Below are 112,823 nucleotides of genomic sequence, written 5' to 3' on the forward strand. Positions count from 1 at the left end.
ACCTGTGGGACGTGCTGGAACACGTTCGAGACGCAGGGCCGCTGCCCCGGCTGCGGCAAGGTGTGGCGCCGGACGTGCTGCCCCCGCTGCTTCCGGTGGTCGCCGCACCACGACTGGTACCGGGATCTCCCGCCGGTCGATGCCCTGCTGCACCGGGCGGACGAGCCCGCCTCCTCCCGTACCGGTTAATCGCGGGTGATGCGCAGGACGATCTTCCCCGCATTGCGGTTGGCCTCCATGCGCCGGTGGGCGTCGGCCACGTTGACCCAGTTGTAGACCGTGTCGATGACGGGCCGGACGCGCCCCTCCTGCAGCAGGTAGTTCAGCAGCGACGCCACTTCCTTCGTCAGCCGGATCTTGTAGTCCAGTTCCCGGTCGCGCAGGGTCGAAGCGATCATCCGGGCGCGTTTCTGGAAGAGCAGGCGGAGGTCGAGCCGGTCGAGGCGGCTGCCGCCCAGGGTGGCCAGCAGCACCAGCCGGCCATCGCGGGCCAGGGCTTGCAGGTTGCGTTCCAGGTACGGCGCCCCGATGAAGTCGAGGATGAGGTCCACACCCCGTCCCTTCGTCGCCTTGCGGACGCGCTCGGCGAAGTCCTCCTCGTGGTAGTTGATCGTCAGCTCGGCGCCCAGCTCCCGGCAGAGGCCATGCTTCGAGGGGGAAGCCGTGATGAACGCATGGGCTCCGGCCGCACGCACGATCTGTATGGCCGCCGTCCCCACGCCACTGCCGCCGGCGTGGATCAGGACGCGCTCGCCGGCCCGGAGCTGGCCGAGCCAGTAGAGCGCCTGAAAAGCCGTCAGAAACGCCTCGGGGAGGGCCGCCGCCTCCTCGAAAGAGAGGTTGTCCGGGATGCGCATGGCCATGTCCTGGTGAATGACGGCATATTCGGCATAGCCGCCGCCGGCCAGCAGGCCGAAGACCCGATCCCCCGCCTTCCACGCCGTGACATCCTTACCCACCTGCTCGACGACACCGGCCATCTCCAGCCCCAGGATTTCCGGCGCCCCTTTCGGGGGCGGATACCGGCCCTCCCGCTGCAGCAGATCCGCCCGGTTCAGGGCCGTCGCCTCCACCCGGACGAGCAGTTCGTCTTTCTTCGGGCGTGGCCTGCGGCACGTGCCGATATAGAGTTGGTCGGGACCACCAGGGCGTTTGAGCAGAACGGCTTTCATGAGGCGGGAAAGGATCGACGGGTGTTTTCGATGCGCCCCAAGGTAAACCGTGCGACCGGTCTCCATCAACCCACCCGGCCCGGTCCGTGAAAAGCGGAATCGCCGGCGAGGGAGCCGCCGAAAAAATGTTTAAGGTCCCCCGAAAAGCGACGATAAACGAGGCAGCAACCGCCAGTTGCTTGCCAGTCCAGAACCGTTCACCAATCCCACGAGAACCATGGGAGCTTTCGGAGACTTTTCCCGGATCAACACGAACATCCAGGCGCTCGATGCGCTGCGTCGCTTCCAGCTCACCAACCAGAACCTGGGTGACCGCCAGCTGCGCCTGGCCACCGGCAAGCGGATCAACCGCGCCGAAGACGACTCGGCCGGCTTCCACATCGCAAAAAAGCTGGAAGCGCGCGTGCGCGGCCAGGCCCAGGCCCTCGCCAACATCGGCGACGCCAAGAGCATGCTGACGGTGGCCGAAGGCAGTCTGGGGACCATCATGGAGATCCTTCAGACGATGAAGGAGAAGGTCGTCCAGGCCGCCAACGACACGATGGGCACCGACGAGCGAACCGCCATCAAGAACCAGCTGGACGCCCTCTCGGCAGAAATCGATGAAATCGTCGGCGACACCACCTTCAACGGCACGTCGCTCTTTTCCGCAAGCGCACAGACGAGCTTCACGTTCCAGGTCAATGCCGAGCAGGGCGACACGTTCTCGGTCACCCTCGCCACGTTGTCGGCCTCGAATCTCAGTGTGGCTATCGGCGATCTCACTGTCGCCAGTGCGGCAAGTGCCGGTGCCACCCTCGCTCGGATTGACACGGCCATCACCACGATCGCGAACGTGCTGGCCAACATCGGTGATAGCCAGAAGCGGCTGACCTTCAAGCAGGACGCCCTCTCGACCGCCATCACGAACTACGAGGCCGCCCGCAGCCGCATCGAGGACGCCGACTTCGCCAAGGAGCAGATGGAGATCGTCAAGCTGCAGATCCTGCAGCAGACCGGGATCGCCTCGCTCGCACAGGCCAATTCCGGGCCGCAGGCCATCCTCCAGCTGCTCCAGTAACCGGCTCCGGCGCGGTTTCTGACCAAAATTTTCCGGAAAGCTTAAGAAAGCTTTTCATTCTGCCGAAAAAAGAGACTGTGCTCGCCGGCATGTCTTCAGGCTGCCGGCAGGCACAAAAAAGAGGCGCGGAACCGTGCTGCCACACCGTCCCGCGCCAGAGATCCCCCTCAGTGCCTGTTTGAAACCCTACACCAGACTACCCAAGGAGGAAATATTATGGCTTTTGGAGATCTGACCCGGATCAACACGAACATCCAGGCCATGGACTCGCTGCGTCAGTTTCAGCTGACGAACGAGCACCTGGGCCTGCGCCAGCTGCGCCTGGCTACGGGCAAGCGCATAAATCGTGCCGAAGACGACTCGGCCGGGTACAACATCGCCCGGAAACTGGAGGCCCGCATCCGCGGCCAGGCCCAGGCCCTCGCCAACATCGGCGACGCCAAGAGCATGCTGACGGTGGCCGAAGGCAGCCTGGGCAGCATCATGAATATCCTTCAGACGATGAAGGAAAAGACGGTCCAGGCCGCCAATGACTCGATGGGCACCGACGAGCGAACCGCCATCAAGAACCAGCTGGACGCCCTCTCGGCAGAAATCACCGACATCCTCGGCGACACCACCTTCAACGGCACGTCGCTCTTTTCCGCAAGCGCACAGACGAGCTTCACGTTCCAGGTCAATGCCGAGCAGGGCGACACGTTCTCGGTCACCCTCGCCACGTTGTCGGCCTCGAATCTCAGTGTGGGTAGCAGCGATCTCACTGTCGCCAGTGCGGCAAGTGCCGGTGCCACCCTCGCTCGGATTGACACGGCCATCACCACGATCGCGAACGTGCTGGCCAACATCGGTGATAGCCAGAAGCGGCTGACCTTCAAGCAGGACGCCCTCTCGACCGCCATCACGAACTACGAGTCGGCCCGCAGCCGCATCGAGGACGCCGACTTCGCCAAGGAGCAGATGGAGATCGTCAAGCTGCAGATCCTGCAGCAGACCGGGATCGCCTCGCTCGCGCAGGCCAACGCCGCGCCGCAGTCGGTGCTGTCGCTGTTCTAAGGCAACAAAAAACCCACGCCATGGGAACGGTTCTGGCATAGCTCCCGTGGGGTCAGGAAGGAAGTGGCGAGCCTTCCGGCAACAGCCTCTCCGCAGCGGCGGGGAGGCTGTTTGCTTTCCCCCCCATGGCGTGGGTTAATGGGCACAAAAGTCGCAAAGCCCGCCCGTATGATCAGGCGGCCCCGCGTCGCTCCGCATAGACGATGCCCAGCTTCAGGGAAGCGATCAGGGCCTTGATGGCCTTCGCTCCGTATTCTTTCTTTTCCCGCAGCGCCTGGAAGGCCCGTGCATGGTCCCCCAGGCCGCTCCGGGCACACAGCACCCCCAGGATGCGCAGCAACTCGTCCGGGTTCAACACGAAGCGTACGGCGGTTCCGGCGGCCTCGTTCAGGTTATAGGCTTCGAGCAGCATCAGCATGCCGTCGCCGGGTTTTTGTGCAGCCAGCAACGCCAGCCCGGTGGTGTAGTAGGCGATCGGCTCCCGGCGGTCGAGTGTGAGCATCTCGTTGGCATGCACCAGAGCCGCCGGGATGTTGTTCAGCTTGAGGGCGGCCTGGGCCGCCAGGAGATGGGTGTAAAAGGCATTCTGAGGCAATAGCAGGCGGTAATCCAGCTCTCCGGTGATGTCGACGACATCCTGGTATTGCTTGAGAATGAAATAGGCCACGGCAAGCTGGTAGCCGTAGTAAGCCCGATATTTTGCCGAGCGCGGCCGCGTGTACTCCGCCTTGAGTAGTTCGATCCGCGGCGTATACTTCTGCACCATTCCTTCCGCCGAAAGGGCATAGCCGGTGTGGATGATTTCGGCCTCGACGCGGACGAGCTTCCGGCCGGTGCGCTCCATGTAGGCGAGGAGCTTCTCCTGTACCTGATGGTGCACGCGCCCTTCGTAGCGGATCTGTGGGTCGTTGCGGAAGATGCGCTCCTGCCACACCCGGTCGGCCGCCATGATCTGCCCCTCGGGCAGCAGGTTACGCACCAGCAGTTGTGCCGCGGCAACCTCCGGATGGCGGATGATTTTTCGTATACGCTGCCAGTGACGATCGTCCGGCAGGTACTCGTCGCCGTCGAGGACCAGGATGAAGTCCCCGCCGGCCTTGTCGAAGGTATAGTTGCGGGCGACGGCGAAGGAACCGGGCCATTCGATCTCCTCGAAAACGTCTGCATAGCGCCGGGCGATCTCCTGCGTTCCGTCGGTCGAGCCGGTGTCGATGACCACGATCTCGTCCACATGAGGCCGGGCGAGGGAGAGACACCGCTCCAGGTTCTCCGCCTCGTTCTTGACCATCATACTGAGGGAAAGGGACGGCTCTCGTTTGCGCCTGCGGGCGATCTTTCTTGCTGCTCGGGCCATGGGTCTTCATTCGCTGTCGCACCTGCGATGGACGACTGCCCGGGAAAACGCGTACCGGCGTTCGAACGAACGGGCAGCCGCCGGAGGGCGAGGGCAATGCTTCGGTTCAGCCCGGACCTGCCGGAAACATGCCAATCCGAACGGCCGGCTGCGCCTCGTTGCGGCCGGCGGGTTCCCCGGAGACGCTTGCCGGGTACCGCCGGTGCATTTTTCGGGGCTTAAGACCGGATCCGGCCCTGCCGATACAAGGGGCGTACCCTGTTTCACCCCGACACTCCGGTGCCGGAAAAGGTGTCCTTCCCCGGAAAATCCTTCCATCCGGGCCACGTCCCGGGCGGCAGGGGCTACCGGGTTGCCCGCCTGCTTTCGGCACGTCCCTTGTCTCCCCGCCTTCTCAACCATCCAAGCGAGAGTAACAGCCATGCACACCGCGCTCCGCATGCGTCAGTACCAGCAGCAGGCCATCATGACGGCATCGCCGGAACAGCTCATTGCGAAACTGTATGACCTGGGCATTGCAGCCTGCCACCGGCAGGATCGGGCCAAGCTGCGGGCGGTCCTCAAGGAACTGATCGGGAGCCTGAACTTCGAGAAGGGCGGCGACATCGCACAGGGACTCTACAACATCTACGAATTCTGCCTCCGTGAGAGCATCAGCGGAGACCTCAACCTGATTCAGGAACTGCTCGACGAACTGCGCACCGTCTGGAAAGAGGCCGTGATCGGCCGGCAGGCAGCCTGACGTTCTGCGGTCCGGCGTGGCACGTTTTCCTTCACCCCAACCGGTTCTACCCCATGGTCAGCGCGCTGTTTGAAAGCCTCAAGGCGAACGATCCGTACGAGCTGCTCATCAGCCAGATCTTGCAGATCGAGAGCCAGCCCAGGCGTGACCTCGAGCTCAAGCGCTCGACGCAGGAGCGCATGAAAAAGGCGCTCGACGATCTGGACAGCAACGTTTCCGCGCTGCACACGCTGCTGACTTCCTTCACGGACACGCTCTCGAATCCGTTCGGGGCCCGCACGGCAACGCTCCCGGACACGACCTCCTTCACCGTCACCGCGAGCGACGACGCCCCGCCCGGAAGCCACACGTTGCAGGTGCATCGCCTGGCCTCGACCGACACGCGCCTGAGCAAGCAGTTCACCAGCAGCGGTACGTCCCTGCGGAGCTTCTTCGACACCTATGGCGCGCAGACCTTCGAGATCAGCGTTGCCAGCCCGACCGACGCCGACCCCAACAACCGGGTCGCCATCTCTGTGATGGTCAATCCGACCGGCACGACCGATGACGACATCCTCGACGAGATTGCCACAGCCATCAAAACGGCGATGGATGACGCGGTCGACAGCGGCCTCATCAAGTCTACGGAGGCCGGCAGCGCCTCCGTCGTCAAGGAAACCAGCGATACGTCGCGCCTGACGCTGCGCAGCGGGCAAACCGGCTACGCCAACCGCCTCGAGTTCACGGACTCGGCCGACGGGCTCCTGACCCTCCTCGAAGTCAACAAGAACGAGGTGGCCTCGGGCACCGGGGGGGGCCAGGTAACCCGCGTCGGTACCGGCGAAACCGACTCGGACCTCAACGCCAAGTTCACGCTGGACGGGCTGACCCTCTACCGGAGCACCAACCAGGTCACCGACGCACTCGACGGCCTGACCCTCACCCTGAAGCAGGCCGGCGACCCGGTCGACTTCTCGGTCGGATCGGACACCGAGGGCATCAAAGGCCAGATCAAGGACTTCATTGCCAAGTACAACGCCGTCCTGAACCTCATCAACAGCAAAACCCAGGTCGACGGCGACCTGGACATCCGCGCCGACTTCGCGGGGGACTCCCTGCTGACCGGCCTGCGTTTCGGGATGCGGAGCGAGATCGCCCGCCAGGTCTCGGGCCAGCCGGCCGGCGCTCCTACCCTGCTGGCCCAGATCGGCATCGAGACGAACGAGGATGGCACGCTCGTTCTGAAAGACGAGGAGAAGCTCACCGAAGCTCTCGAAGAGAATCCCGAGGCCGTCCAGAACCTCTTCGCCGGCAGCGACGGCGTGGCGACGCGCCTCAAGACCCGCCTGGATGCCTACCTGGGAGCCGACGGGCTCATCGACAACCGGATCGACTCCATCGAGCAACGGATCCTCCGCCTCGACGGCCAGATCAAGGACTTCGACGAGCGGCTGGCCCTGCGGGAACAGCAGCTGCGCGAACAGTTTGCCAAGCTGCAGGAAGCCATTGCCCTCTTCCAGGGACAGCAGCAATTCCTCGGCGGCCTCTTCGGCTAATCCACCCGTGCAGTGTGGCACGGCATTTGAGCCGTTCCCCCACAAACCCGTGCCATCGCCATGCAAACCGACTTGCTCCACGCCATCTATGCAACGGGAGACCGGATGTACCAGGCCCTCCAGGACGACGACCTGGAGGCCTTCTACACCCTGCTGGCGGAGCGAGCCGGCCTGATCGAACAACTGGCGGCGGCCCCCCGACCCGTAAACCCGACCCGGGACCGACTGGCCGAGGCCTTCAAACAACAGCAACGTCGCCTCGAGGCCGCCCTCGCCCGGGAAGAAAACCGGCTCCGGGAAGCCCTCGGCGAAGTAACCCGGAGCCGCCAGGCACACCGGCAGTACCGCCAGCAGCCGGTCGTGCGCTCCCTCCTGAACAAAAACCTGCAGGGCTAGTTTGTATGGCTATCACGCCGCCCTGCACACCGCTGCCCGTCGAAACCATGGCCTACATCAGCCGTCGAGCCGCGTAACCGGTAGCACCAACCTGATCCCACGATGGACATCCGCAACGCCACCCCGGGCCTGAACGGTACCACGCCCCTGCAGCCCGCTTCCCCCCACGAAACGGGAAAGCCGGAACCGAACGTGCGCCCCGCACCGCTCGACCGCGCCTCCACCGCCTCCCCCGGCGACCGGCTGGACCTCTCCCCCGAGGTACAGGCACGCCTGGAGGTGCAGCGCAACCCCGAGACCCTCTTCGCGCGCAAGGCCCTCAACGAACTGCCGGGGCTGAGCCAGGAACGCCTGGAAACCATCAAAAGCCGCCTGGAAGAAGGGTATTACAGCCTCCCGAAGGTGCTGTCCGTCATCGCCGACCGGGTAGCCGATGAGCTGTCGGGCGACCTGCACGCCAAGGCCGGGCTACACACCGGCTCTCCCGGTGAGCACGACGGCTAGATGTACCCCTCCTCCCGGTACTTACGGAGCTTGTTACGAATGGTGCGGGCACTGATGCCCAGCCGCTCCGCCGCCATCTGCTGGTTGTTGCCCGTCTCCGAGAGCGTCTGCAGAATCATATAACGCTCCATATCCTCGATCGTCTGCAGCGTATCCGGCGGCCGCTCTCCCGCCCCGGCCTCAAGGTTCTCCGAGAAGAACTCGTCGAAGACGTGCTCCACCGCAATCGTCTCCTCGTCACCGCTGAGCACCACACCCCGGTGCACCAGGTTCTCCAGCTGCCGCACGTTGCCGGGCCAGTGATAAGCCTTGAAACGATCGAGCAACTCCTTTGAAAGGGTCTTCTCCGGCAGTTCGTAGATCTCGCAGTATTTTTTGACGAAGTGCCGTGCCAGCAGCGGGACGTCGCTGCTACGCTCCCGCAACGGCGGCACCGAGAGGGGAAAAACGGCGAGGCGATGGTACAGGTCTTCCCGGAAGACGCCTTCGCTGATGGCCTCGCTCAGGTCCCGGTTGCTCGTGGCGATGACCCGCACGTCCACCTTTTGCGTCTCGGTGGAACCCACCTTCTGGAACTCGTGCTCTTGCAGCACCCGCAGCAGCTTGGCCTGCACGGGCAGGTCGATCTCGGTGATTTCGTCGAGCAGGAGGGTGCCGCCGTCGGCGCGCTCGAAGGCTCCCGTCATGTCGTCGATGGCGCCGGTAAAGGCTCCCTTGCGATGGCCGAAGAGGTGGCTTTCGACCAGCTCGCGCGGCAGGTTGGCACAGTTGATGGTCACGTAGGGCCCGCCGGCCCGGTCGCTGATCTGGTGGATCAGGCGTGCGAGCACTTCCTTGCCGGTACCACTTTCGCCCTGGATGAAGACGGGGGCTCGGTTCCGGGCCACCCGGGGCAGCATGGCTTTGAGCCGTTTGATGCTCGGGGCCTCGCCAATGTACTCCACGGTCGCCCCTTTCGCCCGGCCTGCCGGCTTCGCCCGGGGCCGCTTCGTCTCGGGAGCAGGCACCGGCGCCGCCAGGGAGGCCTTCACCCGTTCGACCAGGTCGGCCGTGGTGAAAGGCTTCGGGATGTAGTCGAAGGCGCCGTGTTGCATGGTGCGCACGGCATGCTGCACGTTGGCATGCGCCGTGATCATGATGACCCGGGTCGAAGGATACTCCTGGCGGATGTGGGCCAGCAGCTCCAGCCCGTCCATGTCCGGCATCATGAAGTCGGTCACCACCAGATCGAACGCCTGCTCCTTGAGCAGTTCCATGGCCTGCAGGGCGTTGGAACAACTGACCACCTGCATGCCGTGCCGGGCAAAAAGACGCTCAAAAAGGTTGTGGAGAAGCTGCTCGTCGTCGACGAAGAGGATGCGCGGTTGCCGATCCATGGGGCTTGCGTGGATACGTCCGAACGATCGTGGCGCGACGCCGGGGTCGCAGCCTAAATATAAGACGTAATCCGGCCTCTGCCACGCCTGCCGTCCCTGCCCCGGTTCAATTTCCCGATCACGCACTTCCCGGACGAAGCCCGGACCGGTTGCCTTCCGTTCCAGGACCGGCAAGCGGCAGCGTCAGCACGAAGCAGATGCCGGACTCGGCACCGTTGGCAGCCAGCTCCAGCCGTCCCCCGTGCGCTTCGGCGATCCGGCGCCCGATGCAAAGCCCGACCCCCAGGTTGTGTGCCTTGGTCGTGAAAAAGGGCATGAACACCTTGCTTTCGGCTTCCTCTTCGTCGATCCGGCCGTCATTGTGGACCTCGAACCGGATCACCTCGTTCGGCGGGTCCGGTATGACCCGAAAGCGCACGTCGCCGCCGCTGCGGGTGGCATCGAGGGCGTTCTGGAGCAACACGAGCAGGGCCTGGCGCAACAGAACGGGATCGGCCATGAAGAACAGGTGGCCGTGCGGTGGCACCTCGAAGCGAATCCGTTCCAGATCGGCCTCGTCGACGGCCGCGAGCAGGTTCTCCAGCACGTCACGCAACCCCACGCGGGAGAACACGGGTTCGACCGGCTCGCTGTAACGCTGCAAGTCGGCCAGGATCCGTTCGATCCGGACGGTGCTCTCGAGGATACGGAACGCCAGATCGCGCTGCTCGCGGGTGGGCAGCGAATCGATCAGCAGGTCGGTATAGCCTTCGATGCCGGCGACCAGGCCCCGCAGGCGATGGGCCAGCACGAGCGCCAGGTGACCCAGCGAGGCCTCCTCGTCGACGCGGTGCACCGGCCGGGATACCCCCGCCCGGTCGAACCGCTCGGGCATGAAACGTTCTGTCACAGGGTCCACGCTGCCCTCCACCTTGAGAGATACGGCCGGCAGGGAGCCGCCGGCCCGCACGTGCCCCTCCGTGGATCAAACGACATGCCGCCCTCAGCCCCCGCAGCCGGCGCGTGGACAGCCCGGAACGCCCTCTCCGAAACCGGCAAGAATTTCCCGGATGCGGCGCATTTTCCCGCCCCGCCCGTCCGGGTCGTCCGGGACACGCCCGCGCCTCTCCTCGCTCTTTCACAGGGACCCAATCCAGGGCGTATCGGCTACACAGGGCCGTGCTTAAACGACGGCCCGTTGCTTTTCCGGGCCGGTCCGGGGAGGTCCTCGCGCAACACCCCCCGCACGACCGCCCCCCCTCCGGCATCCCCCGGCTTCGGGCACAGAGGTTGCACAGGCCGGAGGCAGACAAGCAAACGAATGCCTTTCGCGAGACATGGAGACGCCGAAGCTCAAACTGCTCTCCCGCGCCATGCAGGCCTACACCTGGCGCATGCAGGCGCTGGCCGGCAACATCGCCAACCTGGATACGCCGGGCTACGACCGGATCGCGGTCTCCTTCGAGGAAACCCTGCAGGAGATGCGCCACCAGGTACCGAGCCTGCGCGACGTCACAGACGTGGAGCCGCGCGTGAGCGTGGAGGAGCGTCCCCCCGTTCTGGAAGAGGAGATGATGGAGCTGGCCGACACCCAGATGCGCACCCAGTTTGCCACCCGGGCCCTGCACGACCACTTCGGGATGCTGCGCATGGGCATCACCGGCCGCACCGGCTGATCCCCCATCACACGACCGTCGTAACCTGCTCCCGTCATGCTGATCAACAACCGCTTCTTTCGGGTTTTTCGGGCTTCGGCCCGCGGGCTGCACGCCCAGCGCGTGGCGCTCGGGACGGCCGCCGAGAACATCGCGAACGCCGGTACCACCCGCACCGAGAACGGTACCCCCTACGCCATCAAGCGCGCGGTGCACCAGGTCGCCGAAGCAGACTACCGGCGCTTCAGCGACCTGCTGGACCGCATCGAGGGCGAGATGGCGGTCCGGGATGCGCGGCACCTGGAGGGCCTCTCGCTCCGGCGTCGCCTGCCCGACATCGAGATCGGCCCGGAAACGGAGGTCGCCGAGGCCGTGCGGCTGCGCCGGGAATACGACCCCACGCACCCCCACGCCGACGCCGACGGCTACGTCCACTACCCCGACGTCAACATCGTCGAGGAGATGGCCATGATGATCTCGGCCAGCCGCATCTACGAGGCCAACCTGAGCGCCGTGCAGACGGCCAAAGACATGATCAAGCGAACCCTGGAGATCTGACCCCGGCCCACCCGAGGCAACGCGTACGCGCCGCAACCCCTTTCGCCCCAGCCGTGCACCACGTATGAGCAACCGTATTAACCCGTACCGCTCCCCCCTGCTCCAGCCGCACCAGCGCACGGAGCCCCTGCGGGAAACGCCCCGGGCCCCACAGGCCGCTGCGCTGGCCCCGGCGCGGCAGCACACGGCAGCCCGCCCGGCGCTCGAGCAGATCCCGCTCTCGGCCGAAGAGCAGCAGATGATCGACCGGGAGTTCCCGCCCCGCCCCGCCCTCACCCTCCGGCTCTACGGGCCGGGACGGCAGGGACAGACCGTCAACCCCGCCGCCCTGGGGACCCGCCTGGACGTCCGTGGATAGCTCTCGAAAGACGCCATGACCATCGCAGAACTGCAACGCATGCGTGCCGTAGGCCCGGCCGGCCCCGACGACCCGCGCGGCCTGCCCCGCCCCCGCAGCCGCGAGGGACCCGACGGCATCAGCTTCGGAAAGGCCCTGCAGGAAGCCGTCGAGAGCGTGGATGCCGCACAGAAAGCAGCCGACGAACAGGTCACGGCTTTCATCTCCGGCGAGCAGGAGAACGTGCACGAGGTCATGATCGCGATGAATCAGGCCCAGCTCTCCTTTCAACTCATGACGGAGGTTCGCAACCGCATGCTGGAAACGTACCAGGAACTGATGCGCATGCAGGTTTGACCTCCGCTCTCCGATTCAGCCCGCGGCTTTTCAACGGCACCCGCCTCCGGGCCGCCTGACCATCCCGCTGCATGAACAATTTCTTCGAACAGATCGCAGACTTTCTGGGCCGGCTCCCCCTCCGGCAGAAGCTGGCCCTGGGCCTCGTCGTGCTGGGCAGCATCGCCGTGCTGGCCGGCGTCGCCTACTGGGCCAACCGGCCCACCTACGGGCTGCTATTCAGCAACCTGGAGGCAACCGAAGCCGGCCGCGTCGTCGAAGCGCTCAACGAGCAGGGCGTGAAGTACGAGCTGAAAAACGGCGGAACGGCGATCTACGTCCCCCAGGATCAGGTCTACGCCCTCCGCCTGCACCTGATGGGGGAAGGGGTCATCTCGGACGGCCCCCTGGGCGACAAGATCTTCGACCAGGGCACGCTGGGCATGACCAACTTCATGCAGAAGGTCAACCTGCGGCGGGCGCTCGAAGGCGAGCTGGCCCGCACCATCGCCAGCCTGAGCCAGGTGGAGATGGCCCGCGTACACCTGGTCCTGCCCGAGAAGCGCCCCTTCGCCCAGGCGCAGAGCCCCCCGACGGCCTCCGTCGTGCTCCACCTGGCCGGCGGGGCCCGCCTGACCGAGACGCAGATCATGGGCATCACGGCGCTGGTGGCCGGCGCCGTCGAAGGCATGACCCCCGACGAGGTCACCCTGCTCGACACCCGCGGCAACCTGCTCTCCAACCCCCACAAAGGCGATCCGAACGTCATCCTGACGGCCACCCAGCTTCAGATGCAGCGCGACGTCGAAGCCCACCTGACCGCAAAGGGCCAGTCCATGCTCGACCAGGTCCTCGGCCAGGGCAACGCCATCGTGCGCGTCTCGGCCACGCTCGACTTCACCCGCTCGGTCGTCGAATCCAAAAATATCGACCCCGAGAGTGCCACCGTCATCAGCGAAGAACGGCTCGAAGAAAACTCCGAGGCCAACACCGCCAACTCGTCGGTGCGCAACTACGAGGTCAGCGAACGGCGCGAGCGTTCCGAGAAAAGCGCCGGCGAGATCTCCTACCTGACCGTCTCGGTCATCCTCAACCAGAAAAAAAGACCGGCCGCCGACGCCCCGGAGACGGAACCCCGGCCCTATGCACCCGAGGAACTCACCGAGATCGAAAACCTGGTCAAGAACGCGGTCGGTTTCAAGGCCGAGCGCGGCGACCGGTTCGCCATCCATCAGACCGTCTTCGACACGAGCGTCGACGAGCGGCTGAACGAGGAGGTACAGGCCTACGAACGGAACCAGCAGTTGCAGCTCTATCTCCGCTACGGGTTGATGGCGCTGGCCATCGTGCTGGCGCTCTGGCTCCTGCGCTCCGCCTCGCGCCGCGCCACCTCCCTGACGACCCCCGAACCGAAGCAGGTCGCCACGGGTCCGGCCTCACGGGCGCTCGAACCGGGCCAGGCGCCGCAACAGCTCTCTGAAGGAGACACGCCTTCCGAGCGCCGCCTCGCCGCCCCTCAGGAGGAGCCCGACATCAACGTGGACGACATCTACGCCAGCAAGCTGTCGGCGGAAGCCAAAGCCCGCTTGAAGGCCAAGCACAAGATGCTCGACGAGATCAAGAACCAGATCAAGAAAAACCCGGAAGAAACCGCCGAGCTGATCCGGTCCTGGCTGGCCATGGATATGGAACAGCAGGCCGAAGTGCCCGGCTGACCCCGTCCGCCCCCGGCTTCAAACACGCAACCTGCCTTCCCGTCTTCCATGCTTGCACAAACCGTCCTTCAGAAAACAGGTGCTGCCGCCGTGGCAAGCCGCCTCGCCGACGACGAGACGGACGACGAGGTCAGCGGCGCCCGCAAGGCGGCCATCCTGCTCGTGGCCGTCGGCACCGAGGTCGCCAGCGAGGTGCTCCGCACGCTGCACGACAGTGAGGTGGAGCGGATCTCCATCGAGATTGCCAAGCTGCGCAACGTTTCGAGCGAGCTCGTCGAGTCGGTGCTGCTCGAGTACCGGGACATGGCGATGGCGCACGATTACATCACCCAGGGCGGCATCTCGTTCGCCCGTCGCGCGCTCGAGAACGCCCTCGGCCCCCGCCGGGCCGAAGAGATCATCATGAAGATCGAGGCCGCCATGCAGGTCTCGGCCTTCCACCTGCTGCAGACGGTCGAAACCAGCCAGCTCTCCAACTTCCTGCAGAACGAGCACCCGCAGACGGCGGCGCTCATCCTGGCGCATCTGAACCCGCGTAAGGCCGCCGACATCATCAGCAACCTGAACCAGGAGCTGCAAAACGAGATCATGTTCCGCCTGGCCACCATGGGAAAGACCTCCCCCGAACTGCTGCGCGACATCGAGGAGGTCATCCGCGACCAGATCGGCTCGGTCATCGGCACCGAACTCAGCGCCACGGGTGGGGTCGAGAAGGTGGCCGAAATCCTGAACAACACGAGCCGCACCTCCGAGCGTTCCATCATGGAAGGCATCCGCGAACGGGACCCCGAGCTGGCCACCAACATCAAGAGCCTCATGTTCGTCTTCGACGACCTGGTCAACATCAACGACCGCGACCTGCAGCGCCTGCTCGTGGAGGTGGACCAGAAGGATCTGGTGCTGGCCCTCAAGGGATCCTCGCCCGACCTGCAGGAGAAGCTGCTCCGGAACGTGAGCGAGCGAGCCGCCGCCATGATCAAGGAAGAGCTCGAGCTGATGGGCCAGGTACGGGTGCGCGACGTCGAAGAAGCCCAGCGCCGCATCCTGGAGGTGGCGCATGCCCTGGAAGAGCAGGAAGAGATTGCGCTCACCCGCACGAACGACGCGTACCTGTAGGCCGGACCCCCGCTTGCCATGTCCCCGTTGCCCCGCGTGCTCAAAAAAGGCCGGACGCCGGCATCGCCTTCTCCCGCGGAAGAGGCCGGTCCCGTGCCCCGCCGCATCCCGGCCGCACAGGTCCTTGACCGGGCGCTACCGCCTCCCGGCGCAACGGGACCTCCTCCCCGTATCATCCGGCGCGAGGCGGCCCGGCGCCTGGCCGAGCCCTTCGAGGTGCCCCTGCTCACGGCCGAGCCCGCCTTTCCCCTGCCGCAACCGGAGGAGCCGGCCGCAGACGACCTCCCGGCCAGCACCGAAGCCCTCGAAGCACTCCGGGCCCGGTGGGAAGCCGAGCAGGAAGAAGCCTTTGCCCGGCGCCTGGCCGAGGCGGTGGAACGGGCACGCGCCGAAGGGTACGACGCCGGCTACCGGGAAGCCGAGCAAGCCCTCCGGCGCGAGTTCGAGGCCTCGCGCGCCGCGCTGCGGGAAGACGTGGCCCGCCTCAAGGCGTGCTGGCAATCCTTTCTCGAAAAGGTGGAGCCCCTGCTGGCTCACCTGGCCTTCACCATCGCCCAGACCATCCTGGACGCCCCGCTGCCCACCGAGTTGAAGGATGCCGGCACCCGTTCGCTCTCGGCGGCCATCGACCGCCTTGCCGGCGAGGCCCCCCTGGCGGTCCGGCTCCATCCGGTGGACCTGCTGCGCCTGCGCGAATCCGGGTTGCTCGACGAGGTAGCCGCCGCACACCCCGGTCTCACCTGGGACTCGGACGAGGCGCTCCAGGAAGGCGACTGGATCGTCGAGTCGCCGGCCGCCATGATCCGCCACGTCAAAGCCGAGTTGCTGGAGACGCTCCGCCGGCGGATGGGCCTCGACGATCCGGGCGACGACCGGTCCTGACGGGTGCCGCTTCCGGCCGATGCGGCCGGCCGTTTCCGCATACGGCCCCTTCCAACAACGCCCCATTCCGATGCAACATCTTTCCCAGTACCTGGAAGACGTGCTGGCCCGCCCGGTCCACACGTTGCACTTCGGCAAGGTGCAGACCGTCGTGGGCCTGCTGGTGGAAGCCCGGGACGTGCACGCCGCCGTCGGGGAACTGTGCTACATCTACGAGGGGGACGTGCGGGGCGGCCGGCGTGTGGCGGCCGAAGTCGTGGGGGTACGCGGGCGCACGACCGTGCTCATGCCGCTCGAACAGACGGCGGGCCTGCGGGCCGGCTGTCTCGTCCAGCGTGCGGCCCTGCCGCTGACGGTCCGTGTCGGCGATGCCCTCCTCGGCCGCGTGATCGACGGGCATGGCCGTCCCCTCGACGGAAAGGGCCCGCTCGCGCTGCCGGACGAGCAACCCGTCAATGCCGAGCCTCCCTCCCCGCTGGAACGCCGGATGATCACCGAACCCCTCCGAACCGGCATCCGGGCCATCGATGCCTTCCTGACGCTCGGGAAAGGACAGCGCATCGGCATCTTCGCCGGCTCCGGCGTCGGCAAGAGCACCCTGCTCGGGATGATCGCCCGCCGTGCCCAGGCCGACGTGAACGTCATCGCCCTGATCGGCGAGCGGGGCCGGGAAGTGCAGGAGTTCATCGTGGACAACCTGGGCGCGGAAGGCCTGCGCCGCTCGGTCGTCGTGGCCGTCACCGGCGACCAGGCCGCCATGAGCCGCGTCAAAGGCGCCAGCGTCGCCCTCGCCATCGCCGAGTACTTCCGGGATCGCGGGCTGGACGTGCTGCTGATGATGGACTCGGTCACCCGCGTGGCCATGGCGCAGCGTGAGATCGGCCTGGCCGTCGGCGAGCCCCCCACCACGCGCGGCTACACCCCGAGCGTCTTCGCCCTGCTGCCGCGCCTGCTCGAACGCGCCGGTCCCGGCGCCCGCGGCACCATCACGGGCATCTTCACGGTCCTCGTCGACGGGGACGACCTGAACGAGCCGATCGGGGACGCCGTGCGGGGCATCCTCGACGGCCACATCGTGCTCTCACGCCGGCTGGCACATGCCAACCACTTCCCCGCCATCGACGTGCTGCAAAGCGTCAGCCGCGTGATGCCCCGCGTGGCACCGGAAGAAGCCCGCGAAGCCGCCCACCGGGCGCGCCGCCTCCTGGCCGCCTACCGCGACGCCGAGGACCTGATCCGCATCGGCGCCTACCAGGCCGGCACCAGCCCCGACACCGACGCCGCCATCGCCGCACACGAACCGCTGAAGGCTTTTCTGCAGCAGCGCACCAGCGAAGCGGCCGATCCCGACGCCGCCCGCACCCTCATCGCGCTGATGCAACGGCTCGACGGTTGAAAAAACGGTCCCGCCCACCCACGGCAGTTTGGCCGGGCATTTGCAAAGTCACCGCATCCCGAACGTTACGCTCCATCGCCGAGAAAATTGCTGCCATGGCCGGAAAGAAGTTCCAGTTCTCCCTGCAAAGCGTCCTGAAGCTCCGGCGGCACGAGTCCGACACGGCCCGCCAGGCGCTGGCCCGCACGATGGAAGCCCGCAAAACCCAGGAGGAGCGTCTCGCCGAGATCGAGGCCCGGCTGCACGAAGCCGCCGAGCGGGAGCTCCAGGCCCGGCGCACCGCACCCCAGGACTTCCGGCGGCTGGCGGCCTACCGGCTCGAACTCCAGCAGGCCCGCGACCGCGAACGCCGCAGCCTGGAACAGAAACGTCTCGAAGAAGAACGGGCCCGGCACCGGCTGCTCGCCCGCCGCCGCGCCGAAGAAACCCTCCAGACCCTCCACGATGAACAAAAAATGCAGCACGAGCAGGCCCTCCAGCGGGCCGAGACCGACCTCCTCGACGAACAGGCCCTGATGACCCATCTGCGAACCCATTCTTCCGCCGGCTCATGAGTATGAGTAAGGTCTTCGCCATCGTCGGTACCGTTCTCGCAGCCTTCGTCATTGGCTTCTCCGCCATCTTTTTCGCCATGCCATACGTAGCCCCGGAACGGTACGAGAAGACGCAGCACATGCTGGACAGCCTGCGTGCCCAGCGCGAGTTGCGAGCACTCGGCGACAGCACCCTCAAAGTGCTGGAACATCACGCCATCGGCATCCTCGCGGACTCGCTGGGCGCCTCCGTGACACGCCTCGACTCCATCCTGAACCGCATCCTCCGGCAACACCAGACCGACCTGGCCACCCTTCGCGATTCGCTGAAGATGGCCCATGCCCGCCTGCACGGGGCCGAACAGACGAACGCCACCCTGAAGAACCGTCTCGACGAACTCAACACCCGGGTCGAGAGCCTGGAAGCCCAGCGGATCGAGATCCGCGACCTGAGCGCGGTGTTGCCCAAGATGGAAAACAAGGAACTCGGCCCGATCCTGGCCCAGCTCGAACTGCCCGTGCTGCGCCTGCTGTTTGCCGAATCCACCGCCCGCAACCGCACCAAACTGCTTCAGGCGCTTCCCCCGGACCGCGCCGCCCGCCTCGTCAACTTTCTCGTGAACGACAACGCGGCAGACACCAGCCGGGTACCGCTTCCCGGCATGGCCTCACCCGGATCGGCTGCCGCCCCGGCAGGTTCCTCGTAGCCCCGGTCTTCCCGCACCCTGACAGGACGCACATGCAGCTGCTTTCCCTTTTCACCACCGCGCCGGCACCCGTCGCCCCTGCCGAAGAAGGGGGGACGCCGGCGGGACACGCGCCCACCGGCCTGTTCGGGGCGTTGCTTTCCCGCCTGCGCGGCCTGCCGGCTCCGGAAGAACCGGCGCCGGAAGCATCCGGCACGGCCTTCGGTGCAGTCCACGAGCACGACGTGACGCTCGTTGCCGGCACCCTACCGTCCGAATCGGTCCCGGTAACCGGTAAGGAGCGACTGCCCGAACAGGCGGTGTCCACACACCCCGAGGAAGCCGGCGCGACCGGGGCGGTCGCACCGCCGCAAGAGACCTCCCGGCCCGCTCCGGTCGTCGAGGCCGGCACCGGGGCCCCGTCTCCGGACGCCGGCGAAGCATCGGACCACACCCCACCGGGCCCTTCTTCCGACGATGCCGCACCGCCACAAGCCCTCCCGCCCGTCCGGGAGCCCCTGTTGCCGGTGCACGCCACCGGCATCAGGGACACCGGGCCCTCCCCGGACGGAAGCACCCGCCCGGCGCGGACCGGGCCCTCCGTGCAGGGCACAGCAGGTACCCCCGCCGCATCGGACAGCGACCCCGCCCCGCTGCCACCCCGGACAGACGGAAAACCCGCCCCACTGCCACCCCGGACAGACGGGAAACCCGCCCCACTGCCACCCCGAATCGAAGAGCACCCTGCCCCGCTGCCACCCCGAACGGACGAAACGCCTGCCCCGCTGCCGCCCCGGACACACGGAAAACCCGCCCCGCTGCCGCCGCAGGCAGAAAAAACTTTCTCCTCGTTGCGGCCGCAAGCGGAGGGCAACCCGGCACCGACCGGCAATGCCCCGATCCCGGCCGGACCGGCTTCCATCGAAGGCGCGCTCCCTGCCGGCTTCACCATCGTGACAAAGCCCAACGGCACCCCGGCCTCGGAGACCACTTTGCCCGCGGAAACCCGGTTTTCGGGGATGCCGGAGGCAACAACCCACGGCCGGCCGGACCCGGCCGGATCGGCGCCGGTCATCGACGAGGCGGTGAGCGTCTCCGGGCCCCGGAACGATCCGCCGGCCCCGGAGACCGTCCCGGTTGCAGCGGAGACGGACCGGATCCACGCCTCCGAACAGGATCCGGATACCCCCCCTCCTTCCACCCGGATGCCCCGGTCGGCGTCCGGTGAAAACGCACCGGGTACGGACGATGGGCGTCCCTTCCATGCGGCCGGTTCTCCCGCGGACGACCGGCAGACCGGGGACCGGCCGGGCGAGCGGGCACCGCGCAGTCCGGCAGCCGCCCGGCGGGAGAACACCCCGGAGAAGCCCCCGGCGCCCGCCGCACCCGAAGGACAGGGCACCGCAACGCCGGCGCCGGCCGTTCCCGAGGATGCGGCGCCCGAAATGCCGGCCGAACCGCTCCCGGACCCGGCCCCCGAACCGGTTCGGGACACCGGAGATCGTCCACTCAAGCTGCTCGAAACGACGCTGGGCGAGGTTGTTCGTTCGTTGCGTGAGCCGGGACGACCGGCGCCGCGCGGGCCCGTCTCCGCCGCCTGGCTCCGCACCGTATACCTGCAATCGACCCGTGGCCAGACGACGGATGACGGGTGGAAGATGCTCGAACTGCGACTCGACGATGGCGACGGCACCATGACCATCAAGGCCCGCCGGGACGCCGAGCGGGTGATCGTCGCCGTCAGCTTCAGCGATCCGCACCTGCGCCTTCTGGCAAGTGAGAACGCAGACCGGTTGCAGGAAGCCCTCCGCCAGCAATATGACGCCTCTGTCGATCTGTCGCTTGCGGGCGAGGATGCCGGCGCCTCATCCCGGCACCATGAAAACGGCCAGGATTCTCCGGCATCCTTCGCCCGGGTATCCCGGGTTCACGACCGGGAAGCCGGTGCCGGTCCGGTGCTCCGCCGGGCCGGGGCCCGGCACGTATGGGTCGGTTAGTCCCCTTTCATTCCCCAGATCAACCCACTGCCATGGAAATCCAGTCCAGCCTGCTCCCGACCGCCCCGGAGACCGGCAGTCCCTCCGGCCCTGCCGGGACCGGCTCGCAGGTCCTCGGGAAAGACGAGTTCCTCCGGCTGCTCGTCACCCAGCTGAGCCACCAGGACCCGCTCAACCCGCTCGACGGCCAGGAATTCGCCGCGCAGCTGGCCCAGTTCTCGAGTGTCGAGCAGTTGATCAACATCGAACAGCGCCTGTCAGACAATACGGCGGCCATCGACGTGCTTTCGCAGAGCACCAACGCGGGCATTGCCGCCGGGCTGATCGGCAAGTCGGTCGAGGCCGAAGGCAACCAGATCGCCTGGACGGGTGAGGGAGAACGCACGCTGGCCTTCGACCTGGACGAGGCGGCCGATCAGGTGACCGTCACCATCCGGGATGCCGCCGGTAACGTGGTTCGCACCCTGGAGCTGGGTGCCCGGGAGGCGGGCCTCAACGAGGTCGTCTGGAACGGCGAAGGAGATGCCGGCGCCACCGTGGCGACAGGCACCTATACGTTCGAGGTACAGGCGACGCGTGCGAACGGCGACGCGGTGGAGGCCGTCGAGATGATCACCGGCCCGGTAGCCCGCGTCACATTCGGTCCCGAAGGTATCCTCCTCTGGATCGGCGGCGTTGCCGTGTCCATGGCCAACGTCGCGAGCGTGAAGACCTGACGCACCCTCCACACCCGCTTCCATTTTTTGCCCCATTCGCTTCCATCAACCCACGGTAGATCACCATGATTCGCTCCTTACGCACCGCCATCTCGGGCCTGAAGAGTCACCAGACCCGCATGGACGTGATCGGCAACAACATCGCCAACGTGAACACCACCGCCTTCAAACGCGGCCGGGCCGCCTTCAACGAATTGCTCGGCCAGACGCTGCTCGGGGTGGGCCGCACCGCCGGCGGAAGCGGCATCAACCCGTCCTACGTGGGCCTGGGGGTGTCGGTCGGCTCCATCGACGTCAACTTTGCCCAGGGGTCCCTCGAAAACACCGGCGTGGCCACCGACCTGGGCCTCACCGGCGACGGCTTCTTCGTCGTCCGCGCGGGCGAGCGGGTCCTGCTGACCCGGGCCGGCAACTTCTCCATCAACAACGCGGGGGAACTGGTCTCGAACAGCGGCCTGCAGGTGCAGGGCTGGGCGCTCGACGAAAACGGCCAGGTGCAGTCGGCCGGACTCGAAGACATTCGCATCCCCCTGAACGCCACTGCCCCGCCCCAGCTGACGAGCAACCTGTTCCTCCGGGGCAACCTCAACGCCGAAGCGGCGATCGGCGACACCACGAGCCTCTCGACCATCGTCTACGACCAGCAGGGACGCGCCCTGACGATCGTGGTTCAGTTCGAGAAGACCAACGACAACGAGTGGACCTGGCGTATCCAGGACTCCTCCGGTAACCCGATCACGGATACCGGCGGCACCCCGCAAACCGGTGTGATCACCTTCAACAACGACGGCACCGTCGACATCGACGGCGACCCGGCCACGGGCCCGGACAGCGGGCCGCTGGACCAGACCTTCAACTGGGACATCAACGGGGACGGCACGGACGAAACCTTCACGCTCAACTTTGCCGACGACACGGGCGGCATCACCCAGCTGGCCGGCTCCAACACGGTGGCCGTGCGCGATCAGGACGGGAGCCCGCCGGGCATCCTCACCGGCTTCAGCATCAACCAGGCAGGTTTCGTGGAGCTGAACTTCTCCAACGGCAACCAGCGCAAGATCTACCAGATCGCCCTGGGCAACGTCAGCAACCCGAACGGGTTGCAGCAGGAGGGGGACAACCTCTGGAGCCTGACCAGCTCCTCCGGCAGCCTGAGCCTCGGGCGGGCCGGTGTCGAACTCAGCCGCACGGCCATCGTCGCCGGCACACTGGAGATGAGCAACGTAGACCTGGCCACCGAATTCACCGACATGATTGTCACCCAGCGTGGCTACCAGGCTTCGGCCCGGGTCATCACCACCTCCGACGAGCTGCTTCAGGAAACCGTCAACCTGAAACGGTAAGCCGGCAACCCGGTCACGTAGCCGGAAAAGGGAACCTCTTCCCCGGAAGCCCCGCACCCCGCCGGTGCGGGGCTTCGTCATTTTTTGCCGGGGACCGGCCCGCCCTTTTAAGAGATCCTCCGTTAGGTCGATATGATAGACGTCCACGCGAGCAACGTTTTGGCGACCAACCATGAACCAGTACGCAACCCACAGCGACGACCTGCTGCAACTGGTCAGCTTCGTCATTGAAAACGAGGAGTTTGGCATCGACATCCTGAACGTCCAGGAGATCATCCGGCCCGTGGCCATCACCCGCGTCCCGAATGCGCCCTCCTTTGTGGAAGGGGTTATCAACCTGCGGGGACGCATCGTGCCGGTGGTGGACCTGCGCAAGCGGTTCAACCTGCCGCCGCGCCCGGCGGACAAGAACACCCGGATCGTCGTCGTAGAGCTCGACGGCAAGGTGATCGGCTTCATGATGGATGCCGTGAAGGAAGTCCTCCGCGTCCACCGGAACGTGATCGAGCCGCCGCCGGAACTGACCATCGGGATCGACACGCACTACATCAGCGGGGTCGCCAAGCTGGAAGACCGGCTGCTGATCCTGCTGGAGCTCGAAGAGGTGCTCTCGGCCGAAGAGTTGCAGGCGGCCCATCAGACCCAGCAGGCGGCCGCCGCCTGACCCGAACGTCGCCGCGCCGGATCCGCGGGACCGCACCGGCTCCGGAACACGCCGGCCTTCCCTTCCGGCCGGCCTCTCTCACGTCGACAGATCGTTCAACGGAACAGCCATGTACCAGAGCGCGCCCTATCCCGAACTTTTCGATCCGGACCCCGCCGTCCGGACTGCGTGTCTTGAACGGCTGGACGCCGGCGACGCCGTCGAAGCCGCGGCCACCCTGCTGGCCGACCCCGACGCCGGCGTCCGTGAGACCGCCGCCCAGATCCTGCTGGCGTGCGGCACCGAGGAAGCGGCCCGCCTCACGGTGCGCCACATCACCAGCGACAACATCACCGTCCGCAACCGGGCCGGCGAGTTGCTGGCCCAGATGGGCGAGGCGGCCGTGGCGGCCCTGGTTCCCTACGTCGACGACGAGGACCACGACGTGCGCAAGTTCGCCATCGACGTGCTGGCCCTGCTACCGGCCCGGCACGTGGCCCACCACATCGCCCGCCGCCTCGACGACGAGGATGCCAACGTGCGGGTTGCCGCCGTGGACGCGCTCTGTGCCCTGGAGGCCGATGAATATGCCGGCGCGCTGAAAGACCTCTACGAGCGCGAGCCGGTGACCCGTCCCAGCGTGGTGGCCGCCTTCGGCGCCTTCGGACCCGGACGGGATCTCGGCTTCCTCGAGCGGGCCCTCTCCGACGAGGACCCCGTGGTCCAGTTCGCGGCGGCCGAGGCCCTGGCCTCCTGGGGCGTGCCGGACGTCTTCCCCACCCTTCTGGGCAAGGTGGACACACTCGACCCCATGGCACGCCCGCTCGTCCTGAAGGCGCTCGTCGAGCTCTGGGAACGGCACCCCGATCTGGCCGAATCGCTGCCCGCCGCGCTGAAGACGTACCTCATCGAGATGCTGGACGACCCGGACGACACGTACGCCGCCGCGGCCGCGCGCGGCCTCCACGTCTTCTTGGACGACGAAACCGTGGATGCCCTGCTGCACCACACCGGCCGGAACGACACCCTCGACCTGGAAATCTTCCGGGCCCTCGTCCACTATCCCGCCTCCTTCATGTGCATCGTGCGGGCCGTCGAGTCCGGCCGGGTGAACGTCGTGCCGGCGACCCAGCTCGTGCTGGGCTTGCTGGCCCAGCAGGCCCTGGCCCCCGAACTGCTCGGGCACGTGGGCCGCTTCTTCCAGCATCAGTTCCATAACCTCGACGTCGAAACCAAGCTGGCCGCGCTGACCCTCTACCGGAACCTGCAACACCCGGCCCTTCACCCCCTCCTCTACGCCGCCCTGGCCGACGACGACCCGGAGGTGACCACCTACGCCGCCGACCTCGCCCGGGAGACCGCCCCCGCATCGGGTTTCCCCCTTCCCGACCTCCCTGCACCGGGCACCGCCCGCTGACCACGACCCGTGCAACACACCCATGAGTTTACTCGCTCAACTGAACCTGCCCGCGCGAAGCCCGGCTGCCTCGGGAAAGGCCGAACTCCCCGATCCACTCTTCGAACAGTTCCGGCGCTTCATCTACGAGCAGACCGGCATCTATTTCCAGGACAACAAGAAGTACCTGCTGGAGAGCCGGGTCGGCCGGCGCCTGACGGCAACCGGCACCCCGGACTACCAGGCGTACTTCCACTACCTCCTCAACGGAGGCGCCGCCACCGAGTTGCCGGAGCTGATCAACGCCGTAACCATCAACGAAACGTTCTTCTTCCGGACTCCTCCCCAGTTCGAGATCATCGAAGAACACATCATTCCGGAACTCGTCGCGCAGCGCACCGGCCCCGCGCCCACCCTCCGCCTCTGGAGCGCCGCCTGCTCGACCGGCGACGAACCCTACTCGCTCGCCCTGATCGTGCGGGACCGGCTCCAGGCACGCTACCCCCGGGTCCGGTTCGAGATCTACGGCACCGACATCAACACCGAGGTGCTGGAGACGGCCCGGGCTGGCTCCTATGGCCCGCGGGCCGTGCGGAACGTGCCACCGCCGATGCTCAGCCGCTACTTCACCGTCGAACGAGACCACTACACGCTCAAGCCGGAAGTCCGGGAGACGGTCCGCTTCGCGTACCTGAACCTCTTCGACCGGAACGCCGTGGCGACGATGCGCAACATCGACCTGATCCTCTGCGCCAACGTGCTGATTTACTTCGACAATAAATCCAAGCAGCAGGTGGTATCGTCGCTCTACAACAGCCTGAACAAGGGCGGGTACCTGCTGGTGGGCTTCTCCGAAACACTCTACGGCGTCACGCAAGCCTTCCAGCCCGTCCGGTTCGACAAAACGATCGCTTACAAGAAGGGGTGACCGCCATGTCCAAGACAGTAATGGTCGTAGATGACTCCAGCGCCATCCGGAAGTTTGTCATGTTTGCCCTGCGGGCGCGCGGCCTGACCGTCGTGACGGCACAGGACGGAATGGAGGCCCTGGAGAAACTGGCACGCGCCCGCGTGGACCTGGTCATCACGGACCTGAATATGCCCAAGCTCGACGGCTTCGGGCTGCTACGCGCCCTCCGGGAGGACGCCGACTACGCCGACCTCCCGATCATCATCCTGTCGTCACTCTCCAGTCAGGAAGAACAACGGCAGGGCCTCGAACTGGGCGCCAACGCCTACCTGGTCAAACCGTTCGACCAGAAACGGATTCAGTACGAAGTCTCCAAATTCATCTAGGGAGGTAAACTATGCGGTTCCTCGTCGTAGATGATTCGCTCACGATGCGGCGAATCGTTTGCAACGCGCTCAAGGAAATCGGCTACAGCGACTATGTCGAAGCGGCCGACGGAGCCCAGGCACTCGAAAAGCTCGGAGGCGAGTCCATCGACTTCGTCATCACGGACTGGAACATGCCCAACATGAACGGGCTGGAGCTGACCAAGTCGATCCGCAACCATCCGACGCTGGGTCATCTGCCCATTCTGATGGTCACCACGCGCGGCATGAAGGAAGACGTCATGGCCGCCATGCATGCCCGCGTCAACAACTACATCGTCAAGCCCTTCACGCCGGAGGTGCTACGAGACAAGATCGAATTGATCCTCAAAACCGCCTAACCACGCTTAGCCATGGGTTCGCTTCCCCTGAACGACATCCTGCAACGACTCGACGATCTGCGCAGCGTTTTCATCCTCGGCCAGCGTGCCATGCCGTTCGTCGAGGAGGTGCTGGCGTTCCTGCGCGAGGTCGTGCCGGTCCTCGACGAAGTCGACAGCTCCATCCGCGTCAGCACCAACAAGGTCATGCCGACGGCCACCTCGCGCCTGGCCAGCGTCAACGAAGCAACGGAGCTGGCAACGACCGAGATCATGGACCTCGTCGACGAGACGCAGGCCAAGGTCGAACAAACCCGCACCCGCATCGAGGCCGCCCACCAGGACCTGCACCACCTGGACGAGACGGACCGGCAACTGGCCGCGCTGATCCGGGAACGCCTGGACGACCCGGACCTGCTCCGGGAGATGGAAACCCACCTGGCGCAGAAAAACGCCTGCCGCAGCCGCATCGCCGAAACGCTCGCACACAAGTTGGAGACCCTCGAGGAGATCCACAACAACATGAACCGGATCATGATGGCCCTCCAGGTGCAGGACATCACCGCACAGCAGATCGCCTCGGTGAGCCACCTGATCGAGTCGGTCCGTGCCCAGCTGGCCCGGTTCGAGGGCCGCCTCGGCGCCGGCACCCTGGAGGACTTCCTCGACACGACCCTGCCGGAGGGCGGCACGTTCGACGGCAACGCCACGTACGACCGCTCCGGCAAGAAGCAAAAGCTGGCCGACGCGATCATCTCCTCGATGGCCGGCGAAGAAGCCCCGGCCCCCGGGACGGAAGACGCGACGCCCACCTCACAGGACGAGATCGACGCCCTCTTCGGCAACAGCCAGCCCGCCTCCCAGGACGAGATCGACAACCTCTTCGGTGCCGGCGACGGCGCCTCCCCGAAGGCCGCCTCGCAGGATGAGATCGACAACCTCTTCGGCAACGGCCAGCCCGCCCCCCAGGACGAGATCGACAACCTCTTCGGCGGCAACCGCTGACGTTACGCCCTGCACCGTACCGTTCCCACGTTAGCCCATTGCCCCCACCATGTCCGACCATCCCGTCTTTTCCGAGGAGCTGCGTGAGATCGTCGAGAGCTTCATCGTCGAGACGCGCGAGGTCTTCGACGAACTCGACAACGACCTGCTCGAACTCGAACACAACGCGCACGACCAGGCCCTCATCGACAAAATCTTCCGGGCCGTGCACACCGTCAAGGGCACCTCGGGCTTCCTGAGCCTCGAGCAGATGTCCGTGCTCGCCCACCACTTCGAGGACGTGCTCAACCGCCTGCGCAGGGGCGAACGCGCCCTCGCTCCCGGCATGATGGACGTCCTCTTTGCCGCCTTCGACCAGATGAAGGTGCTCCTGCACCAGGTCGAAGAACAGCACCTGGTCGAACTCGACCTCTCCGGCCTGATCGCCCAGCTCCAGGCCATCTCCGACGGCACCTTCGGGCAGGAAAACACCTCCGGTGACGAACCCTCCGAAGCCAGCCCACCCGCCGGGACACGCCGCGCGCCCGAGGTCCGATCCACCGGCCGGGTCATCTCCGACCACCCCGTCTTTTCCGAGGAGCTGCGTGAGATCGTCGAGAGCTTCATCGTCGAGACGCGCGAGGTCTTCGACGAACTCGACAACGACCTGCTCGAACTCGAACACAACGCGCACGACCAGGCCCTCATCGACAAAATCTTCCGGGCCGTGCACACCGTCAAGGGCACCTCGGGCTTCCTGAGCCTCGAGCAGATGTCCGTGCTCGCCCACCACTTCGAGGACGTGCTCAACCGCCTGCGCAGGGGCGAACGCGCCCTCGCTCCCGGCATGATGGACGTCCTCTTTGCCGCCTTCGACCAGATGAAGGTGCTCCTGCACCAGGTCGAAGAACAGCACCTGGTCGAACTCGACCTCTCCGGCCTGATCGCCCAGCTCCAGGCCATCTCCAACGGCACCTTCGGACAGGACAGCACCCCGGCCCCCGCAATGAACGACCGGCCCACGGAAGCGAAGCCGACCGCCCCCCCGGCCGCAACGCAGCCGGAGGCGGCCCCCGCCGCCGGAGAACGTCGTACGACCCGAAGCAGCACCGAGACGATCCGCGTCGAGGTGCGCCGGCTGGACAACCTCATGGACCTGGTGGGCGAACTCGTGCTCGGCCGCAACCGGCTCTTGCAGCTCGTCTCCGACCTCGACGAGACCGAGGAATACCTGGAGCTCCTCCGCGAGCTGGTCGAAACCAGTTCCCAGCTGGACTTCATCACCACCGAGCTGCAAACTGCCGTCATGCACACGCGCATGGTGCAGATCGGGCGCGTCTTCAACAAGTTTCCCCGCGTCGTACGCGACCTGGCCCGAGAGTTTCACAAGGAAATCGACCTGGTCATCGAGGGCCAGGAGACCGAGGTGGACAAGTCGCTCATAGAAGAGATCAGCGACCCGCTGGTGCACCTGATCCGCAACGCTTCGGACCACGGAATCGAAACCCCCGAGGAGCGCCGGTCCAAAGGCAAGCCCGTCCGGGGCACCATCCGCCTGACGGCCGCGCACGAAGGCAACCACATCGTGATCCGGGTCGAAGACGACGGGGCCGGCATCGACCCCGAAAAGATCAAGCAACATGCGATCAAGAAAGGACTCATCACGCCGAAAGAGGCGGCGGAGATGAAGGACCAGAACGCCTTCGAGCTCATCTTCACCCCCGGCTTCAGCACGGCCAAGCAGGTCAGCCAGGTCTCCGGGCGCGGGGTTGGGATGGACGTCGTCAAGACCAACATCGCCCGGCTCAACGGCACCATCCACATCGACTCGACCCTGGGCCGGGGCACCTGCTTCACGCTGAAGCTGCCGCTGACGCTGGCCATCATCCAGAGCCTGCTGGTACGCCTGAACGAAGAGACCTTCGCCATCCCGCTGCATGCCGTCATCGAGGTCGTCGGCCTCCGCGAGGGCGACGTGCAGACCATCCGGGGGCGCGAGGTGATCCGCCTGCGCGAGCAGGTGCTCCCGCTCGTGCGCATCGGCGATACGCTCGGCGTGCCGGGTGCCCACCGGCATGCGCGACGCTCGTACGCCGTGATCGTCGGCATCGCCCACCACCGGCTCGGCCTCATCGTCGACGACCTGGTCGGGCAGAAGGAGATCGTGATCAAACCCCTGGGCACCTTCCTCAAGAAGACCCGCGGCATCGCCGGCTCCACCATCCTGGGCGACGGCCGGGTGATCATGATCCTGGATGTGGCCGAGATCGTCCGCATCGAGAACGCCCGGCGCCGCGACGGCGCCGAGCAGCGCGAGGCGGCCTGACCGCAGACGGGCAAGCGTCACCGGAAAACCATCATGATCCGTATCCTCATCGTCGACGACTCGGCCTTCATGCGGAAGGCGCTCTCCATGATGCTGGAGGGGGATCCCGAGATCCGCGTCGTCGACACGGCCCGCGACGGGCTGGAAGCCCTCGAAAAGGTTCGCCGCCTCCGGCCGGATGTGGTCACGCTCGACATTGAGATGCCCCGGATGGATGGCCTGACGGCCCTCCGGCAGATCATGCAGGAGCACCCCTGCCCGGTCATCATGATCAGCTCGCTGACCCGGGAGGGCGCCCAGGCTACCCTCGAGGCCCTCAACGCCGGCGCCGTCGACTTCATCCCCAAGCAGCTTTCCTTCGTCTCGCTCGAGATCGCCAAGATCAAGGAGGAACTCATCGCCAAGATCAAGGCGATTGCCGCCTCGCGTGCGAAGCTGTTCCGGCAGCCCTCGCCGGCAAAGCCAGCGCCTTCTCCCGGGCCCTCCCGTCCGGAAACGCCCCTGGTTTACCGCCGGGCACGCCTGCTGGCCATCGGTGTCTCGACCGGTGGCCCGGCGGCGTTACAATACGTGATCCCCCACCTGCCGGCGGACCTACCCGTGCCCGTGGCCGTGGTGCAGCACATGCCGCCGCACTTCACGCAGTCGCTCGCCAACCGGCTGGACAAGCTCAGCCCGCTCGAAGTGGTCGAGGCCGAGGATGGCATGGAGCTACGGCCAGGCCGGGTGATCATCGCGGCCGGCGGTCGGCACCTGGTCTTTCAGGCACGGGAAGCGGGCACCGTCGTCGCTACGCCGGACCACCCCGAGACGCTGCACCGGCCCTCCGTCGACGTCATGTTCACCTCGGCGGCCGACGTCTTTCAGGGGCGCGTGCTGGCCACGGTCATGACCGGCATGGGCCAGGACGGCCGGGCGGGCGCCACCGCCATCCGGCGACGTGGGGGCAAGATCGTGGCCCAGGACGAGAGCTCCTGCGTCGTCTACGGGATGCCCCGTGCCGTCGTCGAGGCGGGGCTGGCCGACGCTGTGGTCCCGCTCGACGAACTGGCCGCCACGCTGACGCAGGCCCTTACCGGCCTGTCCGATCGCCCGCTGTCTTTCCCCAGGATGCCGTCCGTCTCCCGAGACCCCCTGCCCGACCGTCCTTAAGAAAAATCAGAAAGAGCCGAATACCTGATAGGCTCTAGGTATGCCCGTGCGTGACGCCTGTCCGCACGTCTTTTCCTTCCAACCCTGAGATCGATACAGCCTGGAGGTAGTAACTATGCGGATGCCGCATCGCATTGCTGTTCTGTCCTTCGTCCTGGCCCTGGCCGGTGCCGCCACCCCCGTGCGGCTGGAAGATGGACCTACCCCGATCCAGCAGATGTTCGTGATCAAAGAGCTGAAGCCGGACATCGAGCGCATCGGCCTGATCTGGGACAAGAACGCCACCGACACGGAAGCGCTGATGCCGCAGGTTCAGCGCGCCTCCGCCTCGACCGGCATCAAGGTCTTCCTGGCCGAGGTGACGGACCTGAAAGACGTCGCCCCCCAGTTCAGAACCCTGACGCGGGAACACCAGGTGCAGGCCATCTGGATCCTTGAGAGCACCGGCGTGGTGGATAACAGCGTCACGCGCAGCTTCATCATCAAGAACGCAACGTCGGCCAACATGCCGGTGTTTGCCCCCACCGAGGCGTGGATCAACGAGGGGGCCAGCGTGGCGGTGCTGAAGAAAGACGGCGCCATCTCGCTGCTGGTCAACCGGGCCGCCGCCGAGGCCATGTCCCTCACGATCCCCGAGAAATACCTGGAGCGCATCCAGTACCTGGCCATGAACTGAGTGTCGCTCCCCCTTCCCCCCTGTAAAGACCCCTGGTTCCATGTCTGAGAAACAACAATCCACGTCACGCGCCGCTCGCCTCTCGCTCGCGCATCTGAAGCTGCGACAGCGGTTTCTGATTCAGTTGGGCGGACTCGCGGTGCTGGTCTTCATCCTGTTCTTCGCCTTCGCCCAGTACAGCCTCAACCAGACCGTCAAGGAGTTCGAGCAACGGAGCATCCTGCTGGCGGAGACGCTCGGGGCCGAGTCGGCCTTGAACCTGGTGATGCAGGACGAAGAGGGCCTGCAGGAGCGCCTGACCAAAGTGGTCGAGAGCGGCAACGCGGTGGCCGGCGGCTTCTTCGACCCGAGCGGTGACGTGGTGGCCGAATACCGGCTCACGGATGCCCTTCGGGAGGAGGACCGTCTCGTCCATACCGAAGCACCGCTGCGCTGGAGCCAGACGCCGGGCGGCCAACCGATCCTCATCGCCGTTTCCGACATCCGCCTGCAGGACGACGCTTCGGAGGAAGCCGTGGGACACGTGCTGGTGGCCGTGCCGGCAGTCAGCATCCAGGCACAGAGGCGGAACGGGCTCTTGCTGTCCCTGGCGATTCCGGCCCTGGTTGCGCTGTTGTCGTGGCTGGTGCTCGTCCAGGTGCGCCGTACGGTGGTACAGCCGGTCGAGCAGCTCCGTGCGGCGGCCGGCGCCGTCACCCAGGGCGACCTGTCCGTGCGGGTCGACATCAGGCAGCACGACGAGATCGGCGAGCTGGCCGCCTCGTTCAACACGATGGTCGAAGCCAGCGAGCGGAGTACGCAGGCCCTGCAACGCCAGACCGAAGAGGCCGAGGCGGCCCAGCAGCGGGCCCTGGAGTTGCAGCAGAAAGCCGAGGCCGAGCGCCGCTACCTGCGCGAGCAGTTTGCCCGCATCTCGGAGGTCATCTCCGCCGTCACCCGGGGCGACCTCACGCGCCGCCTCACGGCCAGCCGCGACGACGAGGTGGGCGAGTTGATCCGGCAGATCAACCAGATGGTGCACGACCTCGAAGACCTGATCCGGGATGTGCACGCCTCCGGCAACGAACTGGCCCAGGCCGCCTACCGGGTCGCTTCCTCCGCCGAGGAGATGTCCGCCGGCGCCAAAGACCAGGCCAACCAGACCCACGAAGTGGCAGCCGCCATCGAAGAGATGTCGGCGACCATCGCCGCCTCCTCGCGCAACGCGTACGAGGCCAACGAGATGGCCAAGCGGGCCTCGACCCTGGCCACCGAAGGCGAGCAGGTCTTCCGCGAGACGACCGAGGGGATGAAAAGGATCGCCACGATCGTGAAAGAGTCGGCCGAGAAGGTCACAGCCCTGGGTGAGTCCAGCGCACAGATCGGCGAGATCATCCAGGTCATCGGGGGTATCGCCGACCAGACGAACCTGCTGGCCCTCAACGCCGCCATCGAGGCAGCCCGGGCCGGCGAGCAGGGGCGGGGCTTCGCCGTCGTGGCCGACGAGGTGCGCAAGCTGGCCGAACGCACCAGCGAAGCGACGAAGCAGATCGCAGACATGATCACGCGCATCCAGCACAAAACCGACGAGGTGGTCGCGTCCATGACGCGGGGCAACGAAGAGGTGGAAACCGGCCTCCGCCAGGCTGACAACGCCTCGCACGCCCTCAGCGAGATCATCGAATCCATCAACCGGATGGTGGCCATGATCGACCAGATCGCTGCCGCAAGCCAGCAGCAGGCCACCACCAGCAGCCAGATCTCGCAAAACGTCGACTCGATCTCGTCGGTAGCCACCGAGGTCTCGAACGCCACGACGGAACTGGCCTATACCGCCGACATCATGAACCGCCAGGTGGAAACACTGCGCACCCTGATTGAGCGCTTCACCATCAGCGAGGCGGCCACGCCCGAATCCGACGAAGCAGCCTACCCCGGCGGCGACGGAGCCCCTCACCTGGCTGGCTAACTCCGCACCCCGGCCGCCCCCACGTACGGCAACAGCCCGATCCCCCAGAGGCCTCGGTACGGATTACCGAGGCCTCTTTTTTTCGGACACCCTGCCCGATCCGCCGTACCAACTCCACTTAAAAAGCACCCTGAGAAACCGATACTGTCGATACCGTTCGCGCCCCGCCCGGACATACCACGTTCTGCCTCCTCGGCCACGCCATGATGGGCCCGGGGCATTCCTCAGGCCAGCATCCGTTTCATGAAAACGACACCGATCGGCATTGCCGCAGGTTTCGCCCTCATCTTCGGCGCCATCTTCCTGGGCGACGGCTGGGCCACCTTCTTCGACCCGGCCTCCCTGATCATGGTGCTGGGCGGCACCGCCTCGGCCCTGATGGTGGCCTTCTCGATCGACGAACTCAAACTGGGGCTCGGCGGGGCCAAACAACTGTTTTCCTTCAAACCACCCGACCTGGAACACTACGTCACCCTTTTCGCCGAGCTCTCGCGCACGGCCCGCCGGGAGGGCCTGCTGGCCCTGGACCGCCAGATCCAGCAATGCGACGACCCGTTCATGCGGATGGGCCTGGAGATGGCCGTCGACGGCATCGAAGAGCAGGAGATCGACGACCTCATGCGAGGACGGATCGCCACGGAAACCGCCCGGCTGGCCCTGACGCCGAAGTTCTTCAACGCCGCCGGCACCTATGCCCCGTCCTTCGGCATGGTCGGAACGCTCATCGGCCTGATCCAGATGATGCAGAACCTGACGGACCCCTCGGCCATCGGGGCCGGTATGGCCGTGGCCATGATCACGACGTTCTACGGCGCCCTGCTGGCCAACCTGGTCTTCCTGCCCTGCGCCAACAAGGCCAAGGCCCAGATGAACGACCTCCTCCTGGCACGCGACCTGGTGCGCACCGGCGTGCTGAGCATCGTGCGCGGCGAAAGCCCGAGCATGGTCGAGAAACGGCTTCGCCTCTTCCTCTCCGAACAAACCGAAGCCGCCCCGGCCGAAAACGACTCCCCCCTGAAAAAAGCGGCCTGACCCCCTGTTGCCATGCCCGAACCGATGCAACCGGAACCGGAAAGCGACGAGCCTTCGGCGCCGTTCTGGATGACGACCTTCAGCGACATGGCCACGCTGTTGCTGACGTTCTTCGTCATGATCGTGGCCATGTCCGAGGTGGAGGTGAAAAAGTTTCAGGAGGCCCTGAGCTACTTCCAGGGTCGCACGAGTATCCTCAGCCACGATGCCGTCATCCCACCACCGACGAAACAGATCATCACCCAGCCGGAGAAAGCCCGCGAACTGGTGGAAAAATATGAGATGGTGATGAAATACCTCGTCGAGCACGGCCTGCAGGACAAGGTGCAGGTCAACCTGCGAGAGGAGGGCGTGCACGTGCTCATTTCCGACTCGGTCATGTTCCGGTCCGGCGAGGCCGAAATCATCGAACCGTCGCGGTCGCTGCTCCGGCTGATCGCGGGCATCCTGAGCGAAGACATCACCGAGGTGCTGGTCGAAGGACATACCGACAACCGGCCGATCCATACCAGCCAGTACCCGAGCAACTGGGAGCTCTCGGCGGCCCGGGCCGCGGCGGTCGTACGGTTTTTGCTCGAGCAGAACTCGGCCCTCGACCCGGAACGGTACGCCGCCGTCGGATACGGCGAGTATCAGCCCCTGGCCTCCAACGAGACGGCGGCCGGCCGGGCCAAAAACCGACGTGTAGAAATCCTGTTCAGCATAGAACCATGGCAGAAGAAATCCGCGAGCAAGACGCTCCTGCCGGAGCCGAAGAAGATCCCGTAAAGGAGAAAAAGGGCGGAAAGTCCTTCCTCTTGCTGCTCCTGCCGCTGCTCGTCCTGTCGCTGGCGGGCGGCGGCTGGATCGCATTCAACCATTATTCGAGCCTGGTGCAGGCGGCCGAAATAATTGGGCGCGATTTTAGCTCCGGCGAGAAGCCGAAAAAAGAGGAGCCGATCCAGTACGGCCACTTCCGGGAGCTTCAGGGGTTGATCGTCAACCCGTCCGACAGTGAAGGCCGCCGCTTTCTGATGCTCAACATCGGGCTGGAAGCGGCCAAGGAGAAGGTGCTGTCGGAACTGGAGCAGAAAGACGTGGTCGTACGCGATACGATCCTCCGGCTGCTGAGCCGGCGTACGGTAAGCGAACTGTCCGACATCTCATTGCGCGAGGAGATCAAACAGGAGCTCCTGACGGCCATCAACGAGATCGTACAGGACGGCAAAGTCGACCGGCTCTATTTCACCCAGTACGTCCTTCAGTAGCGATCCGGGCGGTTTCCGGCCGGGTCGCCGGGTTCACCAGCAGGGCGCCAGCACCATGACGAAACCGCTCAGCCAGGACGAGATCGACATACTCCTTGAGGTCCGGAGCCAGCTCGGGGATCAGGAGGCGAGCGAATACGATTTCGAGGCGCTCTCCACGATGATCGAGCTGGATGCGGAGAAGCGGATCAGCCTCTACAATTTCAAGCGGCCCCGCCTCTTCTCCCAGGACCAGATGCGTCTGCTCAACTATGTGCACGACGCATTCGCACGGGACCTCTCGGTCTACCTCTCGGCCCAGCTCCGCACCATCGTCGACATCAACCTGACGGCGATGGATCAGGTGCTCTATTCGGAATACGTGATGTCGAGCGCCCCGCCGTCGGCCCTCTACGTCATCGAAGTGAAGGAACTCGCCCAGCAGTTCGTCTTCGAGCTGGACCCACGCCTGGTCATCTTCACCATCGAGAAGCTCTTCGGGGGCCCCGGCACGTTCCTGCGCAAGCCGCGCGAGCTTTCCCAGATCGAGCGGCGCATCATGAGCAAGATCATGGGGCGCGTTCTCCGGGAGCTGCAGAAAGCCTGGCAACAGGTCTATGGTATTTCCCTCCAGGAGACGGCGTTCGAATCGAACGCGGAGTTCGTGCAGATCATTCCCGGGGTGGAACCGGCCCTGGTCGGCACCTTCGAGGTCTCGATCTACGAGCAGCAGTCGTTCATCAACATCTGCTATCCGTACATCCTGCTGGAACGGATGCTCGGGCGCACCGGCATCAAGCAGTGGCTCTCGAACACCACCACCCAGGTCGATCCCCGGGTTCGTGCCCGCTATGAGAGCATGCTGCGCAACACCATCGTGGAGATGCGGGCCGAACTGGGCCGAACCCGCCTGCCGGTTTCCGAGCTGACGCAGCTGCAGGTCGGGGACGTGATCCCGCTCGAGCAGCGGGTGACCGACGCCGTCCGCGTCTTCGTCGGGCAGCGCGATCGGTTCCGGGCTACCTCGGGCCGGGTCGGCAAACGCCGCGCCCTCAAAATCCTGGACGTGATCGAACCCCAATTCATGGAAGAGGACGATGAGCTCACCTGATTTCGAGAAGCATATCGCCGGTGCCCGGGAGGCCCTCCGTGCTTTTCTGGAAACCCTCCTGGGCCAGGAGATCCTCCTTCAGGCGGAGGCCCCCGTGGCCACCTCCCGGAACGCCGCCCAGGAGGCCGGCGCGTCCCTGTTCACGCTGCTGGCCCGGGGCGACGTCGCCTTCGCCGTACAGCTCGACCCGAAATGGCTGCCGCTGCTTTCGAAGGCGATGCTGGGCGAGCCGATCGAGGTCGGCGACGAGGGTTATGAGGATCTGGCCCGCGAGCTCGCCGGCCAGGGCTACGGCGCCGTACGCAACCAGCTCTCCGGGACCGGTGTGGCCCTGGGCGAGGTCAGCTTCGAGGTGCTGCCGCCCGGCGCCCCGCTTCCCGAAGACACGCTCGACGAGGCGCTGTCCGCCGTCGCCTTTCACCTGGAACTGGCTGGCGACACGCTGAAAGGTACCGTGCTGCTGCCGGCACCCGCCCGGCAACCCGCCGCGGCCACCGCAGCCGGAGCCCCGGCTCCCGCCCCCTCGCCGGCCGAGACCCCGTCCCAGGGCCAGCCGGTCCCGATCTCGCCCCTGAACTTTCCCGACCTGGGCAAGGAAACCCTCGGCGAAAACAACCACACCTTCGGGCTGCTGGCCGACGTCGAGCTGGAGGTCACGGTGGAGCTGGGCCGGCGGCGCCTGCCCCTGGCCGACATCCTCCGCCTCACCAACGGCAGCGTCATCGAACTCGAAAAGCTGGTCGGGGAGCCGCTGGACATCTACGCCAACGGCCGCTTCATCGCCGAAGGCGAAGCCGTCGTGATCGACGAGCAGTTCGGCATCCGCATCACCAGCCTGGCCTCCACCCGCAACCGCGACAAGGTGTTCCACTGAGGCCGTGCCATACGGCTGCTCCGCGCCTGAACACCGGGCCGTCTTGTGGAGCGCCCCCGTGGCCCTGGCGGGAGAGACGCCACGTGCCCGGCGGGCCGCCGCACGGCGCCCCCCTCTTCTCCCGTGGCATCGTTTTGGCTCAAGGTGACGGCGTGATCGAAAAGCGGGGTTTCCTCCGCCCCGTACCGGTTCGTCACGCAATCCATGCCGCACCGTGAGCAAATTCTTCCCCTTCCCCGTGGCCGGTACCGGCCTTTCCCGCCCGGTTGCCGCGGCTTCGCGCCGCCCGCTGATCCGGGCCGCCCTGTTTCTGGCCGCGCTGGCGCTGCTGTGGCTGGCGATGCAGCTCATGCCGGCCGGCCCGCCTGACGCCACCCGGCCTCCGGTCTATTCGGACGCTTCCGGCACCGTGGCCGCCTCGCCGGAGCGGGGCCCGGCGTCGCGCCGCGAGGTGTCCGTCCTGCGCCCCGGGTACGTGCTCGTCCTCCTGCTGCTGGGCGGCGGCCTCGGGCTGGCCTACTACCTGCGCCGCCGCTCCCCCGGCGGGGCGGGCTCGGCGATCCCGCTGCGCCCGCTGGGCCAGCTCCAGCTCGCCCCCCAACAGCAGCTTCGCCTGGTCGCCTGCGGGGACGACGTGCTGCTGCTCGGCGTGACGACCGGCCAGATCACCCTGCTGAAAACCTATCCGCGCGAGGCGCTGGAACCGCCCGGCGAGACCACGCCCACCGAAACGCCGGGGATCGCCCCCGGGGAACCGCCCCCCGGCCGCCCCTTCGCCGAACTGCTGGAGACCCTCGCCCAACGTCCCCTGTCTTCCCCGACCCCATGATGCACATGATCCCTGTACGCTGGCGGGAGGCCCTCCCCTCCCCCGGCCGGATACGCCGCCGGTGCGTGATCCTTGGCCTGGTGCTGTTGCTGGCGGCTGCCCTGCCGAGCACGCCGGCGCTGGGGCAGACGGCCGCCTCGCCGCCCCCCGACACGACGGCCACCGCGGGCACGATGCCGTCGCTCGGCCTGTTTCCCCGGGTGCAACTCGTCGACGGCGGCGGCGAAGACTTCGCGCTGCCGATCCAGCTGCTGCTGCTGCTGACGGTCCTGACGCTGGCCCCGGCGATCATCATCCTGATGACCAGCTTCACCCGGCTGGTGGTGATCCTGGGCATTCTCCGCCAGGCGCTGGGTATTCAGCAGGCCCCGCCCAGCCAGGTCCTCATCGGGCTGGCCCTTTTCCTCACCCTCTTCATCATGTACCCGGTCTTCCAGCGGATCCACGACGACGCCCTGCAACCCTACGTCGCCGGAGAAATCGGCCAGCAAGAGGCGCTCGACCGGGCCACCCGTCCCCTCAAAGGCTTCATGCTGGCCCAGACGCGGGAAAAAGACCTGATGCTCTTCATGGACATGGCCGCCATCGGCACGTTCCAGTCCGCCGACGAGGTGCCGCTGCACGTGCTGGTGCCGGCCTTCGTCATCAGCGAGCTGCGCATTGCCTTCCAGATCGGCTTCATGATCTTCCTTCCCTTCCTCATCGTGGATCTGGTGGTGGCCAGCGTGCTCATGAGCATGGGTATGATGATGCTCCCTCCGGTGATGGTCTCGCTGCCGATCAAGCTGCTGCTGTTCGTGCTGGCCGACGGCTGGTATCTGATCGTCGAATCCGTAATCCAGGGCTACGCGCTCCCTTAATCCATCCTCCCCATGAACACCGACGTCGCACTGTACTGGGCCCAGGAAGCCATGAGGCTGGCGTTGATGCTGACCCTGCCGCTGCTGGGGGCCGCCCTGCTGGTCGGGCTGGTGGTCAGCCTGCTGCAGGCGGTCACCTCGATCCAGGAGATGACGCTCAGCTACGTTCCCAAGATGCTCATCGTCGGCTTCATCCTGCTGTTTCTGGCGCCCTGGATGGTTCAGATGCTGATCGACTTCACCGTCAACGTCTTCGCTTTCATCCCGAGCGTTTCGCAGTAGCGGCCGTGCCCCGTGTCGTACCTCGATCCGGCATATTACCTCGGCGTCTTTCTGGTCTTCGTGCGGATCGGCGGGTTGCTGATGGCCGCGCCCTTCTTCGGGCAGCCGTCCGTGCCGGTGCGGTTGCGCGTGCTCATCGCCGTGATGATGGCCTACCTGCTCGTGGGCTTCACCCCGGCCCCGCTGCCCGAAAGCGTCTTCCATCCCTTCGGCCTGATGGTCGCGGTGGGGATCGAGGCTCTCACCGGGGTGGTGCTGGGGCTGGCCAGCCAGTTCATCTTCTGGGCCCTGCAGTACGCCGGGGACGTGCTGGGTTTCCAGATGGGGCTCAGCCTGGCCGAGGTCTTCAACCCGGCCGACGGGCAGTCGACCAACCCGATGGGCCGGCTCTTCCTGATGACGTTCCTGCTGGTCTTCATCCTGCTCGACGGCCCCCATTACCTGCTCTACGCCCTGATCGCCTCCTTCGACGTGGTGCCGCTGGGCGGGGCCGGCCTGGCCGCCGCCGGGCCCCTGATGCTCGACTGGGCCGGCAGGCTCTTCGCCACGGCCCTCCGGCTGGCGGCCCCCTTCATGATGACCTTCTTCCTCGTCGAAGCCGCCCTGGGCATCTTCGCCCGCGTGGTGCCGCAGGCCGACCTCTTCTCGCTCAGCCTCCCGCTGAAGCTGCTGCTCGGGCTGGGCCTCGGCTACCTCTTCCTGCAGAACCTCTTCCCGATCATCCCGGGCTTCATCGACCAGATGTACGACGACCTGCTCACCCTGGTCGAGGCGCTCGCCGCAACCGGCCCCTGAAAGGCGCCGGGGGAAATCCTTTCCCGGAAGCGGGCGGCTTTTCCGTGCGGGGCCGTACCGGCGGGCCCGCACTCCCGTTCTCCGGCGGGCAGCGTCCTGGCATCTTTTTTTCACGGGGCCCTCTCCGACCCCACGTGAGGTACCACCGATCCTATGGCGGACAAGCAAGACAAGCAGTTTGACCCGACCCCCCAGCGCATCAGGAAAGCACGGGAGGAAGGCAACCTGTTTCGCGCGCAGGAGATGGTGTCGGTGCTTTCGCTGACGACCGCCATCGGCCTCCTTGCCCTGGGGCTGCCGTCGGCGTTCGAACAGCTCAAGGCGATCACCCGCCGCGTCTTCCTGGCGTCCGGCACCACCACGCTGGACGTCGAGACGACGCTGGCGCTCGTCGTCGAGATCGGGTTCAAGGTGCTGGTGCTGCTGCTGCCGTTCATGCTGGCCCTGACGGTCACCGGCATCGGAGCGAACGTCCTGCAGTCCGGCTGGAACTTCACCACGAAGCCGCTGACCCCGAAACCGAGCCGCATCAGCCCCCTGAAGGGGTTACAGCGTATCTTCTCGGCCCGGGGGTTGTTCACCACCCTCAAGTCATTTCTCAAGATCCTGATCGTCGGGCCGGTGGCCTACCTGAACATCAGCGGGCGGTTGCCGGAGCTGTTGATGCTCCACACGTTGCCCGTCGGGGACATCCTGGGCCTGGCCTCGCACTGGATCCTGGTTCTGGTGGCGCAGCTGCTGCTGGTGCTGCTCGTCCTCTCGGGTATCGACTTCGCCTTCGAGAAATGGCGGTACAAGGAAGACCTGAAGATGAGCAAGCAGGAGCTACAGGACGAGCAGAAGGAGGCCGAAGGGGATCCCCGGGTGAAGAGCAAGCGGCGGCAGTTCGCCCTCAAGCTGGCGCGGCGCACCCGGCTGGATCACGCCGTGCTGAAGGCCGACGTCGTCGTCACCAACCCGACGCACTACGCCGTGATGCTGCGCTACGACCCGGCAGAGGCCCCCGCCCCGGTGGTCCTGGCCAAGGGGATCCGCAAACGGGCGCTGCGCATCAAGGAGCTGGCCCGGATGCACGGCGTCCCGATGGTCGAGGACCGGCCGCTGGCCCGCGCCCTCTACCACACCGTGGAAGAGAGCCAGGAGATCCCGGCCGAGCTCTATCCGGCCGTGGCGACGATCCTGGCCGAGATCTACCGGAAGCGCCGGCAGGCCGCCTGACCCCGTTAACCCGAGCCGCAGACCCCGGTGTCCAACCTCACCTCATCGCCTTCTCTACCGCAGCCGGACGGCTTCCGGCTGGTCAACACCGAGGCGCTCATCGCCAGCGCCGTGGTGCTCATCCTGTTCGTGATGGTGGTGCCGCTGCCCAGCTTCATGCTGGACCTGCTCCTGGCCACCAACATCGCCATCAGCCTGGCCATCCTGCTGACGGCTTTCTATGCCGTGCGCCCGCTGGAGTTTGCCATCTTCCCGGGTCTGCTGCTGATGACGACGCTCTTCCGCCTCTCGCTCAACGTCGCCTCGACGCGGCTGATCCTGAGCGAGGCCGATGCCGGCGCCCTGATCCAGGCCTTCGGGCAGTTCGTCGTCTCGGGCAACTACGTGGTCGGGACGATCATCTTCCTGGTGCTGGTGATCATCAACTTCGTGGTCATCACGAAAGGCTCCGGGCGGATCGCCGAGGTGGCGGCCCGCTTCACGCTCGACGCCCTGCCCGGCAAGCAGATGGCCATCGATGCGGACCTCAACGCCGGCCTGATCGACGAGCAGGAGGCCCGCCGGCGTCGCGAAGACATCGGGCGGGAGGCCGACTTCTACGGGGCGATGGACGGGGCCAGCAAGTTCGTCCGGGGCGACGCCATCGCCGGGCTGGTCATCACCGCCATCAACATCGTGGGCGGCCTCGTCATCGGGGTGACGCAGCACGAGATGACCTTCGGCGAGGCTGCCGGCACCTTCACGCTGCTCTCCATCGGCGACGGCCTCGTCTCCCAGATCCCGGCCCTGCTCATCTCGACGGCCGCCGGCATCATCGTCTCCCGCGCCAGCGACGAGGCCAACCTGGCCCAGGACTTCAAAGGGCAGCTTTTCAGGAAACCCCATCCGATCTTCATCACCGCCGGCTTTCTGCTGCTGCTGGGGCTGGTGCCCGGCCTGCCGCTGTTCCCGTTCTGGCTCCTGGCCGGCATGACGGTGCTCGTCGGGCGGGCCCGGCTGCAGAGCGTCCGGCAAGAGGCGCAGGAGGCCGCCCGCCGGGCCGAAGCGGCCGCGGCCGAGGAGGAACCCCCGGAAGAACCCGCCGACCTGCTGCTCGTCGACCCGCTCGAACTCGAGATCGGCTACGCGCTGATCCCGATCGTCGACCCGAACCAGCGGGGGGACCTGCTGGAACGGGTAAAGCTGCTCCGGCAGCAGGTGGCCCTCGAGCTCGGCATCGTCGTCCCGCCGGTGCGCATCCGGGACAACGTGACGCTCCCGCCCAACCGGTACGTCATCAAGCTGCGGGGCAACCCGATCGCCGAGGGCGAAATCCTGCCGGGCTATCACCTGGCCCTGCTGGGGGACGAATCGATGCCGCCGCCGCCCGGCGTCCGCGTCCAGGACCCCACCTTCGGCCTGCCGGCAGTATGGATCGCCGAGCGCAACCTGCCCGAAGCCGAGCGGCAGGGGCTCACGGTCGTCGAAGCGCCCGCCGTGGTGACGACCCACCTGCTCGAAGTGCTGCGCAAACACGCCTACCAGCTGCTCGACCGGCAGGAAGTCAAAAAGCTCATCGACAAGGTGAAGGAGAAAACCCCGGCGCTGGTCGAGGAACTGGTACCCAACCTGCTCAGCCTGGGTGCCATCCAGAAGGTGCTCAAGCGCCTGCTGCAGGAACGCATCCCCGTGCGCGACCTCGTCACGATCCTCGAAGCCCTCGCCGACCACGCCCCCGGCACGAAAAACATCGACGTGCTGACCGAATATGCCCGGGCTGCGCTGGCTCCGACCATCACCCGCCAGTTCACCGGGGACGACGGCAGCATCCACGTCTTCGTCCTCGATCCTCATCTGGAACAACACTTGCTCGACAAAGCCCGCAACGGGGAGTTGAACCCGAACACGCTGGGGCTGGAGCCGCAACGTGCCGAGAAGCTGATCCAGGACGCCGACCGCCTGGTCAAACAGCTCATCGGTGACGGACGGCCGCCGGTGCTGCTGACCTCCCCCGTCATCCGCCCGACCCTGTTCAACTTTTTCTCTCCCATGGTACCCGACCTCGCGGTGCTTTCCTACAACGACCTGGTCTCCGACGCCCAGGTCGAGGTCAAGGGCCAGCTCCGGCTCACCTGAACACCCGCCGCGCTGAAATCTTCGCAGGAGAACCCGCATGCACGTAAAAACCCTGACCGGACCAAGCATTCACGCGTTGCTGGCCGAGGCCCGCACGCGCTTCGGCGACGACGTCGTACTGCTCGAATCGGAGCCGGCCCGCGGTGACCGGCCGGCCCGTATCACGGTGATGACGGACCGGCTGCCGCCGGCTTCCGAAGCCCCGCCGGCCCGGGAAGAACCGGCCCTGGCGCTCGTGGCGGATACCGGCCTCGCCGAAGTCGCGGCAGGCGGCGCCTCCACCCCGGGCGAACCCGTACGGGCGGCCGGCTACGGGTACCGCAAACGCCCCCTTCACCGGACCGAGACGACGCGGGCGGAGCTCTCCCCGGAGGCCGTCCCCGAGCCGCCCCGCACCCCCGGCCGGGACAGGCTCTTCGTCCCACCCGCCCCCACCGCTTCGACCGACGCCGGGGGGACCGACCGCGTCGCCGCACGGCTCGACCGGCTGGAAGAACGCCTGGCCGCCTTCGAACACCGGCTCGGCAACGCCCTCATAGGCATGAGCCAGCCCTGGATGGGCCTGCCGGTCTACGGGCGCCTGCTGGCCGCCGGCCTGCGCACCCGTACCCTCACCCGCCTCTTCGAGCGGCTCAGCCGGGACGGATTCGGGCCGGACGAAGACCCCGCCCGGCTGCAATGGGCCGTGGCTCACCGGCTGCGGGAGATGCTGAACGTCCCCAGCCCCCGAACGTGCGACGGGACGCAGCTCTTCATCGGTCCCAGCGGCGCCGGCAAAACGGCCCTGCAGATCAAACTGGCCAAAAACCCCCGCTTCCTGGGCCGGCACCAGACCTCCGTCATCGTGATCCGGCCCGAGGAAGAAACGGACCTCTGCTACCAGAACCCCGTCGAACTCTACCGGCGTTTCGACCTGCCCACGCAGACGGTCGCCTCGCCGGCGGAGATGGAAGCCGCCATGGAGCGGGCACGGCGGTTTGCCTACGTCCTGATCGACACGCCGCCGATGCCGCTCCGGCTCCCCGAAGCACGGCGGTTCCTGGAACGGCTCATCCACATCACCGCCCCGATCACCCCGCTGCAGGTTCACCTGGTCCTGAACGCCGCCGGCCTCCTCGACGGCTTCACCCCGGACTTCCTGGGGCGCCTGCCGCTGCACCCGGACACGCTCGCCCTCACCCACCTGGACGAGGCCGGCACGCTCGGCCATGTGGCCGAATGCCTGATGGCCCTCCAGCTGCCGGTCCAGTTCACCACGGACGGCCCCGGTGCCCTCGACCATATCCGTAGCTACTCCGCCACCTGGTTCGTCGAGGAGCTACTGGGCCTCCGCATCGTCGAGCGGGACACCGCGCCGGCGGCCTGGTCGCTGCTCTGAGCAACGTTTGCCCTCCCCAACGCATCCGTTTTCCCCTTCCGTATGAAACGACGCCCAATGATCCTGGCCTTCGTCAGCGGCAAAGGCGGTGTCGGCAAAAGCGTTCTGGCCGTCAACCTGGCCGAGACGCTGTGCCGGCAGGGCCACCGCGTCGCCCTCCTCGACGTCGACCTGGGGCAGGGGGCCTGCGCCGTGCTGCTCAACGAAACCCCCGTGGCGAGCGTGCTGGACGCCGTGCGAGGCAAGGCCCGGCTCATCGAGACGCTCCACGAAACCACGGGCGGCTTCACGCTGGTGCAGGCCGTGGCCGAAGCCGCCGGCGCCGACGGGCTCGAACACAAGCTCTTCCGGGAGCTCGACACCCTCCTGGGCGACCTCCGGCGCACACACGACGTCATCCTGCTCGACGCGCCGGCCGGCGTCGACGGCGCCGTGCGCTGGGCCCTGGACCGCGCCGACCTGGGCCTGCTCGTACTCGTGGGCGAGCCCACGGCCATCGCCGACGCCTACCGCCTGGCCAAGTTCGTCTGGCAGAACGACCCCGCCTACCCGCTGGGGGCCCTCGTCAACTACGCCGAAGACGAGGCGGACGCCCGCAGCGTGGCCGAGCGCTTCTCCCGGATCACGGCCCACTTCACCGGACAGGAAACATTGTACTTCGGCTGGGTACCTTTTTCCGCGCACATCCGCCGCTCGGTCCGTGAACAGTGCCCCGCCGTCCGCACGTTTTCGCCGGTCGCCAGGGTCTTCGACCGCCTGGGCCGCGCCCTCACCGCGGGCCGTCCGGTGCCGCTCGAGGCGCCCGCCTCCTGAAGAAACCGCCGTCTTTGCCGCCGCCGGCCCGCCTTCCCTCCCCGCCGTGCCCGAACCATCCTCCCGCCCGCCCCGGCCCGCACCTGCACGCGGCCCGCGCCGCCCGCACGGAGAGCCTTTCGCGTGGCATAATCCTTGCGGCCCTGCCGGTTGTCCCGATGCATCCCGTCGTTCCAAAAGTCTCTGATCGTCTTTCTTCGTTGCCGATGCGTGCCCTCTACACACAGTTCAGCGGTCTGGTCGGTCTGCTCACGTTCCTGAACCAGTTGATGCAGGAGGCCCCGCTGGAAAAGACCGTGTACGTGGGCCTGTGTGCCGGTCTGACCGTCTACGTGGTGCTCATTCTCGGGGACGTGGCGATTCACCGGATCCTGGAAAGCGCAGCCGGCCTGCAACAGGCCTCGCAGGCGGCGTCCGGAGACGCCGCGGGACAGCCGGACGACCGCGCCCCCTCGTCCCGGCCCGCGCGATCGAAGGCCCCGGATGCCCCCCCGGTGGCCCGCTCCGAAGACCGTCAAAACAAAGATGCCCAGACCGTTTGACCCCGGCCCAGCTGGCTAAAACCGGGCTTATAATTTTCCTGTGTTCCCATGGCTCAAGACCTACAAGCCCACGCTGTACGATACGCGCGAGAGCCCAACGAAGCCAACCGCGAAGCCGTGGTGCTTGCCGCCATCCCGCTGGTGCGCTCGGTGGTCGGCCGCCTCAGCATTCCCGACCATCCCCTGGCCACCCGGGAAGACCTGGAAAACGTCGGCATCCTGGGGCTGCTGCAGGCCCTGGAAGGCTATGATCCCGAGCGGGGTACGCCGTTCGTCTCCTACGCCTACGGCCGCATCCGCGGCGCCCTGGTAGACTACCTCCGCTCCATCGATGCCCTGCCCCGGGAACGGCGCCGGAAGCTGGCCGAAGCCCACCAGGCCCTCGACACGCTCCGCCAGGTCCTCGGCGCCGAACCCAGCGACCAGGACGTGGCCGACTACCTGGGCATCTCGCTCGTCGAATACCACACCCTGCTGCGCGATGCGCAGTGCCGCTTCTCGCTCTCGCTCCATTCCCCCGTCGACGTCGACGGCGAACAGATCGTCCTCGAAACCATCCCGAACGAGGACACCTTCCAGGCCTTCGAACAGATCGACCGTGCCTCGCTGCGGGAATACATCCAGACGCTGATCAAGGAATTGCCCGAGCGGGAGCAGACCATCCTCGCCCTCTACTACTTCGAAAACCTCACCCTGCGCGAGATCGCCGGGCTGATGAACCGCACCGAGGCGCGCATCTCCCAGATCCTCGGCAAAATCCTGATGACGCTGCGCACCCAGCTCACCCGCGCCCAGTCCCGGGCGGCCTGATCCGCCTCCTCACCGGCCGGCGCTTCGCCGCACCGCGCCCGCCCGGCCCGCCTGCGTAAAGGTTGCGCGAAAGGCTGAACAATTCCGGCACGGCACAGTATATTACGGGCTCTGGAAAAATTCAGCGCGGCGCGGCCCGAGACCGATCCCGCCTGGCCCGGCCGATCCGCTCCGGCAACCCGCGCTTTTGCACGATCCCAGTCTGTGTGGAGGTGTATTCATGGGTGTGATGAACAAGATGCGCGAGAATACCGGAGTGGTCCTCTGGATTCTCGTCATCGCTTTCGGTGTGATCTGGGTGCTCCAAGACGCCGGCACGTTCGACGTCGTCGGCAACCTGGGCAACCGGCTCGGCTCGGTCGACGGCGACATCATCACCGTCGAGGAATACCAGCAGGCGGTGCAGGCCCAGCTGGACGCCTACCAGCGCCAGAGCGGCGGCGAGGTGCCCCCCCAGATAGCCGACCGGATCCGCGACCAGGTCTTCGACCAGATCGTGGAGAACCGGCTCCGGGAGAAAGAGATGAAGCGCCTCGGCATCGACGTCTCGGACCAGGAGCTGGTCGACATGGTGCTGGGAGACGACCCGCATCCCCTCATCAAACTGTACTTCGGAGACGGCCAGGGCGGCGTCGACCGGGCCGCCCTGGAAAGCTTTCTGGCCAACCCGGACGCCAATGCCTCCTGGATTCAACTCGAGAACATCCTCCGCGCCCAGCGCCGCCAGGAGAAGCTCGACAACCTGATCACGGCCACCGTGCGCATCCCGGAAGCGGAGCTGCGGAATGAATACCTGCGGCGCAACCGCAAGGTGGACACCCGCTTCGTGGCCCTGCGCTATGCCGCCCTGCCGGACGACTCCGTCCAGGTGACCGACCGCGACCTGCGCAACTACTACAACGAACACCGGGAAGACTTCCGGCGGGAACGGTCCTACACCCTGCTCTACGTGACCCTGCCGAAGGTCCCGACCGCCGGGGATACGGCCGCCGTCGTGAACGACCTCCAGAGCCTGCGGGAAGCGTTCGCGCGGACGGACAACGACTCGCTTTTCCTGGCCCGCAACGGCTCGGAACGCCCGTTCACGGACGCCTACTTCCGGCGCGACGAGCTGGATGAGGCCCTCGCCGAAGCCGTCTTCGACGATCCCCGGCCCGGCGAGTTGATCGGCCCCATCTTCTCCGGCGACCTGGTCCACCTCGTCAAGATCCTCGACGTGCGCCCGGCCGAGGAGACGGCCGTGCGCGCGCGCCACATCCTCTTCCGGGCCCCCGAAGGCGACGCCGAAGCCCGTGCCGAGGCCCGCCGCCAGGCGATGGACGTCCGCCGCGAGTTGCTCCGCGGTGCCGACTTCGCCGAAATGGCCCGCCAGCACTCGGCCGACGGCACCCGCGCCCGGGGCGGCGACCTGGGCTGGTTCGGCCCGGGCCGGATGGTCGAGCCCTTCGAGCAAGCCGCCTTCAACGCCCGCGTCGGCGAGATCGTCGGCCCCGTCGAGACCCAGTTCGGCTACCACCTCATCCAGGTGACCGAACGCGCCGACAAAGAGGTGAAGCTGGCCGACCTGGCCCTGCGCATCCGCACCAGCATCGCCACCCTGAACGAGATCCAGGAAACGCTCGGCGACGTGCAGTACTTCGCCGGCGAAAGCGGCGACTTCCGGGCCGAAGCCGAACGGGCCGGCCTGGAGGTCCGCACCGTACAGGTACAGGCGGACCAGCAGTTCATCCCCGGCATCGGCAACAGCACCACCCTGCGCAACTTCCTCGAACGTGCCGAGCCGGGTGACGTCTCCGACGTGATCGAGCTCGACGAGCAGTTCGTCGTGGTCCAGCTGGAGACGGTGACCCCGGAAGGTTATCGCCCGTTCGAGGAGGTCCGCGCCCAGATCGAACCGCGCGTGAAGAACCAGAAGAAGGCGGCCATCCAGAGCCGGCGGCTGCGCGAAGCCCTGGCGGCACACGGTTTTGACGGGCTGGCCGCCGCCCTGCCCGGCGCCATCGAACAGACGGCCACCGGCCTCTCCTACCAGAGCGTCACCGTCCCCGGCCTGGGACGCGAGCCGGCCTTCGTCGGCACGGCCCTCGCCCTGAACGAAGGAGACGTCTCCGACGTGATCGAAGGCAACAACGCCGCCTTCGTGCTCCAGGTGACCCGGGTGGAGGAACCGCCCGCCCCCACCGCTGCCGACCTGGAGCAGCTGCGGACGACCCTCCTGCGCCAGCGGCAGAACCTGGTCCGCAACCAGTGGATCACCGCCCTGCGGGAAGAAGCCGACATCACGGACAACCGGCGGTTCTTCTTCCAGTGATCCCCACGGCGATCGGTACCGGCGGAAACACCCGGGGCATGTCGACCTTTCGGCATGCCCCTTTCTTTATGCACCGGGCGCTCCGGTGCAACGAACGCCTCCTTTTTCCGAATACCGGCCCGGAACCCGCTCCCTTTCAACCCGACCCGCTCGCTCCATGAACCACCCGTTCCTTCCCCGCACGTACACACCGGCCCTGCTCTGCGCCACCCTCCTGCTCGTTCCCACGCCTGGCCGGGCCCAGACGGCCGAAGCCGAGGTGCGCCAGGTCATCCACCAGCTCTTCGACGGCATGCGGGCCGGCGACAGCACCATGGTCCGCGCCGTCTTCGACCCCACCGCCCGCCTGGTGACCACCTTCACCGATGCCGACGGCACCCCCTCCCTCCGCGAAGGCTCGGTCGACCGCTTCGTGCAGGCCGTCGGCGCACCCCACGACGAGGTATGGGACGAGCGCATCTGGGATCTGGACATCAAAGTGGACGACAACCTGGCCGCCGCCTGGATGAAATACGCCTTTTTCGCCGGCGAACGCTTCAGCCACTGCGGCGTTAACGTGTTCGTCCTGGCCCGTCGCCCCGACGGCTGGAAGACGGTCTACCTGGCCGACACCCGCCGCCGTGGGGACGCCTGCGAGATGCCTCCCGACCGGTAACACCGACCTCCATGGCCGAACCCAAACGCGCGATCTTCGCCTCGGGCTGCTTCTGGGGTACCGAATACCATTTCCAGCGTGCCCCCGGTGTCCTCTCCACCCGCGTCGGCTACACCGGAGGCCACAAGCCCAACCCGACCTACCGCGACGTCTGCTCCGGCACGACGGGCCATGCCGAGGCCGTCGAGGTGTACTACGACCCGGAAAAGACCACCTATGAGGCGCTGGCCCGGCTGTTCTTCGAAACGCACGACCCCACGCAGGTCAACCGCCAGGGCCCCGACGTCGGCGAACAATACCGCTCCGCCATCTTCTACCTGGACGAGGAGCAGAAGGAGGTGGCCGAGCGGCTCATCCGCATCCTCCGGGAGAAAGGCTACGACGTCGCCACCGAGGTCACCCCGGCCTCGACCTTCTGGCCGGCGGAATCCTACCACCAGAAGTACTACGAGGCCACGGGCAAAACCCCCTACTGCCACGTCTACACGAAACGTTTCTGACCCGCTGCGCAGCAGGCTGCGGCCGACGCGACGCCCGGCAGACGACGCCTACCCTTCGGCTTCCTGCACCGGGAGCTGCAGGGTGCGGGGATCGACTTCGAACGTACCCCGGTAGACCACCACGGCCGGTCCTTCGAGGTAGAGCCCGTCCATGCCCGGCCCGTTCCAGCCGACGGTGAGGACGCCCCCGGGCATCCGGACCTCCACCACGCCCGCCGCCACCCATCCGCGCAGCCGGGCCACCAGGGCGGCCGCCGTGGCCCCCGTGCCACAGGCCAGGGTCTCCGCCTCGACCCCCTTCTCGAACGTCCGTACCCGAAGCCGGGCCGGCGTCTCCCCGCCGGCCTCGACGACCTCGACGAAGTTCACATTCGTCCCGTCCGGGGCAAAGGCGGCCGCGTGCCGGATGGCCGCCCCGCGCTCGGTCACCGGCACCGTCGCCACCGAGGGCACCCGGCAGACGGCATGGTGCGTTCCCGTCCAGATGTAGTCGGCCGGCCCGCCCTCGCCGGCGCCGAGGCGGTCGGGGTGGTAGGCCTCAAACGGGGGCATGAAGAGCCGGACGGGCGCCTCGGGGTCGGCCGGCACACGGGCCCGGTAACGCCCCGAGACCGTCCCGAAGACCAGTTCTTCCCGGTCGATCCCGGCCATCCGGGCAAAGCGCGCCAGGCACCGCGCTCCGTTGCCGCACATGGCCGGCGAACCGTCGGCATTCAGGTAGCGCATGAAGAAGTCGTCCCCCTCCGGCGCGGGCGCCTCCAGGGCCAGCAGCCCGTCCGCGCCGATGCCGGTACGCCGGCGACACCACCGCCGGGCCAGCGCGGCCAGTTCATCCGGGTGAAAGTTGAAGAACCGGTTATCGATAACGATAAAATCATTGCCGGCCCCGGACATCTTCGTAAATTCGACGATGAGCTTTCGGGTGATCATCGGATCTGACGGCGGCGAGCAGACGACATCCACCGGAAAATAGGCGCGTTCGGGCACCATTGCCACGCCACGCCGTACAATACGCACGGGATTCATCTGGCGCCGGGACGCCGGGGTCCTCCCATACCGGCATCCGGCCACTTCGTTGTTTATCAACCAGCTAGCTGACTTTGGCAGAAAAGCGTCTCACGATTGACAAGGCGGAGCCCCTGCTGCTTTTCGGGTTCAATGACAAACATCTTCGGAAGGTGGAGGGGGCCTTTCCCGATACCCGCATCACCGCGCGCGGCAACCAGGTCATTCTGCAGGGGGATCCCGAAAGCCTGCACCGCATCGAGCGGATCCTCGACGAACTGACCGTCGTCCTCAACCGCAACGGCAACCTGACCGAGAACGACGTCGAGACCGTGCTGGCCCTGTTCACCGTTGGCGACGGGGCGAGCGGACGGGCAGGGCTCGACGCGCAGAACGTCGTGCTGTTCACCCCCGGCGGGTCGGTCAAGGCCAAAACGCCCAATCAGATCCGGCTCGTCGAGAGCGCACGGCACAACGACATTGTCTTCGCCGTGGGGCCGGCCGGCACGGGCAAGACGTACACGGCGGTGGCCCTGGCGGTGGCGGCCCTCAAGTCGCGCCAGGTCAAAAAGATCGTCCTTTCACGCCCGGCCGTCGAGGCGGGAGAGCGGCTGGGCTTCCTTCCCGGCGACTTTCGGGAGAAGGTCGATCCGTACCTTCGCCCGCTCTACGACGCCCTCGAAGACATGCTGCCCCGCGACAAGCTCGCCGGCTTCGTGGAGCAGAACGTCGTCGAGATCGTGCCGCTGGCCTACATGCGCGGGCGGACGCTCAACTCGGCCTTCGTCATCCTCGACGAGGCCCAGAACGCCACCCACCTGCAGATGAAGATGTTCCTGACGCGCCTGGGGGCCAACAGCCGCGCCATCATCACCGGCGACGTCACGCAGACGGACCTGCCCAGCCGCGAGCACAGCGGCCTCGTGCAGGCCCGGCAGATCCTCGAAGGCGTCGAAGGGATCGACTTTGTCTACTTCGACGAAGGGGACGTCGTGCGCCACCGCCTCGTGAAAGACATCATCAAGGCGTACGAGCGGTACCACCAGGACGAAGAACAGCGCACGGGCGGCAACCCGCGCTGAGCGACGGCTCAGGCACCGGCGAGGAGGGCCTCCGGGGGCACCACGTACGGCTCCCGTACCTCGGTGGGGTTGTTGTGCTCGTCGACCAGGACGATGCGGGGGCGATGGCGCCGGGCCTCCTCGGGCGTCATCTGGGCATAGGCAATGACGATGACCTCATCCCCCCGGGCCGCCAGACGGGCAGCCGGCCCGTTCAGGCAAACGGTGCGGCTTCCGGGAGCCCCGGGAATGGTGTAGGTTTCCAGACGGGCCCCGTTGTTCACGTTGACCACCTGCACCTTCTCATAGGGCAGGATGCCCGAGGCGGCGAGCAGCTCTTCGTCCAGCGTGATCGAGCCCTCGTAGTAAAGATCCGCCTCCGTCACCCGGAGCCGGTGCAGCTTGGCCCGAAACATGGTGAGGGTCATGTCCTTCGCGGTTGGTCGAAACGGGTAGCGCTTTCAGCCGGGCGGCACGCGGATGAACGCATTGTCGATGAGGCGCGTGTTGCCGAAGAAGACCGCGACGGCGGCCAGGGCTTCCCGGCCCGGCTGCAGGAGGTCGACCGGCTGCAGCGTCTCGGCATCGACGACCTCGGCATACTGCACCCGGGCCAGCGGGGCTTCGGCCAGCGCGCGGCGCATCGCTTCAACAAGCAGGGTCACCCGCTGTTCCCCCGCCCCGGCCAGGCGCCGGGCCTCCTCCACGGCCCTCGAGAGCACCACCGCCTGCGCCCGCTCTTCCGGCGTCAGATAGACGTTCCGGGAGGAAAGCGCCAGCCCGTCCGGCTCCCGCACCGTCGGTACCCCCACCATCTCCACGTCGAAGTTGAGGTCGTGCACCATCCGGCGCAGGATCAGGAACTGCTGTGCATCCTTGAGCCCGAAAACGGCCACGTGCGGCTTGCAGGCCAGAAACAGCTTGGCGACCACCGTGGCAACCCCGCGAAAATGCCCGGGCCGGAAACGCCCGCACAGATGCTCGTCCAGCCCCTGCACGACGACCCACGTCCGGTGCGCCGCCTGCCCGCCCGGGTACATCGCCCGTTCATCCGGCGCGAAAACGACTTCCACCCCCCCCAGCGCCTCCAGCTTCTCCAGATCGGCTTCCAGCGTGCGCGGATAGCGGTCAAAATCCTCCCCCGGAGCAAACTGGGTGGGGTTGACGAAGATGGAAACCGTCAGGTGATCGGCATGGTGACGGGCTTCCCGGACGAGGGCCAGGTGGGCTTCGTGCAACGCACCCATCGTGGGCACAAGCGCCAGACGACGCCCCGCCCGCCGCGCCCCGTCCGCCTCGGCCTGCATGGCCTCCACCGTGCGAATGAGCTTCATGACCCGCCTGGCTTGCCTCCCGTTGCGACGCTCCGAAAAAAAAACCTTCATAACTGATGTTACGCAGTAGGCGACGAAGCCGTCACGTTGCTTCCCCTTCGCTTCGTGGCGGGCCCCTCGACCAGGGAGAGGGCGACCCCCATCCCCCCTTCGGGGACCTTCCCCCTGCAGGGCCGCCGGGGGCGGCCAGGGGGAAGGGCTTGGGCCGAGACGATGCGGCCATGCAGCCCCTCCCCATGCAAAGGAGGTGTCGCGAAGCGACGGAGGGGTAGTCCTGCTATCCCACAGGTCTCCACTGCGTAACATCAGTTCATAATATACGGGCAACACCCCGTTCAAACCCGGCACAGCACGCGGCCGGACGTTTTCCCCCGGTCTTGCAGGTATTTTCTCAGATTTTTTTTATCGAACGGGTGCGCTTCCGGAAAGGTGGAATTATATACCGGAAGGTGTTGCGGCCATCGCCGGGGGAGCCCCGGGGAACGGACCCCAACGGGCGTGTGACCCGTCCGATCGGCGTGCACACACCGCGCTTCCATCCCTCGCCCCGGCCGCTATCGCTCTAAGCACCCCTTTGCTCCGACCACGGCAACGCCCACGCGAAAGAGGTTTTCCCATGTCCAGCCATCGCATAGAAAAGGATTCGCTCGGTGAGGTACAGGTACCCGCCGAGGCGCTCTACGGCGCACAGACGCAGCGCGCGCTCGAAAACTTTCCCATCAGCGGCCTTCGCTTTCCCCGCCGCTTCATCGAAGCCCTGGGCCTGATCAAGCAGGCGGCCGCCGTCGCCAACCGCGATCTGGGCCTGCTCGACCCGGAGAAGGCCGAGGCCATCATCGCCGCCGCCCGGCAGGTCGTCGACGGTGAGGTGGACGACCAGTTCGTGCTGGACATCTTCCAGACCGGCAGCGGCACCTCGACGAACATGAACGCCAACGAGGTCATCGCCAACCTGGCCACCGAGCACCTGGGCGGCCGGCGCGGCTCGAAGCTCGTGCACCCGAACGACGACGTCAACATGTCGCAGTCGTCGAACGACGTGATCCCGACGGCGATGCACATCGCGGCCCGCATGGCCCTCGAAGCGGAGCTGATCCCGGCCCTGCAGCGGCTGCTGGCGGCCCTCGAAGCCAAGGCCGAGGCCTTCGACGACGTGCTCAAGAGCGGCCGTACCCACCTGATGGACGCCACCCCGGTGCGCCTCGGTCAGGAGTTCGGCGGCTATGCGGCACAGATCCGCAACGGCATCCGTCGCCTGCGAGAGGCTTCCTACGAGCTTTCCTGGCTGGCCCTCGGCGGCACCGCCACCGGCACCGGCATCAACCGCCATCCCGAGTTCCCCGCACGGGCCATCCAGCTCATCAGCGAGGTGACGGGCCTGGAATTTTTCGAAGCCGAGAACCACTTCGAGGCCCAGGCCGCGAAGGACGGCTACGTCATGGCCGCCGGTGCGCTCAACACCCTGGCCGTCTCGCTCATGAAGATCGTCAACGACATCCGCCACCTCGCCAGCGGCCCGACGAGCGGGCTGGCCGAGATCCGGCTGCCGGCCATCCAGCCCGGCTCGTCCATCATGCCGGGCAAGGTCAACCCGGTGCTCTGCGAGGCCGTGATGATGGTCTGTGCCCGCGTCATGGGCAACCACCTCACGATCACCGTCGGCGCCCAGCACGGCAACTTCGAGCTGAACACGATGATGCCGGTGATGGCCCATGCCATGCTCGAGAGCATCCACATCCTCACCGGCGCCTGCGACGCCTTCCGCACGCGCTGCCTCGAAGGCATCGAGGCCGACCGCGAGCGGTGCCGCGAGTTGCTCGAACGCAATCCCGCCATTGCCACAGCCCTCAACACGGTCATCGGCTACGACAAGGCCGCCCAGGTGGCCAAAACCGCCGCCGCGCAGCGCAAATCCGTTCGCGAGGTCGTCAAAGAGATGGGCCTGCTCACGGACGAGGAGCTGGACCACTACCTGAACGTCCGGGACATGACCGAGCCGGGTATTCCGGGACATTGAACGCTGGCGTCCGGTGCGCCGTTCGGCGGCGTACCGGTCCTCCTCAACGCCCGGTGAGTTCCCGGACGCGGGGGCGGGCCAGTATCCACGCGGCGAGCGTCATGCCGTCCCACAGCACGTTCTCCCCGATCAGCCGGTCCACCTCGGGCGGTTCCAGGCGTTCGAGGACGAACTCTTCGGTGGCGTCCGGCACGGCGCCGGCGGCCGGACGCAGCCCGGTGGCGACGTAGACGCGGCACATCTCGTCGGTGACGCCGTTGTACGGGTTGAAGCTCCCGACCGGCTCCAGGTGCACGGCCTCGAAGCCCGTCTCCTCGGCCAGTTCCAGCCGGGCCGTTTCGTCGTACGTGTGCCCGTCCTTCACGCTGCCGGCCGCAAACTCGAGGCTCTCCCGGTCGCACAGGTAACGGTACTGCCGGACGAGCACCACCCGGCCGTCGTCCAGCAGCGGAACGACCATGCTCGAACCGTTGGTGTGCACGTAGTGGTACTCGCCCGCCACCCCGCCCGGGATCTCGAACCGGTCACGCCGATACGTCCACCAGGGATTGCGAAAGAGCACTTCCGTGCCGAGCCGCTTCCAGCGTTTCAACATGGCTTCCCCGCCAGGTGACCCGAAAGGCGGCTATCGACCGGCCCGGAACGGCACGACGAACTCGGTCCGATCCCACTGGAGGCGCAGCAACCCGCCCGCCGGGGTCTCGTCCACCAGGATGGTAAAGGGTTCGACGACCGCGTCGAGCTCCCGCCGTTGCATGGGAACACGGCCCAGGTCGCGTTCGGGATCGTAGGAGGTTCCCCCCTGCCCCGTCTGCCGGTTGATGATCAGCAGGCCGCCGTCGGGCTGCGGGATGGTGAAGAGGGTGTAGGTGCCGGCCGGCACCTGCAGCTCGCCGAAGACAAGCGGGCGGTCCGTGGTCAGGTGCGTGGCCCGGTTGGCTCCGGTGCGCCACACCTCGCCCCAGGGTACGAGCGCCCCGAAGATCTCGCGCCCGCGCTTGTACGGCACGCCGTAATCGACCACGATCGTGGCACCATGAACCGTGGCCCGGGCCTCGCCCCGCGTCGACAGGGGGCCGAACGACTGCCCGGCGGCGTCGCGCGCGGCGAAGCGCTCGGCCAGGGCTTCCAGATCCACTGCGGGCTGGCGCCGGACGCGGAGCTTGCGCGTCGTGCCGGACGCATCCAGCTCGACGAGCCGCCCCGCCGCATCGACGCGGACGCCCATCGTGCCCCGGAACGGATGGGTGACGGTCATCGAGTCGGGACCGGCACGGCGCACGACGAACGACATCACGTTCGAGCCGGCAAAGAGGGGTTGCACGAGGCTATCGGCCCCGGCGGCCCGGGCCCGCATGAGCATCAGCTCGAAGGGCCAGTGGATCATGTCGAGGAAAGGCAGGACGTCCGGCGGCGCCGCCAGGGCCCGGCGCCGCGTCTCCTCCCCGGCGGTGGTGACGATCACGAGGCTGTCCCCCTCGAACGTGGCCACCTCCTGCCGGGACGGCGGTGCCTCCGGCGGGGCCGTCGCCTCGCGCACGGTCGCCTCGAAGCGGCGGAGCTGCCCCGCCTCGTCGAGCTCGAGCCGGTACCGGTGCACCGTGGTCACCGGCGTGCGCAAGACCACCTCGGCCTCCATCCCCTCCGGCACGTGCCGGAACCGTTCGACGGCCAGCGTATCCTCACCGAGGACGGTGACGAAGGCTCCCTGCCCGGCTTCGTCGCGCGGCGCCGTGTCGCATCCGAAAAGCAAGCCTGCAAGCAGAAACGGGATCAGTAGACGCATGGGTTCGGGGGATTTTTTCTTAACGTCGTCCGAAAAGCGGGCCAACGCGGTGTGGAGCGGGTTCGGCGTCGTGCCCGGAAGGTTCCACAAAATAGGCGTCCCGGCCCCACACATGGAAGGGGCTTGCCATCAAGCGCGACGACCGGGCCACGAAACGCACCGGGCACGCAACGGAGCGCCGCCCCGGCACGTTCGCGCTAGCGGCCGGCCTCCATCGCCCGCACGTGCTCACCGAACTTCTCCGAGAGGCTTTCGACCTGGGGAACCCGCTCGGACACGTAGTCCCAGGCACGCGGCAGCACGCCGGCGACCGGATCGTAGAGCACCGATCCCTGCTCGAGTTCTTCCCCCGGCAGTCCCACGTAGTGGAGCACGAGAAAGACGACGCTGAGCGCCAGGGCGGCCTTGAAGGCCCCGAGCGCCCCACCGCCGAGCCGGTTCAGGAACGTCAGCTTGAGCACGCCCACGAGCCCCTCGACCATCCGCGCCAGCGCAAAGACGGCGATCTGTATCGCCATGAAAACGAGGATGAATCCCACGAGCGGGGCGATCCGGTCGGAGAGGCCGAGGCTCTCGGCCGCCATGTCCCCCACGGGCGTCATGAACTGCACCCCCAGGATGAACGCCAGCACCAGGGAGACCACGCTCGCCACCTGCCGGATCAACCCGGTCGAGAAGCCGTGCACCGCCCCGGCGAGCAGGATGAAGAGGATCAACAGGTCGAGTGTGTTCATGACCGGCGTGCGGGGGTTGGAGGATCAGGAGGCCGGTTCGGAGAGCAAGGCCCGTGCCAGCGCCTGCACCTGGCGGCCGTCGGCCCGGCCGCGCAGGCGTGCCATGGCCGTTCCCATCACCCGGCCCAGGTCGCGCACGGACGTGGCGCCCGTCTCGGCGATGACCTGTTGCAGCACCGTACGGATCTCCGCTTCGCCGAGTTGCTCCGGGAGGTAGGTTTCGATCACGGCCAGCTCCTCGCGCTCCTTCGCGGCGAGGTCCTCCCGGCCCGCCTGCTCATACTGCTCGATGGCATCCCGCCGCTGCTTGGCCTGTTTTTGCAGAACGGCCAGCTCCTGCTCCTCCGTCAGCGTCGCCTCGCCGCCCGTCCGTTCTTCGATCTCTTTTTCGAGCAGGGCGGCCCGCAACGAACGGATCGTACGCAGCCGCACCGCATCCTTCGTGCGCATCGCCTCTTTCAGATCTTCCGAAAGCCGCTCCTTCAATGACATGGTCGTACGCGATTGAAACAGACAGAATGTCCCTGCAAGGTAACGAATCCTCCCCGAAATTGGGATGCGACAGGGCAGGATTCCGGACGAGCCGGCCCGTTCCCGTAAAAGCGTTCGGGCGGGCGGAAGCGGGCTTCAGCGCAGGAGGAGCCGCCGTCACTTCTCTCTCACGCGACCCGTGCAGAAAACCCCATTTCCAGATCGATAGCACGCAGTACTCTTTGGATCTTATCTACCTCCTTCTTTTCGAAATAAGCTTCGCCGCACTGCGTGCACACCCATGCCGGCAGCGCATGCCAGTGGATATGATACCCGTTCCTATCAACCGAGAACGGGGCTCTTTTCTTCTCCATCCTGCCCTGGCAGTACATACATTCCATCAAACCTTCCTCCGCTTAAAATCCTCCGACCATACCTCTGGGTCGGGAACATAAGCCGTTATGATCGCAAAGTATTCGTCTTTTGGGACACAGACCACATGCACGGCCCGCCTGCCTGTCCCATAGCCCAGCATCAAGCAGCTATGCCCTCGCCGGTCCTCTGGATAATCCTCAATCACCTCTCCGTTCCAGATCACGTCTTCGATCTCCTCCGAGGAAATCATTCGATCCGGCCGGGACATCGGGCGAATGGCATGAGACAGGAAAAGATCCGCTTCGATGCAGCCTCTCTAACCTTCTGTTGAATATCCACTGCAAAGATGGGTTTGCGCCAACGGCGTAAGCTCACGTCTCTGCAGCGTGTTGATCAAGCCGTTGTCCCGGGCGGAAGCGGGCTTCAGCGCAGGAGGAGCCGGATGGCGAAGAAGCCGAGGCTGATCTGGCTGACGCCGAGGGCGATGCCGGAATAGAGGTCATAGCGTTCGATGGCCGGGCGCAGGCGCGGGTCGCCGGTCCTCTGGTAGTGGTCGAACCGCCGGTCGGCTTTCATCTTGAAATGCACGGCCAGGGCGCCGGCCGCGAGCGCCGTTCCGACGGCAGCGTAATCGATCCAGGCCCGGTGTTTCCCCGGCGGCTGCCAGTCCACCTCGGCGCCCGGGAAGGCGGCCGCGGCTGCTGCCACCGGCGTCAGGGCGACCACGTGCCGGTTCCAGAGGGCCGTGCCGGCCGGCCGGCGTTCCCGCTCGAACCCCGGCAGGTCGATCACCAGGTCCCCCTGGAGCGGGGCCGGACTCCGGTACGTGAGGGGCGTCTCACCCAGGCGGACCCGGCCGCTGTCCGTTGCCAGGTAGACGGGCGCCCCGAACGGAATGGACTCGACGCGGTAGTGATACGGGAAAGGCAGGTGGAGCCGGAGCGTGTCGCCGGGTGGCAGGGCCGCCAGGTCGACCTGCCGGGGTTCGATCGTCCAGGCGTCGACCGCCGGTGGTACGAGACGAAGCACGCGCACGCCGGGCGGAAGCGTAAAGACCGCCCTGGAGGCCGGCCCCAGCCAGAGCGAATCCGCAAAGACCATGGCCTTTGGCTCGTTCGTCTCCAGGACGAGCACCGCCCCCCCCTGGGCGACGGCGTCGCCGGAGAGGCCCGGCAACCCGGCGATCAGACTCGAGACGAGCAAGACGATCCTGCGCATAGCCGTTTGAAAAGATCGGTTCAGCGGGTGCCGGCCGGCGGGCCGGTGTGCGGGACGAAGGCGTACACCGCATGCGGCTCGGCCAGCACGACGAGCAGGCCGTCCCGCGCCGCCATCGCGGACTTGACCCGTCCTTCGAGCCGGTATTCCCAGGTCTTCATGCCGTCGGACCGGTTGACGGCATAGAGCATCCGCCCCATCGTGCCCACATAGATGGTCTCGCGAGTCAGGAGCGGCGGGGCGGTGATGGCATCGGGCGCGGCGAAGGTCCAGCGCACCTGCCCGGTGGCGGCGTCGAGCAGGCGGAGGACGCCGTCCGAACCGCCGACGGCGAGGTCGCGGCCGTCAAGGGCGGGCGCGGCCAGGCGCACGGTCGTGTCCGGCACGGCGAAGGTCCAGCGCACCTGCCCGGTGGCGGCCTCCAGGGCCAGCAGGCGCCCGCGCGTGGTGGCGAAGAAGAGCGTGGCGCCGTCGGTCGTGGGGGTCACCTCGACGGGCCGGCCCAGGTGCCGTGTCCAGACCGGGGTGCCGTCCCCGGGACGCAGGGCCGCCACCCGGCCCTGTTCGTCGACGACGACGACGCGGCCGGCGGGGTCCGAGGGGTCGGATCCGGTAGCCACCGGCGTTGCCAGCACGGCGGCTCCGCCGCGCGTACCGGTCGTCTCATGCAGCCGGCGCGTCCAGCGGGTCTCCCCCGTGCGGGCGTCGAGGGCCCAGACGGTGCCCTCGACGTCGGCGACAAAGAGGGTCTGGCCCAGCAACAACACACCGGCCTCGATGGGCGGCGCCTTCCGGAGCGACCAGACCTCCGCCGGGCGGGCCAGGTCGAGCGCGCGCAGCACCTTGCCGCCCCAGGCCACCGGCACGTACAGCAGCCCGTGCCCGACGGCCGGCGTCCCATCGACCGCCTCCCCGACGCCCTGGGTGCCGATCTTCTTGCCGTCGGCGACCCGGATGCCATGCACCTCCCCGTGCCGCGTCGCCACCAGGACGGACTCGCCGAGCAGCAGCGGCGACACCGGCCCGAAGCCTCCCCCTGCGTCATACGTCCAGGCCAGATCCAGCGGGGGGTTCAACGGCACATCCACCGCGTGCCCGCGCCGGGGCGAATCGCCCTCGGTCAGCCAGTCGCTCTCCCGGACGAGGGCCGGGCGCTCCAGCCGGAGGGCCGTGCAGCCGGTGCCGAGCAGCAGCACCGCCGGCAGCACCACCAGGTACCCGGCAACCCTGCCCCCGCCTTTCCTCCCGTTCTTCATCACCCCTGGCAACGACATCACGGCTCAGAAATCGAAACCGAAGAAAAACTGTTTGAACGTCTTATCCCGTCGCGAGAAGCCATCACGGAAGCGGTACCCGATGTCGTAGCGCAGCACAAAGGCCCCGAAGAGGTTGAGCCGGAAGCCGATACCGGTCGACCCCAGCGTCTCCCCGGCGAAGATCTCCGGGACGCGGTCGTGATAGCCGTCATTCCAGGCGTGGGCGGCATCGAAGAAGAGGGCGCCGCGCAGGTTGGCGATGCCGAAGGGAGCCAGGATCGGGAAAAGGACGGAGGGGGCCTTCAGGATCGGAAAACGCAGCTCGTGCGAGGTGAACCACATCTTCTTGCCGCGCACGTCGAGGAAGGGGAAGCCGCGCAGGTCCCAGCTTCCGCCGAGGACATACAGGCGGGCTTCTCGGCCCTGGTTCCACCGCCCCATCACCCAGGAGGCCAGCGTCACGTCCGAGGTGATCCGGAGGTAATGGCGCACGTCGGCGATCAGGCTGAAGTAGCTGACATTCGAGTACAGCACGTCGGTGGTGTAAGCCAGCGTCAGGCGCCCGCGCCACCCGTCGATGGGCCCGTTGTAGTGATAGAGGGCGTTGTCGTGCACGAGCGAAAGGCCGGTCGAGAGCAGGAGGGCGTCGCGGTCGATGTTGCGGATGGCGATCTCCTTGTTGCTCCAGTTGAGTGACGAGCTTACCTCCAGCCGCCGGAACTTCGAGATGGGGTAGCTGACCGAGCCGAAGCCGCCGTAGATGGTTTCATAGACGAAGGGGAACTCGGTGGGCGCATCGGGATCGGTGATGTCGTAGCGCCGGCCGCTGAAGCGGTAGAGACCGTAGCCGATGTTGGTGCGCCGGTGGAGCTGGAAGCGGGCGACGGAAAAGCTGAGGCTCTTGAGGAAGTCGTCGCGGGTACTGCCGGTGTTGTACAGGGTCAGGAAGAGGTGGTCGTCGCCGAGCATGTCGGAGAAGGCAAGCACGGCCCCGCCCGTCGTTCCGAGGACGGGACTCTGGCTGACGACGCCCTGTGCGATGTCCAGCTTGAATTTCTTCTTGTAGGGCGAGCGTGTGGCGCCGCCCTCACCGAGATCGACTTGCCCGAAGGCCCAGGAGGGGCCGGTCCGGGCCAGGTCGACGTCCACCTTCTCTTTCGGATAGGCCAGGAGCGAGTCGAGGCCGGTCAGGGCCCGGATGGTGAAGCGCAGTCCTTCGAAGCTGGTAAAGAGCACGTTGCCGGCATCGGTCCAGACCGGGTCGAAGGCGGCGGTGGTGAGGTTGGTGAGGCGATAGAGGGTGCGGGTGGTAGCAGGCCGCAGGGCCGCCCCGGTCGCGTCGGGGTCGGCGGCCGAGGCGACGGCCGGGACATCGCCCAGGGCCTGCGTCATGTCCGCCACCCAGAGGTCCTGCGGCCCGTAGCGGCCGGTGCTGTCCTGGAAGGTGCTGGTGAAGATGAGGTGGCGGCCGTCCGGGCTCCAGCGCGGCGAGAAGTCGTGCCGCTTTCCGAAGGTGACATAGCGGACGTGGCCGGTTTCGAGGTCGTAGGTAAAGAGGTTATAGTATCCATGACGCCCCTCCGAGGTGCGGTCCGAGGAGAAGGCGATCCAGCGGCCGTCCGGGCTCCAGGCGGGATCGCGGTCGTCGTAGGGGTCGTCGGTGAGGCGCTGCAGCGCGCCCCGGTCCATGTGATAGACGTACAGGTCGCTGTAGCCGCTCCGGTCGATGGAGGAGAAGACGAGCCGCCGGCCGTCCGGGCTCCAGGCAGGCGAGTAGATGGCGATGAGGTCTTCGAACTCGTACGTCGGCCCCAGCGCATCGGCAACCAGGTCGTAGACGTGGATGACGTCCCGGCCGCCGCTCTGCGTGACGAAGGCCAGCTTCCCCTGAGGCGAGATGCTGATCCGGCTCTCGAGCAGGTGGAACGCTTCGAAACGGTCGCTGCGTTCCCCGTGGATGAGCACCTCCGGCTCCCCGACCGGGCGGAGGCGCTCGTCGACGGCGACCGCATACACGTTGCTGTAGCCGGTCTTGTTACCCACGAAATAGACTTTCCGGGTGCCGTCCGGAAAGCGGAAATAGTCCGGCTTGCCGTTGAAGCCTTCGACCGCCACGCCCCCCGCCAGCAGCGACGGCGCCTCGACGTCCTCCAGATGCGGGTAATACTGCGCCTTCAGCCAGGCCTCCCACCGCTGCCCGATGGTGCGGTAGTCCTCCTTCAGCGTGTATTCCATCACCTTCTCGAAGTTGCGGTCCACCCACACGTTCTCGATCAGCCGGAGGAGCTTCTCCTCGCCGTACGTCTCGGAAATGAAGCGGCACAGCGCCTCGCCCTGCTTGTACATCACGAAGGAGCCGTAGATGCGGAAGATGTCCGGCAACGGGACGAGGTAGTTGGCAAAGAGGGCGTCCCGGATGACCATCTCGTGCTGGTAGTCCGGCGGCCCTGACCAGTACTCGGCGAGCCCTTCGGTGAACCACAGCGGCACGAACCGGTCCGGCGGCTTGCGGTGGTCGCGCAGCACCCGCAGGATCTTGTTGTAGGTGAAGACGTGCACGAGTTCGTGACGCACGACCCGGCGGAACCGGTGGAGGTTGCCGTTGGCCGGGATGACCACCCGGCCTTTGAGAAATTCGAAGAACCCGCCGACCCCGTCCGGGATGAACCCCGGCGTCGTGTTGGTCTGCTTGAAATGCAGGTTCGAGGAATAGAAGATGATGGGGGTCCGGTGGTTCAGGGAGAAGTTGAACCGGTTCTGCAGCTCACGGTACGCTTCCTCGGCGAAGAAGGCGCCCTGGCGGGCCAGCTCCAGCATTTCGGGATAATAGTAGATGTCGAAATGCTCGGTGTGGAGCACCATCCAGTCGAAATCCTCATACTGAACCTTGTTTCGGCCGAAGTGATAGCCATACTGCCCCGCGACCGGCAGGACCGGAAGGAGCAGCAGGAGCGAGAGAAAACCGATACGAAGCCGTCGAGGTGCCATAGCCACACGTAGACCGGTAGGATCGCATCGCCTTGCCCGTGGCGGGCCGGAGCCGGAGAGGCCCTTTTTCGGGCAACGGGCAAGCACAAACGTCGTTCCCAAGGTAACGGAAATATACCCGCTTAGCCAGGGCATTTCGCGTGCGCCGTTCCGGATCGGGGACGGCCGGGCAGCGGTCCACGCCGAACGGCCCGGACGACCCGGTGAACGGCACGGGACCCGCGTGCCGGTGCCTGCGCCGCGCTACGAGCCGGATGGTGCGGCCCGGTCGAGGAAATAGGCGGTGCCGCAGGCGTGTTCGTCGAGCCAGTGGTCCAGGTTTTCCCGGATGGCCTCCTCGCTAGCCGCGTTCATCGCCATGCGGGCCAGGGCCACGCCCTCGCTGCGCTTCATCGCCCGGATGATGCGCTTGATCCCCGGCAGGTAGACCGGCGAGGCGCTGAGTTCGTCCAGGCCGAGGCCGACGAGGATGGGGATGGCCCGCGGGTTGGTGGCCAGCTCGCCGCAGAGGCTGACGGGGATGCCCTGCCGGTGGCCGGCTTTCACGGCCCGGTCGACCAGCATCAGCACGGCCGGGTGCAGGTCGGCGTAGAGCCCGGCCACCAGGTCGTTGCCCCGGTCCACGGCGAGCACGTACTGTGTCAGGTCGTTGGTCCCGATGGAAAAGAAGTCGGCCTCGGCGGCAAAAAGGTCGGCCTGCATGGCCACCGAAGGCACCTCGATCATGATCCCGACGGGCACCTCGCCGTCGAGGTCGTGCCCTTCGGCCCGGAGGCTGTCGGCCGCTTCCCGGAGATGAGCACGGAAGCGGCGGACCTCGCTGAGCGCGGTGACCATCGGCAGCAGGATACGGACCGGCCCGTGGGCGCCGGCCCGCAGGATGGCGCGCACCTGGGGCCGCAGCAGTTCCGGCCGGTCCAGCAGCACCCGGATGCCGCGCCAGCCGAGGAAGGGGTTGTGTTCGCGGTGTGCCATGGGCAGGAGCTTGTCCCCGCCCAGATCGAACACGCGGAACGTGGTGACGCCGGGCCGCACCGCCTCGACGACCTTGCGATAGACCTCGTACTGGGTGTCCTCGGAGATTTCGACGCTGCCCCGCACGAGAAACAGGATCTCGGTACGAAACAGGCCGATGCCCTCGGCGCCGTACTCCTGCAGCAGGGGCAATTCCTCGTAGAACTCGAGGTTGGCCAGCAGCGCCACCCGGTGCCCGTCGAGTGTCTCGGCCGGCAGCGGAACGAGCTGCTTGTCTTCCTGCAGCAACCGCTGGTAGCGTTCCTGGCGTGTGCGATAGGCCTCCAGGGTTTCCCCGGACGGGTTGACGATCACCCGGCCGCGGATGCCGTCGAGGATGATCAGGTCGCCGGTACGGACGTGCTCGGTGACGCTGTGCATGCTCACCACCGCCGGCACGCCGAGCGCGCGGGCCATGATCGAGACGTGGGAGGTCGGCCCGCCGTAGTCGAGGGCACAGCCGAGGATGCCCCGGCGGCTGAAGAGGACGACGTCGGCGGCGGTCAGGTTCTCCGCCACGACGATGCTGGCCGGGTCGATGGCCGAGAGGAGCTTACCCCGCCGCAGGTGCCGGATGATACGTTCCTGCACGTCGAGCAGGTCGTTGGCCCGCTCCCGCAGGTACTCGGTGCCGCCGGCCTCGAGCTGCCGCCGGTACTTGTCGATCACCACCTTGACGGCATAGTCGGCGTTACAGCGTTTCTCCTCGATGAAGCGCCGCACGGCCCCGTAGAGGGCCTCGTCGCGGAGCATGAGCAACTGCGCCTCGAAAATGTCGGCACTGTGCTCGCCGAGCTTCTCACGGGTGACGAGGATGATCTTGTTGAGGTCGCGTTCGGCCCGTGCCACGGCCCGCTCGAACCGTTCCAGCTCTTCCGCCACTTCTTCTTCGGCCAGGCGCCGCTTCTCCACCTCGTACGCGTCCCGCGCATACAGGTAGACGGGGCCGATCGCGATGCCGGGCGAGACACCGATCCCTTCGAGCACGTACTCCTCGTCGGAGCGCTGCGCTACGCCTTCGTTACGCCGCGGAGCCGCCATCTCCGAGACGGTGTCGCCCTCCGGTCTATGCATGGCTCGTGTCCGTACCTTGTGTGGGGATTCCGCTAGGATACCTTCGCGCCCCCGTGCCGTGTTCCGGCCCGTGCAAAACCGGGTTATTTGACCTCGCCGAAGCCTTCTTCGAAGAGGCGCTCCATGGCCTCGGCGGCCTCTTCCTCGTCTTCTCCGTCGAAGATGAGCGTCAGGCGCGCCCCCTGCTCGGCGGCCAGGGTCATCACCCCGATGATGCTCTTGCCGTTGATCTCGTATGCCGTCTTCTGCTTGAAAAAAAAAAACWTGAACTTGGATGCGGTGCGCACAATCATCGAGGCCGGGCGGGTGTGGAGTCCGGCCCGGTTCGTTACGGTGACTTCACGAACGACCATCCGACAGCGAAAAGGTTAGGGTGAACGAACGACCGCTCCGGTCCGGGAACGTTGAGCGTGCCGGGGCAAGATCCGCAGCCTGCCGCATCAGTGCAACCGGGCCTGCATCCGCCGGAAGAGCCAGCACAGGGTTTCTCGCGCCGGCGTGTCCGGCAGCCTTTCCAGGCACCGGCCGGCGGCGGCCGTATAGGCCCGGACGGCTTCGCGGGCCGCCTGCAGTACGCCGAGCCGGTCCATCCGGTGCCGGGCCTCCTCGACCTCGGCCTCCGGCAGGCCTCCCGCCTCGACGACCCGTGCGAACCAGGCCGCTTCCTCGCCCTCGGCTCGTTCGAGCGCCGTCAGCAGGAGAAAGGTCTTTTTTCCTTCGACGAGGTCCCCGCCGACCTGCTTGCCCCACCGGTCGTCTTCCGCCACCAGGTCGAGCAGGTCGTCCTGGATCTGGAAGGCACGGCCGAGGTGTTGCCCTGCCGCCCGGAGGGCCTCGCGGTCGGCCGCCGGTGCCCCGCCCAGGAGCGCGCCGAGTTCGAGCACGGCCTCCAGCAGCGCCCCCGTCTTGCCGTCGATCATATGCAGGTACTCCTCCACGGACACCCGGGAGCGCGTCTCGAACGCTTTGTCGAGGGCCTGCCCTTCACACAGGCGAACCACCATGCGGTGGTAGACCGGCATCATCGCCGCCAGGGACCCGGCCCGGGTACGTGCGAGCAGGTCGTAGGAGAGCGCCATCAGGAAGTCGCCGCAGAGGAGGGCCGTGGCCTCGTCCCAGCGGGCATGCACGGTCGGACGGCCGCGGCGGGTGGCGGCGTGGTCCATGATGTCGTCGTGCACGAGGGTGAAGTTATGGAACACCTCGACGGCCAGGGCCGCCGGCAGGGCCTCGTCGGTCGACACGCCGTAGACCTCGGCCGCCAGGAGCAACAGCACCGGGCGCAGCCGCTTCCCCTGCCCGGCCAGCACGTAACGGGCGGGTTCATAGAGCGTCCGGGGCTCGGCTTCGGCCACCAGGGTGCCCAGAGCGGCTTCCACATGCGCCCGCAGCCGGCCTACGTGTTCGGCACACCGCGCCTCGTTCAAGCTCGTTTTCATGCAGCATAGCCCCTGCGGACCGGGCCGGCAGCTCTTCGGAACTAGACCGTACCGCTTTTCCCCACCCGGCCCGGCTCCGGGGAAACCACCCGTTCCAGAAGGTTGACGATACGCCGGTAAACGTCCTCAAAGCTTCCGACGCCGTCGATGCGGTAGAGCAGCCCGCGCGTTTCATAGAACTGCTCGACGGGGCTGGTTTCGGCCCGGTACACCTCGAGCCGTTTGCGGATGGCCTCCGGGCGGTCGTCCGGGCGTTGTACGATCAGCGCCGGGTCGATCCCTTCGGGAGGGGGCTTGAAGTCCAGGTGAAAGTTTTCGCCGGTCTCGCGGTGTACGCGTCGCTTCGAGAGCCGGTCCACGATCACCTCGTCGGGCACCTGCAGGCTGAGCACCGCGTGCAACGGGGCCTCGTGGGCTTCGAGGAACGCCTGGAGCCAGGCGGCCTGTTCGAGGGTGCGGGGGTAGCCGTCGAGCACGAAGTTGTCGTACCCGTTCCGGGCGATGGCGTCCTCGGCGAGCTTGCGGACGATGGCTCCCGGCACGAGCCGGCCGGCGTTGACGTAGTCCCGGGCCTCCCGGCCGACGGGGGTGTCGTCGCGCATGGCCTGGCGCAGGATGACCCCGGTGGAGATGTGAGCCAGGCCCCGCCGCTCCGCGAGCAGGCGCGCCTGTGTGCCTTTCCCCACACCCGGTGGCCCGAATAAGACGATCCGCATAGTCGATTTTCCTGATGCTCGCTCCAGGAGATGCACGATGCCGGCACGTCACCGGAGACCTGAAATGTTAAAGTTATGAATCACCGCCACGCGGCACAAACCGGCGGATGGGCTTCACAGAGCCTTCGCTCCTAGGCCTCCGGAGCCGGATCGCCGGCCCTGCCGTCCTCCTCCGGCTCGGAGGGCAGGTGCAGGCCCAGCCGGTCCACAGCCACTTCGATGGCGTTGCGCAGGACGATGCTGGTGAGCACCCCGCCGGCCAGCCGCAAAAGCGAGCGGAGTACGCCGTCCGCCTCGCGCCCCCCGTCGTCCGGCCGGACCAGCACAACCGGTGCCCGGCGCCGCAGCACTTCGTGCAGGGCCTCCTCGGGCGAGGCCCCCGCCTCCATGAGCGCCACCGCCTCGTCGGCAATCACCTCGGCGAGGGCATCGAGGACCATCGCGTCCAGCCGGGGAGCCTGCCGCCGGGTGCGTCGTCCCCCGAGCATCCATCCCAGCAGCAGCCCGCCCGCCAGCATGGCCCCCACCGCCACGAGGGGGTTGTCGAGCGCTTTCCGAAGCGATGCCCCGGCCCCGGCTACCTCGGCTTTGATGGCGTCGAGCCGCCGGGCAATGGCCTCATCCTTGCCTTTCAGGCGGGCTTCCACCTCCGCCCGGGTCAGGGTCTTTTCCATGACGAATCCTCAGGGTTGCAAACGCGTTCGGGCATCCGCCTCCGGCGGCGACGGGCGCGACGGCGCATCCGAAGCGGGCGACGACACCGGCGGTTCCGAACCCGCCTCGCGCACCTTGACGAGCCGCGGCCTCACGGCCCGTAGCAGCCCGGCCACCACGAGCAGCACCCCGGCCACCACGAGGAAACCCCAGGCACTGTGCCCCAGCCACGCTCCGAGTCCCAGCGCCGCCGCCGTCAGGGCAAAGACCAGCGCCAGCAACACCACCACCCCCAGCACCACCCCCAGCGCCGCCCGGTTCAGCCGCTCCTCGATCCGTTCCTCGATCTGAACCTGTACGAGCTGGATCTTGAGATCGACCCACTCCTTCACGTCCTCGACCAGTCCGCGCGTGTGCAGCGCAATGCGCTCCAGACGCGTGGCGTCGGAGGGAAGCTGCCGCTCCGGACCGGCACCGCCGGTCAGAGAAGGATGTTGCTCCGGTGTGTCCATGCAGACGTCCTCAGATAAACCTGCCCGCAAAGAATACTTATTTTTCACGCAAGGTGCGGCGTGCCCGTGCTAAAATGTGATGTATTCGCACCACCTGGGCCGGAACGCAGGCACGCCCGCCCCCCTGCCGTCAACAGCCTCGAAAGACCATGCCCGCTTTTCACTTTCATCCCACCCCGAATCCGAACAGCATGAAGATCACCCTCAGCGAGGGAACGTTCATAGCCGACGGGATGCTCTCGTTTGCCGGCGCCGAAGCCGCCCGGGACCACCCGCTGGGCGCGGCCCTCTTCGCCGTCGAGGGTGTGACCAACGTTTTCATCCTTCCCCAGTTTCTCACGATCACCAAGACCCCGGACGCCGACTGGGACGCGCTGATGGAGGCCGTCACGGCGGTGCTGGCCCGGCACTTCGAGGCGGACGGCTGAGGGCCTTCGATCCACGGACGGAGCGACGGGCAGGAACCGCATACGGCCTTCCGGGCTCCGGTTCTCCGTACCGCTTCGGCAAGCCGGGGGACCCTGATTAAAGGGTCGCCAGGAAGGAGCGGATGGCCGCGCCCAGGTCGTCCAGCGCAGGCCGGTGCATCTCGCCGGGCGGGACGACCGGCAGGTCCGGCGGCAGCGCCCGCCTTACCGCTGGCCGGGCCACCACGCCGGTGAGCACGGCCCGGTGGGCGGCCACCCACCGGCGCACGTCGTCGAGCCGGTCGTACTCGCTCCACCGGAGATGCCCCGGCGACTGGACCTCCGGGGCGCCCTTGCTGACGAGAAAGGAGGGGCCTTCGCCGTAGGCATGCGGCACGCCGAAGGCCTCGAGCAGGGCCTTCTGCATCTGCAGGGCGCCGGGCGTGCCGGGGTGTGGCGGAAAGACACTGCGAAAGAGGGCGAAGGCCTCCAGGTAAGGATCCGGGGAAAGATCGCGTGGCGCCCAGACCAGCGCCACGTTGCGGGGGCTCAACCCCTCGTACAGGAGCACGTCCTCGGCCAGGCGTTCCCGCTCTGCCGCCGTCTCTTGCCCGTCGAGTACCGCAACGGCGAAGCCGGACGGCACGCACAGGCACCGCCCGGACGGGAGGCCGTGCAACCGGCAGGCGGCCCGCACCTGTTCCTGCCGCGACCCGTCGCCATAGGCGATGAGGGCCTCCGCCTCGTCCCACAGCACGTCGTCCGGCACAAAACGGGCCGGCAACTCGGGCGCCGCAGCCCGCACCTCCGCCACGAAGGCCGGCAGCAACCCGGGCGACGCCGCCGCAACGACGCCCCGATAGCGGTGCCCGGCGAGTACGACGGCCAGCAAGGCTTCCAGTCCTTCGAGGGGCTCGCTCCCGGCGTGCAACACCCCTACCGTACGGGGCGGGCCCGTCGCCGGCTTCGTCCAGCCGGCCAGGGCCTCGTGTGTCAGGGCGTGCATCCGCTGGTTGACGGCAAAGGCGACGGCTTCCTCGGTGAACCGGTTCGGTGCCGCCAGCGTCCGCTCGACGGCCTCGGCCCGTGCCGGATGGTCAGGGTCGCGCCAGGCCCGCGCCACACGCGCCAGGGCGTCGACCCAGGACGCCTCCCCTTCAGGCATGGTCCCCTTCCTCCCGGCCATGCCGGTACCGGATGATACGCACCTTCTCCATCGTCACCAGCCCTTCCTTCACCGTCTCGTCGAGAAAAGGCATCAGCTCCATGATCTTCTCCTCGGTGTCGACGATCTCGATGACGACGGGCAGATCCTCGGAGAGACGCAGGATACGGGCTGTGTGGATCCGGCTGGCCGCTCCGAAGCCTTCGATCCCCCGCACCACGGTGGCCCCGGCCAGGTTCAGCGCCCGTGCCTTCTGCACGATGGCGTGGTAGAGCGCCTGCCCCTCGTGCCTGTCCGACTCGCCGATAAAGACACGGAGCAGGATACCTTCGTCGGGTAGTTTCACGGTTGCGACGTCGGGTTGGTCGGGCTTCTGCGCACACACGCGGCGAGGCCGACGGCGTGCCTTCCCTGCTACGCCGGGATTCCGGGCGTGTTCTTCCGGCTTTCCGTGCCCGCCCGGCGGGCCTCCCGGCCGGCGTCTCCCGCGCCCGGCCCCTTCCGCGAGGCAGCGCCCGGCTGCAGATGCCCCAGCAGCGTATCCAGGGTTTCCGCCTGCAGGCACAACTGCTCCGCCACCCGGGCCATCTCGTCGATTCCGCGGGTGGCCTCCTCCGTCACCGCCGCGATGCGCTGGATGGCCTGCACCACCTGCTCGCTCGTAGCCGACTGTTGCCCGGCGGCGGCGGCCATCTGCTCGATCTGCTGCACGACCTCCCGGGTTTCCTCGACGACACGGGTCAGCGCCGCACCCGCCTGGTCGGCGAGGCGCAGGCCGTCCTCCACCTCCTGCCGTCCTTCCCGCATCACCTCGACGGCGCCGGCCGTCTCCTTCTGGATCGAGCGGATCATCTCGCCGATCTGCCGGGTCGCCTGGGTGGTGCGCTCGGCCAGCTTGCGCACCTCGTCGGCCACGACGGCGAAGCCCCGGCCCTGATCCCCCGCCCGGGCTGCCTCGATGGCCGCATTGAGGGCGAGCAGGTTGGTCTGATCGGCGATCTCCTCGATGACGGAGACGATCTTGCCGATCTCGCCACTGGAAGCCCCGAGGTGTTCGATCTTTTCGGCCGAGCGACCGACGACGCCGGCGATCTGCCGGATTTTCTCGACCGTCTGCGCGACGATGGCCCCGCCTTCCCGGGCCACGGCCCCACTCTGCGTGGCAACTTCGGCGGTGTGCGCGGCCTGCCGGGCGTTCTCGGCGATGGTGCGCGCCATCTCCTCGAAGGCGGCTGCCACGGCACCGGTCTGCGCCGAGGCTTCCCGGACACCGCCGGCGAGCCGTCCCGTGGCCTCGCGGATCTGCATGGCAGCGGCTGCCGTGGTGCCGGCTGCCGCATGGATCCGGAGGAAGCGCTGCCGGAACCCGGTCACCATGCCGGCAACGGCCCGTTGCAGCCGAGCCGGCACGCCTCCCTCCTCCTTCGCCTCGACCTCAACCCGCAGGTCGCCTTCGGCCAAATGTTCGACCGTCACGGCGATCCGGTCCACCTCCCGGCACAGGTGCTCATACGTACGCTGAAGGGCCTCCTGCGCGGCCCGCCCGTGAAGCAACCGGGCGGCCAGCCGCGCGACGGCCGCCAGCAACGTCCCGTCCTTTTCCCGGAAAGCCTCTTCTTCCCGGCACCCGGCCAGGTACAGCCATCCGAGCCGGTGATCCCCACAGGTGAGCCGGATCCGGAAGGCGTCCTGCCCGCATCCGGTCTCTCCTTCGTCTCCGGCCTCTGCGGTGTCGAGGTCTTGCTCGTCGAGGTTCACGACGTGCCGGGCCTCGACGTGGCCGTTCCGGTCGTAGAGCACCAGGGCGGCGCCGCGGGCCCCGGTCATGGCGCGCAGTTCGTCCAGCAGCGCCCTCAGTGCCGCGTCACGGTCCGCAGCGTCCCCGAGCGCCGTCAGGCCTTCGACGAGGCGCGGCGTGTGCTCGAACCGGCGCTGCAGGCGGGCGGCCAGCACCCCGAGCGCCGTGCCGATCCGGCCCACCTCGTCCCGTCTCCGGGGTTCCACCGGGGCGTCCAGATGTCCCCCGGCCAGCCGGGAGACGAGACCTTCGAGCCTGCGAAGGGACTTCAGCAGCGTGCCGGAGAGGGAAACCATCGCCCCGCCGCCCAGCACGAGCGCCAGTCCCAGCATCCCCAGCATCAGCCGGCGCGCACGGCGGGCGTCCTCCCGGCGCGCCTCGACGAACGCGCCGAGGCGGGCCCCGGCCTCGTCCCGCAGGGCACCGAGCGCCTGCACCTGCGCCCGCAAGGTCTCTTTTGCAGCGACCAGTTGCTCAAAATCCGCGAGGTAGGCCTCGAGGCCCCCGAGGATGCTCTCCTTGATCCGGCGACGCAGCCAGGCCACCCGCGTCGCCTCAGCCAGCGCCGCAGCCACCTGCCGCACCTCTCCGACATACCGTTCCTCGCCCCGGAGCAGGTAGGCCTGCTCGGCCCGGCGCAACTGCAACAGCAGAAACTCGAGGTGCCGCAAGGGCGTCTCGCCGATGGCCGCCTCCACGATCCGGATGTGCTCGCGAAGCCGTGCGTCCAGCTTCCCCGCCGCCACCGCCTGTTCCTCCAGCCCGTGCAAAGCTTCCCGGTATTTCTTTCCCAGGCCGGCAAGCGATGCCGCCGCCTCACGCTCCGGCCGGGGGTCCCGTGTTTCGAACCGCTCGGGACGTGTGACGCGTCCCCGGGCCGCCCGGATAGAAGCGGAGTCGCCGGCGGTGATGAAACGAAGGGCTTCGGCGTAGGTGCGCTGCCAGTCGGCCAGGAGAGACCGGGCCTCATTCTCCTGCCGGAGCGCCTCATTCGCCCGCCAGGCGAACAACCCGGCACCGGCGAACAACGTGAGCATCAGACCGGCAAGGCCGAAAAGTTTGGTGCGAAACGTCATGGCATCGGTGCGACTGGGGTGGGTGTCGGGAACAGCAAAGACCGGGCCCGTTCAACGCCGTGCCTGCACACGCGCCCCGCAGGCCACCCCTTCGCTATCGGCCCTCTCCGGAAAAGCTCAAATGGGCCTCCGGTCGCCCGGCGCGGCTTCAGCGACAATCCGTCGCCCGCTCCTCTCGAACCAGCAGCGTCTCTTGAAGCCAGAACTCGCGCTCGTACATCCCCATATGCCCGTAGCGTCCCGGCTTTCCGGGGGTACCTTTCAGCCGCACAAACACCCGTGCGTAGGGCCCGGGGGCTACCTCATGATATCCGTCGGACAGCTTCCCGGCGGCTTCCCTGCCTTCCGGACCGGCAACGACCCACCAGGCCTCGCTGCGGCCGCAAGGCTGGAAGCTGTTCACCTCAAACCCCCAGCTGTAGAACCCCTCATAGAGGCCTGCCGCATCACCGGCGGGCTCCAGGAAAGTGCAGGCGGGCAGGACCAGCAGGACACTGAGAAGCAGAACGGGCCGGTACATGGCTCGGGGCGGCTGGTGCCGGAATATCCGATCGTTGGACACCACCCTCCCGCCGTTTATTCCTATCAGGAGTTACGCAATAGGCCACAAAGCCACCACGTTTCTCCCTTCCGCTTCGTGGCGCCCCCCACGACCAGGGAGGCGGCGACCCCCATCCCCCCTTCGGGGACCTTCCCCCTGCGTGGCCTGCGGCCAGGGGGAAGGGCTCGCAGGGCGTTTTTTGTTACCTTTAAAGCCCCTCCCCTTGCCAAGGGGAGGTGTCGCGAAGCGACGGAGGGGTCGTCCTGCCGCCGCACAGGGCTCAACTGCGTAAGTCTTACCTATCCTCCTTCGGCGGCCGGTTGCGGCATGGCCGCCGGGACCCCGGCTTCCGCCCGCCGCTTCCAGGTGCGCACCAGCCCGAAACCGCCCGCCGCCATGAGCACGACGGCCAGGACCTCCGCCTGCGTCACGCTCAGGCCGAACAGGTCGAACCGCACGTTGACCCGGATCTGCTCGATGAGGAAGCGTTCGAGCCCGTTCAGGACGAGGTAGAGCGAGAAGAGCCAGCCGCCGAGGAACGGGTGCCGGCGCAGTCCCCAGAGCACGGCGAACAGGAGCGCGGCCGCCACAAACTCGTAGATGGGCGTGGGGTAGACGGGAGCCCCCGAGAGGTCGACGCCCAGGATGTTGTTCGGATAGGTCTCGGCCCACAGCCAGACCGGCAGCCAGCCGGGGCGTGCGCTCAGGTCGGCGGGGATGCCCCAGTCGCCGTCGCCGGCGAGGTGACAGCCGAGGCGTCCGATGCCGTAGGCCAGCATCAGGCCGGGGGCCACGGCGTCGGCGACGGTCCAGACGGGCAGCCCTTTTTTGCGAACGTACCAGGCCACCCCGGCCGCCGCCACGATCAGCCCTCCGTAGAAGGTGAAGCCGCCCGTGGAAAAAAGCATCCCGAGCGGATCGGCCGCGAAGTCGCCCGGATTCTCCAGGATATGGAACAGCTTGGCACCGGCGAACCCACCGAAGACGGCGATGACGGTGAGGTTGCCCACGAGCAGGCCGGGCCGGACGCGCTGCAGGGTCTTCCGCACCCGGCTGCCTTTTTTCTCCCTGACCGGAAGGGGCACGGCGGGCAGCCGTCCCTCGGCATGGAGACGATCCAGCTCTTTCCGGCCGAGCCATGCGGCGACCAGAAAGGCCACGGCCACCATCGCGCCGAAGGAATAGATGGGCACGGGCAGTTCGAGCCCGAAGAGGTCGCTGAACAGATCGCTGAGGCGGGGATACATGGGCTTGGAGCCGTGCGGCTCAGGTTCGGGCGGGCACCGGGCCTTTGAGGTACGCCGCGAGGTCGTCGAAGGCGACGCCGGCCTGCATGCCGGTATCCATGGCCTTGACCTGGGCCCGGCGGGCGGCCAGCTCGTCCTGACCAATGATGACGGTGTAGGGTGCGTTCTGCCGGTTGGCCTCGCGCATCTGGGCTTTCATCGAACGCCCTTTCAGGTCGAAGGCGACCCGGAGGCCCGCTGCCCGGAGTTCCTGGGCCAGGCGGAAGACGTACCGGGCAGCCTCGTCGCCGAGGGCCACGAGGAAGGCGTCCGGCGGCGCCGGGCCGGGCAGGGCCGTCCCCTGCGCGGCGAGGGCGATGAAGAGGCGCTCGATCCCGGCGGCGAAGCCCACGGCGGGGACGGGTTCGTCGCTGCCGAGCTCACAGGCGAGCAGGTCGTAGCGGCCACCGCCGGCCAGGGCGCTCTGGGCGCCGAGGTCGGGGCTTTCGAGTTCGAAGGCCGTCCGGGTGTAGTAATCGAGCCCGCGCACGAGGAACGGATCTTCGACGTAGGCGATGCCCAGGTCGTCGAGGAGGCCTTTGAGGGTTTCGTAATGCGCCCGGCTTTCCGGGTCGATGAAGTCGAGCAGCACGGGCGCCCCGTCGAGCAGGCGGCGTTCCTTTTCGTCCTTGGTGTCGAGCAGCCGCAGCGGGTTGGTTTGCAGGCGACGGCGGCTCGTCTCGGAGAGGTCGGCGGTATAGGGGGCGAAGTAGGCCTGCAGGGCCTCCTTGTACCGGGGACGGCTGCCGGCATCGCCCAGGGTGTTGAGCCGCAGCGTGACGGCTTCGAGGCCGAAGGCCCGGTAGACGGCCAGCATCAGGGCGATGACTTCGGCGTCGGCCCGTGCGTCCTCCGCACCGATGAGCTCGGCACCGAACTGATGGAACTGGCGATAGCGGCCTTTCTGCGGGCGCTCGGCACGGAAACACGGCCCGATGTAGTAGAGGCGCTGTACCCCGCCCCTCTGATCGAGCCGGTGCTGGAGGTAGGCCCGCATCACGGGCGCGGTCACCTCCGGCCGCAGCACGTAATGGACGTCTCCGCGCTCGAAGGCGAACATCTCCTTCGAGACGATGTCCGTGAGCATCCCGACCCCCCTTGCGACGAGTTCGGTCGGTTCGAGAATCGGCGTGCGGATCTCCTGGGCGTGGAACCGCGCCATCACGTCGCGGACGGTCGCCTCCACATGCTGCCAGGCAGCCGCCGACGGGACGGCCGTACCGTCGGCATCGTAGGTGTCCGGCAAAATGTCGAACGTGCCGGTGATATTTTGAAACGTCGTTTTCACGAGAAATGGTGCAGTTGGCGAGGTTCTGCGGCCACGACACCGGTGCTGATGCGGCCTCACCGATACGGGTTTCAGCCTTCGAGCAGCGCCGCCTCCCCTTCCTCGATGATGGCGAGGACCTCCTCGGCGTCCGCGGCCCGGAGCAGCCGTTCCCGGAGGGCGTCCCGGTTCATCAGGCGCGAAATGCGGCTCAGGATCTTGATGTGCTGGGCCTTGGCCTCTTCGGTACCGACGAGCAGAAAAAGGATGCGCACCGGCTGATCGTCGATGGCATCGAACGCAATCGGCTCGGCGGTGACGGCCAGGGCCGCGACGGTCTTCTCGACCGCGTCGGTCTTGGCATGCGGCAGGGCCAGCCCCTTCCCCACACCGGTGGACATCACCCGCTCCCGTTCCCAGACCGCTTTCCGGACGGCCTCCAGGTCGCGCACCCCTGGCTGCCCTTGCAGCAGGTCGACGAGCCGGTTGACGACCTCTTCCTTGGTCTGCCCGGGAAGCCCGACGCGCACGACGTCGCGCCGCAAAAGCTGGTGAATATCGGTCACACTGGTCGACTGCATCTTCTTCGCCCTGATCCGGAACGTTGGGTGGAAACGATCTTCCCGGCATGTACACGCCGCGGGCACCGGGGTTCGCGCGCCCCGGCCCGTCCGGCCGGCACCGTTTCGCACGGTGCAATATACCACTGCCGGAGGCACTTCCTCACATCCTGGACGAGGTTTTCAACTTTCTCCCTCGACTTGCCGGAGCCGGTCGAGCACGTGCTGCATGTCGCCGGGCAGGGGAGCGGTAAAGTCGAGTGCGGCCCCGGTACGGGGATGGGTGAAGCCGAGCGTTCCGGCATGCAGGGCCTGCCGGGGCATGCGGGTGAAAAGGTTCGCGAAGAACGCCCGCCGCCTGCCGGTATCCGGCCCGTGCCGGATCTGCCGGCCGCCGTAGACGGGGTCGCCGAGGATGGGGTGGCCGAGGTGGCGGGCGTGCACGCGGATCTGGTGCGTACGTCCCGTCTCCAGCCGGAACTCGACGAGGGCGGTATGGGCCATGTGCTCCAGGGTCCGGTAGTTCGTGATCGCCGTCTTGCCGTGCCCGGGCCGGACGACGGCCATGCGCTTGCGGTCGCGGGGGTCGCGGCCGAGATGGGTTTCGATCCGTCCCTCGGGCGGGTCGGGGTGTCCCCAGACGAGGGCCAGATAGCGGCGGCGGATGGTGCGTCGTTCGAACTGGCGAGCCAGGTGCACGTGTGCCGCGTCGTGCTTGGCCACCACCATCAGCCCGGAGGTGTCCTTGTCGAGCCGGTGAACGATGCCGGGCCGGAGGGCGGGATCTCCGGGTCCGGCCGGAGCGGCCCCCACAAGCGAGAGCCCCACCGCCTCGTCGTCGGTCTCCTCTTCGTCTTCCAGGTCCTCGACGGCGAGCGCCCGCCCGCCGACATGGTGCAGCAGCGCATGCACGAGCGTGCCGGTGCGATGCCCGTACGCCGGGTGCACCACCATCCCCGCCGGCTTGTTGACGACGAGCAGGTCGTCATCTTCGTACACGACGTCCAGCGGGATGGGCTCGGGAACGATGACCAGCGGCGGCGGCCGCAACACCCGGCAGACCACCACGTCCCCCGCCTGCACGGTATACGAGGCTTTCGTCGCCACCCGGCCGTTCACCGTCACCCGTCCTTCCCGGATGCCGCGCTGCACTTTCGCCCGCGTGGCGTTCTGGATCGACCGCGTCAGATACACGTCGAGCCGCTCGCCCTCCCGATAGCCGGGCGGGACCTCGAAAGTCAGGATGGTCTCTATCTTTTCCGCCCGCTCCACGGTAAAAATCGATCTCTTTTTCCCGGCGGCTGTAACCTGGGCGGAAGATCTCCGTCCAAGCATTCGAGACGGAAAAACCGGCACCGGTCGGTTTCCGTCGGTATCTGGCACCTCCAGATCGCCCGGCGCCATGGTGGGGGCGCCGGGCTTTTTTGTCTTTTCCGGGGCCGGTGTTCCGCCCGCTTTCAGGCCCGGAAGAACTGCTTGCCGGCCATTTGCCGCACGAGCCCTTTGAATTCGAGGTTGAGCAGGTAGACCAGGGCGGTTGACGGGTCGAGCCCCGTGCGGGTGCACAGCGTGTCGATATGGACGGGGGTGGTGTCGTCGAGGGCGTCGTAGAGGCGTCGCTCGAGCGGGTCGAGCGCCGGCGGGGGGACCGGAGCCGGCTCGTCCGGCGGCTCGTCCAGGATCAAGCCCAGCTCGGCGAGCATGTCTTCGACGGAGAGCACGAGGCGGGCGTATCCCTGCTGGATGAGGCGGTTGCTGCCCACGCCGGCCCTGCTGTGGACCGGGCTCGGCACGGCGAACACCTCCCGGTTCTGTTCGAGTGCCAGGCGGGCCGTGATGAGCGCACCGCCCGTCTCGAAGGCCTCGACCACGAGTGTGCCCCGCGTCAGGCCGCTGATGAGGCGGTTCCGGCGCGGAAAGTTCGGCGCGTCCGGTGCGGCGCCGAGGGCGTACTCGGAGAGGAGGGCCCCCTGCTCGATGATGGCCTGCGCCAGACGGGCGTGCCGGGCCGGGTAGATACGGTCCACGCCGGAGCCCAGCACGGCCAGCGTTCGCCCGCCGGCTTCGAGGGCTCCCCGGTGCGCCGCCGCGTCGATCCCGTAGGCCAGACCACTGACGACCGTGAAGCCATGCCGCGCCAGTCCGGCGGCAAAGTCGTAGGCCACCTGCTTGCCATAGGCGGTGGCGCGGCGCGTCCCCACGATGGCAATGGCCTTCGCATCGGCCTCGGCCAGCGTGCCCCGCACCCAGAGAAACGCCGGCGGGTCGTAGATCTCCCGGAGCAGCGGCGGGAAAGCCGGGTCCCAGGCCGTCACGAGGGTCGCGTCCACCCGTTCGGCCCGCTCGAACTGCTCCGTCACGGCCGCGTGCCCGTCGAAGGCGGCCACGGCGGCAGCCGTCTGCGGGCCGATGCCCGGCACCGTGGCCAGGACCCGCGCCGGCGCCTGCAGGGCGGCCGCCGCCGACCCGAAACGCGCCACCAGCGAACGGATACGCCCCGGTCCCACGCCCGGCGCCATCGACAGCGCCACCAGCGCCTCCTTCTCCTGGCGCTCGTCGAAACCTGCCTCCGCAAACAGAGAGGGCCCCATGAGCCTCCGGGTTCGAGGTCGTCCAAAGCGCCGGAAAGATACGTATTCGCTAGGGCTTTCGTTCAACACCCGGCGGCGAGTTCCTCCCTCAACCGGTCACCCCGGCTTCCCGGACGGCGCGGACCTGTTCCCAGAGGGCCCGGCGGAGCGGCTCCAGCCCCAGCCCGGCGACGGCGCTGATCGGGAACACCGGCAGGGCATCCGGCAAGGCGGCACGGACCCCGGCCGCACGGTGCTCCCGCTCCCCCGGCGGCAACAGGTCGATCTTCGAAAGAGCCACCACGCGGGGCTTGCCGAGCAACGCCGGGTTGAAGGCTTCGAGCTCACCCAGCAGCGCCCGGTATTCCGCGGCAGGGTCTTCGGACGTGACGGGCAGGACGAACAACAGCACGGCGTTGCGTTCGATGTGCTTGAGGAAGCGGACCCCGAGCCCCTTGCCCTCATGCGCCCCTTCGATGAGGCCGGGCAGGTCCGCCATCACGAACGAGGCATAGGCCTCCACCGAAACGACCCCGAGCGCCGGCTCGAGCGTGGTGAACGGATAGTCCGCCACCTTCGGCCGGGCTGCCGAAAGCGTGGCGAGCAGCGTGCTCTTGCCGGCGTTGGGAAACCCGACCAGCCCCACGTCGGCCAGTAGCTTGAGCTCGAGCGTGACCTCGCGCTCCCGGCCGGGCTCACCCGGTTGCGCGAAACGCGGCGTCTGCCGCGTGGAGGACTTGAAAAAGGCGTTTCCCCTGCCGCCACGCCCGCCCTGTGCAAGCACCACCCGCTCCCCGGGCGCCACCACCTCCCCGATGAATTCACCCGTGTTCGTGTCCCGGACCACCGTCCCGACCGGCACGCGCAGCACGATGTCCTTCCCGTCCCGCCCCTTCCGGTTGGCCCCGCTGCCGGGCTGCCCGTTCTCGGCAAAGTGGTGGCGGTTATACCGGAGGTCGAGCAGGGTGTAGAGGTGCGGATCCGCCTCGATGAGCACCGAGCCGCCGTCCCCGCCGTCCCCGCCATCGGGCCCCCCCTTCGGCTGGAAGCGGGCCCGCCGGAAGGAAACCGCACCAGCCCCTCCTTTGCCGCTCCGTACCGTGATCGTAACGTAATCGACAAACTTCATCGCATACCATGTCAAGCGCTCCGGGGCCACACGCGCCCGGCTCCCCGCTTACGCTCATCTCCCGGCCGGGTTTTCCGGGGTCGTTGGCCGGCGCTTTCGAGAGCTTTCCGAGGATTCCCCGTGTACGGTGGCACCGGTCTACGGCGGCTTGTAGTTTCCCGATCCTCCGAACCCTTCCCTCCTCCCTTGAAACGCGTCACCATCTACACCGACGGCGCCTGCAGCGGCAACCCCGGTCCCGGCGGCTGGGCGGCCATCCTGCGGTACGGCCCGCACGAGCGGGTGCTGACCGGTGCCGAGCCCCACACGACGAACAACCGGATGGAGCTGCGGGCCGTCGTCGAGGCCCTGCGGGCGCTGAAGGAGCCGTGTCACGTCGCCCTGCACACGGACAGCGCCTACATCGCCAACGCCTTCAACCAGGGCTGGATCAAGGACTGGGTCCGGCGCGGCTGGAAGACCGCCGGCAAGAAGGAGGTCAAGAACCGCGACCTGTGGCAGGCCCTGCTGAACGCGATGGCGCCGCATCGCGTCACGTTCGTCAAGGTGCGGGGACACGCCGGCGACCCCCTCAACGAGCGGGTCGACGAACTCGCCGTAAAAGCCATGCAGAGCCTCCACTGAACCGGAGGCTCACCCCGCCGGCACCGTGACGTCCCCCCGGCCCCTGAGTGCCTCAATGAACGCCTCGACGAAGCGCTCGACCTCGGACCGCCGCACGCCGACGATCAACTCCGTATCCCCGGCGTACCGGGAAGCCCGCACTTCCACGTCGAAACGGCCGATCACTTGCATCGCCGGTCCGGTATCCGCATAGTCGAACCGGAGGTGCACCGGAAGGCGGCACACGCGTTCCTCCACCCCGGCGGCATCGAGCGCGGCCGCTGCGGCCTCGCCGTAGGCCCGGATCAACCCGCCGGTACCCAGCTTCGTGCCGCCGAAATAGCGGGTGACCACCACCAGCGTGTTCGTCAGGTCGCGTGCCTGGATCTGCCGGAGGATGGGTGGCCCGGCCGTACCGCCCGGCTCCCCGTCGTCATCGTACCGGACCGTCGTCCCGTCCACGCCGAGGCGCCAGGCCGTGCAATGGTGCGTGGCGCCATGCTCGCGCCGGCGCACGGCCGCCACGGCCGCTTCGGCGGCGGCTTCGTCCGTCACCGGCAGCGCCTCGGCAATGAAACGCGAACCCCGAACCCGGGTCTCGACCCGGGCCGGCCCGCGCAATACACGGTAGATATCCTTCATCCAGACTTCTTCCCGTGCTCAAACACGTGGATCCCGGACATGAAGCAACGCGGCTGCATCACAACCGCTCCGTCCCGCTTCATGACCGAGCCCTTTCCATACCCCGATACCGGAATCTCGTTTCATGAACGCTCAACACGGGCAGGTGGCACCCTTTCCGTTCGGTGTCGTATCATGCGGCCAGCCGTGCCCGGCCAGCCCTTGCCCCTAACACCGACCTTTCCGTGACGAGACCTATGGCTGTCGAACGAACCCTGGCCATCCTCAAACCCGACTGCGTGCGCAAAAACCTCATCGGCGAGGTGATCCGCCGCATCCAGGAAGCGGGCTTCACCATCCGCGCGATGAAGATGGTCCGCCTGACGAAGCAAGAAGCCGAGGGCTTCTATGCCGTGCATCGCGGGCGTCCTTTCTTCGAGGACCTGACGACGTTCATGTCCAGCGGTCCCTGCGTCCCCATCGTGCTCGAGAAAGAGAATGCAGTGGCCGACTTCCGTGCACTCATCGGTGCCACCGACCCCGCCGAGGCGGCTGAAGGCACCATCCGCCGCACCTTCGCCGACAACAAGGGGGAGAACATCGTTCACGGCTCGGACTCGGTCGAGAACGGGCGTCTGGAGGCCAACTACTTCTTCCCCGAACACGAGATCGTCGCCAACTCGTGACCGGGCACGGCCCCCGTGTCGTTCAAGCCGGCCGCCCGGCGGTTTTTTCCCATGCGTGCTCTCCCGCTGCTCGTCCTCCTTGCCCTGGCCTGCAACCCGGCCGCCGGCCCCCCGGCCCCGGAGACGCCGCCCTCCGTGCGAACCGGTGCGGAGGTGCTGGCCCGGCAGGCGTTCCGGCCCCTCGACGGCCTGCGGGTAGGGCTGATCGTCAACCATACGGCCCGGGTAGACACCACCCACCTCATCGACCTCCTGCACGCCGCGCCCAACGTGACGCTCGGCGCGCTTTTCGGGCCGGAACACGGCCTGCGGGGTGAGGCAGACGCTGGAGAAAAGATCGAGGACGGGCGCGATGCCCGCACGGGCGTGCCGGTCTACAGCCTCTACGGCGAGACGCGGCGGCCCACCCCGGCCATGCTCGCCGGCCTCGACGCCCTCGTCTTCGACATCCAGGACGTCGGAGCGCGTTTCTACACGTACATCTCCACGATGGGCCTGGCCATGCAGGCCGCCGCCGAAGCCGGTCTCCCCTTCTTCGTGCTCGACCGCCCGAACCCGCTCGGCGGCCTGCGGGTCGAGGGCTTCGTGCTCGAGGCGGGCTTCACCTCGTTCGTCGGGCAGTACCCGATCCCCATCGTACACGGGCTGACGGTGGGTGAGCTCGCCCGCATGATCCGGGGCGAACGGATGCTGCCCGGCCTGGACTCGCTCGACCTGCGCGTCATCCCGATGGACGGCTGGCAGCGCACGATGACCTGGCCGGCGACGGGCCGCCCCTGGCTCCCCCCCAGCCCGAACATCCCGGACTTCGAGACGGCCCTCATCTACCCCGGCACCTGCTTCATCGAGGGCACGACGGCGAGCGAGGGACGAGGCACCCGCCAGCCGTTCAAACAGATCGGGGCCCCCTGGGCCGATGCCCGCGCTCTGGCCGACACCCTCAACGCCCGGCACCTCCCCGGCGTCCGCTTCGAGCCCGTCACGTTCACCCCCGTCTCGATCGACGGCATGGCGACGAACCCGAAACACCGGGACGTGCCGGTGCACGGCGTCCGCTACGTCCTCACCGACCCTGCCACCTTCCAACCCGTGACCACCGGCCTGCACGTGCTCGAAGCCCTGTACCGGCAGGCCCCGGACGACGTGCGGGGCGACTTCCTGAACGCACGCTGGCTCAACCTGCTCGCCGGCACCGACCGGCTCCACGCGATGCTCACGGCCGGCACCCCCGCCACCGCCATCGCCGCCTCCTGGACCGACGAGGTCGAGGCGTTCCGCACCCGGCGAGCGACCTACCTGCTCTACGACTGATGCCGGCTCCCCCGCCTACCGCTCGAAATGTGCCCGGAAGACCCGTTCGAGCCGTTCGGCGGTGGGAAAATTGCGGGCCACGAAGCCGACCATCGCCACGGCGGAGAGCAGGTTGAGCCAGTAGACCGGGTAGGCCTGCATCACCCCGTTCGTCACGCCCAGCAGGCATACGACCAGCCCGAAAAGGGCCGTGCCCTCGAACAGGGCCAGACGGACGATCTCGGCGGCGCGCATACGGCCGAGCACCGTGGCGGCTTCCTCCAGGGCGGGCACACGCGGCGCAGGGCCCGCCGGCGTGGCCCGGTCGAGTGCCAGGCGATACACCCGCCCGGACATGGTATACACCGCCACACCCACGAGGGCGTGCCCGAGCGTCAGCATCCGGATCAGTTCCACGTCGGAGGCATCGGGCGGCTCCCCGACCGGCTGCGCCAGGTAGAGCACCAGCACGACGACGCCGAACAGTGTGACGCCCATCGCCAGGGCCAGCATGATGATCTGAAACGTCCGGATATGCTCCGGGGTAAGTACCCGGCGAAAAACCTCCAGGGTCAGCTTTTCCATACTTCAACACGGCGGGTTACGGGGCAGGGAGACCGCCTCCCGATCTCTGGTTCCGCCCAAAATAGCGATCTTCCCCGAAAGCTGCGTCGCCGCCGGCACGATTGGCCGGGTGAGAGCGGCCGCCCGTTCGCTAGGTTGACTGCCGACTCGATACCACCACCGCACAACCGCCTTGCCCATGAACCGAGACGAAATGATCAAACGGATCGAGGAGAACGACGATCCGTGGGACATGATCATCATCGGCGGGGGGGCCACGGGCCTCGGCTGCGCCATTGAAGCCGCCTCGCGCGGCTACCGCGCCCTGCTGCTCGAACAGCACGACTTCGCCAAGGGGACCTCCAGCCGGAGTACGAAGCTCGTCCACGGCGGGGTGCGTTACCTGCGCCAGGGTAACATCGCACTCGTGCTCGAAGCCTTGCGCGAGCGGGGACGGCTCCTGAAGAACGCCCCGCACCTGGTCCGCCACCTGCCGTTCGTGGTGCCCAATTACGACTGGTGGGAAGGCCCCTTCTACGGCATCGGCCTGCGGCTCTACGACCTGCTCGCCGGCAGGGAGGGCTTCGGCAAGTCGCGCAACCTCTCACGGGAAGAAACGCTCCGGCGGCTCCCGACCATCGAACCCGAGGGCCTGCGCGGCGGGGTCATCTACTACGACGGCCAGTTCGACGACGCCCGGCTGGCCGTCAACATGGCCCAGACGGCGGTGGACCTGGGCGGCACGGTCCTCAACTACCTGCGGGTGACGGGGCTGGTGAAGGAGCACGACATGGTCACCGGCGTGACGGCCGAGGACGTCGAGACAGAACGGACGTATGCCCTCCGCGCCCGCGTGGTCATCAACGCCACCGGGGTCTTCACCGACGACATCCGCCGCATGGACGACCCGGAAGCCCCGCCGATGATCCAGCCCAGCCAGGGCGTGCACCTCGTGCTCGACCGCGCCTTCCTCCCGGGCGAGACGGCCATCATGGTACCCGAGACCGACGACGGGCGCGTGCTCTTCGCCATCCCCTGGCACGACCGGGTCGTCATCGGTACCACGGACACCCCCGTCGAGGCCCCTTCCCTCGAACCCCGCCCCCTGCCCGAAGAGCTCGACTTCCTCCTGACACACGCCGTGCGTTACCTCACGAAAGACCCCACCCCCGCCGACGTGCTGAGCGTCTTCGCCGGCCTCCGCCCGCTCGTGCACACCGGCAACGACGGGACGGAAACGGCCGAGATCTCGCGGGACCACACGCTCCACATCGCCCGCTCGGGGCTCGTCACCATCACCGGCGGCAAGTGGACCACCTACCGCAAGATGGCCGAGGACACCATCGACCAGGCGGCCGTGCTGGCTCACCTGGACGAACGCCCGTGTGTGACGAAAACCCTTCACCTGCACGGCTGGCACGTCAACACCGCCGCCTTCGGGCCGCTGGCCGAGTACGGGGCGGACGCACCCGGCGTGCAGATGGTCCTCAAGGAGCGGGCCGGCTGGGACACCCCGCTGCACCCCCGCCTGCCCTACCGCCGGGGCGAGGTCGTGTGGGCGGCCCGGCACGAGATGGCCCGGACAGTCGAGGACGTGCTGGCCCGCCGCACCCGCGCACTCCTGCTCGACGCCCGCGCCAGCATCGAGGCCGCCCCGACGGTGGCCGCCCTCCTGGCCGAAACCCTCGGCCGCGACGAAGCCTGGCAGGCCCGGCAGATCGCCGACTATGAAACGCTGGCCCGGGGCTACCTGATGCCCTGAGGGCAAACCGTTGCACGCCCGAAAACGTATCGCGTGATGCGTCCTGCGCAGTGCACGGAGCGATGTCCATGCCTCCAAGCACGGCGCTTCTTAACCGTCAACCATCCGGACCCTGGCCCGTGTCACTTCCCTACGACCCCCACGAAGCCGCCCGTATGCTGGCCGGCGCCGACCCCGAACTGGCCCTGCTGATCGAGCGGGTAGGGCCACCGTCGCTGGAACGACCCGCCCTGCAAAGCCCGTTCGAAGCGCTGGCCCGGGCCATCGTCTACCAGCAGCTCTCCACGCAGGCCGCCCGCACGATCTACGGGCGGGTGCAGGCCCTCTTCCCCGGCGGGACGCTCACCCCGGCGGCCGTCCTGGCCTGCGACGACGCGCACCTCCGCGCCGCCGGCATGTCCCGCGCCAAGGTGGCCGCCGTCAAAGACCTGGCGGCCCGCACCCTCGAAGGCGTGGTGCCGGACCTCCATACCCTCCAGGACATGGACGACGAAGCCATCATCGCACGGCTGACCCGCGTGCGGGGCGTCGGCCGCTGGACCGTCGAGATGTTCCTCCTCTTCCGGCTGGGCCGGCCCGACGTGTTGCCAGCCACCGACCTGGGCATCCGCCGGGGGTTCATGCGCACCTACCGCCTCGACAACCTGCCCGAACCCCGTCACATCCTCGACCACGGAACCCGATGGCAACCGTACCGCAGCGTCGCCAGCTGGTACCTGTGGCGCGCCGTCGACGGGCCCGCACCGGTCTGACGACCGTCAGATCTCCACACGAAACGCTTCTTCCTCGCGGACCGACCGGGCAAAGGCGGCCAGCAAACGCACGCACCGCTCCACATCGGCCAGATCCACCATCTCCACGGGCGAGTGCATGTAGCGCATGGGCAACGAGACGAGTGCGCTCGGGACGCCGGAGCGCGAGACGAACACGTCGTCGGTGTCGGTACCCGTATACCGGGAGGAGGCCTGATGCTGAACCGGGATCCCCTCGGCCTCGGCGACGGCGATAAGGCGCTCGACCACCTTCGGATGGTTCGCCGTGCCGTGGGTGAGGGCCGGGCCGCCGCCGAGCCGAACGTCGCCGTGCTGGGCCTTGTTGATGCCGGGCGAGTCGGTGGCGTGCGTCACGTCGAGGACGACGGCTACGTCCGGGCGCAGGCGGTAGGTGACCATGCGGGCCCCGTTGCCGCCGATCTCCTCCTGCACCGCGTTGACGGCCAGCACGGTGGCGGCATGCGGCACCGTAGCGGCGGCCAGGCGGGCCAGCACCTGCGCGATGATGAAGCCGCCGACGCGGTTGTCCAGCGCCCGCCCGACGAGCCTCCCGCCGGGTAGCTCCTCCACCGTGTCGGCATAGACGGCCGGATGGCCGACACGCAGGCCCCGGGCCAGCACCTCGTCCCGGCTCGACGCCCCGATGTCGACGAACAGGTCGTGCCACTCCGGCACCTTCTCGTCCTTCGTGTCCCGGATGTGGATGGCCGTGTTGCCGATCACCCCGACGACGGGGCCACGGTCTCCCAGGATGCGCACGCGCCGTCCCCGGGCGATGGCCCGGTCCGAACCGCCGATGCGAACGACGTGCAGAAAGCCCTCGTCGGTGATGTGATGCACCATGAAGCCGATCTCGTCGGCATGGGCTTCGAGCATCAAGCGCGGGGCCCGCTCCCCGGCTGCACCGTGGCGAATGGCCCACGTATTGCCGTAATGATCGCTGTCGACCACGTCGGCCACCGCGCGGACACGGCGCGCCCAGATCCGCTGCCCCGCCGCCTCGAAGCCGGACGGGCTGGGCGTCTCGATCAGATCGAACAAAAACTGCTTTTCGGCGTCGGTCATGGAACGTTACGGTGTGGTTGACGATCGACGGTGGCGCCGCCCGGCAACGGGCCGGCCGGCACGACACAGGATCGCACCCCCAGGGAAATGCGGTAACACGCGGGCCGTGCGCAGCCTCCGCTTCAGGCAACCTCGCGCACGGTCTCGAACAAGAGCCGCTGCACGTCTAGATCGGGCGCCCGCCTGGACAGATACAGCATCTCGATGCCGACGACCCGCCCCTGCTCGTCATAATCCAGCACGATACCGGGCGCGATTTCCTCAGACCGGGCCGCCGGCGCTTCACTCAGCGTCAAATACAGCGCGTCCGCCTGCTGATCCACCTTGAGTTTCATAAAAATGTCCTCCTGCGATCAAAAAACGCCGTCACAACGTGGGGTGGCGTTTTTCTGACGTTGACGATCACCCGCAAAACGCGACCATCGAAGTCCGGAATACGCACCAGACGATGCTCCAGTTCATCGTCTACGGGGTCAGGCTCTGTCGTTTCCGGTGCGCGTAATGCCCGTTCAAGCCAGGCGAGCCGGATCTGACGCTTTGCCAGTGCATCCTGGCAGTGCCTGGTCAAAACGTAATCCACCGCAGCGACCTCTGGTCTTCCTGCTTGCGCATCGTCTCCTTCCCGCACGACGGGCCCGCCTTCCACCAGAACCCGCACTCCGGTCCATCGCGCTCGCCGGGATACGCACGCAGGGGCCGGCATGGTTCCACACGTCGACGCGACGGCCGGGGATCAGATCGAACAAAAACGGCGTATCGGCGTCGGTCATGGAACGTTACGGTGTGGTTGACGATCGACGGTGGCGCCGCCCGGCAACGGGCCGGCCGGCACGACACAGGATCGCACACCGGACGAAAAAAGCCAATCCCCGTTCCATCTCCCGCCGCTCATGAAACCGTTCTGCCGTCTGCTGCTCCTGTTCCTGCTGGTCCCCGGGTCCCTGACGGTCCGGGCGCAGCCGCATGCCCCGCTCGTGGTGATGAACCTGGCCGCCCACCCGGACGACGAGGACGGTCGCACGCTCACGTACTATCGCCATGCGAAGAACGCCGTCGCCTACAGCGTCATCTTCACCCGGGGCGAGGGAGGGCAGAACGAGATCGGGCCGGAGCTGTACGAGGCGCTGGGTGCCCTCCGCACCGAGGAGACGGAGCGGGCCGCCCGCCACCTGGGCACCCAGGTCTTCTTCCTCAACTTCTACGACTTCGGCTTCTCGAAGCAGGCGGACGAGGCGTTCGAGCAGTGGGGCGGGCGGGATCACGTGACGGCACGCCTCGTCTACCTGATCCGCAAGCTCAAGCCGGACGTCCTCTTCACGAACCACGACACCGTCACCGTCGGCCCGCGGCGGCAGCACGGGCAGCATCAGGCCGTCGGCCTCGCCGCCTACGACGCCTTCGCGCTGGCCGCCGACCCGTCGTACCACCCCGAGCAGCTCCGGGAGGAGGGCGTCGACCTGTGGCAGCCGAAGCGGCTCTTCCTCCGCCTCTGGCGCGGCCCGGCCGACGGGGCCTATGACGTGGCCGTGCCCGTGGGCACCACCGACCCGGCCACGGGCCGGCCGTACTACGAGCGGGCCATCGCCGCCATCGAGGAACACGCCTCGCAGGGCATGGGCCTCTTTGCCGACCGGCTCCGCACCGACGCCGCCTACTTCGTCCTCCTCCGCTCGGCCACCGACGCCCCGCTCGACCCGGCCGACCTGGCCGGCAACCTCGCGCCGAACACCGCCGCCCGCCCGGATCTGACCTACCTCATCGATGCGGGCCGCGTCCCCTCCCTCCCGGCGGGAACGCTCACGCTCGACGACGACGTCGCCGTCCCCGGCCAGCACCTCAGGCTCCGCTGGCAGGCCGGCAGCCTGCCGGAAGGACGCCTCCGCTGGGTCTTCACCGGCGCCGCCGACACCACCCTCCACCTCGACGGCGGCACGCCCGGCACCCTCACGCTCCGGCTCGACCCCGGCGCCACCCCGACCGTTCCGAAAAAGGTCTACCAGTACGCCCGCTTCACGAACCACCCGCCGGTCGTCTACGCGCTCTACGCCGCCGGGGCGGACACGCTGCTGGCGGCCGGCTACCTGCCCCTGGAGATCGCCCCGCCCGTCCACGTGGAAGCAACCCGTGAGGCCGTGCACCTGCATCCCGGCACGAACCACCTGCCCCTGCATGCCCGCGTCTTCGACCCGCAGGCCCGGCACCTGACACTCGAAGCCACCGTCACACGCGACGACGACGGCGCCGTCATCGGGCAGACGGCAACGACCTTCGCCCCCGCCGCCGGTGGCCGGGCCGACACGACGCTCACGCTCCGCCTGCCCGCGGGCCTCGCCCCCGGAGACTACACGATCACCTTCACCGCCCGGATCGCCCCGGCCCTCCTCCCGGTCGAGCCGGCCCGGGCCCGGCTGCCGGGGCGCGTCTTCGATGTCGCCGTACCGGAAGGGCTGCGCGTCGGCGTCGTGCAGAGCTACGACAACACGCTCACCCAGGCCCTCACCGAACTCGGCGTCGAACACGTCCTGCTCGACTCGCTGGCCCTGGCCCACGGCGACTTCGACGACCTGCACACCATCGTCGTCGACATCCGCGCCTACCTGGTCCGCCCCGACCTCCGCGCCCACAACGACCGCCTCCTCGAATGGGTCCGGCGCGGCGGCCACCTCATCGTCAACTACCAGAAGACGTTCGAGTGGAACCCGGACGCCGACGACCCCTTCGTCCCGGGTCGGAAGAATCCGGGCCATTTCGCCCCCTATCCGCTCGTGCTCAGCCGCGACCGCGTCACGCGTGAGGACGCCCCGGTGACCGTCCTCCATCCCGAACTGCCGCTGTTCCACCGCCCGAACGAGATCACCGGGACGGTCTGGGAGGGCTGGGTGCAGGAACGCGGGCTCTACTTCCCCGGCCGGTACGACCCCGCCTACACCGAGCTGTTCGCCATGAGCGATCCGGGCGAGCCGCCGCTGCGAAGCTCTACCCTGCTGGCCTCCTACGGCACGGGCACCTACCTCTATACCGCCCTCGTCTGGTACCGCCAGTTGAAAAACTACCACCCCGGCGTCTACGCCTTCTTCGCCAACATGCTCAGCCTCCCCCTCGTCGACGGGCGCTCCCTCCCGGCGGCCGGGTCGGAGTGAGGCAAGATGCGGAAACGCTTTCCCGGGAGGAACCGCTTCCGCAAGCGCTTCCTTTACTTAAAGTTATCACCCGGCGCAAAACCTCCCGGAAAAGCCACCGTAGAGAGGCCCCGGAGATCATCACGGTCTCGGCAGTACCCTGATCACCAATCCTGGGAGGGTCTCATGAAACGTTTCTCGTTCAAGGCCGGCGTGCTGTCGCTGGCACTCCTGGCAGCGCCGGCGGCATGGGCGCAGGATCGGCTCCCGCCGGTCTGGGAGGCGAACATCGCCGGGCAGCTGGAAGAGTCGCTCTCGTCGAAGAGCCCGGGCATCCGCGCCGCGGCGATGCAACTCATCGTCGAGCTCGACCGGCACCGGCCGGACCTCGACCTCAGCGCCACCGTCGACCCGCTGCTGAAGATCTACGGGCGGGATCAGGATCCGTCCTACCGGCTGATGGCGCTGTCGGCGCTGCATGCCCTCGACAACGAGTACGGCACGCAGCGCCTGGCCGAGCTGGTCCGGAAGGAACGCTCGCCCGTCGTCCGGCGGGCGACCCTGCTCGCCCTGGCCGACCTCGAAAGACGCTAACCCCTGAGCTCGACTTTGTCCATTTGACGCAAACGGGGAGGCCACCGTAAGCTGATCATCTCTTCGCCCAAAGGGATGACCGGTGCCTACGATGCCTCCCGCGTTTACTGCTTTCATGATAGCCTTCCGGCCGCTGTTCTCCAAGTCCGTCTTTCAGCACGCTCAGGTGCTCGTGGCCGGGGCGATCCTCGCACCGGGTCGCCGTACAGTGGCCAGTGCCCTGCGCGTGATGGGGCTGAGTGCGCTCACCACATTCCAGAACTATCACCGCGTGCTCAATCGGGCCACGTGGTCGGCCCGCCGGGCGGCCCAGATCCTGCTGACCATGCTCATCGAGACCTTCCATGATCGTGCAGACGAGGGGCCGCTGGTCTTTGGCATCGACGAGACCATCGAACGCCGGCGCGGGGTCAAGATCAACGCCAAGGGCATCTACCGCGACCCGGTACGTTCGAGCCGAGGCCACTTCGTCAAGGCCAGCGGGCTGCGCTGGCTCTCGTTGATGTACCTGCCGCGCATCCCCTGGGCTGAGCGGGTCTGGGCGCTGCCGTTTCTGACGGTGCTCTGTCCCAGCGAACGCTATCATACCGAAGCTGGAAAGCAGCATAAGAAGCTGACCGATTGGGCGCGGCAGATGCTGTTGCAACTGAAGCGCTGGCTGCCCGCCCGGCCAATCGTTGTCACCGCGGACAGCAGTTTTTCGGCGATTGAGTTTCTGGCCGCTGTAGGCGAGCACGTCACCGTCGTGACGCGCCTGCGACTCGACGCGGCCCTCTACGAGCCGGCTCCGCCGCGCAAGCCCGGTCAGGTGGGACGGCCCCGGAAGAAGGGCCGACGCTTGCCTTCGCTGCACGAGATCCTCTCGGACGAAAAGACCGCGTGGCGACGCTTCCAGGTGAGCCAGTGGTATGGAAGAGAAGCCTACGAGGTGGACGTGGCTACCGGATGCGCCCTCTGGTACCACAGCGGCCTGCCGGTCGTACCGCTGCGGTGGGTCCTCGTGCGCGATCCGGCCGGACGCCTTGAGCCGAAAGGGTTTCTGTGCACGGATCAACAGGCGTGCGCCGTAGACATACTTACGTGGTTCGTTCGGCGCTGGTCGGTAGAGGTGACCTTCGAGGAAGTGCGTCGCCACCTCGGGTTTGAGACGCAGCGTCAGTGGTCCGATCCGGCGATCCTGCGCACGACGCCCTGTCTGTTGGGGCTCTTCTCGCTGGTTGCCTTGATGGCCGATCGCCTGCATGCCGAGGGGGAGTTGACCGTGGCTCGGAGCGCATGGTACGACAAACCCCATCCGACCTTCAGTGACGCGCTGGCCGGCGTACGGATGGTGCTCTGGCGAGCTATGGATTTTCCGATGTCGCATGAGCGAACCGAAATGTTGAAAATCCCAAGGCCCTTGTTTGAGCGGCTAACCAGCACGTTGGCCTATGCCGCATAAGGACAAAGTCGAGCTGAGCATACACGGGAAAAGCCCGGCGCCGGCGACGGTGCCGGGCTTTTCTGTGGGGGTGCCGGCCCCACGCAACACGCGCTGCACCCCGGCGCCCGGTCTAGGTGTCACGGACCGTCGCTGCCTCGCCGACGGTGTGGATCCAGCCGCCGCCGAGCACGTCCTCGCCTTCGTAGAGGACGAGGGCCTGTCCCGGCGTGATGGCGCGGCGCGCCTCGGCGAAATGCACCTCGAGCTCGTCGTCGCCCGTCTGCCGGACCAGGCAGGGCGCGCCTTCGTCCTTGTACCGGATCTTGCCGACGGCCGGCCGTTCCTCGTGCAGCCTGTCGTACTTGATCAGGTTGAGCCCCCGGGCCGTCAGGCGCTGCTGCAAGAGTTCCTCCCGCGGCCCCACCGTGATGGTGTTCGTGGCCGGGTCGATGTGGGTGACGTAGACGGGATAGCCCAGGGCCAGGTTGAGCCCGTGGCGCTGGCCGATGGTATAGAACGGGTAGCCCTCGTGCCGCCCGACGACGGTGCCATCCTGGAGGACGAACGGGCCGCCGGCCACGCGCTCGCCGAGACCGGGTACCCGATCCCGGAGGAAGCGGCGGTAGTCGTTGTCCGGCACGAAGCAGATCTCGTACGAGTCCGGCTTGTCCGCCACGCGGAGGAGGCCAAAGTCGGCGGCCATGCGGCGGATCTCGGGCTTCTCGTAGGTGCCCAGCGGAAAGATCGTGCGGGCCAGGTGCGCCTGGGCCACCCCCCAGAGGGCATAGCTCTGATCCTTGTTGGGGTCGAGGCCCTTCATGAGGACGTACCGGCCCGTGGCCTCGTCGCGGCGGAGGCGGGCGTAGTGCCCCGTGGCGATGTAGTCGCATCCCAGCGCATCGGCGCGCCGCAGCAGGGCGGCCCACTTGATGTGCGTATTGCAGAGCACACACGGGTTCGGTGTGCGCCCGGCCAGGTACTCTTCCGTGAAGCGCTCGATGACCCAGTCCCCGAACTCCTCGCGAATGTCCACGATGAAGTGGGTGAAGTCGTGCTTGAGGGCGACGGCGCGGGCGTCGTTCATCGACTCGAGCGTGCAGCAGCCGACCTCCTTGCCGGTGCGCCCGCCGCTGCCGGTGTAGTCCCACGTCTTCATCGTGATGCCGACGACCTCGTACCCCTGCTCGCGCAGGAGCACCGCCGCCACCGACGAGTCTACGCCGCCGCTCATGGCCACCAGTACGCGCCCGTGCCTGCTCATCGTCCGCTCTTTCTATCCCAAAAACTCCGGAAAAAACCGGATTTACCGGCGTGCGGCTTCAACGGGCAGGCGCCGAACGGCGTTCCGGGAAGATCCGGTTAACCGATGTCTTTCGACCTGAAAAGAGGGCAGTCCCTGGATGCGTGACGTGTCCCGCAGCCCCCTCCGCGTGCCCTGACCGGATATGGCGGCGCCAGGCTCAATGTACAGACTCCGGGTTCCGGGTTTCGAAGGGTGTTCGCCCGCCCGCCCCTTCCGGCAGGGGTGTCACGCGGAAACCGCGCAGGCCCACCTCGCCGATGCTGCGCCCGTCCCGGAAGGGCACCCAGAAGAGCCCCGCGGCGTCCCCGGTCCTGATCTCACGCGCCGCCAGGCGCCCCTCAACGTATTCCTCGTGCGTGGCCCCCTCGGCCCGGAAGATGATCGTGAAACGGTAGGCCACCGGATGGTCGTTCGTGTTCGTCAGCTTGACGACGACGCCGTTGTTGAAGTTGTCGGCCGCCGGATAGAAGAGGTACTCGAACCTGACGCCCTCGTGCATCAGGATCGGCTTCCAGGCCCACTCGCCGGCGGTACGCGGCTGCGCGAGGAGAGGACCCGCCACGGCGAACCCGGCGAGGAACGCCATCACGCCCCCGAAGCTCCGTCGTATCCGCACGTTCATCATTTGCCGGCTCTCCGTCTCCCCCCTGGGGGATTTCCACGCAGCGGCACAGCCTCCGTTCCGGCCACGTCGCTCCCGCCTCCCACCCACAGGAGGCAATCCGGGTCGTCATGCCGGCGTCTCCTGCCAGTACTTTTCGAGCCACCGGGCCGTGGCCGCCACCTCCTCTTTCATCGTCTCCTCCCCGATCTGCACGAGCCGGTCCCGCGCCTTCCAGTCGTCCAGTTCGATCTCATCGGTGCTGCGGAAGACATGGTTGAGGCGCCGGTAGCGTTCGCCGAGGAGCTGGCGGCACTGGTAGTCGGCAATCCCCGTCACCCCTTCGAACAGGATCTGTACCAGCGGGCGGGCCCACTGGGTATAGCCCCAGTCGAGGCGCTCCCCTTTGACGACCATGTGGACGGTGCCGGTGCCGATCGAGAGGAGCACCACGTCGTCGACCGTGGGACGCCCGATGATGCGGGCGCGGCGATCCTGCGTCTGCGCCAGCGCCGCCATGCTCGGGTTGTTGGCGATGACCCCGCCGTCGATGTAGCCGTCGACGGTGGGGAAATAGGTGGGGGCGGCGCTCGTGTAGAGGGCCACGTCGGCAACCCGCACCGCGCCGTCGCTGTCACGGCCGCCGAAGTTGTGAAAGAACTTGGGCTTCCAGGTACGTTTGTCCGGCTCGGGATCCTCGTTGTCGAGGTCGAAGGCAGGGATGAGCACCTTTTGCCCGAGCGTGCTGAGGGTGGCGTCCCCGAAGATGCGTTCCAGCTCCCGGCGGAGGTAGCGATTGTCGTACTCGGCGCCCACGGCCCGCCCCAGGTCCCGTATGTCGTCGAAGGCGGTGTCGTAGAAGATGTCCTTCCCTTTCTGGTAATAGAGGGCGCGCAGGTCGGTGGGGCTGAGACCGTGCGCCAGCCCCAGGGCGATGATGCCACCGGTGGAGGTGCCGGCGATCAGGTCGGTGTGGCGGCGCCAGCCGGGCACGGCGGCGTCGAGCTGTTCGAGCAGCACGGCCGTGAGCAGGCCGCGGATGCCCCCGCCGTCGAGAGAGAGAATGCGAAAGGTTGCCATAGACGTCGCCCCGGTTAATGGAAGGGTGAAGGGATGGAAAGAGGAGAGGTGTCGATGCAGGGAATTAAACCCGCCCCGCCGACACCTGCAACCCGGTCTTTTGCCGGAAGCTCAGGGACGAACCGTTTTGGCGGCCTCGTTGGCGGCGACGATGAGCGGATCCAGGGCAGGCGCGAGGGGGGGCGTGTAGATCAGGTCGAGGTCGCGGATGCGGTCGACGGTCCAGCCGTCCCAGATCAGCGGTACGAGCACGTCGGCGCGGAGGGCGGCCCCCTTTTCGCCGACGCAGGCGGCCCCCAGCAGCCGCCCCCGCCGCCGTTCGACGACGAGCTGCACGTGGACGGGCCGGGCCTCGGGGTAGAGGGGCACGTGCGACCAGTGGCGGATGGTGACGGTGAAGGCGTCGAAGCCGGCCTCCCGGGCCTCGTCCGGGCGGAGGCCGGCGGCGGCCACCTCCAGGCCGAACACCTTCACGGCGGACGCCCCCACGATGCCCGGGAACTGTTTCGGGAGGCCGCGTCCCCGGCGGGCGGCGTTGTGCCCGGCCACCCGCGCCGTGCGGAAGGCCGTGGGCGAGAGCGGCACGTACACCTTCTTCCGGTCGACGACGCGCTCGACCTCCACGCAGTCGCCGCAGGCCCAGACGTTGGGCAGGTTGGTCCGCATCTGTGCGTCGACGGCCAGCGCGCCGGTCTCGCCGAGGCGGAGGCGTGCCGCCGCGGCCAGGTCCGTGTTGGGCTCCGTGCCCATGGCCAGCAGGACGAGCTGGCAGCCGATGTGCTCGCCGCGGTCGGTCCGCACGCTGCGCACCATGCCGTCCGGGTGGTGATCGAGCCCGACGGCCCGCTCGCGCCGCACGACGACGCCGTGCCGCCGCAACGCGTCCTCGACGAGCGGGCGCAGCGCCGCGTCCAGGTAGGCGTGCAACACACCGGGCCCCGGCTCCAGGATGGTCACCCGCACGGCGCGTGCCCGTAGTGCCTCGGCCATCTCGACCCCCACGTAACCGCCCCCCAGGACGACGGCGTGCCGGACGGGGTGGGCGTCGAGGTAGGCCCGCAGGTCGACGGCCTCCTCCAGGGTCCGCACGGCGAAAACGTTCGGTGCCTCGAGGCCGTCGAGCGCGGGGCGACGGGGCCGGGCGCCGACGGCCAGGATGAACTTGTCGAACCGTTCCTGCCGCACCATGCCGGTGGCCAGGTCTTCGACCGTGAGCCGGTTCCGGGCGGGGTCGAGGGCGAGCACGCGGTGCCGGGTACGGACCGTGCCGCCGCGGGTCTGCTCGAAGCGCCCGGGTGTGAGCCGCACCAGCCGCTCGGCCTCGTCGATGGTGCCGGCCACGTAGTACGGAATCTCACAGGCACCGTAGGAGATGTGGGGTCCCTGCTCGAAGAGCACGACCTCGGCCCGCGGATCGGCACGGACGGCCGCGACGGCGGCAGCCGGTCCGGCGGCGGTTCCTCCGATGACGGCGATGCGTTGCGCGGGCATGGCAGGGGCAGGCTGCAAACGGTCAGGACGCCGGCGTCATGCCTCCGGGGGCACCGGAGCGCCCGGGGCCAGCCGGAGCCCCTCTTCCCGGATACGGGCGGCCAGGGTCGCCAGCGTCGTCCCGGTCAGGAGCGCCTGCAGGCGCCCGCGCTCCACGCGCCAGGCGTCGTGCAGCGGGCAGAGCCGGTGCTCACCGCACCCGGGCAGGCCGAGCACGCATTCGGTGAACAGTTCCGGCCCGTCGATGGCGACGACGATGTCGTAGAGCGTGATCCGGTCGGGCGACCGCGCCAGGGCGACCCCTCCTTTCGGCCCCCGAAACGAACGGATCAGCCCGGCCTCCGTCAGCTTCTGGAGGATCTTCGTGAGAAAGTGAAAGGAGATGTCCAGCTCCTTGCTGATCTCGCGGATGGCGACGTAGCCCTCCGGTTCCAGAGCCGTCAGGTAGAGGGTGGCACGCAGCCCGTATTCGGCGCTCTTCGATAGCAGCATCGTGTTTCGATCCAGCAGGCGTAGGCGTTATGCGTCCGTTGTCGCCGGAGGCAAGGTACGCTTTTTCCGGCTCACGTGCCCGGGTCGGCCAGGTGGGCGCGCAGCGGGTCGGCGGGCTCGGTGTGGTCCTCCGGATGGGCGGCCGCATGGGCCTCCGGCTCCAGGTGCGCCGTCACGAACACCTCCGCCCCCTCGAACTCCCGGGCGATGGCGGCTTCGACCACGTGCGAGCGGTCATGCGCCTCGGTGATGCTCAGCGTCTCCGGGAAAAGCAGGTGGTATTCGATCCAGCGCTGGTCGTTCACCCGCCGGTGCCGGACCTGATGATAGCCCGAGATGAGCCCGTCGGCCACGGCCCGGTCGAGCACGGACAGGATCTTCTGCGTGTCGCCGGCGTCGGCGGCCTCCATGAGGCCGGAGACGGCCTGCCGCACCAGCCGCACGCCGGTCCACAGGATGTTCACCGCCACGGCGACGGCCACCAGCGGGTCGAGCCAGGTGCGGCCCGTCAGGGCGACGAGCCCGACGCCGGCCAGCACGCCGAGGCTCGTCCACATGTCTGTGAGCACGTGCCGCCCGTTGGCTTCCAGCACGAGGCTCCGGTGCCGGCGCCCGACGTACACCAGCGCCAGCCCCAGCCCCAGGTTGACCAGCGTCAGCCCGGCCAGGATCCACAGGCCCACGTCCAGCTGCCGCAGCGCCGGCCCCTCGATCAGCGCCCGAACCGCCGAGTACAGGATGGTCACGGCCGCGATCAGGATCAGTCCCCCCTCGAAGCCGGAGGAGAAATAGGCGATCTTACCGTGCCCGTAAGGATGGCCCGCATCCGGCGGGCGCACGGCGTACCACAGGCTGAAGGCGGCAAACCCGGTCGCAAAGAGATGGATGACCGACTCCACCGCGTCCGAGAGGATGGCGGCGCTGCCCGTGATGAAATAGGCCGTCATCTTGCCCGCCAGCATCAGAAAAGAAACGGCCAGACTGGCCGCCATGGCAACCTTTCGGGCGTCACGGACAGGCACGATCGACAGCTGCTCGGGCAGGTGAAGTCTTCCACGCTCACAAAATCTACCCCTCTTATCGAACAGCGCTCAAAATGATTCCCTGATGTTACGCAGTTGAAACCTGTGGGATAGCAGGACGACCCCTCCGTCGCTTCGCGATACCTCCCCTTCGCATGTTGACAGGGGTAGGTTTTCATATAGCGTTGGTCCATGCTGCTGAAGGCGTCGTTGTGCAGCGCAATGTAGCCGCACCCTTTATGGGTGCGCCCCATGGCCCACAGGAGAGCCCGGGCCGGCGGGACGCGCAATGCGTCCAGATCCGCGGCTACACGTGGGCAGCCCGGGCCGGCGGGACGCGCAACGCGTCCCGGGACGCGCAACGCGTCCAGATCCGCGGCTACATGTGGACCGTTCGCAAAGGCAGCCATGCCCTCCATAACCACGACCTCCGCTGTAGACCACGTTCAGGAACAAGACATCGTCAGTTCCTGCGGAAGCCTCCGGTTTCCGCGAAGGCGGGACGCCCGTCCGTAGGCTCAGTTTTCTAGATCCCCAATCAAGTTGGGGATGACAGATCGAAAGGGCTCTATGGGTCTCAAAAGCCACTTTCTGTGAATACCTACCCTTGTCAACCTTCGCATGGGGAGGGACTTTTCAGACCGCGTCGTGCCAATACAAGCCCTTCCCCCTGGCCGCCCCCGGCGGCCCTGCAGGGGGAAGGGCCCCGAAGGGGGGATGGGGGTCGCCCTCTCCCTGGTCGAGGGGCCTGCCACGAAGCGAAAGGGAAGCAAAGTGACGGCTTCGTCGCCTACTGCGTAACATCAGTGATTCATTCGCTGGAGCGCTCCGGGGATCTTGAGCGAGCTGAATCCCTCGGCATTTTTGACTTCGCACACTCTTTATACGAATCACCGCCTCCCCCGGTGCGAACCGCTGTCTCGTTTTTTATATTCGGTCTAAATAAAGCCTGTCTCACGCAACCAACGCATCCACCCGATGTTGACCTTTTCCAGGCATCCGTTTTACGCGCTGCTCCTGGCCACCGCGATCAGCCTGAGCGCCTGCGACAGCAACGATCCCGGCCGGCCGGGTATCGACGGCGACACCCTCCAGGTGGAAGGCGGGCGCGGCACGGATGTTCAGATCCCCCTGACCCTTCGTGCCGAGGCCGGCATCCAGGCGCTCACCGTCTCGGTCGACGGCGACACGCCGCAGCCGGTCGACGTCGACGCGGGCGCGACCGAACAGCAACTCACCTACGTCTTTACCATCCCCGCCTCGGCAACCCTGGGTACGGAGTTCGTCCTGCTGTTCACGCTGACCGACCAGGCCGGGGCGGAAACGCAAATCACGGCGCGCGTCGTCACCGGCAAGCTGATCGAGACACCCGAAACGTACACGTTCACCCGCAACGGGGCCTCCACGGTCTCCTTCCCCGGCCAGACCGACCGCCTCAACATGCTCCAGGAGATGAAAGCCTACCTGACACAGGGTGACCGGGGCGAGCTCCTTTCCGAACAGGCCCTGCTCGACATGTTCGAGAACACGGGGGGCAACGGGGGCGGCCACTTCTCCTTCACCTCCGACCGGCAGTTGAAGGACAAAACCTTCCCCCCCGACCTGGACGCCCGGCTCTTCGAGAACCTCTTCGCCCGTGCCGCCGCCGCCAGTGAGCGGGGCCAGGCGGGGATCACCGCCTCGAACGGCACGGCCGGCCTCCTGGTCCGCGAGAACAGCGGCAACACCATCCTGGTCGACGAAAACGGCCGGGAGTTCACCCAGCTGATCGAGAAGGGGCTGATGGGAGCCGTCTTCTACAACCAGATCTACAACGTCTACCTCACCGACAGCCGGGTCGGCAACGGCGTCGAGAACGTGGAACTGGTCGAAGGCGAAAACTACACGCCCATGGAGCATCACTGGGACGAGGCCTTCGGCTACTGGAATGCCCCGCCGGACTTCACCTCCCCCTGGCCGGAGGCCCGCAGGGGTGAGCTCCGCTTCTGGAGCCACTACTCGAACGTGGTGGACAACGTAGCCGGTGGCCTGCTGGGCACCAACAAGATCCTCATGGACGCCTACAAGGAAGGACGCGCGGCGATCGTGAACAACGATCCGGTCACCCGGGACGCACAGCGCAACGTCCTCTACGCATACCACGAACTGGTTGCCGCCGCAACGGCCGTGCACTACATCAACCTGACGCTCGGCTACCTGGACGAGGGCAAGACGGGTGAGGCGTTCCACACCCTCTCCGAAGCCTGGGCGTTCGTGAATGCCCTGAAGTACAGTCCCCGCCGAAAGATCTCCCTGGAACAGATCGAAACGATCAAAGAGGAGAAGTTTGGCGCCGGCGGCAACTTCTGGAACGTCACGTCCGCCGGCCTGAACGAGGCGAAAGCCACCCTGGTCGAGATCTACCCCGAGCTCGCCCCCGTTCAGGACGATCTGTAGGCGTCCCTGCCCGCTGAATCCGGCGTGAGGCCGGGCGGCGTGCCCGTCCGGCCTCACGCCATCCCGGTTTGATCATGTCCCACGCGATGAACATACGTCCGCACCCGTTCCCCTTCGTCCTGGCCGGTATCCTGCTGCTCGCCTCGTGCGACAGCAGCCCTTCGACGTCCGAGCCGCCGCCGGACGCAACGTTCGATCGTTCGGCCATGCTCGAAAACTACGGCCGGACCATCATCCTTCCCGCCTACGAGACCCTGAAGCAGGCCGTGGACGCGCTGCAGGCCGCGGCGACGACCTTCGCCGGCAACCCGACGGCGTCCAACCTTGCGGCGCTCCGGGAACGCCTGAAGGCCGCACGCCTGGCCTGGCAGGACGCCGCCCTGTTCCAGTTCGGTCCCGCCGAATCCGTAACGCTCCGCGCCACGCTGAACACCTACCCGGCCGACGAAGCGAAGATCGAGGCCAACATCGCTTCGGGCAACTACGTCCTGGGCACGATCGACAACCGGGCGGCGGTAGGGTTTCCGGCCCTGGCCTACCTCCTCTACGGCCCCGGCTCCACGGATGAGGAGATCCTGGCGGCGTACACGAACGACGCACAGGCCTCCGGCCGGATGACCTACCTGCAGGACAACGTCACCTTCATCAAGGCGGCCACCGACGCCACCTTCGAGGCATGGCACGCCGACGGCGGCAACTACATCGGCACGTTTCTGAGCCCGGAGAAGGCCGGCACGGACGTGGGCAGCGCGCTGGGCATGCTGGTCAACGCGTTCATCCTCCACTACGAACGCTTCATCCGGGACGGCAAGATCGGCATCCCGGCCGGCGTCCGCAGCGCCGGCGTGCCCCGCCCCGGATCGACCGAAGCCTTCTACGGAGGCTACTCGGCCGAACTGGCCGTGGCCGGCGTACGGGCAACCCGGCGGCTCTTCCTGGGCAACAGCCGGAGCGGCGCCGAAGGCCCGGGCCTGGACGATAACCTGCGCTTTCTGGGCGCGGAGACGCTGGCCGACCAGATCACGACCGAACTGGACGAGGCCATCGCCGCCCTGGAAGCCCTGCAAGACCCCCTCTCCACCCAGATCGAGTCCGACCTCGAGCCGGTCCTCACCGCCTTCACCGAGCTGCAGGACGTCGTCGTGTTGCTGAAGGCGGACATGACCTCCGTGCTCGGCATCACCATCACCTTCCAGGACAACGACGGCGATTAGGAGGTCGTACGCATGCGAAAGTACGTCACCGCGCAAACGTCCATCGCACCGCTCGCCGTCTTCCGGGTGCTCTTCGGCTTCATCATGACGGTGAGCATCCTCCGCTTCGCCCTGAAAGGCTGGATCCACGCGCTCTACGTCAAACCCACGTACTACTTCACGTTTTACGGGTTCGACTGGGTCCGGCCGCTCGGGGAAGCCGGAATGTATGCCCTCTTCCTGCTGATGGGCCTGGCCGCCCTGGGGATCATGCTGGGCTGGCACTACCGGCTCGCCGCCGTCCTCTTCTTCCTCTCCTTCACCTACGTCGAGCTCATCGACAAGACGAACTACCTGAACCACTATTATTTCGTCAGTATCGTCAGCTTCCTGCTCATCTGGGTGCCGGCCCACCGCGCCTTTTCGCTGGACGTCCGGCGCCGGCCTTCGTTGCGGGTCGATACCGTGCCCGCCTGGACAACGGGCATCTTCAAGCTGCAACTCGGGCTGGTCTATGTGTATGCCGGGCTGGCCAAGCTCAACCCCGACTGGCTCTTCGAAGCCCTGCCCCTGCGCCTCTGGCTGCCCGCCCACGCCCACCTGCCCCTGATCGGCCCCCTGCTCGACGAACCCCTGACCGCCTACGTGTTCAGCTGGGCCGGCGCCCTGTATGACCTCACCATCGTCTTCTTCCTGCTGTGGAAGCGGACGCGCCTTGCGGCTTACCTGGCCGTCCTCGCCTTCCATCTGACGACGGCCCTCCTGTTCCAGATCGGGATGTTCCCCTACATCATGATCCTGTGCACGCTCATCTTCTTCCCGGCCTCGTTCCACGAGCGGCTCATCGCGGGGGGAAAAACGATCTGGCGCTTCATGACCCGCCGCCGTGCGGGCGTGCTGGTGCGCGGCGCGGCGGACCGGGCTCCTGTGTCCTTTCGCCCCGGGCGGCGTGCGTCCCTCGCCCTGGCGGTCCTGCTGGGCCTGCACTTCGCCCTCCAGATCCTGATCCCCCTGCGGTCGATCCTCTACCCCGGTCACCTCTTCTGGACCGAGGAAGGCTACCGCTTCTCCTGGCGTGTGATGCTCATGGAAAAGGCCGGGTACACCGTCTTCCGCGTCCACGATCCCGCTACCGGCAGGCGATGGGAGGTGCCGAACTGGGCCTACCTGACCCCCTACCAGGAAAAGATGATGTCCACGCAACCGGACATGATCCTGCAGTTCGCCCACTTCCTGGAGGAGGAATACCGGCGGCAGGGCATCGAGGACGTCGAGATCACCGTCGAAGCCCACGTCACCCTCAACGGCCGCAAGAGTCGCCTGATGATCGACCCGGGCGTCGATCTGACCGAGGTGAAGCGGGACCTTCGCCCCAAAACGTGGATCCTGCCCTTCACCGGTCGTGAAGAAAGCTGGCTGACACACCGCTGACGATGAAGCACCTGTTTCTACTCGGCGCAGGGATGGTTTGCCTGGCGGCGCTCGTCGCTCCGGCCGCCGCGCAGCCCTTCTCCGTCTCCGGCCGCGTCGTCGACGAGCACGGGGCCCCCGTGGTGGGCGCCACGGTCTTTGTCACGAAGGCCCTCCCGGACACGCCCGGCGGGGCGCACCGCATCGTCGCCACGACCGCCGCCTTCGACGTCACCGGGCCGGACGGTACCTACGCCATCGGGAACGTGAACCCCGGCCGCTACGCCGTCGTCGCCTACCTCACCGGCAAGCGCATTGCCACGCAGCACGTGACCGTCGCCGACCACCCCGTGCGGGCCGACTTCACGTTGTCCCTCCTGGAGACCGAGCTCGGTGAGATCACGGTCCGCGAGCCGGCGGAAGCCTCCTTCGCCCTGACGCGGCTGCGGCCGGTGGACGTCGAGGGCGTCGCCCTCTACGAAGCCAAAAAGAGCGAGGTGGTGGTGATCGACGAGCTGACGGCCAACCTGGCGACGAACAACAGCCGGCAGATCTACGGCCGCGTGGCCGGGCTCAACATCTGGGAAAGCGACGGCGCCGGGTTGCAACTGGGCCTGGGCGGCCGGGGCCTCAGCCCCAACCGTAATGCCAACTTCAACACCCGCCAGAACGGCTACGACATCGCCGCCGACGCCCTCGGCTACCCGGAAAGCTACTATACCCCGCCCACCGAGGCGCTCTCCCGCATCGAGATCGTCCGGGGGGCCGCCTCGTTGCAGTACGGCACCCAGTTCGGCGGCCTGCTCAACTTCGTCTTCAAGGACGGCCCGGAGACGAAACCAGTCGAAGTCACCTCTCGCCTCTCGACCGGCTCCTTCGGACTGCTGAACACCTTCACCAGCATCGGGGGCACGGCCGGCCCCACGCGCTACTATGGCTTCTACCAGTACAAACGCAGCGACGGGTGGCGGCCGAACGCGGAACTGGACCAGCACACGGCCTACGCCGCCCTGACCTACCGGCCCCTCCCCGCGCTGTCGATCCGGCCCGAGTACACGTACATGTACTACCTGGCACACCAGCCCGGAGGCCTCACGGACGCGCAGTTCGAAGCCAACCCCCGCCAGTCGACCCGGGAACGAAACTGGTTCCGCGTCCACTGGAACCTGTTCGCCCTGCGGGCCGACTACCGGTTCTCGAGCCGCACCAGCCTCAACACCCGCTTCTTCGGGCTGCTGGCCGGCCGCGACGCCCTGGGCAACCTCGGCCGCATCGACCGGCTGGACCTCGGCGGCAACCGCGACCTGCTCAAAGACGATTACCGGAACTGGGGCAACGAAACCCGGCTGATCCACCGGTATCCCTTCCTCCACGACGTGTCGGTCCTGCTGGTCGGCACCCGGATCTACCGGGGCTTCACCCACCGCCGGCAGGGTGAGGGCCCGGACGGGCGCGCCCCCGACTTCACCTACCTGAACCCCGACAACCTGGAAGGCTCCGACTTCGACCTCCCGAGCCGCAACGTCTCCGTCTTTGCCGAAAACATCTTCAACGTCACGCCCCGCCTCAGTGTGACCCCCGGCATCCGGTTCGAATACATCCGGACGCAGGCGGACGGCTACTACCGCAACACCGTCCGCGACCTGGCCGGCAACGTGCTCCTGGACGAGCGTATCGAAGAACGGCGGTCGCACACCCGCTCTTTCGTCTTTTTCGGGATCGGGCTGAGTTACAAGCCCGCCAGCGCCCTGGAGGTCTACGCCAACTTTTCCCAGAACTACCGGGCCATCAACTTCAACGACATCCGCGTCAACGTGGGCAGCCTCGAAGTGGACCCGGACATCCGGGACGAGCACGGGTTCAACCTGGATCTGGGCCTTCGCGGCACCCACGGCCGGGTGTTCACCTACGACGTAAGCCTGTTCCACCTGTTCTACCGGGATCGGATCGGTACCGTACTCCGGACCGCCCCCAACCCGCAGTTCAACAACCTGGTGGACCGCACCTTCCGGTTCCGCACCAACATCGCCGACGCCCGGATCTACGGCATCGAATCGTTCGCCGAACTGGACCTCTACAAGGTGCTGGCAGGCAGCAACAGCCCCACCCGGCTGTCGGTGTTCTCGAACCTCGCGCTGATCTCCGCGAAATACGCCCGGTCCCGGGAAAACGGCATTGCGGGAAACGACGTCGAGCTCGTACCGCCGATCAACCTGAAAACCGGGCTCACGTTCAGCACGGGACCGCTGGCCGTCGCCTACCAGTTCTCCTATGTGGGAAAACATTTCTCGGATGCCTCCAATGCGCTGCGGACGCCGACGGCCATCGAGGGGATCATTCCGGCCTATCACGTGATGGACCTCTCGGCGGCCTACACGTTCGGCCGCTACCGGCTCGAGGCCGGGGTCAACAACCTGACCGACCACCACTACTTCACCCGCCGCGCGACCGGCTATCCCGGCCCGGGCATCATCCCGGCGGAAGGGCGCAGCCTGTATCTGACCCTGGGCCTGACCCTGTAGACACGCGGCCGGGCCGGACGCCCCTGGAATCGCCGCTGCCGGAAACGACGAGGGCCTTCCCCCGGACAGGAGGAAGGCCCTCGTGGACCGTACTGGGATGGTTTGAGGAGTTACCTCTTCCTGTATCGTCCACGCCCGCGTTGTTCTTAAGCCGCCGCGGCGGGCAGGTGCTCGTCGAGCCAGCGGCGGATGGCCGGCTCGGGGAGCGCCCCTACGAACTCGCCGCGCACCTCGCCGTCGACGAACAGCTTCACGGCGGGGATGCCCCGGACGCCGTAGCGCATCGAGAGCTCGGGGTGCCGGTCGGTGTTGACCTTCACCAGGCGCCACTTTCCTTTGCTCTCGCGGGCGAGCTTTTCGAGGGTGGGTCCCAGCACGCGGCACGGCCCGCACCACGGCGCCCAGAAATCGACCAGCACCGGCTTCTGCCGGCTCTTGTCGAGCACCTCCTTCTGGAAGAATTCAGGCAGATCGTTCATCTATCCCACTGGTTTGTTTGCCCTTACCTCTGAATCTCGGCGTCGCGGTACGTGGCCTTACCAGCGCCGGAGCCCGGCGATGCCGCCCATCTCTTCGGTGAGCAGGCGCTCGGCCTCGCCGCGGACGAACTCGAGGCGGCTGCCGTGGCGAAGGGCCAGCCCGGGCAACACCTCGTCGAGGCGGACGTGCTCCGGCGCGGTACCGGCGGCGCAGGTGCGCACGGCCGTCGCCTCGTCGGAAACGACCAGCCCCGTCTCCGAGCAACGATAGACCGTCTCGAAGAGCACCCGGGGCGACCACGGCACGACCACCGTCTGAAGCCGTCCTTCCTGGAGGGCCGGCAGCACGTTGCCCAGCCCCCACACCCCATGCTCCCGGATGCGCCCCAGCAGCGCCATCTCGCCGGCCCGCTCGGCTTCCTCGACGGCGTCTTCGATATGCGCGAGCACCTGCGCCGGCGCGGCATCGGGGTAGGGCAATCCGGCGAGACGGGCCACCACCTTTTCCCGGACGGCCTTCGGCAGCACCTCCTCGAAGGCGACGCGCCGCTCCTCGGGGCCACACAGGATCAGCCGCTCTGCCCCCCGCGCCGCCATCGCTTTCTCCAGCAGCCCGGCGGCGTCCTTGTAGAAACGGTGCACCCATGCCTCGACGCGGTCCTCATAGAGGTCGTGCCCCGTCCCCACGGCCGGGACGGCGGGCGAACCGGCGGCCGGCTCGGTCAGCCTGCGCCATGCGGTGGTGTCCACGGCCAGGAAGGCCTCCTTCACCTCTTCGATCTCGCCCATATGGACGTCGAAGTACCGCCAGCGCGCGCGGTCCATGTAGACGACGGCATAGCGCTCGTACTCGTCGCGTGCGAGCAACAGCGGGGCCACGTAGGGCACGCCCCACCGCGCGACGACGCGCTCCATCTCTGAGACGAGCGGCAGGTCCACCTGCAGGTAGTGCGTCTCGAAAAACACCCCGGGGTCCTCCGTGGCGAAGAGCACCAGGGTGCGGCCGTGCCGGTGCGGCGGGTCGACCTGGAAGCGGGCGACCACCTCGTCGATCAGCGCCCGCGGCACACCGGCCGCCTTCATCGCATTCTCGGCACGGATACGGTAGCCTTCTGCCAGGTTGTCGGCGTGCGCCGGGTTCACGTCCAGATAGAGCGAAAGCACCGGCGCATCCAGCGTTTCCAGTTGTGCGGCGAGGATATCGATCCCATGTTTCATACCATCACCTCCCCGTCGTCATCAAGGGTTGATCGGCGTCGAAGGAACTCATGTGTCTGTGACCTTCTGTGCCACGTGATCCGTCGACGCGGCTTCGGGTTTCGGTCCCAGGAGGGCCCGGATCTCGTCGGCATCCAGGACCTCTTTTTCGAGGAGCGCCGTCGCCATTTTGTCGAGCAGGTCGCGTTTCTCCTGCAGGAGCGCCTTCGTCTCCTCGTAGCAGGTGCGGATGATGTGGAGCACTTCCTCGTCGATCAACTGCTCGATGCGCTCGGATCGGCGCTCGGTTTGCGGCCCCTGCCCCAGGAAGCCGGGACCGGCGTTCTGCACGAGGGACAGGTTGGGCAGCTTCTCACTCATGCCGTAGACCGTGACCATGTGGCGGGCCAGTTGCGAGACGCGCTCCAGGTCGTTCGAGGCGCCGGTGGACACCTCACCGAAGACGATCTCTTCGGCGGCCCGCCCCCCGAGCAGCCCCTTGATCTTGCCCAGCAGCTCGGAGCGGCGCATCAGGTAGCGGTCCTCCAGCGGCATCTGGAGCGTGTAGCCGAGCGCCCCGAGCCCGCGCGGGACGATGGACACCTTCTGCACCTCGTCGGCGCCGGGGGTGAAGTACCCCACGATGGCGTGGCCGCTCTCGTGGTAGGCCACGATCTTCCGCTCCTCCTCGTTGATCAGGCGGTTCTTCTTCTCCAACCCGGCCACCACGCGCTCGATGGCCTCCTCGAACTCGCGCATGGAGATCCGCTCCTTGCCCTTGCGGGCCGCCAGCAGCGCCGCCTCGTTACACACGTTGGCGATGTCCGCCCCCACGAAGCCGGGCGTCCGGGCGGCGAGCCGGCGCAGGTCCACGCTCTCGTCGAGCTGCAGGCGGCGGGTGTGAACGCGGAAGATGGCCTCGCGCCCGTTCATGTCGGGCCGGTCGACGAGCACCTGCCGGTCGAAGCGGCCGGGGCGCAGCAGGGCCGGGTCGAGCACCTCGGGGCGGTTCGTGGCACCCATGATGATGACGCCCTCGGTGCCCTCGAAGCCGTCCATCTCGGTCAGGAGCTGGTTGAGCGTGTTCTCCCGCTCGTCGTGCCCGCCGACGACGGCCACCTGCGCCCGGCTCTTGCCGATGGCGTCGATCTCGTCGATGAAGATGATACACGGGGCCTTCTCCTTGGCCTGCCGGAACAGGTCGCGCACGCGGGCCGCCCCCACGCCGACGAACATCTCGACGAAGTCGGAGCCGGAGAGGGAGAAGAAGGGCACGCCGGCCTCGCCGGCCACGGCCCGCGCCAGCAGCGTCTTGCCGGTGCCGGGCGGCCCCACCAGCAGCACCCCCTTGGGCAGGCGCGCCCCCAGCCGGGTGTACTTCTGCGGGTTTTTCAGGAAGGCGACGATCTCACGCACCTCCTCCACGGCCTCGTCCACCCCGGCCACGTCCCTGAACGTCACCTGGTGCTTCGGATCCTCGGCCACGATCCGGGCCTTCGAGCGGCCCACGTTCAGGATGCTGTTCTGCGCGGCGCTCATCCGGCGGAAGATCAACCCCCAGAGGCCCATCAGGATCAGGAAGGGCAGGATCCAGTTGAGGAAGAAGTTGCGGAAGAAGTTGGACTCGATGCGCCCGCTCACGTCCACCCCGGCCGCTTCGAGGTCGGCGAGCAGGGCCGGGTCCTCCAGGTCGGGCAGGCGGGTGACGGTGAACTGCCGGGCCATCTGCCGCTCGATGCGGTCGAGGCGGAGCCGCCAGGGCGCCGTGGGCCCCAGCGAGATGGTGGTGTCGGTGCCGGCGTCGGAGGCGGTCGTGTCCCGGAAGACCCCGACGATCCGCTCGGGCAGGATCACCACGCGCTCGACCTCGCCCGCCCGCACCTTCTCCCGAAAGGTGGTGTATGAGATCTCACGCGGCCCCTCCAGGCCGGAGAAGAACCAGTACTGCAGGGCCAGCAGGCCCAGCAACACGAACAGGTAGTACCAGAGTGAAAATTTGACAGGCTTTTCCATGCGACGTCCCGGGTTGATGACCGGACCGTGCCGCCTCAAGCCCCGTTCCGACGCGGCCGGTCCTGCCAGTCCTGGCAGAAGCAACCCGGAACGCGTCCGTCATCCCTGGGACAACGTGGCGGCCCGTGGTCGCCCTGTCAGTCCCCGGCCTGACGGAGGGGCGACCCTGCTCACCGGTAGGCTTCGAGCGTCACCGGCACGATCACCTCGTCGCCGTCGCGAAGGAGGGTGAGGTTGACCACCTCGCCGGGGTTGCGGCGCTCGAGCGCCAGGATGACGTCGTTGGCCGAACGGACGGGCTGCCCGTCGACGGCGACGACGATGTCGCCCAGGCGGAGGTAGCCGAAGCGGTCGCGCATGGTGGGGCGGATGCCGGCCCGGGCCGCCGCGCTGCGGGGCTCGACGTGGATGACGAGCGCCCCCTCGATGCCGAGCCGCCGCGTCACCTGGGCCGAGGCGAATTCGATCCCCAGGCTGGGCCGCCGCACCCGCCCGTAGGCGATCAACTCGGGCACCACCCAGTTGACCACGTCCACCGGGATGGCGAAGCCGATGCCGGCGTACGCCCCCGAGGGGCTGTAGATGGCCGTGTTGACGCCGATGAGACGACCGGCCGAGTCGAGCAGCGGCCCGCCCGAGTTGCCGGGGTTGATGGCGGCATCGGTCTGGATGACGTCGCGGATGGGGATGCGGGCCACCGACTCGATCTCGCGGCCCAGGGCGCTGATGACGCCCGTCGTGAGGCTCTGGTCAAGGCCGAAGGGGTTCCCGATGGCGAAGACGGACTGCCCCACCCGCAGGTCGGACGAGGTGCCCACCGGAATGGGACGGAGCCGTTCGGCCGGCGCCTCGATGCGAAGCACGGCCAGGTCCTTCTCGGGCGCCGTCCCCACCAGCGAGGCCTCCCACGTTGTGCGGTCGGCCAGCGTCACGAGCGCCCGGTTGGCCCCCTGGATGACGTGAAAGTTGGTGATGATATGGCCGTCGTCGTCCCACACGAAGCCCGTGCCGGTGCCCCGGGGGATCTCGGTGACGTTCCACGAGAAGAAGTCGCGCTGC

Annotated in this window: 110 protein-coding genes (2 of these 110 running past the window's edge); 63 read left to right on the forward strand and 47 right to left on the reverse strand. The window is 67.3% G+C overall.

Going from position 1 to position 112,823, the window contains the following annotated elements:
* Positions 1-189, forward strand: the 3' portion of a protein-coding gene (locus GQ464_RS03510) for a hypothetical protein (protein ID WP_166974853.1). Its footprint begins 60 nt before the window's first position; the window shows 189 of its 249 coding nt (coding positions 61-249); its start codon lies off the left edge, out of view; it ends in the stop codon at positions 187-189.
* Here GQ464_RS03510 and GQ464_RS03515 read toward each other — a convergent pair.
* Positions 186-1,172 (reverse strand): NAD(P)H-quinone oxidoreductase, encoded by a 987-nt coding sequence (locus GQ464_RS03515; RefSeq protein WP_166974850.1) that lies wholly within the window; start codon positions 1,170-1,172, stop codon positions 186-188. The two genes, GQ464_RS03510 and GQ464_RS03515, sit on opposite strands and share 4 nt — an antisense overlap.
* Before the next feature lie 217 nt (positions 1,173-1,389).
* On the opposite strand from GQ464_RS03515, the gene GQ464_RS03520 reads away from it, so the two are divergent.
* Positions 1,390-2,232: a flagellin gene (locus tag GQ464_RS03520; RefSeq protein WP_166974847.1), complete on the forward strand. Its 843-nt coding sequence runs from the start codon at positions 1,390-1,392 to the stop codon at positions 2,230-2,232.
* Between the two features lie 216 nt (positions 2,233-2,448).
* Complete coding sequence (locus GQ464_RS03525) at positions 2,449-3,285, forward strand: flagellin (RefSeq protein WP_228350562.1); 837 nt, start codon at positions 2,449-2,451, stop codon at positions 3,283-3,285.
* A gap of 172 nt (positions 3,286-3,457) precedes the next feature.
* On the opposite strand, the gene GQ464_RS03530 is transcribed toward GQ464_RS03525, so the two are convergent.
* Positions 3,458-4,576: a glycosyltransferase family 2 protein gene (locus tag GQ464_RS03530; RefSeq protein WP_166974841.1), complete on the reverse strand. Its 1,119-nt coding sequence runs from the start codon at positions 4,574-4,576 to the stop codon at positions 3,458-3,460.
* A gap of 484 nt (positions 4,577-5,060) precedes the next feature.
* On the opposite strand from GQ464_RS03530, the gene GQ464_RS03535 reads away from it, so the two are divergent.
* From GQ464_RS03535 to GQ464_RS03550, 4 genes are all read left to right on the forward strand, one after another.
* Positions 5,061-5,381, forward strand: a complete 321-nt coding sequence (locus tag GQ464_RS03535; protein ID WP_166974839.1) for a flagellar export chaperone FliS — start codon at positions 5,061-5,063, stop codon at positions 5,379-5,381.
* 53 nt (positions 5,382-5,434) lie between these two features.
* The gene (fliD, locus tag GQ464_RS03540) at positions 5,435-6,916 is read left to right on the forward strand and encodes a flagellar filament capping protein FliD (RefSeq protein ID WP_166974836.1); all 1,482 of its coding nucleotides are present in this window, start codon (positions 5,435-5,437) and stop codon (positions 6,914-6,916) included.
* 60 nt (positions 6,917-6,976) lie between these two features.
* Positions 6,977-7,312, forward strand: a complete 336-nt coding sequence (fliT, locus tag GQ464_RS03545; RefSeq protein WP_166974833.1) for a flagellar protein FliT — start codon at positions 6,977-6,979, stop codon at positions 7,310-7,312.
* Between the two features lie 102 nt (positions 7,313-7,414).
* Positions 7,415-7,816, forward strand: a complete 402-nt coding sequence (locus GQ464_RS03550; protein ID WP_166974830.1) for a flagellar biosynthesis anti-sigma factor FlgM — start codon at positions 7,415-7,417, stop codon at positions 7,814-7,816.
* Here the strand turns inward: GQ464_RS03550 and GQ464_RS03555 are convergent.
* Together GQ464_RS03555 and GQ464_RS03560 are read right to left on the reverse strand one after the other, a co-directional pair.
* Complete coding sequence (locus GQ464_RS03555; protein ID WP_166974828.1) at positions 7,813-9,192, reverse strand: sigma-54-dependent transcriptional regulator; 1,380 nt, start codon at positions 9,190-9,192, stop codon at positions 7,813-7,815. The genes GQ464_RS03550 and GQ464_RS03555 overlap by 4 nt on opposite strands.
* A gap of 118 nt (positions 9,193-9,310) precedes the next feature.
* Positions 9,311-10,090, reverse strand: a complete 780-nt coding sequence (locus GQ464_RS03560) for a sensor histidine kinase (protein ID WP_228350563.1) — start codon at positions 10,088-10,090, stop codon at positions 9,311-9,313.
* 418 nt (positions 10,091-10,508) lie between these two features.
* Between GQ464_RS03560 and GQ464_RS03565 the strand changes: the two genes are divergently transcribed.
* From GQ464_RS03565 to msrA, 41 genes are all read left to right on the forward strand, one after another.
* Positions 10,509-10,847, forward strand: a complete 339-nt coding sequence (locus GQ464_RS03565) for a flagellar basal body rod protein FlgB (RefSeq protein ID WP_166974822.1) — start codon at positions 10,509-10,511, stop codon at positions 10,845-10,847.
* Positions 10,848-10,883: 36 nt separating this feature from the next.
* On the forward strand, positions 10,884-11,384 hold the full coding sequence (gene flgC, locus GQ464_RS03570; protein WP_166974819.1) for a flagellar basal body rod protein FlgC: 501 nt from the start codon (positions 10,884-10,886) through the stop codon (positions 11,382-11,384).
* Positions 11,385-11,448: 64 nt separating this feature from the next.
* Positions 11,449-11,742: a hypothetical protein gene (locus GQ464_RS03575; RefSeq protein WP_166974816.1), complete on the forward strand. Its 294-nt coding sequence runs from the start codon at positions 11,449-11,451 to the stop codon at positions 11,740-11,742.
* Positions 11,743-11,757: 15 nt separating this feature from the next.
* Entirely contained in the window at positions 11,758-12,078 is a 321-nt protein-coding gene (gene fliE / locus GQ464_RS03580; protein WP_166974813.1) for a flagellar hook-basal body complex protein FliE, read from the forward strand.
* Between the two features lie 71 nt (positions 12,079-12,149).
* Positions 12,150-13,772, forward strand: a complete 1,623-nt coding sequence (gene fliF, locus GQ464_RS03585; protein WP_166974809.1) for a flagellar basal-body MS-ring/collar protein FliF — start codon at positions 12,150-12,152, stop codon at positions 13,770-13,772.
* A gap of 90 nt (positions 13,773-13,862) precedes the next feature.
* Positions 13,863-14,888, forward strand: a complete 1,026-nt coding sequence (gene fliG / locus GQ464_RS03590; protein WP_228350564.1) for a flagellar motor switch protein FliG — start codon at positions 13,863-13,865, stop codon at positions 14,886-14,888.
* An 18-nt stretch (positions 14,889-14,906) separates the two neighbouring features.
* Positions 14,907-15,770 carry a FliH/SctL family protein gene (locus GQ464_RS03595; protein WP_166974803.1) on the forward strand — a complete coding sequence of 288 codons (864 nt, stop codon included), beginning with the start codon at positions 14,907-14,909 and terminating at the stop codon, positions 15,768-15,770.
* 70 nt (positions 15,771-15,840) lie between these two features.
* Entirely contained in the window at positions 15,841-17,166 is a 1,326-nt protein-coding gene (locus GQ464_RS03600; protein WP_166974800.1) for a FliI/YscN family ATPase, read from the forward strand.
* A gap of 95 nt (positions 17,167-17,261) precedes the next feature.
* On the forward strand, positions 17,262-17,720 hold the full coding sequence (locus GQ464_RS03605) for a flagellar FliJ family protein (RefSeq protein WP_166974797.1): 459 nt from the start codon (positions 17,262-17,264) through the stop codon (positions 17,718-17,720).
* The gene (locus GQ464_RS03610) at positions 17,717-18,406 is read left to right on the forward strand and encodes a MotE family protein (protein WP_166974795.1); all 690 of its coding nucleotides are present in this window, start codon (positions 17,717-17,719) and stop codon (positions 18,404-18,406) included. The genes GQ464_RS03605 and GQ464_RS03610 overlap by 4 nt, the downstream gene beginning before the upstream one ends.
* A gap of 998 nt (positions 18,407-19,404) precedes the next feature.
* Positions 19,405-20,382 (forward strand): hypothetical protein, encoded by a 978-nt coding sequence (locus GQ464_RS03615; RefSeq protein ID WP_166974793.1) that lies wholly within the window; start codon positions 19,405-19,407, stop codon positions 20,380-20,382.
* A 32-nt stretch (positions 20,383-20,414) separates the two neighbouring features.
* The gene (locus tag GQ464_RS03620) at positions 20,415-21,098 is read left to right on the forward strand and encodes a flagellar hook assembly protein FlgD (RefSeq protein WP_166974790.1); all 684 of its coding nucleotides are present in this window, start codon (positions 20,415-20,417) and stop codon (positions 21,096-21,098) included.
* A gap of 65 nt (positions 21,099-21,163) precedes the next feature.
* A complete protein-coding gene (locus GQ464_RS03625; protein ID WP_166974787.1) occupies positions 21,164-22,441 on the forward strand; it encodes a flagellar hook protein FlgE in 1,278 nt (425 codons plus the stop codon).
* A 172-nt stretch (positions 22,442-22,613) separates the two neighbouring features.
* A complete protein-coding gene (locus GQ464_RS03630) occupies positions 22,614-23,105 on the forward strand; it encodes a chemotaxis protein CheW (RefSeq protein WP_166974784.1) in 492 nt (163 codons plus the stop codon).
* Between the two features lie 109 nt (positions 23,106-23,214).
* A complete protein-coding gene (locus GQ464_RS03635; RefSeq protein ID WP_166974781.1) occupies positions 23,215-24,501 on the forward strand; it encodes a HEAT repeat domain-containing protein in 1,287 nt (428 codons plus the stop codon).
* A 22-nt stretch (positions 24,502-24,523) separates the two neighbouring features.
* The gene (locus tag GQ464_RS03640; RefSeq protein WP_166974778.1) at positions 24,524-25,408 is read left to right on the forward strand and encodes a CheR family methyltransferase; all 885 of its coding nucleotides are present in this window, start codon (positions 24,524-24,526) and stop codon (positions 25,406-25,408) included.
* Positions 25,409-25,413: 5 nt separating this feature from the next.
* The gene (locus GQ464_RS03645) at positions 25,414-25,776 is read left to right on the forward strand and encodes a response regulator (RefSeq protein ID WP_166974775.1); all 363 of its coding nucleotides are present in this window, start codon (positions 25,414-25,416) and stop codon (positions 25,774-25,776) included.
* Between the two features lie 11 nt (positions 25,777-25,787).
* Positions 25,788-26,156 (forward strand): response regulator, encoded by a 369-nt coding sequence (locus tag GQ464_RS03650; protein ID WP_166974772.1) that lies wholly within the window; start codon positions 25,788-25,790, stop codon positions 26,154-26,156.
* A gap of 12 nt (positions 26,157-26,168) precedes the next feature.
* On the forward strand, positions 26,169-27,140 hold the full coding sequence (locus GQ464_RS03655; protein WP_166974769.1) for a protein phosphatase CheZ: 972 nt from the start codon (positions 26,169-26,171) through the stop codon (positions 27,138-27,140).
* 49 nt (positions 27,141-27,189) lie between these two features.
* On the forward strand, positions 27,190-29,445 hold the full coding sequence (locus GQ464_RS03660; RefSeq protein WP_166974766.1) for a chemotaxis protein CheA: 2,256 nt from the start codon (positions 27,190-27,192) through the stop codon (positions 29,443-29,445).
* Positions 29,446-29,478: 33 nt separating this feature from the next.
* The gene (locus tag GQ464_RS03665; RefSeq protein WP_166974763.1) at positions 29,479-30,597 is read left to right on the forward strand and encodes a protein-glutamate methylesterase/protein-glutamine glutaminase; all 1,119 of its coding nucleotides are present in this window, start codon (positions 29,479-29,481) and stop codon (positions 30,595-30,597) included.
* A 115-nt stretch (positions 30,598-30,712) separates the two neighbouring features.
* Positions 30,713-31,273: an ABC transporter substrate binding protein gene (locus tag GQ464_RS03670; RefSeq protein ID WP_228350565.1), complete on the forward strand. Its 561-nt coding sequence runs from the start codon at positions 30,713-30,715 to the stop codon at positions 31,271-31,273.
* 40 nt (positions 31,274-31,313) lie between these two features.
* Complete coding sequence (locus GQ464_RS03675) at positions 31,314-33,221, forward strand: methyl-accepting chemotaxis protein (RefSeq protein WP_166974757.1); 1,908 nt, start codon at positions 31,314-31,316, stop codon at positions 33,219-33,221.
* 243 nt (positions 33,222-33,464) lie between these two features.
* Complete coding sequence (locus tag GQ464_RS03680) at positions 33,465-34,253, forward strand: motility protein A (RefSeq protein ID WP_166974755.1); 789 nt, start codon at positions 33,465-33,467, stop codon at positions 34,251-34,253.
* A 12-nt stretch (positions 34,254-34,265) separates the two neighbouring features.
* Complete coding sequence (locus GQ464_RS03685) at positions 34,266-35,021, forward strand: OmpA/MotB family protein (protein ID WP_166974752.1); 756 nt, start codon at positions 34,266-34,268, stop codon at positions 35,019-35,021.
* Positions 34,964-35,500, forward strand: a complete 537-nt coding sequence (locus tag GQ464_RS03690) for a flagellar basal body-associated FliL family protein (protein WP_228350566.1) — start codon at positions 34,964-34,966, stop codon at positions 35,498-35,500. The genes GQ464_RS03685 and GQ464_RS03690 overlap by 58 nt, the downstream gene beginning before the upstream one ends.
* Positions 35,501-35,555: 55 nt before the next feature.
* Positions 35,556-36,590 (forward strand): flagellar motor switch protein FliM, encoded by a 1,035-nt coding sequence (gene fliM, locus GQ464_RS03695; RefSeq protein WP_166974746.1) that lies wholly within the window; start codon positions 35,556-35,558, stop codon positions 36,588-36,590.
* Complete coding sequence (gene fliN, locus GQ464_RS03700) at positions 36,577-37,464, forward strand: flagellar motor switch protein FliN (protein ID WP_166974743.1); 888 nt, start codon at positions 36,577-36,579, stop codon at positions 37,462-37,464. Before fliM ends, fliN begins: the two co-directional genes overlap by 14 nt.
* Positions 37,465-37,678: 214 nt before the next feature.
* The gene (locus GQ464_RS03705) at positions 37,679-38,293 is read left to right on the forward strand and encodes a flagellar biosynthetic protein FliO (protein WP_166974740.1); all 615 of its coding nucleotides are present in this window, start codon (positions 37,679-37,681) and stop codon (positions 38,291-38,293) included.
* A gap of 5 nt (positions 38,294-38,298) precedes the next feature.
* Complete coding sequence (fliP, locus tag GQ464_RS03710; protein WP_228350567.1) at positions 38,299-39,153, forward strand: flagellar type III secretion system pore protein FliP; 855 nt, start codon at positions 38,299-38,301, stop codon at positions 39,151-39,153.
* Between the two features lie 12 nt (positions 39,154-39,165).
* Positions 39,166-39,435 carry a flagellar biosynthesis protein FliQ gene (gene fliQ / locus GQ464_RS03715; RefSeq protein WP_166974737.1) on the forward strand — a complete coding sequence of 90 codons (270 nt, stop codon included), beginning with the start codon at positions 39,166-39,168 and terminating at the stop codon, positions 39,433-39,435.
* Positions 39,436-39,447: 12 nt separating this feature from the next.
* A complete protein-coding gene (gene fliR / locus GQ464_RS03720) occupies positions 39,448-40,230 on the forward strand; it encodes a flagellar biosynthetic protein FliR (RefSeq protein ID WP_166974734.1) in 783 nt (260 codons plus the stop codon).
* 153 nt (positions 40,231-40,383) lie between these two features.
* Positions 40,384-41,448: a flagellar biosynthesis protein FlhB gene (gene flhB, locus GQ464_RS03725; RefSeq protein ID WP_166974731.1), complete on the forward strand. Its 1,065-nt coding sequence runs from the start codon at positions 40,384-40,386 to the stop codon at positions 41,446-41,448.
* 27 nt (positions 41,449-41,475) lie between these two features.
* Entirely contained in the window at positions 41,476-43,563 is a 2,088-nt protein-coding gene (gene flhA, locus GQ464_RS03730; RefSeq protein WP_228350568.1) for a flagellar biosynthesis protein FlhA, read from the forward strand.
* A 37-nt stretch (positions 43,564-43,600) separates the two neighbouring features.
* Entirely contained in the window at positions 43,601-44,941 is a 1,341-nt protein-coding gene (locus tag GQ464_RS03735) for a flagellar biosynthesis protein FlhF (RefSeq protein ID WP_166974728.1), read from the forward strand.
* Between the two features lie 42 nt (positions 44,942-44,983).
* Positions 44,984-45,754, forward strand: a complete 771-nt coding sequence (locus GQ464_RS03740) for a P-loop NTPase (RefSeq protein ID WP_166974725.1) — start codon at positions 44,984-44,986, stop codon at positions 45,752-45,754.
* Positions 45,755-45,960: 206 nt separating this feature from the next.
* Complete coding sequence (locus GQ464_RS03745) at positions 45,961-46,296, forward strand: hypothetical protein (protein ID WP_166974722.1); 336 nt, start codon at positions 45,961-45,963, stop codon at positions 46,294-46,296.
* 48 nt (positions 46,297-46,344) lie between these two features.
* Positions 46,345-47,106: a sigma-70 family RNA polymerase sigma factor gene (locus GQ464_RS03750; protein WP_166974719.1), complete on the forward strand. Its 762-nt coding sequence runs from the start codon at positions 46,345-46,347 to the stop codon at positions 47,104-47,106.
* Positions 47,107-47,344: 238 nt separating this feature from the next.
* A complete protein-coding gene (locus tag GQ464_RS03755) occupies positions 47,345-49,417 on the forward strand; it encodes a peptidylprolyl isomerase (protein ID WP_228350569.1) in 2,073 nt (690 codons plus the stop codon).
* A gap of 157 nt (positions 49,418-49,574) precedes the next feature.
* Positions 49,575-50,072 carry a nuclear transport factor 2 family protein gene (locus GQ464_RS03760; RefSeq protein WP_166974716.1) on the forward strand — a complete coding sequence of 166 codons (498 nt, stop codon included), beginning with the start codon at positions 49,575-49,577 and terminating at the stop codon, positions 50,070-50,072.
* An 11-nt stretch (positions 50,073-50,083) separates the two neighbouring features.
* A complete protein-coding gene (msrA, locus tag GQ464_RS03765) occupies positions 50,084-50,572 on the forward strand; it encodes a peptide-methionine (S)-S-oxide reductase MsrA (protein WP_166974713.1) in 489 nt (162 codons plus the stop codon).
* Positions 50,573-50,620: 48 nt separating this feature from the next.
* On the opposite strand, the gene dapF is transcribed toward msrA, so the two are convergent.
* Positions 50,621-51,502 carry a diaminopimelate epimerase gene (dapF, locus tag GQ464_RS03770; RefSeq protein WP_166974710.1) on the reverse strand — a complete coding sequence of 294 codons (882 nt, stop codon included), beginning with the start codon at positions 51,500-51,502 and terminating at the stop codon, positions 50,621-50,623.
* Positions 51,503-51,672: 170 nt separating this feature from the next.
* Here dapF and GQ464_RS03775 point away from each other — a divergent pair, with 170 nt between their 5' ends.
* Positions 51,673-52,659 (forward strand): PhoH family protein, encoded by a 987-nt coding sequence (locus tag GQ464_RS03775; RefSeq protein ID WP_166974707.1) that lies wholly within the window; start codon positions 51,673-51,675, stop codon positions 52,657-52,659.
* 8 nt (positions 52,660-52,667) lie between these two features.
* Here GQ464_RS03775 and panD read toward each other — a convergent pair whose 3' ends face one another.
* Entirely contained in the window at positions 52,668-53,066 is a 399-nt protein-coding gene (gene panD, locus GQ464_RS03780; RefSeq protein ID WP_166974704.1) for an aspartate 1-decarboxylase, read from the reverse strand.
* A 33-nt stretch (positions 53,067-53,099) separates the two neighbouring features.
* Positions 53,100-53,972 (reverse strand): pantoate--beta-alanine ligase, encoded by an 873-nt coding sequence (gene panC / locus GQ464_RS03785; RefSeq protein WP_166974701.1) that lies wholly within the window; start codon positions 53,970-53,972, stop codon positions 53,100-53,102.
* Between the two features lie 616 nt (positions 53,973-54,588).
* Between panC and GQ464_RS03790 the strand changes: the two genes are divergently transcribed.
* On the forward strand, positions 54,589-55,989 hold the full coding sequence (locus tag GQ464_RS03790; RefSeq protein ID WP_166974698.1) for a class II fumarate hydratase: 1,401 nt from the start codon (positions 54,589-54,591) through the stop codon (positions 55,987-55,989).
* A gap of 43 nt (positions 55,990-56,032) precedes the next feature.
* Here GQ464_RS03790 and GQ464_RS03795 read toward each other — a convergent pair whose 3' ends face one another.
* From GQ464_RS03795 to GQ464_RS03855, 15 genes are all read right to left on the reverse strand, one after another.
* Positions 56,033-56,584 (reverse strand): NUDIX domain-containing protein, encoded by a 552-nt coding sequence (locus GQ464_RS03795; RefSeq protein ID WP_166974695.1) that lies wholly within the window; start codon positions 56,582-56,584, stop codon positions 56,033-56,035.
* A 30-nt stretch (positions 56,585-56,614) separates the two neighbouring features.
* Complete coding sequence (locus GQ464_RS03800; RefSeq protein WP_166974692.1) at positions 56,615-57,775, reverse strand: DUF2911 domain-containing protein; 1,161 nt, start codon at positions 57,773-57,775, stop codon at positions 56,615-56,617.
* A 197-nt stretch (positions 57,776-57,972) separates the two neighbouring features.
* Entirely contained in the window at positions 57,973-58,509 is a 537-nt protein-coding gene (locus GQ464_RS03805) for a CvpA family protein (RefSeq protein ID WP_166974689.1), read from the reverse strand.
* A gap of 24 nt (positions 58,510-58,533) precedes the next feature.
* Positions 58,534-59,001 carry a GatB/YqeY domain-containing protein gene (locus tag GQ464_RS03810; protein WP_166974686.1) on the reverse strand — a complete coding sequence of 156 codons (468 nt, stop codon included), beginning with the start codon at positions 58,999-59,001 and terminating at the stop codon, positions 58,534-58,536.
* Between the two features lie 167 nt (positions 59,002-59,168).
* Entirely contained in the window at positions 59,169-59,381 is a 213-nt protein-coding gene (locus tag GQ464_RS19145; protein WP_166974683.1) for a YgiT-type zinc finger protein, read from the reverse strand.
* The gene (locus GQ464_RS19150; protein WP_166974680.1) at positions 59,381-59,623 is read right to left on the reverse strand and encodes a DUF4258 domain-containing protein; all 243 of its coding nucleotides are present in this window, start codon (positions 59,621-59,623) and stop codon (positions 59,381-59,383) included. Before GQ464_RS19150 ends, GQ464_RS19145 begins: the two co-directional genes overlap by 1 nt.
* Before the next feature lie 155 nt (positions 59,624-59,778).
* Positions 59,779-60,573 (reverse strand): hypothetical protein, encoded by a 795-nt coding sequence (locus tag GQ464_RS03815; RefSeq protein WP_166974678.1) that lies wholly within the window; start codon positions 60,571-60,573, stop codon positions 59,779-59,781.
* A 20-nt stretch (positions 60,574-60,593) separates the two neighbouring features.
* The gene (locus tag GQ464_RS03820) at positions 60,594-61,847 is read right to left on the reverse strand and encodes an outer membrane protein assembly factor BamB family protein (protein WP_166974675.1); all 1,254 of its coding nucleotides are present in this window, start codon (positions 61,845-61,847) and stop codon (positions 60,594-60,596) included.
* Positions 61,848-61,853: 6 nt separating this feature from the next.
* A complete protein-coding gene (locus GQ464_RS03825) occupies positions 61,854-64,817 on the reverse strand; it encodes a BamA/TamA family outer membrane protein (protein WP_166974672.1) in 2,964 nt (987 codons plus the stop codon).
* A gap of 243 nt (positions 64,818-65,060) precedes the next feature.
* Complete coding sequence (gene ptsP, locus GQ464_RS03830) at positions 65,061-66,905, reverse strand: phosphoenolpyruvate--protein phosphotransferase (protein ID WP_228350570.1); 1,845 nt, start codon at positions 66,903-66,905, stop codon at positions 65,061-65,063.
* 83 nt (positions 66,906-66,988) lie between these two features.
* Positions 66,989-67,258: an HPr family phosphocarrier protein gene (locus GQ464_RS03835; protein WP_228350571.1), complete on the reverse strand. Its 270-nt coding sequence runs from the start codon at positions 67,256-67,258 to the stop codon at positions 66,989-66,991.
* Between the two features lie 87 nt (positions 67,259-67,345).
* Positions 67,346-68,344: a polyprenyl synthetase family protein gene (locus tag GQ464_RS03840; protein ID WP_166974666.1), complete on the reverse strand. Its 999-nt coding sequence runs from the start codon at positions 68,342-68,344 to the stop codon at positions 67,346-67,348.
* 41 nt (positions 68,345-68,385) lie between these two features.
* Positions 68,386-69,060, reverse strand: coding sequence for an adenylate kinase (locus GQ464_RS03845; RefSeq protein ID WP_166974663.1), 675 nt, complete (start codon positions 69,058-69,060; stop codon positions 68,386-68,388).
* A gap of 131 nt (positions 69,061-69,191) precedes the next feature.
* Complete coding sequence (locus GQ464_RS03850) at positions 69,192-69,734, reverse strand: hypothetical protein (protein WP_166974660.1); 543 nt, start codon at positions 69,732-69,734, stop codon at positions 69,192-69,194.
* A 9-nt stretch (positions 69,735-69,743) separates the two neighbouring features.
* Positions 69,744-70,226 carry a phage holin family protein gene (locus tag GQ464_RS03855; protein WP_166974657.1) on the reverse strand — a complete coding sequence of 161 codons (483 nt, stop codon included), beginning with the start codon at positions 70,224-70,226 and terminating at the stop codon, positions 69,744-69,746.
* A gap of 149 nt (positions 70,227-70,375) precedes the next feature.
* Here GQ464_RS03855 and GQ464_RS03860 point away from each other — a divergent pair, with 149 nt between their 5' ends.
* Positions 70,376-70,654: a NifU N-terminal domain-containing protein gene (locus tag GQ464_RS03860; protein WP_166974654.1), complete on the forward strand. Its 279-nt coding sequence runs from the start codon at positions 70,376-70,378 to the stop codon at positions 70,652-70,654.
* 97 nt (positions 70,655-70,751) lie between these two features.
* Here the strand turns inward: GQ464_RS03860 and GQ464_RS03865 are convergent, their stop codons facing one another.
* The 10 genes from GQ464_RS03865 to obgE all read right to left on the reverse strand — a co-directional run bounded on the left by GQ464_RS03865 (position 70,752) and on the right by obgE (position 82,025).
* Entirely contained in the window at positions 70,752-71,798 is a 1,047-nt protein-coding gene (locus tag GQ464_RS03865; RefSeq protein WP_166974651.1) for an aldehyde dehydrogenase family protein, read from the reverse strand.
* Positions 71,791-72,144, reverse strand: a complete 354-nt coding sequence (locus GQ464_RS03870) for a DUF190 domain-containing protein (protein ID WP_166974648.1) — start codon at positions 72,142-72,144, stop codon at positions 71,791-71,793. Before GQ464_RS03870 ends, GQ464_RS03865 begins: the two co-directional genes overlap by 8 nt.
* Positions 72,145-72,212: 68 nt before the next feature.
* A complete protein-coding gene (locus GQ464_RS03875) occupies positions 72,213-74,672 on the reverse strand; it encodes a methyl-accepting chemotaxis protein (protein WP_166974645.1) in 2,460 nt (819 codons plus the stop codon).
* Between the two features lie 148 nt (positions 74,673-74,820).
* Positions 74,821-75,192: a hypothetical protein gene (locus GQ464_RS03880; RefSeq protein WP_166974642.1), complete on the reverse strand. Its 372-nt coding sequence runs from the start codon at positions 75,190-75,192 to the stop codon at positions 74,821-74,823.
* Between the two features lie 320 nt (positions 75,193-75,512).
* Positions 75,513-76,460 carry a prolipoprotein diacylglyceryl transferase gene (locus GQ464_RS03885; protein WP_166974638.1) on the reverse strand — a complete coding sequence of 316 codons (948 nt, stop codon included), beginning with the start codon at positions 76,458-76,460 and terminating at the stop codon, positions 75,513-75,515.
* 19 nt (positions 76,461-76,479) lie between these two features.
* The gene (gene hisS / locus GQ464_RS03890) at positions 76,480-77,787 is read right to left on the reverse strand and encodes a histidine--tRNA ligase (RefSeq protein ID WP_166974635.1); all 1,308 of its coding nucleotides are present in this window, start codon (positions 77,785-77,787) and stop codon (positions 76,480-76,482) included.
* 71 nt (positions 77,788-77,858) lie between these two features.
* Entirely contained in the window at positions 77,859-78,347 is a 489-nt protein-coding gene (locus tag GQ464_RS03895; RefSeq protein ID WP_166974632.1) for a PTS sugar transporter subunit IIA, read from the reverse strand.
* Positions 78,348-78,509: 162 nt separating this feature from the next.
* Positions 78,510-79,598, reverse strand: coding sequence for an RluA family pseudouridine synthase (locus GQ464_RS03900; protein WP_228350572.1), 1,089 nt, complete (start codon positions 79,596-79,598; stop codon positions 78,510-78,512).
* 185 nt (positions 79,599-79,783) lie between these two features.
* Entirely contained in the window at positions 79,784-80,917 is a 1,134-nt protein-coding gene (gene dprA / locus GQ464_RS03905; RefSeq protein WP_166974626.1) for a DNA-processing protein DprA, read from the reverse strand.
* 88 nt (positions 80,918-81,005) lie between these two features.
* Complete coding sequence (gene obgE / locus GQ464_RS03910) at positions 81,006-82,025, reverse strand: GTPase ObgE (protein WP_166974623.1); 1,020 nt, start codon at positions 82,023-82,025, stop codon at positions 81,006-81,008.
* A gap of 186 nt (positions 82,026-82,211) precedes the next feature.
* Between obgE and rnhA the strand changes: the two genes are divergently transcribed.
* Positions 82,212-82,649: a ribonuclease HI gene (gene rnhA, locus GQ464_RS03915; RefSeq protein WP_166974620.1), complete on the forward strand. Its 438-nt coding sequence runs from the start codon at positions 82,212-82,214 to the stop codon at positions 82,647-82,649.
* 9 nt (positions 82,650-82,658) lie between these two features.
* Here rnhA and GQ464_RS03920 read toward each other — a convergent pair whose 3' ends face one another.
* Complete coding sequence (locus GQ464_RS03920; protein WP_166974617.1) at positions 82,659-83,270, reverse strand: IMPACT family protein; 612 nt, start codon at positions 83,268-83,270, stop codon at positions 82,659-82,661.
* 236 nt (positions 83,271-83,506) lie between these two features.
* Here GQ464_RS03920 and ndk point away from each other — a divergent pair, with 236 nt between their 5' ends.
* Together ndk and GQ464_RS03930 are read left to right on the forward strand one after the other, a co-directional pair.
* A complete protein-coding gene (ndk, locus tag GQ464_RS03925) occupies positions 83,507-83,935 on the forward strand; it encodes a nucleoside-diphosphate kinase (RefSeq protein ID WP_166974614.1) in 429 nt (142 codons plus the stop codon).
* Between the two features lie 51 nt (positions 83,936-83,986).
* Positions 83,987-85,246 (forward strand): exo-beta-N-acetylmuramidase NamZ family protein, encoded by a 1,260-nt coding sequence (locus tag GQ464_RS03930; RefSeq protein ID WP_166974611.1) that lies wholly within the window; start codon positions 83,987-83,989, stop codon positions 85,244-85,246.
* A gap of 15 nt (positions 85,247-85,261) precedes the next feature.
* Here the strand turns inward: GQ464_RS03930 and GQ464_RS03935 are convergent, their stop codons facing one another.
* Positions 85,262-85,810 carry a hypothetical protein gene (locus tag GQ464_RS03935; protein ID WP_166974608.1) on the reverse strand — a complete coding sequence of 183 codons (549 nt, stop codon included), beginning with the start codon at positions 85,808-85,810 and terminating at the stop codon, positions 85,262-85,264.
* 178 nt (positions 85,811-85,988) lie between these two features.
* On the opposite strand from GQ464_RS03935, the gene GQ464_RS03940 reads away from it, so the two are divergent.
* Together GQ464_RS03940 and GQ464_RS03945 are read left to right on the forward strand one after the other, a co-directional pair.
* Positions 85,989-87,551: a glycerol-3-phosphate dehydrogenase/oxidase gene (locus GQ464_RS03940; RefSeq protein ID WP_166974605.1), complete on the forward strand. Its 1,563-nt coding sequence runs from the start codon at positions 85,989-85,991 to the stop codon at positions 87,549-87,551.
* 119 nt (positions 87,552-87,670) lie between these two features.
* On the forward strand, positions 87,671-88,303 hold the full coding sequence (locus GQ464_RS03945) for a DNA-3-methyladenine glycosylase family protein (protein ID WP_228350573.1): 633 nt from the start codon (positions 87,671-87,673) through the stop codon (positions 88,301-88,303).
* Between the two features lie 6 nt (positions 88,304-88,309).
* Here the strand turns inward: GQ464_RS03945 and GQ464_RS03950 are convergent, their stop codons facing one another.
* From GQ464_RS03950 to GQ464_RS03960, 3 genes are all read right to left on the reverse strand, one after another.
* Positions 88,310-89,389 (reverse strand): M42 family metallopeptidase, encoded by a 1,080-nt coding sequence (locus GQ464_RS03950; RefSeq protein ID WP_166974602.1) that lies wholly within the window; start codon positions 89,387-89,389, stop codon positions 88,310-88,312.
* Between the two features lie 122 nt (positions 89,390-89,511).
* The gene (locus GQ464_RS03955) at positions 89,512-89,724 is read right to left on the reverse strand and encodes a DUF2283 domain-containing protein (protein WP_166974599.1); all 213 of its coding nucleotides are present in this window, start codon (positions 89,722-89,724) and stop codon (positions 89,512-89,514) included.
* Positions 89,721-89,969, reverse strand: coding sequence for a DUF4258 domain-containing protein (locus GQ464_RS03960; RefSeq protein ID WP_228350574.1), 249 nt, complete (start codon positions 89,967-89,969; stop codon positions 89,721-89,723). The genes GQ464_RS03955 and GQ464_RS03960 overlap by 4 nt, the downstream gene beginning before the upstream one ends.
* Positions 89,970-90,279: 310 nt before the next feature.
* Between GQ464_RS03960 and GQ464_RS18695 the strand changes: the two genes are divergently transcribed.
* The 3 genes from GQ464_RS18695 (at position 90,280) to GQ464_RS03975 (ending at position 94,543) form a co-directional block, all read left to right on the forward strand.
* Positions 90,280-92,529 (forward strand): PIG-L family deacetylase, encoded by a 2,250-nt coding sequence (locus GQ464_RS18695; protein WP_166974594.1) that lies wholly within the window; start codon positions 90,280-90,282, stop codon positions 92,527-92,529.
* 165 nt (positions 92,530-92,694) lie between these two features.
* Positions 92,695-93,102, forward strand: a complete 408-nt coding sequence (locus GQ464_RS03970; RefSeq protein ID WP_166974592.1) for a HEAT repeat domain-containing protein — start codon at positions 92,695-92,697, stop codon at positions 93,100-93,102.
* A gap of 91 nt (positions 93,103-93,193) precedes the next feature.
* Positions 93,194-94,543 (forward strand): IS701 family transposase, encoded by a 1,350-nt coding sequence (locus tag GQ464_RS03975; protein WP_166982011.1) that lies wholly within the window; start codon positions 93,194-93,196, stop codon positions 94,541-94,543.
* Positions 94,544-94,655: 112 nt separating this feature from the next.
* Here GQ464_RS03975 and mnmA read toward each other — a convergent pair whose 3' ends face one another.
* From mnmA to GQ464_RS04005, 6 genes are all read right to left on the reverse strand, one after another.
* The gene (gene mnmA, locus GQ464_RS03980) at positions 94,656-95,786 is read right to left on the reverse strand and encodes a tRNA 2-thiouridine(34) synthase MnmA (RefSeq protein ID WP_166980727.1); all 1,131 of its coding nucleotides are present in this window, start codon (positions 95,784-95,786) and stop codon (positions 94,656-94,658) included.
* Positions 95,787-95,985: 199 nt separating this feature from the next.
* Positions 95,986-96,453 (reverse strand): hypothetical protein, encoded by a 468-nt coding sequence (locus tag GQ464_RS03985; RefSeq protein ID WP_228350575.1) that lies wholly within the window; start codon positions 96,451-96,453, stop codon positions 95,986-95,988.
* A 105-nt stretch (positions 96,454-96,558) separates the two neighbouring features.
* Positions 96,559-97,509, reverse strand: a complete 951-nt coding sequence (locus GQ464_RS03990) for a CBASS cGAMP-activated phospholipase (RefSeq protein WP_166980725.1) — start codon at positions 97,507-97,509, stop codon at positions 96,559-96,561.
* A gap of 111 nt (positions 97,510-97,620) precedes the next feature.
* Positions 97,621-99,000, reverse strand: a complete 1,380-nt coding sequence (locus GQ464_RS03995) for an FAD-dependent oxidoreductase (protein WP_166980723.1) — start codon at positions 98,998-99,000, stop codon at positions 97,621-97,623.
* Between the two features lie 36 nt (positions 99,001-99,036).
* Complete coding sequence (locus GQ464_RS04000; protein ID WP_228350576.1) at positions 99,037-99,492, reverse strand: RrF2 family transcriptional regulator; 456 nt, start codon at positions 99,490-99,492, stop codon at positions 99,037-99,039.
* Positions 99,493-99,563: 71 nt separating this feature from the next.
* Positions 99,564-100,484: a cation diffusion facilitator family transporter gene (locus tag GQ464_RS04005; RefSeq protein ID WP_166980721.1), complete on the reverse strand. Its 921-nt coding sequence runs from the start codon at positions 100,482-100,484 to the stop codon at positions 99,564-99,566.
* A gap of 1,008 nt (positions 100,485-101,492) precedes the next feature.
* On the opposite strand from GQ464_RS04005, the gene GQ464_RS04010 reads away from it, so the two are divergent.
* From GQ464_RS04010 to GQ464_RS04025, 4 genes are all read left to right on the forward strand, one after another.
* Positions 101,493-102,950: a DUF4856 domain-containing protein gene (locus tag GQ464_RS04010; RefSeq protein WP_166980719.1), complete on the forward strand. Its 1,458-nt coding sequence runs from the start codon at positions 101,493-101,495 to the stop codon at positions 102,948-102,950.
* An 86-nt stretch (positions 102,951-103,036) separates the two neighbouring features.
* On the forward strand, positions 103,037-104,164 hold the full coding sequence (locus tag GQ464_RS04015) for an imelysin family protein (RefSeq protein ID WP_166980717.1): 1,128 nt from the start codon (positions 103,037-103,039) through the stop codon (positions 104,162-104,164).
* 12 nt (positions 104,165-104,176) lie between these two features.
* The gene (locus GQ464_RS04020; protein ID WP_166980715.1) at positions 104,177-105,574 is read left to right on the forward strand and encodes an HTTM domain-containing protein; all 1,398 of its coding nucleotides are present in this window, start codon (positions 104,177-104,179) and stop codon (positions 105,572-105,574) included.
* A 2-nt stretch (positions 105,575-105,576) separates the two neighbouring features.
* Positions 105,577-108,075 (forward strand): TonB-dependent receptor, encoded by a 2,499-nt coding sequence (locus GQ464_RS04025; RefSeq protein WP_166980713.1) that lies wholly within the window; start codon positions 105,577-105,579, stop codon positions 108,073-108,075.
* Positions 108,076-108,221: 146 nt separating this feature from the next.
* Here GQ464_RS04025 and trxA read toward each other — a convergent pair whose 3' ends face one another.
* From trxA to GQ464_RS04045, 4 genes are all read right to left on the reverse strand, one after another.
* Positions 108,222-108,554, reverse strand: coding sequence for a thioredoxin (gene trxA / locus GQ464_RS04030; RefSeq protein WP_166980711.1), 333 nt, complete (start codon positions 108,552-108,554; stop codon positions 108,222-108,224).
* 57 nt (positions 108,555-108,611) lie between these two features.
* Positions 108,612-109,772 carry a VLRF1 family aeRF1-type release factor gene (locus tag GQ464_RS04035; protein ID WP_166980708.1) on the reverse strand — a complete coding sequence of 387 codons (1,161 nt, stop codon included), beginning with the start codon at positions 109,770-109,772 and terminating at the stop codon, positions 108,612-108,614.
* Positions 109,773-109,820: 48 nt separating this feature from the next.
* The gene (gene ftsH / locus GQ464_RS04040; RefSeq protein WP_166980706.1) at positions 109,821-111,764 is read right to left on the reverse strand and encodes an ATP-dependent zinc metalloprotease FtsH; all 1,944 of its coding nucleotides are present in this window, start codon (positions 111,762-111,764) and stop codon (positions 109,821-109,823) included.
* A gap of 170 nt (positions 111,765-111,934) precedes the next feature.
* A protein-coding gene (locus GQ464_RS04045) for a S1C family serine protease (protein ID WP_166980704.1) crosses the window boundary here: on the reverse strand, positions 111,935-112,823 show its 3' portion. The gene runs 230 nt beyond the window's last position; 889 of the gene's 1,119 nt are visible here — the last part of the coding sequence; its start codon lies off the right edge, out of view — the gene reads right to left on this strand; it ends in the stop codon at positions 111,935-111,937.

It is taken from the genome of Rhodocaloribacter litoris (genome assembly GCF_011682235.2).
In the GTDB taxonomy this organism is placed as follows: Bacteria; Bacteroidota; Rhodothermia; order Rhodothermales; family ISCAR-4553; genus Rhodocaloribacter; species Rhodocaloribacter litoris.

What these genes read in the sequence shown, in the direction of transcription:
- GQ464_RS03860 (WP_166974654.1), top strand. Translation starts at nt 70,376, where the DNA reads ATGCCCGCTTTTCACTTTCATCCCACCCCGAATCCGAACAGCATGAAG.
- GQ464_RS19150 (WP_166974680.1), bottom strand. Translation starts at nt 59,623, where the DNA reads ATGTCCCGGCCGGATCGAATGATTTCCTCGGAGGAGATCGAAGACGTG.
- GQ464_RS04020 (WP_166980715.1), top strand. Translation starts at nt 104,177, where the DNA reads ATGCGAAAGTACGTCACCGCGCAAACGTCCATCGCACCGCTCGCCGTC.
- GQ464_RS03865 (WP_166974651.1), bottom strand. Translation starts at nt 71,798, where the DNA reads ATGCCTGAAGGGGAGGCGTCCTGGGTCGACGCCCTGGCGCGTGTGGCG.
- GQ464_RS03575 (WP_166974816.1), top strand. Translation starts at nt 11,449, where the DNA reads ATGAGCAACCGTATTAACCCGTACCGCTCCCCCCTGCTCCAGCCGCAC.
- GQ464_RS03755 (WP_228350569.1), top strand. Translation starts at nt 47,345, where the DNA reads ATGCGCGAGAATACCGGAGTGGTCCTCTGGATTCTCGTCATCGCTTTC.
- GQ464_RS03615 (WP_166974793.1), top strand. Translation starts at nt 19,405, where the DNA reads ATGCCGGAGGCAACAACCCACGGCCGGCCGGACCCGGCCGGATCGGCG.
- GQ464_RS03520 (WP_166974847.1), top strand. Translation starts at nt 1,390, where the DNA reads ATGGGAGCTTTCGGAGACTTTTCCCGGATCAACACGAACATCCAGGCG.
- GQ464_RS03670 (WP_228350565.1), top strand. Translation starts at nt 30,713, where the DNA reads ATGCGGATGCCGCATCGCATTGCTGTTCTGTCCTTCGTCCTGGCCCTG.
- GQ464_RS03630 (WP_166974784.1), top strand. Translation starts at nt 22,614, where the DNA reads ATGAACCAGTACGCAACCCACAGCGACGACCTGCTGCAACTGGTCAGC.
- dapF (WP_166974710.1), bottom strand. Translation starts at nt 51,502, where the DNA reads ATGATCACCCGAAAGCTCATCGTCGAATTTACGAAGATGTCCGGGGCC.
- GQ464_RS03750 (WP_166974719.1), top strand. Translation starts at nt 46,345, where the DNA reads ATGGCTCAAGACCTACAAGCCCACGCTGTACGATACGCGCGAGAGCCC.
- GQ464_RS03530 (WP_166974841.1), bottom strand. Translation starts at nt 4,576, where the DNA reads ATGATGGTCAAGAACGAGGCGGAGAACCTGGAGCGGTGTCTCTCCCTC.
- ftsH (WP_166980706.1), bottom strand. Translation starts at nt 111,764, where the DNA reads ATGGAAAAGCCTGTCAAATTTTCACTCTGGTACTACCTGTTCGTGTTG.
- GQ464_RS03970 (WP_166974592.1), top strand. Translation starts at nt 92,695, where the DNA reads ATGAAACGTTTCTCGTTCAAGGCCGGCGTGCTGTCGCTGGCACTCCTG.
- GQ464_RS03845 (WP_166974663.1), bottom strand. Translation starts at nt 69,060, where the DNA reads ATGCGGATCGTCTTATTCGGGCCACCGGGTGTGGGGAAAGGCACACAG.
- GQ464_RS03625 (WP_166974787.1), top strand. Translation starts at nt 21,164, where the DNA reads ATGATTCGCTCCTTACGCACCGCCATCTCGGGCCTGAAGAGTCACCAG.
- GQ464_RS03940 (WP_166974605.1), top strand. Translation starts at nt 85,989, where the DNA reads ATGAACCGAGACGAAATGATCAAACGGATCGAGGAGAACGACGATCCG.
- GQ464_RS03660 (WP_166974766.1), top strand. Translation starts at nt 27,190, where the DNA reads ATGTCCGACCATCCCGTCTTTTCCGAGGAGCTGCGTGAGATCGTCGAG.
- GQ464_RS03655 (WP_166974769.1), top strand. Translation starts at nt 26,169, where the DNA reads ATGGGTTCGCTTCCCCTGAACGACATCCTGCAACGACTCGACGATCTG.
- GQ464_RS03930 (WP_166974611.1), top strand. Translation starts at nt 83,987, where the DNA reads ATGCGTGCTCTCCCGCTGCTCGTCCTCCTTGCCCTGGCCTGCAACCCG.
- msrA (WP_166974713.1), top strand. Translation starts at nt 50,084, where the DNA reads ATGGCCGAACCCAAACGCGCGATCTTCGCCTCGGGCTGCTTCTGGGGT.
- GQ464_RS03875 (WP_166974645.1), bottom strand. Translation starts at nt 74,672, where the DNA reads ATGACGTTTCGCACCAAACTTTTCGGCCTTGCCGGTCTGATGCTCACG.
- GQ464_RS03745 (WP_166974722.1), top strand. Translation starts at nt 45,961, where the DNA reads ATGCGTGCCCTCTACACACAGTTCAGCGGTCTGGTCGGTCTGCTCACG.
- GQ464_RS18695 (WP_166974594.1), top strand. Translation starts at nt 90,280, where the DNA reads ATGAAACCGTTCTGCCGTCTGCTGCTCCTGTTCCTGCTGGTCCCCGGG.
- GQ464_RS04005 (WP_166980721.1), bottom strand. Translation starts at nt 100,484, where the DNA reads ATGGCGGCCAGTCTGGCCGTTTCTTTTCTGATGCTGGCGGGCAAGATG.
- mnmA (WP_166980727.1), bottom strand. Translation starts at nt 95,786, where the DNA reads ATGAGCAGGCACGGGCGCGTACTGGTGGCCATGAGCGGCGGCGTAGAC.
- GQ464_RS03605 (WP_166974797.1), top strand. Translation starts at nt 17,262, where the DNA reads ATGGCCGGAAAGAAGTTCCAGTTCTCCCTGCAAAGCGTCCTGAAGCTC.
- GQ464_RS19145 (WP_166974683.1), bottom strand. Translation starts at nt 59,381, where the DNA reads ATGGAATGTATGTACTGCCAGGGCAGGATGGAGAAGAAAAGAGCCCCG.
- GQ464_RS03985 (WP_228350575.1), bottom strand. Translation starts at nt 96,453, where the DNA reads ATGATGAACGTGCGGATACGACGGAGCTTCGGGGGCGTGATGGCGTTC.
- GQ464_RS03515 (WP_166974850.1), bottom strand. Translation starts at nt 1,172, where the DNA reads ATGAAAGCCGTTCTGCTCAAACGCCCTGGTGGTCCCGACCAACTCTAT.
- GQ464_RS03825 (WP_166974672.1), bottom strand. Translation starts at nt 64,817, where the DNA reads ATGGCACCTCGACGGCTTCGTATCGGTTTTCTCTCGCTCCTGCTGCTC.
- flhB (WP_166974731.1), top strand. Translation starts at nt 40,384, where the DNA reads ATGGCGGACAAGCAAGACAAGCAGTTTGACCCGACCCCCCAGCGCATC.
- GQ464_RS03685 (WP_166974752.1), top strand. Translation starts at nt 34,266, where the DNA reads ATGCCCGAACCGATGCAACCGGAACCGGAAAGCGACGAGCCTTCGGCG.
- GQ464_RS03920 (WP_166974617.1), bottom strand. Translation starts at nt 83,270, where the DNA reads ATGAAGGATATCTACCGTGTATTGCGCGGGCCGGCCCGGGTCGAGACC.
- GQ464_RS03555 (WP_166974828.1), bottom strand. Translation starts at nt 9,192, where the DNA reads ATGGATCGGCAACCGCGCATCCTCTTCGTCGACGACGAGCAGCTTCTC.
- GQ464_RS03645 (WP_166974775.1), top strand. Translation starts at nt 25,414, where the DNA reads ATGTCCAAGACAGTAATGGTCGTAGATGACTCCAGCGCCATCCGGAAG.
- GQ464_RS03610 (WP_166974795.1), top strand. Translation starts at nt 17,717, where the DNA reads ATGAGTATGAGTAAGGTCTTCGCCATCGTCGGTACCGTTCTCGCAGCC.
- GQ464_RS03740 (WP_166974725.1), top strand. Translation starts at nt 44,984, where the DNA reads ATGAAACGACGCCCAATGATCCTGGCCTTCGTCAGCGGCAAAGGCGGT.
- GQ464_RS03680 (WP_166974755.1), top strand. Translation starts at nt 33,465, where the DNA reads ATGAAAACGACACCGATCGGCATTGCCGCAGGTTTCGCCCTCATCTTC.
- GQ464_RS03735 (WP_166974728.1), top strand. Translation starts at nt 43,601, where the DNA reads ATGCACGTAAAAACCCTGACCGGACCAAGCATTCACGCGTTGCTGGCC.
- GQ464_RS03790 (WP_166974698.1), top strand. Translation starts at nt 54,589, where the DNA reads ATGTCCAGCCATCGCATAGAAAAGGATTCGCTCGGTGAGGTACAGGTA.
- GQ464_RS03595 (WP_166974803.1), top strand. Translation starts at nt 14,907, where the DNA reads ATGTCCCCGTTGCCCCGCGTGCTCAAAAAAGGCCGGACGCCGGCATCG.
- panC (WP_166974701.1), bottom strand. Translation starts at nt 53,972, where the DNA reads ATGAAGCTCATTCGCACGGTGGAGGCCATGCAGGCCGAGGCGGACGGG.
- GQ464_RS03855 (WP_166974657.1), bottom strand. Translation starts at nt 70,226, where the DNA reads ATGGACACACCGGAGCAACATCCTTCTCTGACCGGCGGTGCCGGTCCG.
- GQ464_RS03635 (WP_166974781.1), top strand. Translation starts at nt 23,215, where the DNA reads ATGTACCAGAGCGCGCCCTATCCCGAACTTTTCGATCCGGACCCCGCC.
- GQ464_RS03990 (WP_166980725.1), bottom strand. Translation starts at nt 97,509, where the DNA reads ATGGCAACCTTTCGCATTCTCTCTCTCGACGGCGGGGGCATCCGCGGC.
- GQ464_RS03805 (WP_166974689.1), bottom strand. Translation starts at nt 58,509, where the DNA reads ATGAACACACTCGACCTGTTGATCCTCTTCATCCTGCTCGCCGGGGCG.
- flgC (WP_166974819.1), top strand. Translation starts at nt 10,884, where the DNA reads ATGCTGATCAACAACCGCTTCTTTCGGGTTTTTCGGGCTTCGGCCCGC.
- GQ464_RS03800 (WP_166974692.1), bottom strand. Translation starts at nt 57,775, where the DNA reads ATGCGTCTACTGATCCCGTTTCTGCTTGCAGGCTTGCTTTTCGGATGC.
- fliF (WP_166974809.1), top strand. Translation starts at nt 12,150, where the DNA reads ATGAACAATTTCTTCGAACAGATCGCAGACTTTCTGGGCCGGCTCCCC.
- trxA (WP_166980711.1), bottom strand. Translation starts at nt 108,554, where the DNA reads ATGAACGATCTGCCTGAATTCTTCCAGAAGGAGGTGCTCGACAAGAGC.
- GQ464_RS03650 (WP_166974772.1), top strand. Translation starts at nt 25,788, where the DNA reads ATGCGGTTCCTCGTCGTAGATGATTCGCTCACGATGCGGCGAATCGTT.
- GQ464_RS03565 (WP_166974822.1), top strand. Translation starts at nt 10,509, where the DNA reads ATGGAGACGCCGAAGCTCAAACTGCTCTCCCGCGCCATGCAGGCCTAC.
- fliT (WP_166974833.1), top strand. Translation starts at nt 6,977, where the DNA reads ATGCAAACCGACTTGCTCCACGCCATCTATGCAACGGGAGACCGGATG.
- GQ464_RS03690 (WP_228350566.1), top strand. Translation starts at nt 34,964, where the DNA reads ATGGCAGAAGAAATCCGCGAGCAAGACGCTCCTGCCGGAGCCGAAGAA.
- obgE (WP_166974623.1), bottom strand. Translation starts at nt 82,025, where the DNA reads ATGAAGTTTGTCGATTACGTTACGATCACGGTACGGAGCGGCAAAGGA.
- GQ464_RS03810 (WP_166974686.1), bottom strand. Translation starts at nt 59,001, where the DNA reads ATGTCATTGAAGGAGCGGCTTTCGGAAGATCTGAAAGAGGCGATGCGC.
- GQ464_RS03955 (WP_166974599.1), bottom strand. Translation starts at nt 89,724, where the DNA reads ATGAAACTCAAGGTGGATCAGCAGGCGGACGCGCTGTATTTGACGCTG.
- ptsP (WP_228350570.1), bottom strand. Translation starts at nt 66,905, where the DNA reads ATGCATAGACCGGAGGGCGACACCGTCTCGGAGATGGCGGCTCCGCGG.
- GQ464_RS03995 (WP_166980723.1), bottom strand. Translation starts at nt 99,000, where the DNA reads ATGCCCGCGCAACGCATCGCCGTCATCGGAGGAACCGCCGCCGGACCG.
- GQ464_RS03895 (WP_166974632.1), bottom strand. Translation starts at nt 78,347, where the DNA reads ATGCAGTCGACCAGTGTGACCGATATTCACCAGCTTTTGCGGCGCGAC.
- GQ464_RS03640 (WP_166974778.1), top strand. Translation starts at nt 24,524, where the DNA reads ATGAGTTTACTCGCTCAACTGAACCTGCCCGCGCGAAGCCCGGCTGCC.
- GQ464_RS03535 (WP_166974839.1), top strand. Translation starts at nt 5,061, where the DNA reads ATGCACACCGCGCTCCGCATGCGTCAGTACCAGCAGCAGGCCATCATG.
- GQ464_RS03950 (WP_166974602.1), bottom strand. Translation starts at nt 89,389, where the DNA reads ATGACCGACGCCGAAAAGCAGTTTTTGTTCGATCTGATCGAGACGCCC.
- GQ464_RS03880 (WP_166974642.1), bottom strand. Translation starts at nt 75,192, where the DNA reads ATGTACCGGCCCGTTCTGCTTCTCAGTGTCCTGCTGGTCCTGCCCGCC.
- GQ464_RS03975 (WP_166982011.1), top strand. Translation starts at nt 93,194, where the DNA reads ATGCCTCCCGCGTTTACTGCTTTCATGATAGCCTTCCGGCCGCTGTTC.
- GQ464_RS03550 (WP_166974830.1), top strand. Translation starts at nt 7,415, where the DNA reads ATGGACATCCGCAACGCCACCCCGGGCCTGAACGGTACCACGCCCCTG.
- fliM (WP_166974746.1), top strand. Translation starts at nt 35,556, where the DNA reads ATGACGAAACCGCTCAGCCAGGACGAGATCGACATACTCCTTGAGGTC.
- fliD (WP_166974836.1), top strand. Translation starts at nt 5,435, where the DNA reads ATGGTCAGCGCGCTGTTTGAAAGCCTCAAGGCGAACGATCCGTACGAG.
- fliE (WP_166974813.1), top strand. Translation starts at nt 11,758, where the DNA reads ATGACCATCGCAGAACTGCAACGCATGCGTGCCGTAGGCCCGGCCGGC.
- GQ464_RS04000 (WP_228350576.1), bottom strand. Translation starts at nt 99,492, where the DNA reads ATGCTGCTATCGAAGAGCGCCGAATACGGGCTGCGTGCCACCCTCTAC.
- GQ464_RS03820 (WP_166974675.1), bottom strand. Translation starts at nt 61,847, where the DNA reads ATGTCGTTGCCAGGGGTGATGAAGAACGGGAGGAAAGGCGGGGGCAGG.
- GQ464_RS03935 (WP_166974608.1), bottom strand. Translation starts at nt 85,810, where the DNA reads ATGGAAAAGCTGACCCTGGAGGTTTTTCGCCGGGTACTTACCCCGGAG.
- dprA (WP_166974626.1), bottom strand. Translation starts at nt 80,917, where the DNA reads ATGGGGCCCTCTCTGTTTGCGGAGGCAGGTTTCGACGAGCGCCAGGAG.
- GQ464_RS04010 (WP_166980719.1), top strand. Translation starts at nt 101,493, where the DNA reads ATGTTGACCTTTTCCAGGCATCCGTTTTACGCGCTGCTCCTGGCCACC.
- fliP (WP_228350567.1), top strand. Translation starts at nt 38,299, where the DNA reads ATGATCCCTGTACGCTGGCGGGAGGCCCTCCCCTCCCCCGGCCGGATA.
- GQ464_RS03795 (WP_166974695.1), bottom strand. Translation starts at nt 56,584, where the DNA reads ATGTTGAAACGCTGGAAGCGGCTCGGCACGGAAGTGCTCTTTCGCAAT.
- GQ464_RS03885 (WP_166974638.1), bottom strand. Translation starts at nt 76,460, where the DNA reads ATGTATCCCCGCCTCAGCGATCTGTTCAGCGACCTCTTCGGGCTCGAA.
- GQ464_RS03675 (WP_166974757.1), top strand. Translation starts at nt 31,314, where the DNA reads ATGTCTGAGAAACAACAATCCACGTCACGCGCCGCTCGCCTCTCGCTC.
- panD (WP_166974704.1), bottom strand. Translation starts at nt 53,066, where the DNA reads ATGACCCTCACCATGTTTCGGGCCAAGCTGCACCGGCTCCGGGTGACG.
- GQ464_RS03600 (WP_166974800.1), top strand. Translation starts at nt 15,841, where the DNA reads ATGCAACATCTTTCCCAGTACCTGGAAGACGTGCTGGCCCGCCCGGTC.
- GQ464_RS03760 (WP_166974716.1), top strand. Translation starts at nt 49,575, where the DNA reads ATGAACCACCCGTTCCTTCCCCGCACGTACACACCGGCCCTGCTCTGC.
- GQ464_RS04025 (WP_166980713.1), top strand. Translation starts at nt 105,577, where the DNA reads ATGAAGCACCTGTTTCTACTCGGCGCAGGGATGGTTTGCCTGGCGGCG.
- fliN (WP_166974743.1), top strand. Translation starts at nt 36,577, where the DNA reads ATGAGCTCACCTGATTTCGAGAAGCATATCGCCGGTGCCCGGGAGGCC.
- ndk (WP_166974614.1), top strand. Translation starts at nt 83,507, where the DNA reads ATGGCTGTCGAACGAACCCTGGCCATCCTCAAACCCGACTGCGTGCGC.
- GQ464_RS03525 (WP_228350562.1), top strand. Translation starts at nt 2,449, where the DNA reads ATGGCTTTTGGAGATCTGACCCGGATCAACACGAACATCCAGGCCATG.
- GQ464_RS03850 (WP_166974660.1), bottom strand. Translation starts at nt 69,734, where the DNA reads ATGGAAAAGACCCTGACCCGGGCGGAGGTGGAAGCCCGCCTGAAAGGC.
- GQ464_RS04015 (WP_166980717.1), top strand. Translation starts at nt 103,037, where the DNA reads ATGAACATACGTCCGCACCCGTTCCCCTTCGTCCTGGCCGGTATCCTG.
- GQ464_RS03840 (WP_166974666.1), bottom strand. Translation starts at nt 68,344, where the DNA reads ATGAAAACGAGCTTGAACGAGGCGCGGTGTGCCGAACACGTAGGCCGG.
- GQ464_RS03815 (WP_166974678.1), bottom strand. Translation starts at nt 60,573, where the DNA reads ATGCGCAGGATCGTCTTGCTCGTCTCGAGTCTGATCGCCGGGTTGCCG.
- GQ464_RS03665 (WP_166974763.1), top strand. Translation starts at nt 29,479, where the DNA reads ATGATCCGTATCCTCATCGTCGACGACTCGGCCTTCATGCGGAAGGCG.
- GQ464_RS03620 (WP_166974790.1), top strand. Translation starts at nt 20,415, where the DNA reads ATGGAAATCCAGTCCAGCCTGCTCCCGACCGCCCCGGAGACCGGCAGT.
- GQ464_RS04035 (WP_166980708.1), bottom strand. Translation starts at nt 109,772, where the DNA reads ATGAAACATGGGATCGATATCCTCGCCGCACAACTGGAAACGCTGGAT.
- fliQ (WP_166974737.1), top strand. Translation starts at nt 39,166, where the DNA reads ATGAACACCGACGTCGCACTGTACTGGGCCCAGGAAGCCATGAGGCTG.